The following is a 115,343-nucleotide window of genomic DNA, read 5'->3' as shown; positions in this document are numbered from 1 at the left end:
GTGGACTGGGCGGATGTATCCCCGGCTGGTTCGCAGAAGTTCCTGGCCCGCGCATGGCGTGTGGCTCAGGACGTCACCAGCGAACCCGGTGTTGACGCAACCACCGGTGACCTGGAGCTGCAGAAGCTGATTGCTCGCACCGTGCACGAGGTTCAGGGCCTGCTGGAGAACGGTAAGTTCAACGTGGTTGTTGCAAAGACCATGGAGCTTGTGAACGCAACCCGTAAGGCTATTGACTCCGGGGCCGGTGCGGCTGACCCGGCGGTCCGTAAGGCTGCTGAGACCATCGCTATTCTGCTGTCTCTGTACGCACCCTACACCTCTGAAGACATGTGGCACGTGCTCGGCTACGACACCCCGGTTCTGACCGCGGGCTTCCCCGAGGTTGACCCGGCTCTGCTGGTGGATGACACCGTCACCGCTATTGTGCAGATTAAGGGCAAGGTCAAGGCTCGCCTGGAGGTTGCGAAGGATATTTCTGAGCAGGAGCTTCAGGAGCGGGCTCTGGCGGATGCTACTGTTCAGCGTTCGATTGGTGACGCCGAGATCCGCAAGGTGATTGTGCGTGCGCCTAAGCTTGTGAACATCGTAATCTAAGCTTCTTAGATAAAGTACAAGCCCCGCTGTGGCTTCAGTTCGTTCTATGGAATGAACCCGGAGGCGTGGCGGGGCTTGCGCCGTTAACGCGGCCTTTAGTGCGTTGCACTTGGACGTTCTGCTCTACCGGGGCTATGGTGGTAGAAGTCCGCAATGAGACGCCAGACACAATAGTTGTGTCGTGAATATAACCAGCAGGGAAGAGAGACCAATGAGCCAGAAGGATACTCAGCAGGAACATGCTGAGCGGGCAAATCCTGTACACGAGCAGGATAACGCCCCCCGCATTGCCGTGGTAACCGATAGCGCCGCCTCCCTCGACCCGAAGCTCGTGCAGCGCCTGAGCGCTCGCGGTAATTTTGTGCTGGTTCCGATGCCGGTGACTATTCGCACGCCCGGTGAGCCGGATCGTCAACTGCAGGATTTGACTGCCGCCGAGGTGGACGAGGCGATTATGCTTGCGCACGTGATGGGTCAGACGGTGAGCACCTCCGGGCCCGCGCCGGGCATGTTTGCTGATGTGTATGATGATTTGGCGTCGCGAGGTTTTACGCATGTGGTGTCTGTGCATCTGTCCGGTGAACTCTCGGGTACGGTGGAGGCGGCACGCACCGGTGCCCGCCTGAGCCGCCTGGGTTCCGAGGGTGTTAGCGTGGTGGATACCCGCACGGTCGCAGGCGCCTACGGTCATGCGGTGGTGCGCGCTCTGGAGGTGCTGAACTCTGCATCTGCCGGCTCGAGTGTTGAGTGTCCGAGCCCTGGCTATTCGACCCCTAACTATCCGAACCCCGACTATCCGACTGCGGCGCAGCTGGTGGACTATATTCAGTCCATCTGCGAGCAGTCCACGCTCTACTTCTATATCCCGACCCTGGATGCTCTGCGCCGCGGCGGCCGTGTCTCCCCGGCATTGGCGATGGTGGGTCAGATGCTCCAAATCAAACCCATTGGCACGATTACCGAGGGCAAGCTGACGTATGTGGAGCGCCCTCGTACTGCGGCGCGCGCCCTGGAGCGTCTGGTGGAGGTTACCGTGCAGACCTGCCGTGATCAACGGCATGCGGCGGCGCTCACCTCTGCGGCTGCACCTGAGATGAATCCTTCTCCCGCCTGTTTTTCTCTCAAAGCAACCCCGCGCGGTGAGGTGGTTGCGGTGCATCATGTGGGTAATGCGGCGCAGGCGGTACAGCTGTACGAGCAGGTTCAGCAGATGCTGGGGGAGAGCTCCCTCGTTCATGATACTGCTGACTCTTCGGCGCCGGAGTTTTTGGTGAGCGCACTACCGCCGGTGCTGTCGGCTCATTCCGGTTTGGGTGCTGTGGCGCTGGTCGTTTATTAGGATTGTGTGCTAGCCGCCTTTCGGTGTGTCCATGCTGGCCCCGTGTTGTGTGTCTACGGGTGTGCTCGTGCGGTGTTCTTGTGCGGTGTTCTTGTGCGGTGTTCTTGTGCGGTGTTTTCGTATGATGCGCCGAGGGTGACACGAAATGCGACACGAAATATGCTCAATTTGTACATCGGGAGCGTATTTAGCCCTTTTTAAGGCTGTGGTGTGTCTTACTTTGGGGTCGTCTGTTTTTGGGTGATAATTCGCACCGTGTGCGAGCGTATCGGGTGTCATTGGAACCCATTCGCAGGTGAAAGGGTATTTTTTACCCTCAGATTTTGCCTTGATATGGTGCGGTTTTTAGCAAATGTGTGTTTCGCGTGTGTTTATGTTGCCGTGACCGTATCGCAACATTTTCTAAGGGTGAACACAACGCAAAACAACAGAAAACAACGGGTTTTTACCGGTTTTCATGGTGTAACTCACAAAAATTTATTGATAGAACACACCAAAACACACACAAACTAGGGTAGGATTGTTACCAACAACGGCGGAACGAACCGGGCAACATAGAGCACGGACGAATCCGACTAAACCAGAGTCTACAAGGCATCGGATTTGTACACCGCCACCAACGCACTGACAAGGAGATACTCCAGTGACCGTACGCGTAGCAATCAACGGCTTCGGCCGCATCGGCCGAACTTTCTTCCGCGCAGCTCAGACCGAGGGCGTCGGCTTCGAGATCGTCGCAATCAACGACCTCACCGATGTTAAGACCCTGGCACACCTGCTCAAGTACGACTCCATCATGGGTCGCTTCAACGCAGAGGTTGAGGTCAAGGAAGGCGCACTGGTTGTTGACGGCAAGGAAATCAAGATCCTCGCTGAGCGTGACCCCCAGAACCTCCCCTGGAAGGACCTGGGTGTTGACGTAGTCCTCGAGTCCACCGGTTTCTTCACCGACGGCACCAAGGCAAAGGCACACATCGAGGCTGGCGCTAAGAAGGTTATCCTCTCCGCTCCCGGTAAGAACATCGACGGCACCTTCGTCATGGGCGTGAACGACGACCAGTACGATGCAGCTAACCACCACATCGTCTCCAACGCATCCTGCACCACCAACTGCCTCGCTCCGATGGCTAAGGTTCTGAATGATGCATTCGGCATCAAGCAGGGTCTGATGACCACCATCCACGCATACACCGCTGACCAGCGTTTGCAGGACGCTCCCCACAGCGACCTGCGCCGTGCACGCGCAGCAGCCGTGAACATGGTCCCCACCTCCACCGGTGCAGCAGCAGCTGTTGGCCTGGTTCTGCCCGAGCTGAAGGGTAAGCTGGACGGCTTCGCAGTCCGCGTTCCCACCATCACCGGCTCCATCACCGACCTGACCTTCACCGCTTCCCGTGAGGTCACCGTTGAGGAAGTCAACGCAGCAATCAAGGCAGCAGCTGAGGGCCCCATGAAGGGCATCATCAAGTACAACGAGGACCCCATCGTCTCCAAGGACATCGAGGGTGAGTCCATCTCCACCGTCTTCGACGCACCGCTGACCAAGGTCATCGGCGACCAGGTGAAGGTTATCGCTTGGTACGACAACGAGTACGGCTACGTTTCGCGCCTCGTGATGTTCACCAACAAGGTTGTGGCATCCCTCTAAGCCCCAATAGGCTTACGACGCTCACCGAGTCTAAGCGTCACCCCGCGTGACTAACGCATAGTGAACCCCGGCACCACCGCATTAAGCGGGGGAGTCGGGGTTTGCTGTACCAAGGCTCTTTGGCAAAGGTCTTGAATAAAACCCTCAATAACGTATAAACATGCTATTTTCTGTCACCCTTTTTGGGTCAAAAATACCGTAAGAAAATAGGTTTTAGAGAGTGTCAATATCCGCGATATTCTGCGGAAAAATACCATATAAAAGCTATTTTTTAGGCTGTTAAACACCCTAGTATTCGGTATGATGGAAACGGTATATAAACCCACCTATCCAGGAGGAATTCCTATGGCTAAGGCACTGTCCGAACTGCTCGAAGAAGGCGTCGCAGGCCGCCACGTTCTGGTCCGTTCCGACCTGAACGTACCCCTGAAGGACGGCGTTGTCACCGATGATGGCCGCGTCCGCGCATCCCTGCCCGTCATTGAGAAGCTTGCCAAGGCTGGCGCACGCGTTATCGTGACCGCACACCTGGGCCGTCCCAAGGGCAAGGTCGACCCCCAGTACTCCATCGCACCGGCAGCTGCACGTCTGGCTGAGCTGGCATCCGTGCCTGTGAAGGTTGCAACCGACCTGGTAGGCGAGGACGCAAAAGCTAAGGCAGCAGCCCTGGCTGACGGCGAAGTTCTGGTCGTTGAGAACGTCCGCTACGACGCACGCGAAACCTCCAAGGATGACGCAGAGCGCGGCGAATTCGCTGACGAACTGGTCGCGCTGACCGGCGAGAACGGCGCATACGTGAACGACGCATTCGGCGCAGTTCACCGCAAGCACGCTTCCGTTTACGACGTTGCTAAGCGTCTGCCCGCATACCTGGGTGACCTGGTGAAGAAGGAAGTTGATGTTCTGGCTAAGACCCTGAACGACCCCGAGCGTCCCTTCGTTGTGGTCATGGGTGGCGCTAAGGTTTCTGATAAGCTCGCCGTGATTGACAACCTGATCGGAAAGGCTGACACCATCCTCATTGGTGGCGGCATGGGCTATACCTTCGCATACGCAAAGGGCTACGAGGTCGGCCAGTCGTTGCTGGAGAAGGACCAGGTCGAGAACGTTTTGCGTTACCTGAAGGAAGCTCCCGAGAAGGGCACCGAGATTATTACCGCAGTGGACGTTGTTTGGGCTGACGCATTCTCCGCTGACGCTAACACCGAGGTCCGCCCCGTTGAGGACCTGACCGGCGGCAAGCTCGGTGCAGAGGCTGAGGGTCTGGACATTGGTCCCAAGACCGCTGAGATTTTCGCTGAGAAGATTAAGGGGGCAAAGACCATCTTCTGGAACGGCCCCGTTGGCGTGTTCGAGATTGCTCCCTTTGCTGAGGGTACCCGCGCTGTAGCAAAGGCAATCGTCGAGTCTGACGCATTCTCCATCATTGGTGGTGGCGACTCCGCATCTGCAGTCCGTAACCTGGGCTTCAAGGATGAGCAGTTCGGCCACATCTCCACCGGTGGTGGTGCTTCCCTCGAGTACATTGAGGGTAAGACCCTGCCCGGCCTGGAGGCACTGGGCGCCTAATCTGGATGCACAGATTTAGTACACGGTTTTAGTGTAAGGAACCCCCGCCGGGCGGTACTTCGGTACCGTTCCCGCGGGGGTTTCTAGATGTCTGCCCCCGCAGAGCCCAAGCGTATGGGCCTCTACTCGCTCATCTGTCTCCCCACCGGTGGATTCACTGCTTACTTCATCACAAACGCTCCCTACCGCTGGATGTACTACGCCTATTGGGAATCTTCCTCGGTAGCAACGGCTACTCTCATCATTTCGTTTGTTGTTTTGCTGTGCGTCTGCTTCACCTATTGTGCTCTTGCGGCGCTCATCGTTGAGAAGATTGCTGCCCGAAAACTGCCCTGGAGCCGTTCCTTCGCCATAAGACTTCTTGTGATTGTTCTGACGATTGCCTTCTTCTGCATTGAGGCGTATCTCTTCCGCGGCGGCCTCCGAGGCGGCTACTAGCACACCGTAGACAAACACCACCGGCAGAATATCGGCAGGGTATATTCCCCTAAGCTCCACCCTGCCGGTACTTCGTACCCGGGTTCAACACAATCAGTGAACGTAGGGTGAGGATGCTCATCAGAGAGCATAAAAAGCGCCAAAAACCGTGAAAATATGCCCTCAAACCTCTAAAATAGAAAAGGAAAATTCCGAACAACAACCCCGTACGGTATACCGCGCGGGAGAGCTAAGGAGCGAACTATGTCGCGTAAGCCCCTCATCGCAGGCAACTGGAAGATGAACCTCAACCACGCAGAGGCAGTCACCCTCGTCCAGAAGCTCGCATGGACCCTCGACGACGCAAACTTCAACTTCTCCGCAACCGAAGTAGCCGTCTTCCCGCCCTTCACCGACATCCGCTCCGTGCAGACCCTCGTCGAAGGCGACAAGCTGGACATCCTCTACGGCGGTCAGGACCTCTCCGTCCACGACTCCGGCGCATACACCGGCGAAATCTCCGGCGCATTCCTCTCCAAGCTCGGCGCAACCTTCGTACTCGTCGGCCACTCCGAGCGCCGCACCTACCACCACGAAAGTGACGAGCTCTGCGCAGCAAAGGTCCAGGCAGCATACAAGCACGGCTTGACCCCCGTTCTCTGCGTCGGTGAGCCCCTCGAAATCCGCGAAGCAGGCACCCACGTCGAGTACACCCTCGAGCAGCTACGCGGCTCCATCGCAGGTCTGACCGCAGAGCAGGCAGAAACCCTCGTCATCGCATACGAGCCCGTCTGGGCAATCGGCACCGGCAAGGTCGCAACCGCAGACGACGCACAGGAAATGTCCGCAGCAATCCGCGCAGAAATCGCCAAGCTCTACTCCGCAGACGTTGCAGAGAAGGTACGCGTTCTCTACGGCGGCTCCGTCAAGTCCTCCTCCGCACCCTCCATCATGGGCAAGGAAGACGTGGACGGCGTACTTGTCGGCGGCGCATCCCTGCAGGCTGACGAATTCGCAGCAATCGCACGCTTCGACGCATAAAACCTCGACGTAGCATAGCGTCTCATAGCGTTACAGCGCCCGGCGGGTACCCACCCGACCGGGCGCTGAACCATTTACCCGCCACCGAGTTAGCGGCGGGGGGAGGGGCAAAGGGCGGGCGTAGGAGGCTGGTGTATGACTCAGGCGTAAGAGCCGGGCGCGTTCGCCCCTAACCACAAAACCCGCCCAGAATACACCAACCTCGCGGTTTGCCCCGTACACTTATTGGCATGTTCAGCTTTGGTTTTTCCCTGGTCGTCGCAGCCCTCGTCGGCATGATCCTCTACAGCTATCTGCGCAACCGCAAAGTGAGCGCCCCGCGCCTACCCGGCAATGTCGGCGGCAACATCGGCTACGCAGGCGGTGCAGAGTACCAGGACCCCTCGCCCGAATACCAGTACTTCGAGAGCCGCCGCGACCAATTTCTTGACCAGCTCTACAGTCGCACCTCCTCACCGGAAATCCCCGTGACCCTCACCCTGCGCGACTGGGTAGACCAGGGCTTCTACGCTGAAGGAGGCGCCTACTGGGCAGCCGCACAGCAGTTCACCTACTACCTCATCGACGGCGGATACGTGCGCGCCTACGACACTGAAGGCGACGAACTCACTGCCCAGCGTGTGCTCACCGACCGCCCCGCAGCCCTGCAGCTGACCCCCAGCGAATACCAGCGCCGTAGCAACCGCGACGCGTAAAAAGCCACTTAACGTGACCGAATGGCGGCCGTAGCGTATAGTTAAACCCGTCTGTCTGCGCCCGCGCAGTCCAGGCACCCCACCAGAAGACAACGAAGGAAGGTCCCCATGGACGTCATCATGAACGTACTCATGGTCATCATCGCCATCACCAGCGTGATCGCGGTGATGCTTGTGCTGCTCAACCGCGGTCAGGGCGGCGGCCTCTCCGACATGTTCGGCGGCGGTATGACCAACTCCCTGAACTCCTCCGGTATGGCGTCCAAGAACCTGATCCGCCTGACCGTCACCGTGATCGTCATCTGGGTTATCGCAGTGGTCCTGTACGGCCTGGCAATGCGCTTCAACGGCCAGATCGTCGTCTAGTCGCCCTCGTCAGAGCCCACGCCCACCCCATCGAGGGTGAGCCAATAGAGCTTTTCCCCGGCACTTCTCAACCGAGAATGCCGGGGATTTTTTATGCACCAAACGGCAATGACGAAAGCGGTAGCGGGGCGCGAGTCTTTACGGCATCATAGGACGTATACACCACATACGAAAGGCAAAGAAGCCATGAGTGCCTACACCCTCGATTACACGTACACCGCCCCGTCAGCCCTCATCGACGGCGCCGACTCCCGCGCGCTCAGCCTCGCCACCAGCGGCGGCAGTACCCCCGAAGGCGCCGCCTCTCACCCGTACTTCTTCTCCGGGTTCCTCGAACGAGCAGACGTCTACGCCACCGCACTACTGGTCGTCGCCAGGGTCGCCCGCACCCGCTTCTACGTGCCGCCCAGCTCCCTCGCCGGAGCCCTACGCGCCGCAGACCCGGTCGTCACCAGCACCGCCGAAGGCCTGCGCTTCGAATCCTTCAGCACCTGCTGTGGAGTGTACGTGCGCCTTGACGTTGACTCCAGCGCACTTGACGCCAGTCACAGCGCCGTAGGCGTCACCAACGTAGACGTCAACCCGCCCCTGCGCGCCGTGCTCGCGCTACTGGGGGAGTCCTAGCCCGAAAAACCGACCTGCCGGTGAGGCTACTTGCCCCTTAGCTAAAGCCTCACCGGCGGGTAGAAACCCCAGAGCATGCTTCGGTGACGAAAAGGCTTGACCACCGTCGCGGGGCGGGAGTACTCTATAGGTAATGGCGGATCATGAAGAGTCCTACTTTCTGAAATATCTTTTCTTATATTTATCGGATTCTTCGCTTCCCGCCATTTTTCTTTTAACCCCGTTCCCACGCGGCCAACAGGTGAGCAGCCAACAGATCAGCAAGCGACCGATACACAAACACCGGATAAGCGCCGCCCAAACTCCGCGATACGTAACGGTCCGTTGCACCCCGCGAAGATGTACACCGCAGGTCCCGATGACCAAACCCAGCGACAACTCGTGCCCACGCCGCTACGATAAGAACATAGATACACCACCGACGGTGACAGTCGGGTGAGACCAACGGAAAGGACGACCCGTGACCAATCCCTATGACGCATCCCCCTACCTGCAAGAATCACCCTACCTTAACGAATCTGCATACCTTCACGGCGAAGCACCCGAGGGCCTCAGCCCCCTCGTGCGCCTCATCCTGATGCGCCGCTACGGCGTGTACGTCTTCACCGACCTGTATGGCCCCTACTACCGCTCGAACTACTCGAGCATTAACGAGCTACACCACTCCGGCGCATTCGACACCGACCTGGGGCGAGTATCCCTCCTGAGCAATTGCGGTCTGACCCTCAGCAACGAGTCCCTCGCCCAGGCGCTAAACGCCAGCGCCAACGAATTTGCCCTGTTCGCGACCATCTGGTCCTACGAATACGGGTACCGCCCCGGCCGCGTATTCCGCCGCGACTTTGATCTGCGCACCCTGACGCTCACCGACGAGCAGCGCTACACCGAGCAGATCATGCACTACCTCTCCAACCCGTACTACAACCCGGACGGCACCGAGCGCATCCTTGGTGGTCTGCCCGAGAACTACGTGCCTTACGAGTGGCAGCAGCCGATGAGTCGCTCCAACTTCACCAGTATGGAACGCAACCGCCGACCCCTGCAGATGGTCAGCGGCGTGCAAAATGCCCTGATCATGGCGGATGCCCTTTACCAGCAGCTGCTCGGTCAGCAGCAGGCGTACAACCAGACCGACCAGCGCGACCTTGTGGCGTTGCGCCGTTTCCTCGCCCAGCATGACGCGCTGCCGGCTACCCGACCGGAGAACACCAGCCGCGAAAACCGCGTGTTCATCGCCGCCTGCCTGCATCCCGAAGATGCCGAGCATTTGCGCACCATGAAGGAGGCGCTCGCCCTCGCCGCCGCATACTCGCGTCTGCGTTTCAACGGCACGGTGGGGGATTTGAGCCTGAGCGCCGCGCCGCGCCTGAAGCTGCGCCGTAGCGAACGCACCCGCATCGCCCACTTGCTCAACCGCATTATTGATGCCGACCCGGTCGGCGCTCGCTACGACAGCGCACCCAACGCCGAAATGTACAAGCGCCTCGTCAAGGCGGTTCACCCCGGCGACTACCCGTCGCTGGCCGCGCTGAGCCACTGGGCTGACGACCTGTACCGCGGTGAGGTGCACAGCTTCGAGTCGCTGGTAGACCGCGCCTACGCAACTCGGGATGCGCAGAACGTGGCACGTCTGCTCTCCACCCGCCCCGGTGTGTTTGCACGCCAGCTGGTGCGCGCCCTGGACACTTTTGAAACACCCCGCTACGGCATTGATACCGCGCCGAGCCCCGGCCAGCAGGTCATCTTTGACGCGTTTGCCGCCGTGGCGCCGCGCGTATCTGCGCCTATCCTGGTGCAGATCCGCAACCTGGTGACCCTGCAACGTAACGCGCTCGCAAACCCGCCGAAGGAGCGCCCCGTCAACCCGGTGGCGGGGCAGGAGGACCGGGAGCTTGCTGACTACTCGCGCCGCAACTCAGAGGGCATCGCGATGGTTCAGAACCTCATGCAGAATGCGGGTATCCCGAACCCATTGGGCTCGTTCTTTGGCGCTCATTCCGGCCCGGAGAACCCGCTGCTTTCCATTCCGGTCGGCTCCGAACCTGCCGCAAGCCAGCGCGGAGAGCGCCGTGAGGCTTCTGACCAGAAGGCTAAGCCTGCCGCCCCGCAGCGCATGAACCTGTCCAAGACCGGTATCGCTACCATGATTCCGGCGCGCGAGTACAGTCCGGTGGTGCTGGACCTGCTGGAGCGCCTGGTCGAAATTGGCCTGTCCGGTCGCCTTGCCGAGACCAGCATCTACCTGCCTGACGAGGTGGGCGATACGATCATGCCGCTGAACACCCGCAGCGCTCGCCCCTCCCTGGACGGTATGGGCCGCTACAACACCTCGACGGTGCACCTGCCGTCCACCGGCGTGATTCGCCTCTTCTGCTTCTGGAATGAGGGTGTGGACATTGATCTATCGCTGATGATGTTTGATGCTGAAGGCAACTACATGGACAAGATCAGCTACTGGTCGCAGACCGTGAAGAACAGCCAGGACGCCATTTACGCGCACCACTCTGGTGACATTACAGACGGTACTGGTGGTGCATGGGAGTACATCGATATTGAGGCTCGTAAGGCGCTCAAGGCGGAGGTGCGCTACCTCGTGCCGGTGGTGCAGCTATACTCAGGCTTCGGGGAGGTACGCACCCTAGACGCGGTGAACGACCTGCAGGCAGGCTTCATGGTGGTTCCCGCCGTGGGTGTGGGTGAGGTGCACGAGGTGAGTCAGGTGCACACCAAGTTCACTCTGCGCGCTGAGAGCCGCGGCGTGCTGCCGTTCATTGTAGATCTGCAGAACTGCGACCCGTACGATATCCCGGGGGAGACCGACGCTATCGTGAAGGTGACGGATATCGGTCTGGCCCATGGCATTAACGTGCTGCAGTCAGGCGCAAATATCACCGCCGTGCGTGAGCACTTTGACTGGGCGCAGCCCATGACGGTGCGCGAGTATCTGCAACTTACCGGCGCGAAGCTCGCACCGACCGCTGAGGAGGCGCAGAAGGTGCTGGAGGCGACGGTTCCGTCACTGGCGGCACTGTACGTGAGCTTCGAAAACGAAGCGGAGCAGCCCCATGAACAGCAGCCGCAGAATCCTGCCGCTACTGAAAAGTAGGCGGGCGTAGCGAAAAGTGGAGCCCCGGATAGGTGTCTATCCGGGGCTCCACTTTTCTATGTTTGGTGCAGTTCAGAACCGAACCAGAACTAATTCAGAACCAGAACCTTACGGGCGGTTCTCAGGAGCCAACGACTCCTCGGTCGCAAAAATCAGGGTCTGCTTCTTACCGCGCGCACCCATCGCCGGGGTTTCCAGCAGTAGCTGCGCGTTCAGATCCTCAGCGTCCAGCTTCGCGCCAGCCAGAAGGCGGCTGGTCGCATCCTGCTTATCCTCACCGGTGATGAGGAAGAACACGTGACGCGAATTATTGATAATCGGCAGGGTCACCGACACACGCTCAGCCGGCGGCTTCGGCGAATCAGAAACCATCACGGTCACAGCCTTACCGCCCTCAACCGGATCCTCCGGCAGACCGGTACCCAGCAGAACCTGCTTACGGCCCGGGAACAGGGAAGCAATATGACCATCCGGGCCCATGCCCAGCAGGGTGATGTCAAAGACCGGTGCGGGCCACTGGCCACCACCGCAGCCTCCGCCGCCGCATCCGCAACCACCTGCGGGCTCAGAAGCCTCAGCGGCAGCGTCGAAGTCTTCCAAGGTGGTCTCTTCGATGGACTGCTCGGGTGCGGAAGAACCACAACCGCCGCCACCACAACCACAGCTGCCAGAGCCGCCGTGCTCGTGACCTGCACCGCCACCGTGACCGCCAGCCAGCGGCAGTTCGGTTGCGCCCTCAGGCATCTGCACGCTCATAGCCGGTGCGGAACCGGCGTAGTCGCGCATCTCAAAGGCGTAGTGCTCGGCGGCAGCCTCAAGGCCGGTGAAAATATCGGACGGACCCATGCGGTGCACATTGTCTACGACCAGGCCGTGCGAAAGCAGGGGAGCGAGCAGCACCTCAATAGCCTGACCGTCATTACGTTCGGGGCTGCGCTCGGGCACGTAACGCTCGTCGGAGAACCAGAAGTGCACGCGGGACCAGTCGATATTCTTCACACGCTCGTTCTCAGCCCACGCCTTCAAGGTAGCGATACCCATCGTGCCGCCGGTCAGCGAAATGTGGGCGATGGTGCGCTCAGAGAGCACGTGCTCAATGATGTCGAGGATCCGGGTCACCGCGTCTGCTGCGAGAGCCTCGCGGGTCGGGTGCGTCACCAGGGTAGGGGTGGATGCGCCCATGTTCTGAATCTTAGGCATCGAAAACCTCCGGGTATTCTTCGAGATCCAGCATGTCTTCAGGCTGGCAGGTATCGTCCACGAGGGTTACGGTGCGCAGCGCCTGCTTCAGCACGTCACTGTAGGTGTCGTCCGGGTCGAGGCGGCGCAGCTCCTCAGAGATGCACTCGGCGAGGGTACGCACCGGCAACGCAATCTGCTGATCGGGTGCGTACGGGGTGGAAATAGTCGCCACGGAAATACCGGGGCGGAACATTGTCACGGAACCGTCTTCACGCTCAATGCTGACGCGGTACAGGCCGCGGTTTGCCGCACCGATGGTCGCGAGGTGTACGGGCGCTTCAAGCTTCCAACCGAGCCAAGTACCGAGCAGAACCACGGAGGGGGACTTGTCCGAACCCCACACAACCACGCGGTGTACGGGGGAGGAAGGCATCTGCTCCAGGAGCGCAGCCAGCTGGGTACGCCACAGGGTGAGGCGGGTCCACGCCAGGTCGGTATCCCCGGCGCGGTACACCTCGGCGAGGTGCTTGAGAGCTTCCTTCGGATCCTCAGCGCGCGCAGAGTCGGTGATACGACGCTGAGCGATACGACCGATGGAGTGCTGTGCTGGGTTCTCCGGAACTGAGTGCGGCCACCAGACCACAATCGGGGAGTCAGGCAGTAGCAGACCGGAAATCAGTGCTTCAGTCGGGCGGGATGCGCTACCCCAACCGCGCAGAACAATCATCTCGGATGCGCCAGTGTCGCCGCCAAGGTGGATTTCTGCATCCAACTGGTCGGGGTCGAGCGGGTCGTGGGAGATGTGTACGATAATGCGGCTCGGGTGTTCGTGGGAGGCACGAATTGCGGCGCGCATTGCTTCGCGGGAATGGCCCTTTTCCGCGAGGACAACGAGGGTGAGTACTCGTCCGCTGCTGAGGCTACCGTTGTTGGCGCGCAACTGGCTCAGTTCCTTGTTGATGGCAGAAACGGTGGTGTTGTGCAGGTGCGAGATCACGGGCGCCTCCAAGCGCGGTTGTCGCGTTCGAGCATTTCGTGCGCTGAACGCGGACCCCACGAACCGGACTCGTAGGGTTCAGGCTTAATGCGGTTTTCTTCCCAATACTCTTCGAATGGGTCGAGAATCTTCCAGGAGAGTTCAACTTCTTCGTGGCGGGGGAACAGCGGTGGTTCGCCGAGTAGAACGTCCAGGATGAGGCGTTCGTAGGCTTCGGGGGACTCTTCGGTGAAGGAGTGGCCGTAGCCGAAGTCCATGTTGACGTCGCGGATTTCCATCTGGGTGCCAGGGACCTTCGCAGCGAAGCGGATGGTCATACCCTCATCGGGCTGCACACGAATAACGACGGCGTTCTGGCCTGCCTGCAGGTTTTCGCTTTCGCCGAAGAGACGGTCGGAGGACTTCTTGAAGACCACCGCGATTTCGGTGACGCGGCGGCCCAGGCGCTTACCGGCGCGCAGGTAGAAGGGGGTGCCTTCCCAACGGCGGTTTGCGATGGAGACCTTCAGCGCCGCAAAAGTTTCGGTGCGGGAGTCTGCAGGGATGTCATTTTCGTCGAAGAAGCCGTTGACGTGTTCTCCGCCCTGGTAGCCTGCAGCATACTGGCCGAGCGCGAAGGAGTTCGGCAGATCGTCAATGCGGAGTGCTTCGAGGACCTTAGCTTTTTCGGCGCGCAGGTGCTTGGCATCGAGGCTGAGGGGCTCTTCCATAGCGGTGAGGGCGAGCAGCTGCAACAGATGGTTCTGGATGACGTCGCGGGCTGCACCCACGCCGTCGTAGTAGCCTGCGCGGGAGCCGATGCCGATGTCTTCGGCCATGGTGATCTGGACGTGGTCAACGTAGTTAGAGTTCCAGAGCGGTTCAAACATCTGGTTGGAGAAACGCATTGCCAGGATGTTCTGCACGGTTTCCTTGCCGAGGTAGTGGTCGATGCGGAACACTGCGTCGGGCGGGAAGACTGCCTCCACGATGGAGTTCAGTTCGCGTGCGCTTTCAAGGTTGTGACCGAAGGGCTTTTCGATGACCACGCGGCGCCAACCGTCGACGGGGTTGATGGTGTCGTTATCGCCGGATGCGAGGTCGTGTTCAGCGAGCTTGGTGAGAACCTGCTCGAATGCCTTTGGGGGAATCGACAGGTAGAATGCGTGGTTGCCGTGGGCACCACGCTCATCGAGTTCTGCGAGGGTGCTCTTGAGCTGTTCATAGGCTGCGTCGTCGTCGAAGGCACCTTCAACGAATCGCATGCCCTGCTGGAACTGGTTCCACACATCCTCACGGAAGGGGGTGCGGGCGTTTGCCTCAACAGATTCACGCACGTAGGCGCGGAAGTCGTCATCGCTCCAGGGACGGCGGCCGAAGCCGACGAGGCCGAAGCTCGGGGGGAGCAAACCGCGGTTCATTAGATCGTATACTGCCGGAAGCAGCTTCTTGCGGGCCAGGTCACCGGTTACGCCAAAGAAAACGAGCGCGGACGGCCCCGCAATGCGGGTAATGCGGCGGTCGCGAGTATCCCTGAGGGGGTTCGCTTCATGACCGTTAGTCACAATATATTCCTTTGATTGCCTTGGTTGGTTCGTGCGGCGCGCGGTTCGTACCTTATTCGCACGGAGGGGATGCCGCATTCTGGAAGGTGTGTACCCTGTATTGTACCGGTTTTGACGGGACGATATGAGGAGCACCTAACCCGCCTAAATTCTCTGGGACGCTTCGGGCGGTGAAGCCCGGTGAGAATCTCTGCAAGAATCCGGGTGGGTTGGGTGCTTACCAACATATACGTGAGGTGGTGCGTATCCGTAGCGGTAGGTAGCGCGCTACAGTTGAGCAGCTGTTGAATGTCAGCAGCTAATGGGTATGGTTACTTGGCCTGCTCAAGCGCCTTACGGACGGTCTGCAGCAGTTCTTCCCAGGAAACGTCGAACTTGGACAGGCCCTCAACCTCGAGCTTCTCTACGACCTCGGTGTAGGAGACACCTGCGGCACCAATAGCGTCCAGAATCTTGTTGGATTCGGAGTAATTCGGCACGATGGTGTTGCCGGTGATTTCACCGTGGTCAGCAACAGCGTTCAGGGTTGCCTCGGGCATGGTGTTCACGGTATTGGGTGCGACCAGGCCAGTGACGTACAGGGTGTCCGGCAGCGAAGGGTCCTTCACACCGGTGGATGCCCACAGCGGGCGCTGTACGTTCGCGCCGTGGGCCTGCAGGCGTGCCCAACGCTGGGAGGAGAACATTTCCTCGAACACCTCGTAGGCGAGGCGTGCATTTGCCAGACCTGCCTTGCCCTTGAGCTGCGCAGCGTCACCGCCGGCAGCTTCGAGGCGCGCATCAATTTCGGTGTCTACTCGGGAGACAAAGAAGGATGCGACCGAGTGGATGGTGGACAGGTCCTTACCGTTTTCCAGCGCCTGCTCCAGGCCGAGCATGTAGGCGTTGATGACCTCTCGGTAGCGGGTCAGGGAGAAAATCAGGGTCACGTTCACGCTGATGCCAGCAGCCAGGGTCTCAGCGATGGGACGCAGGCCTTCCTGGGTTGCAGGAATCTTGATCATGACGTTTTCGCGGCCCACACGCTCGTAGAGTTCATGTGCCATTTTGACGGTGCCTTCGGCGTCGCGTGCCAGGCGGGGGTCAACCTCGATGGAGACGCGACCGTCAAAACCGTTGGATGCCTTATAGACGGGTGCGAATACGTCGCAGGCTACGCGTACGTCGTCGCAGGTTGCGGCGAAGACTGCCTCTTCAACGCTTGCGCCGACTGCGGCAAGTTCACGCATCTGTTCAGCGTATGCGGCACCCTTGGCGAGCGCACCAGCGAAGATGGTGGGGTTGGTGGTCACACCGACGACATTGTGGGTCTCGATGAGTTCGGCGAGGTTGCCGCTGGTCAGACGCTCACGGGAGAGGTCGTCAAGCCAGATAGAGACGCCAGCGTCGGAAAGCTTCTGAGTGGACTCAGACATGTGAAAACCTTCGATTCTTTGTCAGAAATAACAATTGGATAACGGTAAAAAACTGCCGGGGTTGGGTAGGCTCCGGCTCAGTAATATGAGCCGGAGCCTACCCGTCGTTCACCACAACCACCTCATATATGTGCCCTAAGAGGGTGCATACTCAGACGGATGTGGTGGACAAAGTTTTATTTTGCTGCCTCGATGGATTCCTTAGCGGCAGCCACGACAGCTTCCGAGGTGATACCGAATTCGCGGTACAGGGTCTTTGCATCGGCGGAGGCACCGAAGTGCTCTATAGATACGGCGCGGCCGGCGGTGCCGAGTAGGTCGTACCAGCTCATTGCCAGGCCAGCCTCAACGGAGACACGGGCGGCAACCGAGGAGGGCAGAACCGACTCGCGGTATTCTGCGTCCTGCTCAGCGAACCACTCACGCGAAGGCATGGAAACCACGCGAGCGGCGATGCCCTGCTCTGCGAGAGTTACGCGGGCCTGAATGGCCAGCTCAACCTCAGAACCGGTAGCGATCAGGATGACGTCCGGGGTGCCCTCGGTATCAGCCATGATGTAGCCGCCGCGTGCGGTGCCCTCAGCGGAAGCGAACTTTTCGCCCTCAGCGTCTGCATGCACGTCTTCACGAGCCCAGACGGGCAGGTTCTGGCGGGAGAGTACGATACCTGCGGGGCGATCGGACTTCTCCAGGATGGTGCGCCATGCGACGGCGGTTTCGTTAGCGTCCGCGGGGCGAACCACGTCGAAGCCGGGGATAGCGCGCAGGGCGGAGAGGTGCTCGATCGGCTGGTGGGTGGGGCCGTCCTCGCCCACACCAATGGAATCGTGGGTCCACACGTACACTGAGGGAACGCCCATCAGTGCGGAGAGGCGAACAGCCGGGCGCTGGTAGTCGGAGAACACGAAGAAGGTGCCCGAGAATGCGCGGGTGGGGGAGGAGAGCACAATACCGTTAACGATTGCTGCGGCAGCATGCTCACGAATACCGAAGTGCAGCACACGGCCGTAGGGGTTGCCGGTCCAGTCTTCGGTGCTGCGCGATGCCGGGTTGAAGGACTCTGCACCCTTGATAGTGGTCAGGTTTGAGCCAGCGAGGTCAGCGGAGCCGCCCCATAGTTCGGGGAAGGTGTCAGCAATAGCGTTGATGACAGTGCCGGATGCCGCACGGGTTGCCACGGAGGTGCCAGCCTCGAACACGGGGAAAGCACCCTTGTAATCTGCGGGCAGTTCGCCTGCAACGAGGCGCCTGTACAGTTCGGAGCGTTCAGGGTTTGCCTTGGCCCATGCCTCGAACTTCTCGTCCCATGCCTTGTGCGCCGCTGCGCCGCGCTCAACAAGCTGGCGGGTGTGTGCCAGCACGTTCTCCTCAATGAAGAAGCTCTTGGCGGGGTCAAAGCCGAGCAGTTCCTTAGTGGCAGCAACCTCATCGGCGCCGAGCTTGGAACCGTGTACTGCGCCGGTGTTCTGCTTAGTGGGGGCGGGGTAGCCGATGACGGTGCGCAGCTCAATGAAGGAGGGCTTGTCGGTGACAGCCTTCGCACGCTCAATAGCGGCGTACAGTTCTGCGACGTCCTCAACGTAGTCGCCGGTGCGGGTCCAGTCCACTCGCTGAACATCCCAGCCATAGGACTCGTAGCGCTTTGCTACATCCTCGGTGAATGCAACGTCGGTGTCCTCCTCAATGGAGATGTGGTTGCGGTCCCAGACGACAATCAGGTTGCCGAGCTCCTGGTGACCTGCGAGCGCGCACGCCTCGGCGGTGACGCCTTCCTGAACGTCACCCTCGGAGGCGATGACGTAGACGTGGTGATCGAAGGGGGAGGTGCCCGGTGCTGCTTCGGGGTCGAACATGCCGCGCATACGGCGCTGTGCGTAGGCGAAGCCAACGGCGGATGCCAGGCCCTGGCCGAGCGGGCCGGTGGTGATTTCTACACCCTTGGTGTGCTTGTATTCGGGGTGGCCGGGGGTGAGAGCACCCCAGGTGCGCAGGGCTTCCAGATCGCTCATTTCCAGGCCGTAGCCGCCGAGGAACAGCTGAGTGTACAGGGTGAGGGAGGTATGGCCGGGGGAGAGGATGAAGCGGTCACGGCCTTCCCAGCGGTCGTCGGCGGGATCCTGGTTCATGATCTTCTGGAAGAGTAGGTATGCGACCGGAGCCAGACTCATTGCGGTTCCGGGGTGACCGGATCCGACCTTTTCTACGGCGTCTGCAGCGAGGATACGTGCGGTATCTACGGCGCGCTGGTCGGTTTCTGTCCACTGGAAGTTCTCTGCCACGTGGGTGTCCTTTCACAATGTGAGTGGATGCGCCAGCAGGCTTGTGCTAGCGCGCTGTCCGTTGGGTGTAACGTGCCTTCGGGCGTGCTTATTCCCGCGCCGGGAGGTACCCCGGTAGGTGCGGTGAGCTGGGAGGTTTGTTTCGACCCTTTTGTTTTAACAGGATAGTTCAGGAGGCGGGATGATCCGATGTGTGAATGCAGACATTCACAGGATGATACGGGGATGGGGGGGTAATGCGAGGGTAAAGCGGGGGTGATGTGCCGTTATGGTGCAGGTTGTGGGGGGTCTGTGCGGAGTTCGCGGTGTATATCTGAGCTGCATTTCTGAGCTTGTGGCTGAATATTGTTCAGTTTCGTAACATTTTTGTGTAATTGGTGAAGCTCATGTCAAGGTTGAGTAGCAAAGTTGTAGACCGAAACAGTGGTTGGGTCGGTCTACATCTCGGTGATTGAAGCCCCTCTTCCGCGTGGAAACCGTCGATTATCTTACTGTGGTTGTGAGATAAAAGGTTCTGGAGAAGAGGGCTTTTATTTCGTCCCGTAGCGTGTGTATTGTACGCGATCTAAGGGACGAAAGGTCAGTGTATAGGGCGCCGGATATGATCGGAACATATCCGGCGCCCACCTTTTTAACCTGCTTTTAACCTGTGATGACAAGAAGCGCTGTCTGCTCTTGTATTGTCTGCATTTACGCTGCTGCTAGTCGGACCACTTGAACTTGCGTGAGGCAATAAATCCAATGACCACGGTCCACACGATGATGACCCAGTGAGGGTCGGCAAGCCACTGGTGCTGAATGAAGTTGCCGCGCAACGCATCACCCAGAGCCGCCGAGGGTGACCAGGCCACAATTCCGGCGTACCAGTCAGGGAAGGAGTTCAGCGGGAACACGACACCGCCGGCACCGGCAAGAATTACCCAGGCAATATTCACGATGGCGAGGGTCGCCTCCGCACGCACCGTACCGGCAATGAGCAGACCCAGCGCCGTAAATGCGCCAGCACCCATAATCATCGTGATGATGGAGCGCGAGAGGGCGATAGCGTCTGGGCGCCACCCAAGACCGTACCCGAGCGCCGCCACCAGGGTGAACTGAATCGCCACGACCACCAGCACCGCAATACACTTGCCCATAATCAGGCCGTCACGGCCCAGGGGAGTGGTCGCCAGGAACCGCAGCACGCCGTAGCGACGGTCAAAACCGGTAGCAATGCCCTGACCCGACAGCGCCGTAGAAATCACGCAGAGCGCCAGAACGCCGGGGACCGCCGCATCCATGCGGGAGACCCCCACCGAGTTCGCGTATTCATCAATCAGACCGGTGAACCGCAGGGCAATGAGCGCCATGACGGGAAAAATAATGTTGAGCATCAGCTGCTCGCCGTTGCGTAGCATCGCCATGGTTTCGTAGCGGCCCTGCTCAATCACGCGCACGAGCGGGTAGTTCGCACGCGGGGGAATGTACTCCTCATCTTCGTCAATAGAAGAGACCTTGGGGTGGAGGTTCGCGGCGTGTTCTTCCATTAGGTTCCCCTCTGCGCGGTTCTCTTCTATCGGGTTTTGAGCAGTCCGTTTGTTGTCGGTGCGTGCGGTGTTGCTCATCGGATATCACGTCCTGAAATGTCGAGGAAGACATCCTCAAGAGTCTTCGGTTCCATGGTGAGAGAAATTGGCATGAGATAGTGCTCGGCGAGTGCCGCGGTGAATGCCGCCAGGTGCTCGGGGCGTAGCGCACCGACCAGCTCATACTCGCCGGGCACGGATGGGGTGCCGTCACGAGCCGGGGTGTAGGGCACCTTCTCGATGAGCTCCACACCGGCACGCAGATGCGCGGGCAGTAGCTGCTCACAGGTGAGGGTGGGCGCGTTCAGACTGTACTGCAGACGGTTCGTGCCGTCGCTGGCGATGAGCTCGGAAACGGTACCCTCCTGAACCGTGGCGCCGTTTTCAATGATGTACACGTAGTCGGCGAGCTTCTGTGCGTCGTCAATCAGGTGCGTGGTGAGCACAATGGCGGTGCCGAGTTCACGCTGTTCACGAATGATGTCGAAGACGACGTTGCGTGATTGCGGATCCAGGCCCGCGGAGGGCTCGTCGAGGAAGAGCACGTCCGGGCGGCCGATGAGGGCTGCGGCAAGGGAGACGCGCTGCTTCTGACCACCCGAGAGGCGGCGAATAGTGGTGCCGTTGAATGTGTCAATACCAAGGCGTTCTGCGAGCTCTTCGACCGGGTACGGGTCGGTGTACATGGTCGAGATGTGTTCCAGTAACGGAATGGGGTGCATGGCGTTGGGCAGGCCGCCGTCCTGGAGCATAATGCCGACCTTAGCGCGCAGTTCTGGGTCCGCCTGCAGTGGGTTTTCTCCGAGGAGGCGTACGGTACCGCGGGTGGGTTTAAGTAGACCCTGCGCGCAAGCGAGAGTCGTGGTTTTACCGGCACCGTTGGCTCCGAGTAGGACAACCACCTCACCGGGGAAGACGCGCAGGTTGACCTTGTTGACGGCGCGGTAGAGCCCGCTGGCGGTGAGCCGTTCGGGGTATTTGGTGCGGAAGGCGCGTGAAGGTTTGAACTCTTTGATGAGGTCTTTAATGCTCAGCGCCGGTTCTTCAGCGACGGTGCGTCGTCGTGCGGTGGGTGAGGCGCTGGGCTCTGTGTGGTGCTCAGCGTGTGCTGTTGGTGCGGCGGATGCACGCCCCGGGTGATCCTGCTGGCCCGCGGTGGTGGTCTCCATAAACTGTCACTTTCGATTTTTTCGATGAATGAGAGTGTGTGTTCCTTCATCTTATGCCCTAACTCACGTTTAAAGCACGCTCGGTACGACTCAAAACTTCACCTTAAGGTAAAAAAGTTAGCAAGTAGGGGTACCTAACTAGCCAAAGAAAAACTAATTAGGACATACTTTATTTGTGTATTCCGTGAATAAGACCCCTCAGCGTGCCTCAATGAACGAGGCGCAGACCCGAAACGGCGCCCGAACCGCCGCCTCGGGATCTACTGGTGCTTCCAGTACAAAGTCCTCCGCGGCACGCACATCCAAACGCAAAGCCGAGGCAGAAGAACGCACCAGGGACCGTGTCCTACGCGAAGTCCTCAACAACGGCCCCGTATCCGCCGCAACCCTCGGTGAGCTCCTCAGTCTCACCCCCGCAGCAGTACGCCGCCACCTCGATGCCCTCGAATCCAACAATATGATTGAGGTCGCGCCCATCAAAAAGCACGGCGCCGGAGCTGGACGACCCGCCCGCCGCTACGTTATCGCCCCCCAGGGCCACGAACGCCTCGGCAACGATTACCTCCTCATCGCCCGCAATGCCTTGCAAATGCTCCGCGACACGGTCGGACAGGAAGCTCTCGAAGCTTTCGCATCCGCCCGCGCCGCAGACATGGAAGCCCGCTACCGCCCCATCGTAGAAGCCGCCGGTGACGATGTAGCAGCCCGAGCACAGGCACTCGCAGAGGCAATGAGCAAGGACGGCTTTGTGGCAACCGCTCAGGTTACCGCACCTCCTGCAGGACGCACCGTTCCCGAGCATTTCCTTGCAAGTATTCAGCTCTGTCAGGGGCACTGCCCGGTACGCGACCTCGCTGGAGACTTTCAAGTGTTCTGCGAGCAGGAAACCGGGATTATTTCTGACCTGCTCGGCGTTGATGTCCGTAGGCTGTCAACCATGGCTTCGGGTGCTCATGTGTGTACCACGCACGTGCCCCTGAACCGCGTCACCGCCGAGAGTGAGAAGAACACAGAAGAATCCGCAGAGGAACCTTCCGTGTAACGATCACGCAGTACCCAGCGGCGCACCCCGATGAACCCCTCAAGGGTGCGACCCGCACGCTGAACCCCGCCCGCAACCACACCGCATCACGCATTGTGGTTGAGTGCGGCGTCAGCCCCCTCAACTACCGCACCTGTAACCGGCAGGTGCCGGCGAGAAATGTAATAACCATCGAAGAAAGGCCGTAATGACTGAGAAAGTTGGGCAGAACGCCAACGACACCGTCATTTCAGAGATCCTGGAGATGAACCCCGAACTCGAGGGCATTGGCAACTACGAGTACGGTTGGGCAGACTCCGACGAAGCAGGCCAGGTAGCAAAGCGCGGCCTGGATGAGAACGTCGTGCGTGACATCTCTGCAAAGAAGAACGAACCCCAGTGGATGCTGGATATGCGTCTGAAGGCGCTGAAGTTCTTCGAGCGTAAGCCTATGCCCACCTGGGGTGCGGATCTTTCCGAAATCGACTTCGACAACATTAAGTACTTCGTGCGCTCGACCGAGGGTCAGGCGACCTCTTGGGAGGAGCTGCCCGAGGACATCCGCACCACCTATGAGCGCCTGGGCATTCCCGAGGCGGAGCGTAACTCCCTCGTCGCGGGTGTGGCTGCACAGTACGAGTCTGAGGTTGTGTACCACCAGATCCGTGAGGACCTGGAGCAGCAGGGCGTGATCTTCGTCGACACCGACACCGGTCTGCGCGAATACCCTGAACTGTTCAAGGAATACTTCGGCTCCATCATCCCGATTGGCGACAACAAGTTCTCCGCACTGAACACCGCCGTATGGTCCGGTGGCTCCTTCGTGTACGTTCCCCCGGGAGTTCACGTGGAGATCCCGCTGCAGGCGTACTTCCGCATTAACACTGAGAACATGGGCCAGTTCGAACGCACCCTGATCATTGCGGACGAAGGCTCCTATGTTCACTACATTGAGGGCTGCACCGCCCCCATCTACAAGTCCGACTCCCTGCACTCCGCAGTGGTTGAGATTGTGCTGAAGAAGAACGCACGCGTTCGCTACACCACCATCCAGAACTGGTCGAACAACGTCTACAACCTGGTGACCAAGCGTGCGGTTGCGCACGAGGGCGCCACCATGGAATGGGTGGACGGCAACATTGGCTCCAAGGTCACCCAGAAGTACCCGGCTGTTTACATGGTCGGCGAGCACGCTAAGGGTGAGACCCTATCCATCGCATTCGCGGGCGAGGGCCAGCACCAGGACACCGGCTCGAAGATGGTTCACATTGCACCGAATACCTCCTCGACCATTGTGTCCAAGTCCGTGGCACGTAACGGCGGCCGTAGCGCATACCGCGGCCTGGTTCAGGTTCGTGAGGGCGCTAAGCACTCCAAGTCTTCCGTGGTCTGTGACGCACTGCTGGTGGACACCATCTCCCGCTCTGACACCTACCCCTACGTGGATGTGCGCGAGGACGATGTGACCATGGGTCACGAGGCGACCGTTTCCCGAGTCTCCGAGGACCAGCTGTTCTACCTGATGCAGCGCGGCCTGAGCGAAGAAGAAGCAATGGCAATGATTGTCCGCGGCTTCGTTGAGCCCATCGCACGTGAGCTGCCGATGGAGTACGCACTCGAACTGAACCGCCTGATCGAACTTCAGATGGAAGGATCTGTGGGCTAATGCCGACCAACGAAGAAACCCTGGGTTACCACTCCCCAATCATCCCCGGCATGGACCAGGAGGGCGAGAAGCTCGCCACCGAGTTCGCCCACGATGACACCCTGCTGCGTGCCACCGAGGAACACCACCAGGGCTCAAACCCGAACAACATCCAGAAGGTACTCGAAGCATCCCGTGCAGAGCGTAAGACCTCCTACAAGGTGGAGGACTTCGCACCCCTGACCGGTCGTGAAGAGGACTGGCGCTTCACCCCGCTGAAGCGTCTGGGTGGCCTGCACCTGGAGAAGCTGACCGGCACCGCACCGGCACCGCAGATTACTGCACCCGAGCAGGTTCAGGTTGAGACCGTCTCCCGTGAGGATGCACGCATCGGCTCCGCAGGTATCCCTGAGGACCGTGTGGCAGCGAACGCGTGGTCCAGCTTCACCGAAGCAACCGTGGTGACCATCCCCGCCGAAACTGAACTGGCTGAGCACGTGGAAATCGACATCACCGGCACCGGCAACGAGCCTGCCGCGCAGCACATCGTGATTGAGGCTAAGCCCTTCTCGAAGGCTGTTGTGGTTCTGCGCCACACTGGCTCCACCGTCCTGGCACAGAATGTTGAGTTTGTGGTGAACGACGAGGCTGAGCTGAATGTTGTTTCCGTGCAGCAGTGGGCTGACGACGCAATCCACGCCTCCGCACACTACGCTAAGCTGGGCCGCAACGCACGCTTCAAGCACGTTGTGGTGTCCCTCGGCGGCGACCTGGTGCGCGTGACCCCCTCCACCAAGTTCACCGCTCCCGGTGCTGAGACTGAAATGTACGGTCTGTACTTCGTAGATGCAGGTCAGCACATTGAGTCCCGCCTGTTCGTGGACCACTCCGTACCCAACTGCAAGTCCCGCGTGACCTACAAGGGCGCGCTGCAGGGCAAGGGTGCACACTCCGTATGGGTTGGTGACGTTCTGATTGGTAAGGATGCAGAAGGCACCGACACCTACGAGCTGAACCGTAACCTGCTGCTGGAAGTTGGCCCCCGCGCCGATTCCGTGCCGAACCTGGAGATTGAGACCGGCCTAATTGAGGGCGCCGGCCATGCATCCACCACCGGCCAGCTCGATGAGCAGCACCTGTGGTACTTGCAGGCTCGCGGTATTCCGGAGGCAGAGGCACGCCGTCTGGTCGTGCGCGGCTTCCTGAACGAGATCATTCAGCAGATTCGTGTTCCCGAACTTGAAGAGCAGCTCACCGAGGCCCTTGAGGCAGAGCTCGCCCTCAGCAATAACTAAGCTTTACCAGGAGAAATCAATGTCTACTCTTGAAATCAAGGACCTTCACGTCTCGGTTATCCTCGACGACGAAACCACCAAGCCCATCCTGAAGGGCGTTAACCTGACCATCAACTCGGGCGAGATTCACGCAATCATGGGCCCGAACGGTTCCGGTAAGTCCACTCTGGCTTCCACCATTGCTGGCCACCCCAAGTACCAGGTTGACTCCGGTCAGATCCTGCTTGACGGTGAGGACATCACCGAGATGAGCGTGGACGAGCGTGCACGCGCAGGCCTGTTCCTAGCTATGCAGTACCCGGTTGAAATCCCCGGTGTGACCATGTCCAACTTCCTGCGTTCCGCTAAGACCGCTGTGGACGGCAAGGCTCCCTCCCTGCGTACTTGGACCAAGGACGTTAAGGAAGCCATGAAGAACCTGGAGATTGACCCCGCGTTCATCGCACGTAACGTGAACGAGGGCTTCTCCGGTGGTGAGAAGAAGCGCCACGAGATCCTTCAGCTGGAGCTGCTCAAGCCCAAGTTCGGCATCCTGGACGAGACCGACTCCGGTCTGGACGTTGACGCACTGAAGATCGTTTCTGAGGGCGTGAACCGTGCGCACGACGAGAACGACATGGGCGTCATGCTGATTACCCACTACACCCGCATCCTTCGCTACATCAAGCCGCAGTTCGTGCACGTGTTCGTGGACGGCAAGATGGTTGACCAGGGCGGCCCCGAGCTGGCTGACCGCCTGGAAGAAGAGGGCTACGTAGCTTACGTGGGTAAGAAGTAAGCTTCTTCTCCTTACCGGATTCTGACAGAAAGATAGAACTATGACTGAGACTGTGCAGGGTCGTGTTCCTCAGGAAGAAATTGAGGAAGCCCTCAAGGAGGTCATTGACCCGGAGCTCGGCGTCAATATTGTTGACCTCGGTCTGCTCTACGGTCTGCGCTGGGATGAGGATGGAACCCTCATTCTGGACCTGACTCTGACCACCGCAGCGTGCCCGCTGCAGGAGGTTATTGAGGAGCAGGTTCAGAGCAACCTGGATAACCTGGTTGATTCTTGGCGTGTGAACTGGGTTTGGATGCCGCCGTGGGGTCCGGAGCGTATTACTGAGGACGGCCGCGATATGATGCGCGCGCTGGGCTTCAACATTTAAGCTCCTGACCGCAGATGAAGTACCCGCCCGGTGCGGAAGGTGTATGCCTTCGGCACCGGGCGGGTATTTTGTGCGGTATCAGATATGTGCGCAGTAGATGTTTGTTCTGGGCAAAGCCAATTTTTGCTGCTTTGACAATGGGGGGCAAGTATATTTCCTTGTGAATCATCCACCCACTTTATATTGGTTTTCTTCATGCAACGGTTGCTTGAGGAAAGCTGAAAGGAAATTATGGCACAAAAAATTATTGCAGCTGACGGCTCTGTCTATGTCAAGAAGAAGCCCTTCTACCTTCGTTGGTGGTTTATCACTCTCGTCATTATTTTTCTTCTTGGTGGTTGTGCTTCGATGATGGGCGGCGGCTCTAAGAGCTCCACCACGGTAAGCGCTCCCTCATCTCCTGCCGCTGCTAACTCAGCTGCTACGAGCGATTCTGCTACCGTGGGCTCCTCTGCGGCAGAGTCTAATGCAAAGCAGAGCGATAGTGTACCGAGTGAGTACAAATCGGCATTGAAGAAGGCCGAATCGTACTCACGTACTATGCACATGTCCAAGCAGGGTATCTACAACCAGCTCACCAGCGAATTCGAACAGTTTACTCCTGAAGCTGCTCAGTATGCAGTGGACAATATGAAGGCTGGCTGGAATGCAAATGCTTTGGAAAAAGCAAAGAGCTACCAGAAGACGATGAACATGTCTCCTGAGGCAATCCGTTCTTAGCTGACTTCTTCTTTTGAAGGTTTCACTGAGGAAGAAGCTGATTACGCAGTCTATCACCTGAGCTAGTTCAACATATGATTCAGAGAAGCCGCCCGGTGTGGAACACATTCCATACCGGGCGGCTTCTCTATAGGGTTTGCTACATATCAGTCGTCTAGCTGTAGCAGTTTCAGGGAGTATTTGTACTTATCCGTGAGCTTTGCGCGGGTCGACTCATCCAAAAGCGCCATACGCTGCGGGTCAGTATTATCCGCAACATCAGCAAGCTTCACCAGACGAGCCAAATCATTCACACGTACCCTACCCAGGTACGCCTCGTAGGATTCGCCGGGGCGGCGAGTCAGGGCATCAATCGCATCCACAATACGCGTCGAGAAGTGACGCGCCAAGAAAGCGAGAGAAACGCCGGTATCCTCCACCGTGTCATGCAGCAGCGCCACAATCTGCGCTTCAGCCTTCAGCTCCTCCAAAGAGGTATCAGGGTGAGTTGCGGCAGCCAACTCACACACAAGCTTACGCGCCCCAAGAGCCACACGGCGGGGGTGGGAGATATAGGGCCAGCCATTATGGTCAGTCTGCCCCTCATGCGCCTTATCAGCGATGCTGTCTGCCAGGCGAACCATCTCTTTGTAGTAGTTATTCGACATGAGAACCTCCGTTGGTTTGAACTCCTGCGAGTTGATGGTCCCAGCGTCGTTTTCCGTACCAATGCGGCACGGGTGGTAGCTGGTACCAACACTTTACTCCAGCAGCTATGCGGCAGCGGCGGAACTCGCCCGAGACGCTCTTAATACGTCAAATATGACGCGCCGAAGAAGAAAATAGGGTGTTTTTCCTTCTGAAATTGTGGGTTTGGTGCCCTTTCTGCCGTGTATCTGCGGTTGATAACAGGCATTCAGGCGGCGCCCGCCACCTCCACAAAAGTGTCCGCCGAACCTTTTGATGCCGCCCGGTGTAACTCGCCCAAAATCTCATATGGTGGCGAAAAATTTCTAACTTTTTCTGGCGAAAACAGGTGCGCAAACCGCCCAACACAAAGGCAGTTTAAGCGTGTTTAGCACACACCGATACACACTCATCACACGAAAAAATCGCGTGCCCTCCGCGCCCTGCTGAAACATCCAAAAACCCATATTTTTGTGCGAAAATAGGCGATAAACTGGGGGCAACCAAACATCGGAGAAAACCATGGCAGAGCTCTATGAGCGCTTCATCGCCTTGTATCCCTACCCACACGAGCGAATCCGCCACGGCGCCCCACGAGCCGAACTTAACCGGCGATACCTCGAACACCTCCACGAGGGCAAGAACCGGGGAACAACCCCCATCGTGGTTGCCCTCAACCCGACCCTGCTCGGAACCATCGAGAATAACGTATCCCTGCGTACCTTAACCCCCGTGCAGGACCTCACCGCCGACACCATCAAACGGTACGCACATGACCTCCTCACCGACCAGCATCATTACGTGGACCAGTTCGGTGTAGAAGTTGCTGCGCACGAAGCTTTCCGGCGCCTGAACGAGAACGCCTACCGACAGACGTATTGCCGCCTCATGAAAAACGGCGAACTCGACGAAGAGGATATTGGCACGCCCCTGAAAGCAGAGTATCCTTTCGAACTGACCGCCGGCATCATCAATGAGAAGGTCAAATCCACCGACATTGACAGCGCCGCGGAACTGCTCATCATGGACCTGCCGCTGCGGGACGCCTCCGGGGTGTTTGCCTATCTACCCTTCGGCGGGTGGGACTCCAGCCCCAGCCCCGAAACGTTGCTGCTCATCGCCCTCTACTGGCTTGAACGCGATGACGCCTACCCGGCTGTTATCGCCTCGGACTTCATAGAGTTCTACACACCGGTACCGGTCGCCACCCGCCGCGATGCAGAAATCCTGGCGGTCGAGCACACGATGGTTTCCTCGGCGATGCCGGTGCGTGTCTATCGCGGCTTCGACAAGCTCGTGGAGGCGCTCTACGGTCAGCACGACTGGTACCTGTGGTGGGAGCAGCTCCCGCGGCGGCGCTCCTCATTGAAACGCCCTAAACCAGCCTAAGCTAGGCGAGTAAAGCGAAGGGGCGGGATGAACCTACATAGTTCACCCCGCCCCTCTCGTGTATCTGCGCTTTTTCGTGTATTTGTGCAGGCCCGCTCCGGGTTGCTGTGCTACGTGCGCTATTTCAGTTCGTCCACGTGCCGTGCCCGCAAAGCACGAGCGGTCGCCGTCGCGTAATCAACCGCCTGCACCACCCACGGAATCAGCAGCCGCCAATACATGCGCTTGGGCAGATTACGCGCCACCGCCGCCCTACGCAACGCACCCCAACGGTCCATAAGCGCCGGAATCGACCGAATCATCAACGCAATCAGCAGACCCAGACGCTCGGGAGAAAGACCCACGAAACGCAGCGGTGAACAGAGCCTCACAAAACCGTCAATCAGAACCGGCAGGGGAGTGCTCACCAGCAGGGCACGGGAAGCGTAGAAAGCGGTCAGCATGGTCGCGATAGCATCCGCGCCGGAGGCGTACTGACCCGTAAACACGTAATAGGCGACCATGATCAGTAGCAGCAGAGACAGCATGCGAACCACCAGCCACAGCTGGGAGGCAGGCACACCAGCCCACAACGCGCAGAGCGTGGACGCCACCAGCGCCACCAACGCCACCTGCCAGCTGGTCACCGCCAATAGCAGGAACAACCCAAAGAAGAGCGTGCCCTTGAGCCACAGCGGCACCCGATGCACCGGCGTATTCAACGGCTGGTAGAAACCCACCAGCATAGTACCGGGGTTGAAATCCGAGCCCTGGGAGGCGGGGCGAGGATTCACGCGCGGCGTGTTAGCGCCCATGCGCGCCTCCTGCCGAGTCCAGATCTTCGGTAGCGCCTTCGTTGGGGAACCCCTCGGCACACCAGGTGCGGTACTGTTGCACCAGCTGCGCCGCATCCCCCTGAGCGAGCAAACGGCCGTCATGAATAATCACGGCTTCATCGCAGGACGCCGCCAAATCCAGGTCGTGTGTGCTGAGCACCAGCATCTGATTCAGCGACTCCAAATGCTTCAGCAGCCGAGCGCGATTGCGCAAATCCAGCAGGGTAGTCGGCTCGTCAAGCAGAAGAATCTGCGGGCGTGCCGCCAGCACACTGGTGAGAGCAACCAGCTGCTTTTCGCCTCCTGAGAGGGTGAAAACGCTCTGGTCCTCCAGACGTTCGAGGCCGCGCTCACGGAGCAGTTCACGAATCCGTTCGCGGCGCTGCTCACTGCTGAGGGCACTACCTTCAACGGCTGCGGCACGGCGCAGGCTTAAGTCAATATCTTCGACAACGGTGGGCATAATCAGCTGCGCCTCCGGCTGGGCGAAGAGCATGCCCACCCCCTCAAAAGCGCCCTGCGAATTACCGCGAGCACCCATCGAGCCGCGGCTCGGTGTCTCCAGGGTGTCGATACTGTTCACGCGCACAATACCTTCATCCGGGTGGGTGAGCCCATTGAAAAGTCCCAGTAGGGTGGACTTGCCACTACCGTTCAGACCCAGAACCGCGGTACGCTTCGCCGTGAACCGCAGACTCACATCCTTGAGGATACGGCGATGCCCGCCTTCGGACAGCTCGGTGAAAACACTCACCGATTCAAGCTCAAGGGCGGGCATGCTGGAAGAGGTGCTCACTGTCTGCTCGCCCTGTACCTGCTGCGGTGCAGGCTGGCGCGTGGAGCGGCGAAAAAACATAGCTATCCTCTCGTGCGGCACATTGTGTGCCTTTAACGCCGGGTAGAAGCCAGGGACGGGAAGGCGCGGCGTACCGACAAACCAACCAGAACCGCAATCGTGGACTTCACCAGATCCCAGGGAACGAATACCATTGCCGCGCTGAATGCGGCGTCAAAAGTCATGTGGGCGTTCACCATCATACCGGCGATACCGCAGGCGGTCAGAACCACAAAACCGCAGAAGTTCGCGATCAGAGCCATGAGGAAGGTCGCACCAACCGAACGGGTGTTGCGGGTGAACAGGTAGGCGAGGGTACCGGCAATAGCGGCGAAGGGCAGGAAGCCCAGTAGGTATCCTGCGCTCGGAGACGCAAGCGAACCCAAACCGGCGCCGCCCTTAGCGAAGATGGGCAGGCCAGCAAAACCAACCAGCAGGTACAGCGCTACGGAGGCGGTGGCACGCTTACCACCGAGGACCTGCGCGGTGATGTAAATGCCGAGGGTCTGGAAGGTGAAGGGAACCGCAACGCCACCCAAGCTGACGGCGGGCATGATGGCGAGCGCGGCGATGAAGCCCGCGAATACTGCGATGAGGGAGAGGTCGGTGGCGAGGGAGGTCTTTGCTGCTACGTTACTGCGCGGTACCTGGGTTGCCTGGGCTGATTCGCGTATGGAATCGGTCATTGGGGTAGTACTCCTTTGGTACATATTGCTCTGCAGATTTTTCTGCAGAGTTGAGAGTTGAGGGTAGCGGTGGTTGATTTGCTTGTTACAACCCAGTTTTTGAACAATGCTCTATGAATAGTGTTCGGTATGTATAGTACACCTCACACCACAAAAACAAAAGGTGCCCCACATGCGCACTCGGCACACCTGCACTAAAATTGATGAGGTGCTCCGCACGCTCGCCGCTTTTAGCCCGGTGAATCCCGCCTACAGAGCACTATTAATCCGCACACCAGACCGCCATCCGGAAAGGCACCCATGATTGCTGTACAGAACCTCGAATTGCGTGCAGGCGCGCGCCTGCTCATGGAAGAGGTTACATTCCGCATCGATAGGGGCGACAAGATTGGCTTGGTGGGCCGTAACGGTGCCGGTAAGACCACTATGACTAAGGTGCTTGCCGGTCTGACCCTGCCCGCTGACGGTACGGTGACCCGCAGCGGCACTATCGGCTACCTTCCGCAGGACCCGAAGGTGGATGACATGAGCCAGCTGGCTCGTGATCGCATCCTCTCAGCGCGTGGCCTGGACGGTGTGGCACGCAAGATGCGTCAGGCGCAGGAAGACATGGCGAGCGAAGACCCGGCGCTGCGCGCTAAGGGTATGCGCCGCTACGACCGTCTTGAGGCTGAGTTCATTGCCGGTGGCGGCTATGCGGCGGAGTCGGAGGCGGCGGTCATCACCTCCAACCTGGACCTGCCGGAGCGTGTGCTCGCCCAGCCGCTGTCTACACTGTCGGGTGGTCAGCGTCGCCGCGTGGAGCTGGCGCGTATTCTCTTCTCCAACGCAGATACCATGCTGCTGGATGAGCCGACGAACCACCTGGATGCCGACTCTATTCTGTGGTTGCGTGACTTCTTGAAGAACTTCTCTGGTGGATTGCTGGTTATTAGCCACGATGTTGACCTGATGGAGCTGGTCGTCAATCGCGTCTTCTATCTGGACGCGAACCGCTGCGTAATTGACCAGTACAACATGGGCTGGAAGAACTACTTGCTTCAGCGTGAGCAGGATGAGCACCGCCGCAAGCGTGAGCGTGCGAATGCACAGAAGAAGGCGAATGCTCTGATGGACCAGGCGAATAAGATGCGCGCCAAGGCGACGAAGGCTGTTGCTGCTCAGCAGATGATTAAGCGCGCCGAGAAGCTTCTGCGTGGCCTGGAGGAGGAGCGTCAGAGCGATAAGGTTGCGGCGATTCGCTTCCCGGATCCGGCGCCGTGTGGTAAAACCCCGCTCTCTGCACAGGGCCTATCGAAGTCCTACGGCTCTCTGGAGATTTTCACGGACGTTGATTTGGCGATTGACCGTGGTTCGCGCGTGGTGGTGCTGGGCCTGAACGGTGCCGGTAAGACCACTCTGCTGCGCATGCTGGCTGGCTCAACCCAGCCAGATACGGGTGAGGTTGTGTACGGTCACGGCGCGAAGCTGGGTTATTTCGCGCAGGAACACGAAATTCTTGATGGTGACCGCACTGTCTTTGAGAACATGAAGTCTGCCGCGCCGGATCTGGATGACACCCGCGTGCGTACGATTCTGGGTTCGTTCCTGTTCTCCGGTGATGACGTGGATAAGCCTGCCGGTGTGCTTTCCGGCGGCGAGAAGACCCGTCTGTCCCTGGCGACCCTGGTGGCATCGAGTGCGAACGTGCTACTGCTCGATGAACCGACGAACAACCTGGACCCCGCCTCACGTGAGGAGATTCTAAACGCGTTGAAGGCGTACCAGGGCGCCATTGTGATGGTTTCTCACGATGAGGGTGCCGTGGAGGCGCTGGATCCTGAGCGTGTGCTGCTTCTGCCGGATGCGGTGGAGGATTTGTGGTCGAAGGATTACCAGGATTTGATTTCGCTGGCGTAAAAGCCTGGGGAGGCTCCGGTGCCGTGTAGCGCCGAGGCCTTTTTTGTGTGTATTAGGCGTTGTTTTATTGTTCGCGGCGTATTTTTTGTGTTCTGAAAATATGTTGCGGAGATATATTGTCGGTATTTTTCTCGTGAATAGTGCCGAAAAATATGACCTAACCCGTGGGTTTGTATTGTTTTCTGAGCGTATATGCTGTTATTGCGTTCCCATGCATGTGATTTGTGGGTTCTGGCATATGAAACTTGCAGCCTATTTGACGGGAAATAATGTTGCCTTGTGGGTTATTCTGAGGGAAAGAAAAGCTCCTGGGCGGTATTTCAGGGGGTCTGTGTGGGCTTTTTGAATTTTTCATGTGTCTCTACATACATTGTGGGAAAAATAGTAGAAACACAACATGTATGGGGCGTAGACTTGTAACTGTTCCCGCGGTTGCGAGGACGCAAATGCGAACATATAGGGCTCACTGTCGATGGTGAGCTAACGCGGGGGAGAAGAGATTCCCGCCCGCTCACGAAGGAGAATTGCCAATGCACAACACTGAGTTCGAGAAGTACCCCACCTCCGGTGAAGAGAACGTTGAGGTTGACGTCTTCTGGCCCATCCAGGACGCTTAATCTCTCACCCCGATAGGTCGGGATAAGGATTAGAAAAGCGCCCCGCCGCTTCCGTAGGGAAGTGAGGGGGCGCTTTGCTGTCCTCATTGAGAATTTAGTTATGCGGCGTGAATACCCAGCCCAAACATTTGCAGGGGGTATTCGGTAAAGCCCATCATGGCTGCCGCGTACCAGGCGACGTACCCGGTCAGCGCTAGAACGAGCGCCTTCTCGCGTACGCTGCCAGCATCACCCAGGAGTGGCAGTGCTATGTAGCCGCTCTTTTTCCATAGGGGAGACGCCACTAGGGGCTTGATAACGATCGGGTAGAGGGGCAGTAGGCCGCGGGTTGTCAGCAGGTCGCCCATCAGGTGAATGGTGGCGCCGACAGAAATAGCCCAGGGGAGCAGTGTCAGCGAATCGGTTGTATAGGCGGCGTACCCGAGGGCGACGGCACCGATCCATCCACCCGGTGCGCCGAGCGCGCGCAAGGCTAGACCGCCCGAGAACGCGGCAAGAAGTAGTGAAGCCCAGGGGATTCCGTTGTAGCTCAGATTGGCGCTGAAATAGGCAATTGCCCAGAAGACTGCCAGACCCAAAATAGAGTGTGTTCCCTTGCGGTGTCCGCCACTGACTGCCCCGACAATGCGTGCCACCCAGCGTGAAATGGGCGGGATGGAGTTGGCGATACTGCCGTTGTGGTGGTCAATATCCGGTAGCATGCCTGCACCGGCACAAGCCAGGGTGGTTACAATGAGAGTGGGGGTATCGGGAACCTGCACCACTCCCGTCTCGACGAGCACTAGCCAGCCAGCTGCGGCACTGACAGTGTGCGAATAGCCCATCATGGGGAGGTGCCTCCTTGGTGTGATTGCTCAGCGAGTGTGGTTGCCTAGGTGCCGGGATGCTCCCCCGAACTAATTAGAACAAATATAGCATATATCGAAATTACTTTCGATAGGTAGGGTCATCACTCAAGCAGTGCTACCTTTCGATGACGCTACCCTTCAAACGGAAGAGTCTGCTTCCAGAACTCACGCTCACGCAGGTAATTCTCCAGCCAGCCCACATGCTCGGAGCACGCCAACCAGACCTTGCGACGCTCGGGGGTGTGCACCTTCGGGTTGTTCCAGAGCAGCTGAAATTCTGCCGCCTGCTGGCAGCCCTTGCGGGAGCACTTGGCGTACTCGGGCTGTGCGTTCTGTGAAAGTGAACCGAGCAGATCCATGTTTTCTTATCCTTACTCTTGCGCTTCAACATGCGGTGGTATTCCGTGCCCACGCGATTCAGTGGAAAGGGAGGTGCGGGCTGTTCCGCTTCAGCCAGTGTACTCGTCCGATGAGGCACGTAAAAGAAGGGGAGTGGGTGTTCAACGTTCAAGAGTGGAGTGTAGCCTGCGGCACCTTTGCGCTAAAACGCGGTAAAATAAGGTTCGACTGTCCATCCGTCCACACCCCAACCGTGGAGCCGCTGCATCGGCGCTAATCGCGAGGGGTCGACTCATCAAGGAAGCTCATGAGCGAGAACACTCCCAAGACCGTGCTGGTCACCGGCGGCAACCGAGGCATCGGCTACGAAATTGCCAAGGAATTCCAGGCAGCAGGACACAACGTCTGCATCACCTACCGTAGCGGTGAAGCCCCCGAAAAATTTTTCGCCGTCAAGGCAGATGTACGCGATGCCGACAGCATTAACGAAGCATTCAAGGCAATTGAGGCAGAATTCGGCCCCGTGGAGGTGCTGGTCGCAAACGCAGGTATCACCCGCGACATGCTGCTGATGCGCATGAAGGAATCCGACTTCACCGACGTGGTCGACACCAACCTCACAGGTTCTTTCCGCGTGGTTCAGCGCGCCATCAAGGGCATGCTGAAACTCAAGCGCGGCCGCATCATCCTGGTTTCCTCCGTGGTGGGTCTGTACGGTTCCCCTGGCCAGGTCAACTACTCCGCATCTAAGGCTGCACTGGTTGGTATGGCACGCTCCATCACCCGTGAGCTGGGCGGCCGTAACATCACCGCTAACGTGGTGGCACCGGGCTTCATTAACACCGCTATGACTGATGTTCTGCCCGAGGAAACTAAGAAGAACTACCTGGCGTCCATCCCGGCTGGTCGTTTCGCTGAGGCTGAAGAGGTCGCTCGCGTGATTCGCTGGCTCGCATCCGATGAGGCTAGCTACATTTCTGGCGCTGTCATCCCCGTTGATGGCGGCCTGGGCATGGGTCACTAACCCCACCCCGTACGGACTGCACGAAGCGCCCGAACGTAGGCGCACCCTTTCTAAACTTTAAGGACATAAAACTATGGCACAGCTGACCGGCAAGACCATCATCATTACCGGCTCCTCCCGCGGCGTTGGCGCAGACACCGCACAGATTCTCGCCGCTGAGGGCGCGAACATTGTGGTGAACTACCGCTCCAAGGCACCGCGCGCGAACAAGATCGTCAAGGCTATTGAAGAGGCTGGCGGCAAGGCAATCGCAGTGCAGGCTGACGTGACCAACAGCGAGGACCTGCAGAACCTCGTCAACACCGCTGTGGAGACCTTCGGCTCCCTGGACTACCTGATCCTGAACGCTTCGGGCGGCATGGAAACCGGCATGGGCGAAGACTACGCAATGCGCCTGAACCGTGACGCACAGCTGAACCTGGCACGCCTGGCTGCAGAGAAGATGCCCGAAGGCGCACGCATCGTGTTCGTGACCAGCCACCAGGCGCACTTCATCCGCGAAGTTGAGACCATGGACGAGTACAAGCCCGTCGCAGAATCCAAGCGTGCCGGCGAAGACGCACTGGTCGCCGAGATCCCTGCACTTTCCGAGAAGGGTATCTCCCTGGTCGTCGTGTCCGCTGACATGATTGAAGGCACCGTCACCGCAACCCTGCTGAACCGCCTGCACCCCGGCGCTATTGAGCAGCGCCGCGAGACCGCCGGTAAGCTCTACACCGTCAACGAGTTCGCGCAGGAAATCGCGAAGATGGTCACCGCAGACGTTGAGACCGGCCACGTTGAGCTGGTCGGCGGCGCACGCGGCTTCATCGACTAATAAATTTAGCTGCTATAGATGCCGATGCGGATGCGCCCGCCCCTCTGACAAGGTACATTTGATAAGGCGGCCGCCCCTTACACAGCGGCACCTATAGCCCCTAAGACTTTGCGCGAAGAACCCAATGTGGGGTGCCCGCGCACTATGCACCAACCGCTCCGATAACCCGGTATAGGTTGCGGGGTGGGGGGCGCATCCCATCCATCTAACTCACTGGAAGAAGAACCATGAGCACCGTACTCAACCTTCAGAATGTCTCCGTGATTCGCGGCGGCCGCCCCATCCTTAACAACGTTTCGTGGACTGTGAACGAAGGTGAACGCTGGGTCGTTCTGGGACCCAACGGCGCCGGTAAGTCCACTCTGCTTTCGATTGCGGCAGCCCGCCTGCACCCGACCAGCGGCGAGGTTGAGATCCTTGACGAGACCCTCGGCGCTGTTGACGTGTTCGACCTGCGCCCGCGCATTGGTCTGTCCTCCGGTGCTTCAGCTACCCAAATTCCCGCCAACGAGAAGGTTTCCGACGTTGTCGTGACCGCAGCGTACGCTGTGTCGGGCCGTTGGAAGGAAGAATACGACGTCATGGACGACGAGCGTGCAACCGAGTTGCTGGCTGAGTGGGGCGTCGACACCCTCGCTGACCGCACCTTCGGTTCCCTCTCCGACGGCGAGCGCAAGCGTGCGCTGATTGCCCGCGCCCTCATGACCGACCCCGAGTTGCTTCTGCTGGACGAGCCCGGTGCTGGTATGGACATCTCCGGTCGTGAGGACCTGGTCGAGCGTCTGACCGTGCTGGCCGCTGACCCCTACGCACCGGCTACCGTGCTCATCACCCATCACCTCGAGGAAATCCCTGCGGGCTTTACCCACGCCTTGCTAATCCGTGACGGCGGAGTGGTCGCTGCCGGCCCGATCATGTCCACCATTACCGAGGCGAACCTCGCAGCAACCTACGACATGGACCTGGCTCTGACCGTCACCTCCGCGGGGCGTTACTCCGCATTCAAGCGCGCATGAGCCGTGCCCCGAAGCAGCTGAGCGCCGAACAGATCGCTGAGCGTGCCGAGCGTGTCTACGCCATCGAGTCGGTCACGGCTCTGGCGCAGGCACCCGAGCAAGCTCTGCGCTACTACACGCAACTGACCGACGTGAAGCTCCGTAGCGCCATGGAACCCCAGTGGGGTATTTACATTGCGGAGTCCTCGAAGGTGATTCGTCGTGCGCTCTCTGCAGGTCATCAGCCTGTTTCTTTCCTGATGAGTGAGAAGTGGGCTGATGATTTGGCGGATGTTTTGCGCGCCCATCCTGACACTCCCGCGTATGTGGGTAGTGAAGAGCTGCTGGAGCAGGTGACCGGTTTTCATCTGCATCGTGGTGCGTTGGCGGCGATGGCTCGTCCGGCGCCGCAGCCTCTGGAGCAGTTGTTGCGAGGTGCCTCTCGTGTGGCGATTTTGGAAGACATCGTGGACCACACGAATGTGGGAGCTATTTTCCGTTCGGCTGCCGCGCTGAATGTAGATGCTGTGCTAGTGACTCCGCGATGCGCTGATCCGCTGTATCGCCGCTCGATTCGCGTGTCGATGGGTACTGTTTTTCAGGTGCCCTGGGCTCGCTTGGAGTCGTGGCCTGATAACTTGCAGACTTTGCACGAGCTGGGCTTTAAGAGCGCGGCGTTGGCTCTGAAGGAGGACTCGCTGACCCTGGAGGAGCTGTCTGCTCGCCGGGATGAGAAGCTTGCGCTGATTCTGGGCACGGAGGGGCACGGTCTGTCGTTCCGCACCTTGGCGGCGTGTGACGATACAGTGATGATTCCGATGTCACACGGTGTGGATTCTTTGAATGTTGCGGCGGCGAGCGCCGTGGCGTTCTGGGAGACCCGCCCGCGTTCATAGCCTGGGTTCTGATCTGATTAGTAACCCCCGTGAGTGCCTTCTTCGGGTGCCCTTGCGGTGTGTGGGTTGGTGCCTGTGAGGGAACGTACTGGGATTTAATCCGTGAAGATGGTACCCTTAATGGGTTGTGCGCGCCCTGTGCGGGCACAATGGTGATGCGCTCTGAGATTTTCTCGATAGCTGCACATCGAAAAACCTACTCCATCTATATAAGGGCTACTGGCAAAATCCAGTAGCAGAAGAAGGTATATCAATGAAGGCAGAAATCCACCCGGACTACAACCTGGTTCTGTTCCGCGACCTCGCATCCGGCAAGGTTTTCCTGACCCGTTCCACCATGACCTCGGACAAGACCGAGAAGTGGGAAGACGGCAACGAGTACCCGATCGTCGAGGTTGAAATCTCGTCCGAGTCGCACCCGTTCTACACCGGTAAGCAGCGCATCATGGACTCCGCAGGTCGTGTCGAGCGCTTCAACGCACGCTTCGGCAACTTCGGCAAGAAGTAAATCTTCTTTCCCAGCTTTGCTTTTTAGCGAGATTAATGCCCCGTTCTCCTTGGTTTTCAAGGAGGCGGGGCATTGCGCATTTTACGGTGCAATCTAAAATATTCGCCCAAACGGGAGGAAAGTTGTAATGTAAAACCTTTCGCTTACGGGTGCGTAGACCAGCTGACAGCGTTACAATGAGTAAGTATTTTGCGAGCTGTGCATTTTCTGTGCCCTCCAGCACCGCCCCATATCGGCGGGTATTCTCCGGCTCTCTGTATTCTAGAGACTTCGCTGGATGCGCTGCGCGTCTCGCGTATCACCATCTCAAACAAAGGACAACTTAATGAGCGACGCGCATTCTGAACCGTCGCAGAGGAAGAAATGGGTCAAGCGTGCCCTGCTGATCCTGCTGATTCTTCTGCTGGTTATTACCCTCGGTATTGGTTTCTTTATCTGGCGTGCTGGCCACACTTGGGATAGCAAGACCGAGAAGTTCGACTCCATCACTAAAGTGGACGAAGACCTCAGAAAAATTAGGGAGCAGCTTGGAGAGGCTAAGAAGCTCAACGTAACGGAGCTGAAGGCTCCGGGGGATACCAACTCAGATAATGCCAGCGAGCACGATAAGGACGGCGACGGCATCCTCGATAACGGCTACAACTACGGAGTTGTCAAGGGCCCGGGTAAGAATATTCTGCTACTCGGTAGCGATACTCGTTCCGGCTCTGAAGCAGCTCAGGTGAGCGGCTCCCGTGCAGATAGCATCATGCTCATGCACATTCCGGCTGATGGCAAGGGCGTGTACCTGGTCTCAATCATGCGTGATACCTGGGTGAACATCCCCGGTTACGGTGCGGCGAAGATTAACGCTGCACTCAACTACGGCGGTATTTCTCTGCAGGTGGCGACCGTTGAGAGCCTGGTTGGTATCAAGATTGATCACGTGGCTGAAATTGAGTTTGAGGGCTTCAAGGCTCTTGTGAACTCGGTCGGTGGTGTGGATGTCCAGGTACCGTTCGACTTCGACATCAATGCCTGGTCTTTCAAGCAGGGTGTGCAGCATATGGATGGTGGTGCGGCTCTTGCGTTCGTGCGTGCTCGCTACCAGTTCGCTGACGGTGACTACCAGCGTGTCCGTAACCAGCGTGCATTCCTGCGCGGCCTATACAACACGATGAAGGTTAAGGGTGCGCTGAGCAGTGTGGGCACTTTCCAGTCTTCCGTTGAGTCTATTTCTGGTTATATGCGTGTGGATTCCGGCCTGAACGCTGCGCAGATTGCCCAGATTGCGGCTCCGGTGCTGACCAGTGGTGACACTACGATGCGTATGACCACCCTGCCAAACGCAGGCCCGGGTTGGTCCTACGACGGTCAGTCAATCATTCTGGTTAACCAGGCTGCAAATGCCCACCTGGCAAGCGCACTGCGGAATGATACGATGGATCAGTTCTTGGCTACTTACGGTCAGGATTAAGATTTGACTCCTGCGCGGGAAAGCTTGTATAAGCTTCCACCCCCGCTGTGTTTAACCGTTCCTGGAGAAACTGTGTACGTGAAAGGGCGGCTACCTCACCATAATGGTGGGTAGCCGCCCTTTGTGCGTATGTTCTGAAGGGAGGAGCTTATGCCTTCGATTCAGGCCTCTCGTCTTCCTCAGTAGCCTCTTCGTTATCGTAGGCTTCGTAGTAGGGCTGACGACCAAAGTAGAATGCCACAGCCGCAACAGCGCCACCCATGATAGCGATGAGGATGCCGAGCATCGGGGTCCACAGCATCGAAATCAGGCCGGCGACCAGAACGGCGAGGCCTGCACCCTTGATCAGGTTCAGCAGGCGGTCACGCTCGTTCGGTTCGTAGTACTCATCTTCCTCCAAGCTGTACTCGATTATCGGCTTCTCGGCGGCGGGCTCATGGTGGGTCGGCTCAGAGGCGGCGGAACCGCCGGTCAGGGAGCTCATGAAACCACGACGCTTCTTCGGTGCTTGCTGTGCGGAGGATTCCAGGTAGTGACGCTCACCTTCGGTGGGCACGAATGCGGCGGGTACCTCGTACTCTTCACCAGCGGGTAGCAGTGCCGGAACGTTATTGGGCAGAGTCTCGTACCACTCCTGTGGAATATCCGCGGGGCGTGCAGCCTGAACGGTCAGGGATAGTTCCAGGGTGTTACCGCGAATAGTACCCCAGGCGCTGGTAAGGCGGTCATTCTCAAATGCGTAACGGATGACGGGCGTCAGCTGCTCGGACATCTGGGTGCTCAGGCGGCCCACGAGCTTGCGGTCGTGGCGCACCTCAACGCTGTCGACGAAGCGCCCGTCGGAGGTTTTGAGCTGATTTGCTTCCAGGGTCAGGATTACGCGGCCTTCACCGCTGGGCGGCAGGATACTGTGCAGGTATTCGGAGTGCTCCTTCTCATCGAGCACCTTCATTGACGGGCCCTGGGGTAGCAGGGTTGCGCGGGTCGGCGCGTCGTTGAGGGGGAAGAGAGAGCCGGGTGCGGACAGGGAGAGCACGCCGGTGCTCTTCACGTGCATGCCGCCGCCTTCAGCGCGTACGGCAACAGCGGAGAGCTGCAGGTGCGCGATGGGTTCGTAGCCAGAGGCGACCACGCGGGTAATGGAATCCCAGTACGCGGCGGAGTCCTCCACACTCATACGGCCTACCTTGAATTCGTCAATGTAGATGGCGATGCTATTGGGCTCGTAGGGGTTATCCGATTCGGGAACAAGGCGCGCTTCACCGTACCAGATCCGTTCACGGTCGATGTGCAGTTCCTCAAAAATTTGGAGGGTTTCTGCTTCATAGTAATCATCGGTGACGACGTCAACGCTACCGCGGTCACCGAGTGCGTAATCGACCACTGAAAACTCCTTCTGATATGTCTAAGTGAGCGGATACCTAGTCTATTCTCTCATGCTTTCAGAGCGGACAGCTCACAAAAACGGGTGACATTTATCTGTCTTTTAGCACCGGGTGCATATAGTTTGGTGTTTGGGGGAATCAGTCCCGGTAACACTGGCTCACGTCAACGCACTAAAGAGCCGCGACCCCTCCGTGTGGACACTCCCAAAACAAAAATTTTGGCTGAGAAAGCCACGAAAAAGACCACCGCCCAAACACCACCCGGTTTACAACCGGGTAAGTGCCAAGCGGTGGTCTACATCAATTAGCCTGAGAGCCTCACAGGGCGGTCATAGCACCCCGCTCAGCTACTCAAACCATGCAACTTAGTCCTGTAGGGAAACGTTGAACTTCTGGGCCACAATTGAACGGTGGCCGTGATCCTGCGCCTCTAGAACCAGACGACGCAGAGCCGAAGGAGCCTCTGGGTTCGCCTCCAACCAGCGCTGAGCCAGCGCGACGGAGGGGTTACCCTCAACACCCAGACCCTCGGTGGAGCCGGTGTTGTACGGAGCCTTCGGGTACAGGCCACGCACAATGCGGGTCGCCATACCAATTGAACGGGACGCCCAAAGGGGCAGCAGAGCCTCAAAGTAGGAGTCGTAGTAGGACTCACGCAGTTCAACCGGACCGCGAGCAAAACCGTTAATGGTCGAAGCCAGAGCGTCGTTCGACAGTGACTCATCTTCCATGATGGTCTTGTACGCGGCAGCCTTACGCTCAGCAGAGGGCAGGGCCGCAATCGCGTACGCGTAACCATTCGAAGAAATCGAGGAGGGGCTGTACTTAGCCGCACGGTCCAGATCCTCAACGGTCACCAGGTCGCGGCTTGCGAGCGCACCCAGTGCACTCCAACCCAGGTTCTGGTCGTAAGGAATGCCGGTTGCGTCAGCAATATCGCCGGTGGTGTCTTCGAAAGCACCGCGGGCAATATCGCGGCAGAGCTCTTCACCCTTGGTCGCGTTGGTGGAGACCGAAATCAGGGCGCGCAGCAGAATCAGCTGCTCGTCGGAGCCGGGCTTAGCCTGTGCCAGTGCTGCTGCGAATGCGTCGTAGAGAGCGTCGTAGAGGCGCTCGCGGCCGGTGGGTGCGGAGAAGGTTGCGATAGCGACCTGTGCGTTGTTGACCATGGTGCCCAGCAGGGATGCGCTCGGTTCCTTGGAGACGTTGCGTACGACTGCGTCGACGTAGGTGGTGACGGGCAGGCGTGCATCGCGCACGTTCTCCCAGAGGGAGCCCCAAATGAGGCCGCGGGAAAGTGCGGATTCGAGGGTGGAGACACCTTCGATAGCTGCCTGCAGGCCGTCTTCGTCGGTCAGGGCGACCTTGGCGTAGGTGTGGTCTTCTGCGTTGAGCATGAGCAGGTCAGCTTCACCAACGAGCTTCTTCTGCTCCTCGGTGAGCTCTACGCGGTGCTCGGAGACGGGCTCTGCCGGGTACTCGAGGGAGAGTAGGCCGGTGGAGGTGAGCTTGCCGTCGGTCAGTGCGAAGGTTTCCAGCTTTGCCACGTGGGGGCGGCCCAGACCTGCGGGCTGCTGTGCGGGCAGTTCCTGGGTGAGGATCAGGTCGGTGAGCCGACCGTCTTCGCCGTAGACGCGCTTGGTACCCAGTGCGGACACGCCGGAGGTCTGCAGCCATGCGTTAGCCCATGCCTGCATGTCGCGGCCGGACACCTCGTTGAGTACCTGCAGGAAGTCGTTCAGGGAGGTGTTGCCCCACTCGAAACGCTTGAAGTACACGCGTGCTGCTTCGATGAAGGTGTCGAAGCCGACGTAGGCAACTAGCTGCTTGAGCACGGATGCGCCCTTTGCGTAGGTGATGCCGTCGAAGTTCTGCGATGCTGCTTCCAGGTGGGGGATGTCAGCGACGATGGGGTGGGTGGTGGGCAGCTGGTCCTGCATGTATGCCCATGCCTTGCGGTTGTTCGCGAAGGTGACCCATGCGTCGTTGAAGTTGTTGGCTTCCTTAGCGCCGAGGGTGCCCATGAAGTCTGCGAAGGACTCCTTGAGCCACAGATCGTCCCACCACTTCATGGTGACGAGGTCGCCGAACCACATGTGTGCCATTTCGTGGCAGATGGTGTTGGTTCGGCCTTCGAGGTCGTCCTCAGTTGCGCCGGAGACGAAGATGTAATCTTCGGTGAAGGTGACCAGGCCGGGGTTCTCCATTGCGCCGATGTTGTATTCAGGTACGAATGCCTGCTCGTACTTGGGGTACGGGTAGGGGTAGTCGAAGAGGTCCTGGAAGAAGTCCAGGCCGTTTTCGGTGACCTTGAAGATGTGGTCGTAGTCGAAGTGCGGCTTGAGGGACTGGCGGCAGTATGCGACCAGGGGGATGTCACCGCTGTTGACTTTGCTCTTGGGCTTGTAGGTGGTGGTTGCAGTGAAGTATTCGCCGGCAACGATTGCGGTGATGTAGGTGGAGATCTTTGCGGTGGGGGAGAAGACTCGCTTGGTGATGGAGTCGTCGGCGGGGTCTACGACCTGGCTTTCGAGTACGCCGTTGGAGCTGACGACCCAGTCCTTGGGCGCGGTGATGCGGAAGTTGAAGACTGCCTTCAGGTCGGGCTGCTCGAAGTTCGGGAAGACTCGGCGGCAGTCGGAGGGCTCGTACTGGGTGTACAGGTAGACGCGACCGTCGGAGGGGTCGAAGTAGCGGTGCATACCTTCGCCGGAGCGGGAGTAGTAGGAGCGACCGTGGATGGTGAGCACGTTTTCTGCCTGCAGGTTGGGCAGGGTGATGCGTGCGCCGTCGACGACATCAGCCAGGGGTAGTTCGGTGCCGTTGAGCTTAACGGAGTCGACGCTGTGGTGGATGTAGTCGATGAAAGTTTCTGCGCCGGGGGTGTTGCAGGAGAATCGGACGGTGGTGACGGTAGGGTAGGACTCGAATTCGGGGTCCTTGGCATTAGTCAGGTCGACATGCACGTCGTAGGTGTCGACACTGATGAGAGCCGAACGTTCTGCGGCTTCTTCGCGGGAGAGGTTCTCATTATTCATGCTTTTTATTCTAGTCGTTATGACCGCAAATATGGCAGTTGAGTGGGCGTGCCGGTCATATTACTCGCGGTGCGAGAAGATCACCCAGAATGCGGGGAATCAATCAACCCTGAATATGTGATATAGAACATGTTCATTCGATTTGCAGAGTATCCAGAAAGCCCGTATAGTATTACGTGTTGCTTCGAGCGGCACCGAAAGGAAAACGTTCGAAAGTCACCTGCGCGGGTGGCGGAATAGGCAGACGCGCTAGCTTGAGGTGCTAGTCCTCGTATTAGAGGGTGGGGGTTCAAGTCCCCCCTCGCGCACAGATAATCCCCGGTTCTTCGGAACCGGGGATTTTTGTATGTTTGGACAATTTCACCAGCAGTTTGCTGGCCTGCGCCTTTCGGGAAGACCTCGGCTGAAACCTTTCAGACTGAAAACTTTCGGGCTGCAAAAATAGGCGCAGAAACTTCTGGCGCAAAGAAGCACTCAAAATATATCAGCGCGCAAAAAAGTAGTGGGGTGAGGCTCCTTGAAAGGAATCTCACCCCACACTAGCTACGCTAGGGAAGCTAGAAGAACAGCTATATCAGCTGAAACTGTATTACTCAGCCAGACGCTCCGGGTCAGTGGTGACCAGAATCTTCACAGCGGTCTCGTTGTGGTGGATCAGGGTGTCGAAGCCCTTGTCAATTAGGTCCTCCACGGCAATCTTGCCGGTGATGAAGGGCTTGAGGTTAATCTTGCCGGACTCAACGAGCTTAATGGTTTCCGGGTGGGAGTTCACGTATGCGATGGTGCCGCGGATATCGATTTCCTTGAGCACAATCTTCTGCACATCCAGGGAAGCGGGCTTGCCCCAAATGGAGACGATGACAACCTTGCCGGTCGGCTTAAGGGCATCCAGAATCAGATCCAGTGCGGGCTGAACGGAGGTGCACTCGAAGGCGATGTCAGTGCCACGGCCGTCGGTCAGCTTGTGAATCTCAGCGAGAACGTCGGTCTCTGCGGGGGAGAAAGCGTAGTCAGCAACACCGGAGTCCAGAGCCTTCTGGCGGCGCAGCGGGGACAATTCGGAGATGATGACCTTAGCGCCCTTAGCCTTCAGAACTGCGGAGGTTAGCAGACCGATGGGGCCAGCACCGGTGACCAGCGCGAATGCGCCCTCTTCGAACTCGCCTGCACGCTCAACAGCGTGGTAGCCAACGCTCAGGGGCTCAATCAGTGCAGCCTCGTCCAGGGGAATGTTATTAGGAATCTTGTGAACCCAGCGACGCTTGACGGCAACCTTCTCGGACAGACCACCACCGCGACCTGCCAGGCCGATGAAGTTCATGTCCTTAGACAGGTGGTAGTCCTTGGAATCGGGGCCGGTGTAGACATCATCGCGAATGATGTAGGGCTCGACAACAACGTGGTCGCCAACCTGCAGGTCGTCCACGCCTTCGCCCAGTGCTTCAACAACACCGGAGAATTCGTGACCGAGGGTGACGGGGGAGTCCTCGCCAGAAATGGGGTGGGGGTGACCGTGCTGGGGGCAGAAGATGGGGCCGTCCAGGTATTCGTGCAGGTCGGTACCGCAAATGCCGCACCAGGCGACCTTAACCAGAACCTCGCCCGCAGCGGCTTCGGGTGCGGGGATATCTTCAATGCGGATGTCGTGGCGGTCGTAGAAGCGTGCTGCCTTCATGGGATGGAGCTCCTTAGCGTGGTTGTGGCGCTCACCGCGGTGTGTGCATGCTGGTACGGTTCGCATCCATGGGTCTGTCACGGTATTGACAGAGGCCCAAACGACATGGTTTGGACCGGTTGTGAACTGTCCTGCCGGCATTTGCATCGCTAGCGCCGGATGGTGATGGGTGCGGCTGGATTGTCGCTCCCATGTGTTTAACGCTACTCCAATGAATCAAAGATTCATAGGATATATACAAATTTTCTTTTATGTGACAGATATTTCTTTTTGGATGTTTTCGACTCCATCACGCCTGACCATCTAGCGCCCGGCGAGCGCAGACGGTAGCGTGGAAGCATGACTGACGCGAACGCACAGGGCACCGCCTCCCACACCCAGCCCACTTCTGACAGTTCCGGTCGAATGACACCGAACCGACCTGCCGCAATAACCCGCCACTATGATGCGCCCGATGCTGATTGCGTGCGCGGTAGCGAGTACTCCGAGATCCTTGCCCTTGAAACTGAGCAGTGTAAGCGTGCCGCTGAGCACCGCCACAAGTGTGGGCTTGCGCATCCTGAGCAGGAGCGTAGCCGCGGCGAGCGCCAGGGTCATGGAAAGGGGCGCGGTCACCGTCTTGATGAAGACAGTGGGCTGGCGCATATTCGCCGCGACCTGGCCGCATCTGTAGCCACTCGTGCGGATTCTTTGACCGCAATTCTCAAGGCGATTCACGCGCATCCTGAGACTGCCTACGAGGAGTATTTCGCATCCCGAACGCTCGTTGATGCGGTCCGCAAAGCGTACCCGAACCTCAGTATCGAGTACCCTGCCTTCGGCCTGGGTACCGCGTTCAAGGTGGAACTCACCAGTGCCGACTACGACCCCACCAAACATCGCACCATTGCGATTCTCTCCGAATATGATGCACTGCCTGGCATCGGCCACGGCTGCGGTCACAACGTTATTGCGGTATCCGGGCTGGGTGCTTTCCTCGCCCTGGTGGATGCGCTCGCCGCCGGCCCCGAGGCATTCAGCGGTAGGGTCCTCTACTACGGCACGCCTGCCGAAGAGTCTGATGCCGGTAAGGAGCTGATGGCGCGCGCCGGCGCGTTTGAGCAGGTGGATGCCGCGATTATGGTGCACCCCTACTTTATGGATGTGGCCGATCAGGCGTGGTTGGGTCGCCGCGAATGTCGCGTGACCTATACGGGCGTAAGCGCGCACGCTTCCTCGCACCCGTTTATGGGTCGTAACGCCCTGGACGCGGCGAATCTGGCGTATCAGGGTTTGGGTTTGTTGCGTCAGCAGATTCCCGGTTCGGACCGTATCCACGCGATTATTGACCACGGTGGGGACGCGCCGAACCTGATTCCTGCCACCGCGAGCCTGCATATTAATATCCGTTCTAAGCATGCGCCGACTCTGCGTGCACTGTCGCGACGGGTTGAGGAGGTGCTGCGCGGTGCGGCGCTCATGGCTGGTGTGAGTGCGGAGGTGACCTGGGATTCTTCACCGATGACCATGCCGGTGCGTACGAACCGTCCGCTGTTGAAGCGTTGGGTTTCGGCTCAGCGTTCGGTGGGTCGCCACCCGTATCCACCCGGCACGGTTAGCGACACCTTGGCGGCTTCTACCGATTTTGGTAATGTGAGCCTGCGTGTGCCCGGCATTCACCCGCTGATTCAGATTGCTCCAGAGGGTACCGGTATGCATACGGTGGAGTTCGCGCACTGTGCGGACACTCCGGCAGCGGTGGATGCTGCCCTGGATGCTGCGTTCGGTTTGGCTTCTGTGGCTTTGGATTTCCTGGTTGACGACGAGTTGGCGCAGGTGGTTCGTGCTGATTTTGAGGCTTCCGGCGGTGCCGTGGATGTAGAGGGCTACTTTAGCGGCATGTGAGCTTGCTCAAAAGGTCAGAACGTCATTATTTGGTTTTATGAGTGAAAAACACCCCTCATAGCCCATAAAGTCACCAGCACCTATCGAAAAAAGCAAAATAACCCAACACAAAACGCAGAATTTGCGGCATAATAGAACATAACGGAGCGAGCCCACCGGAGAAGAACGACCACCTAAGGAAATTCAACCCCGAGGCACACACCCGCTTCCCTATAAACCACGCGAGAATCCTCTCGCACCACACGGATAACTCTCACGAAAGAGGGCATACAGCAATGAACGGTGTCAACAACCCCACCAAGCTCGGCGTCATCGGTGCAGGCGGCGTCGGTAGCGCAACCGCATACGCAGCTATGGTCCGCGGCTCCGCAGACGAAATCGTCCTGTACGACATCGACGGCAAGCGCGCACACGCTGAAGCACTGGACATCGCACACGGCGCAATGTTCGCACACGAAGCAACCGTAACCGGTGGCGACGACATCGAACTGCTGCGCGACTGCGACATGGTCATCATCACCGCTGGTGCTCGCCAGAAGCCCGGCCAGCCCCGCCTCGAACTGGCAGGCGCAAACGTCGCAATCCTCGAGAAGCTACTGCCGAACATCCTGTCCGTAGCACCCAACGCAATCATCATGCTCGTCACTAACCCCTGTGACGTTCTCACCATCGTTGCCCAGAAGATTACCGGCCTGCCCGCAAACCGCGTGCTGTCCTCCGGTACCGTTCTGGACTCCTCCCGCCTGCGTTGGCTGATTGCTAACAAGGCTGGCGTCTCCATCAAGAGCGTTCACGCAAATGTGGTCGGTGAGCACGGTGACTCCGAGTTCCCCATCTGGTCCGCAGCAAACATCGGCATGGTTCCCCTGACCGAGTGGGAGCAGGACGGCAAGCTGCTGTTTACCGAAGAGGTTCGTGCAGAGCTGGCAACCGAAGCTATGCGCGCAGCATACAAGGTCATCGAGGGCAAGGGTTCCACCAACTACGCAATCGGTATCTCCGGTGCACGTATCGCTGAGGCATTCCTCGGCGGCCAGAATGCAGTGCTGCCCGTCTCCACCACCATTGCAGGCGAGCTGTACGGCTTCAAGGACGTTGCACTGTCCCTGCCCACCATCGTGAACCGTGAGGGCATCCAGCGCGTGCTTGAGGTCCCCATGAACGATGCTGAGCTGGCACAGCTGAAGGCATCCGCTGAGGCAATCCGCGCATCCGCAGCTTCCCTCGGTTTCTAATTCTCTCGGGTTCATGATTCGCAAGAAGTAAACATTCAGTAGGCGCAGCGTATAGCTGAGCTAACCGACAGAAGAACCCGCCGCACCCGGCATCTGCCCCCTTCAGGAGTGGGGGAACTGGGGGCGGCGGGTTCGCTGTGTCTGGAGATATTTCTATGCGGTGCTTGATGTGCTGCATGCACACTTGGTTTTACCAACCTGGCTATACCGCTCTGGCTTTGGCGTTTGCTACTATCGCCGCGATTCTAGCTACCGTTTTACCTGCCGTGCCCGTTCACGGTCCCGCATTTAAACCGCTGTATGACCGCCGGGAGCACACCATAGACGCGTAAGTAGTAGAATTAATGGCATGAGCATTGATCCTCGCACCGAACTCACCCGCCTCCTTGACGCACTGGAGGCGCACCTGACCGCCGTCGTAAACCGAACCGGCGAGCACGACCCCGCCGTCGATGAGGCATACGTAGAAATCGCCAACGCCTTCGAAGCCTACGAAGATGCCCTCTTCGAAGCCTACAACGAGGTCACCCCCCTGAGCGTCTACGGTGACGAAGACGAGGACGACCTGGAAGAAATCCTCGACGATGAAGACGACATTGACGACGATATCGACTACGAGGACTAAATAGCGCCTCACATATACGTTACGGACCGACCCCTGACCGGTACCCCTACACGGGGTAACGAGGCAGGGGTCGAACCGTACCCGCAACATCCGCGTAGCTTTTGCCCTCAACGCCTACCGAGCGTCTACTGAGCGGCCGCCGAACACCGACTGAGAATCCACCACACATCCACAGAGCATGTACCGAGAACGGAGAAACCCGTGAGCGAATCCCGCACCTGGCGCGACGCCGCCCTCATCCTCCGCACCCAAAAACTCGGCGAAACCGACCGCATCATCATCATGCTCACCCGCGACGGCGGAATCACCCACGCCGTCGCCAAAGCCGTACGCAAACCCACCTCCAAGTTCGGTGGACGACTCGAACCGTTCATGCACACCGACCTGTCCTTCAGCCGCGGCCGCACCAACCTGCACACCATCACCCAGGCGGTAACCCTGCACGCTTACACCGCACCGATCATGGCGAACTACGATGCGTACACGTGCGCCTCTACCATCGCCGAACTGGCGGAAGCACTCACCAAAAATACCGACAGCACCGCCGACATCTACACCCTGACCCACGGGGCGCTTGCCGCGCTCGCGCACGGCCAACATGTACCGCAGAGGATTCTGACACGCTACCTGGCGCGCAGCATGAACGCCGCCGGCTGGCCGCTCATCGGTGAAAACTGCACCCGATGCGGCAACCCGCTCGTGAACGCAGATTACCCGGGCGATAACCGAGCAGACAGTAGCACCCCCGGTACTACAAGCGGAAGCGGCAGGTACATTGCCTTCCACACCGCCCACACCTACGGGCACCACACGGTCCTCTGCCCCCAATGCGCACCCGCCACCGACACACCCCTAACCGGCCTGCGCGCCGAAGAGCTCGGCTATGCGCTCGCCACCGCATCGGCGGATCCGCGCGCCTGGGCGACGATTGACACCGCACCCGTGCCGGTTGCCTCCAAAGTTCTGGGACTCTACCTGAAAACCACCCAGAACCTGCTTGAACACCCCCTCAAAACGGCGAGTGCCCTCGAAGCGGAGAATCCTGCACCGTAAAACCGGGGCAGTAAAAATTGGCTCAGTAAAGACCGGTCGGCATAGCAAAGACCCGCCAGAACCCACCCGGAACAGTCGGTACAGCGCAGATGCACACGGGTGCGTCAAATATGGGTCAACCAGGACGCAAAATAACCCCCGAAGCACCCGCCCATGCGCGCTGTGTCACGGTAAAATAGCTAACAGCACACCAGGTTTATATCTGGCGCATATCTAGGCAAACGACCCCCGGGGGAGAACCCGCCAGGGAAGGAAGGCACATATGGCACGCACCCAGCCCGTACCCCCGCCCGCACACCCCACCGGGGCAACCCCGCCGCCGATTCCGAAGAAGTTCATTCCGCAGCATGTTGCTGTTGTCATGGATGGTAACGGACGCTGGGCCAACGAACGCGGCCTACCCCGCACCGAGGGCCACCGCGCCGGCGAGGCGGCACTGCTGGATGTCGTTGCGGGCGCTATCGAAATGGGCATCCCGTACGTGACCGCCTACGCGTTCTCCACCGAAAACTGGAAGCGCTCACCCAGCGAAGTTGCGTTCATTATGCGTTTCTCCACCGAGGTGCTGCAGCGTCAGCTGGCAACCCTCAAGACCTGGGGTGTGCGCATCCGCTGGGCTGGCCGCCGACCCAAGCTGTGGAAGAACGTCATTGAAGAGCTCGAACACTGCGAGCGTGAAACCATCGATAACACCGTCTGCACCCTCACCATGTGCGTGAACTACGGCGGCCGTGCAGAAATCGCTGACGCGGCGGCAGCTATCGCGGCGGACGCAGTGGCGGGCAAGCTCAAGCCCGGCAACATTACCGAAAAGACCATCCAGAAATACCTGGACGAGCCTGACCTGCCCGACGTTGACCTGTTCCTGCGTTCCTCCGGTGAGCAGCGCATCTCGAACTTTTTGCTCTGGCAGAGCGCCTACGCCGAGATGATTTTCATGAACGTGCTCTGGCCCGACGTTGACCGCCGCACCCTCTGGGAAGCTGTCGAAGAGTACGCGCGCCGCGACCGCCGCTACGGTGGCGCTGTTGACGCCGTCGCCAACAACAAGTAACTCCAGACATACAGGCCCGGCACGCCCGGCTCATAGCCCCATAAACCACCCACACCCTCCAACACTAGGGAGAATAAATGCGCATCTACCCGACCTTCTTCAACATCTTCTTCAAAGGCATGGACCCCGAGAAGGCACACCACGTCGGCTTCTGGGGCGTTCAGACCCTGCGCAACGTCGGCATCACCCGCGCGCTGCGCAAGTACTTCCAGCCCGCACCCGAACTGGCAACTACCGTCATGGGCATTACTTTCCCCTCGCCGTTCGGTCTGGCTGCAGGCTTCGACAAGGGCGGTAAGGGCATTGCCGCGCTGGCTGGTATCGGCTTCGGCCACGTCGAGATCGGTACCATCACCGGTCAGGCACAGCCGGGCAACCCGCAGCCGCGCCTCTTCCGCCTCGTGGAAGATAAGGCGGTCATCAACCGCATGGGATTCAACAACGACGGTGCCGCAGCGGCAGGCCCGCGCGTAGCCGCCGCCCGCGCAGACCTCGAAACCGAATACCGCGGCGCCGTACGCCCCGTCATTGGTGTGAACATCGGCAAGACCAAGGTCGTCGAGCTCGATAACGCTATCGAGGACTACCTGATTTCTACCCGCACCCTGGCACCGCAGGCAGACTACCTGGTCGTGAACGTCTCCTCCCCGAACACTCCGGGTCTGCGCACCCTGCAGGCTATCGAGTCGCTGCGCCCGCTGCTTGCCGCCGTGCGTGAAGAGGCAGACCGCGTATGCCCCAACCGCCACGTACCGCTGACCGTGAAGATTGCGCCGGACCTGGTTGATGAGGACGTTATCGAGGTGGCAGCCCTTGCGAAGGAACTGAAGCTGGACGGTATCATCGCCACCAACACCACCATCGCCCGCGAAGGCCTGGGCCTGACCAGCGACATGACCAAGGTCAAGGAAATCGGTTCTGGCGGCCTTTCCGGTGCGCCGCTGAAGCCCCGTTCCCTGGAGGTGTTGCGCCTGCTCAAGCGTGAAATCGGTGACGACCTCGCCATCATCTCCGTTGGTGGCGTGACCACCGCCGAGGATGTGCAGGAGCGCCTGGACGCTGGCGCTGACCTGGTGCAGGGCTACACCGCGTTCCTGTATGAGGGGCCGCTCTGGGCGGCACACATTAACCGTGGCCTGGTGAAGCTACGCCGCGCTCGCCGCTAGAAGGTTTGCAGGCGGGAGCGTTATGCTTCCCGTCGCGCTGACTCTGCGTGCTGAAAGGGGGCACCGTTCTCTACCCGTTGGGGTGGAGGCGGTGCCCCCTTTTTGTGTGCCCTCTATTCCGCCGATAGCACGCATAGTTATTTGACGTATAAAGCATTGAATTGTCGCGCCTGCTGGGTAGCGGCGCACTCGTGGGCCTTGGCGCCTTGCTCGCGGTGTGTGGCCAGAAGGCGAATAATGAGGCGGCAGCCACCGCCTCCGCCGTGCCTAGTGAGTCGGCTTCAGCATCTGAGCCGCCTTCGGCGAGTGCCACCCCGTCTACTGTCCGCTGCTACTCGGGCGGCTCAAAGGCACCGGATGGGGAGTACCGCCCTACTGATTCAAAGGGACCGCCCAGAATGACCCCAAGCCTGAGGCACCGGAATAGGGATATCGAGACAAGTCGATTTTCGGCTTGGAAGACGATTCGCGCTTGGGTCTTGAATGAAAATTACTCAATTCAAACTGGAGACTATACGGAAACCTTCAAAGAAGTAGCTTCTCGGAGCATATGTGGCTCCTCATGTAAGAACATAAAAATAAGAACACAAAAATAGGGGAGAGGCCTGAACCTTCAGGACCTCTCCCCAAGTACCTATAAGGCACTAAGACTTAGTGCGGGTACTCACCGTACTTCACCATCGGAACCGGGCGGCGCATACGACGAATCATCATCACACGGTTAAACGCGTACATACCAGAACCACGCTGAACCTCGCCGAACTTCGCAATCAGCTTCTTCTTCAAGCCACGCCACAAAATGAAGTAGTCAACAACCCACAGAATCATCAGCGCATACATTGCGTACACGGAACCGTAATAAATCGGAGCCGCAGCAGAAGACGTACCCGCCACACCCTGAGCAATCCAGCCACCAATGAGCAGGACCAGCAGCACAGCCAGCATAAGATCGCCAAGGTTACGGCGCGCATCCACATAATCACGGATATAACGGCGCTGCGAACCACGGTCCACAGCGGGCAGGTAACGCTGATCGCCACCCATCAACGCATCATTCTGACGCTCACGAGCCTTCGCCATCGCCTCACGTTCACGAGCCTTCGCCTCCTTACGGTCATTAACAACCAGAGGCTGACGACGAGCCGCCTGCTGCTCCTTACGCGAAGGAGTAGGACGGCCCTTCTTCGGGGTGAACTTCGGATTAACCGGAGCCTGAGGCTCCTCTACAACCTGCGGCTGAACAGCTTCCGCTTCAGCCTTCTCTTTCTTACGACCAAACACCCTCCCATCATACCCGAACGGCACACACCAAACCCGCCCCCACAAGCCCACACCAGCAACTGAAACGAACCCAACCACCCGGCGGTCGGGGCCAAGACAGGGCCAAGGTGGGGGTAAGGTAGAAATATGACTACTGAATTCACCCACCACAGCGCCCTGAGCGACGCCGTCACCAAAAACTTCGAAGCAAACCTGCAGACCCTCACCGAGCTCGTCGCCATTCCCTCCATCGCCTGGGAATCGCACGACCTCACCCAAGTAGACCGCAGCGCCGAAGCAGTCGCCGCGCTCGCAACCAAGGCAGGCTTCGACAACGTACGCATCGAACGCGCCACCTACACCACCGCAGACGGCACCGAAAAGCAGGGCATGCCCGCCGTCATCGCCTCCCGCCCCGCCGCAGAAGGCTACCCGACCATCCTGCTCTACGCCCACCACGACGTGCAGCCCGCCGGCGACCTCGAGCTGTGGGACACCGACCCCTTCGTCGCAACCCGCAAGGGTGACCGCCTCTACGGTCGCGGCGCAGCAGACGACAAAGCAGGCATCCTCGTACACCTCGCCGCGCTCGCAGCCCTCAACGAAACTCTCGGCGAAGACTTCAAGCTCGGCGTGAAGCTCTTCATTGAGGGTGAAGAAGAGGCAGGCTCACCCTCCTTCGTCGCCTTCCTCAACACTTACCGTGAGGAATTGTCCGCCGACTACATTGTCGTCGCAGACTCCGCCAACTGGCGCGCCGGCGTACCCGCACTGACCACCAGCCTACGCGGCGTCGCATCCGGCGACATCGAAGTACGCGTCGGCAGCCACGCCATCCACTCCGGCATGTTCGGCGGCCCCATGCTCGACGCCCACGCCCTCATGGCACAGCTCATCGCCACACTGCACGACGCCACCGGCGCCGTAGCCGTCGAAGGCCTACACCGCGCCCCCGAACCCGAACTCGAATACGCCGAAACAGACTTCCGCAACGACTCCGGAATCCTTGACACCGTACCCCTGGCAGGCACCGGTAGCGTTGCCTCCCGACTGTGGACCCAGCCGGCAATCTCCGTCATCGGCATGGACATCCCCTCCATCGCAACCTCCTCCAACACCCTCGCCGTCGTATCCCGCGCACGCATCAGCACCCGCCTAGCACCCGGCGACAACCCCGAAAACGCACACCGCGCACTCGCCGAACACATCAAGGCACACGCACCCCACGGCGCACAGACGAACTACACCGCCGTTGACTCTGGCATGCCCTTCGCCACCGAAGTCGACGCAGACGGCGCACAGACCGCCCTCGACGCAATGCGCGCCGCATGGGACATCGAACCCGTACAGACCGGCATGGGCGGCTCCATCCCGTTCATCTCCGATCTGAAGGACATCTTCCCGCAGGCACAAATCCTCGTCACCGGCGTAGAAGACCCCGACACCCGCGCACACAGCGCCAACGAGTCCCTCTACATCCCGGACTTCAAGAACGCAATCCTCGCGGAGGCGCTACTGCTCAGCGCACTCGGCGCCCGCTAAACGCGCCCGCTAACCAGTACCCACTCGGATAGAAAGTTTCAGGAAGCGCGGGGGAGAAACAGCCACAAAAAGTGGGGGAGAAGGGTCCCACACCCCAACCCCCACTTTTTCGGTATTCTAGAAGCAGAATTACATGTCAAACCCCCACACCAACACTCACGCCCCCGGCGAACTATGCACACCCTAGGTTGTACATCAAACACCCGGGCGCGTATCGTGAAGGCTAAAACGCCCACACGCACCCACACGCGGCGCACATGGGCAACCAACCAAACAAAAGGACAACACCAATGAGTGAAACCACCACCGAACTGCCGACCCACGGCGTCAACCTCACCGAAGTAGCACAGACTAAGGTCCGCACCCTGCTCGAACAGGAAGGCCGCACCGACCTGCGCCTGCGCATCGCCGTCCAGCCCGGCGGCTGCTCCGGCCTCATCTACCAGCTCTACTTCGACGAGCGCGTCCTCGACGGCGACGCAGTCCGCAACTTCGACGGTGTAGAAGTCATCGTCGACAAGATGAGCGCACCCTACCTCGACGGCTCCACCATCGACTTCGAAGACACCATCGAAAAGCAGGGCTTCTCCATCGACAACCCCAACGCAGCAGGCTCCTGCGCATGCGGTGACTCCTTCCACTAAACCGAAGGCACCCACCCGCGCCACTAAAGCGCAACACGCCTAACAAACCCCCGTCTCGCATACTGCGACCAACCATGCAGATACGCGGCGGGGGTTTTACACTTAACACATGACTACGCACGAAATCACCTGGAAATACATCCTCAACCAGCTCGTCAAACACCAAAACCTCACCGACACCGAAGTCGCCTGGGCAATGGACCAAATCATGACCGGCCAAACCGAACAGCCGATCCTCGCATCCTTCCTCACCGCCCTCCACTCCAAAGGCGAAACCCCCGAAGAACTCGGCGCACTCGCAGCCGGCATGATCGCCAAAGCCGAAACCGTCGACATCGACCCCCACGCCGTAGACATCGTCGGCACCGGCGGCGACCAGCAAAACACCGTCAACATCTCCACCATGGCAGCCCTCGTCATCGCAGGCACCGGCGCCACCGTCGTCAAGCACGGCAACCGTGCATCCACCTCCAAATCCGGCTCCGCAGACGTCCTCGAAGCCCTCGGAATCCGCCTCGACATGCCCATTCCCGCAGTCGCCGAATGCGCTCGCGAGACCGGCATCACGTTCCTGTTTGCGATGACCTTCCACCCGGCAATGCGCCACGTGGGCCCGACTCGCCGCCTGCTGGGCATTCCGACCGCTTTCAACTACCTGGGTCCCATGACGAACCCGGCTCGCGTGAAGTCCTCAGCTATCGGTGTTGCTAACCCGGTCATGGCTGAGAAGATGGCTCACGTCTTCGCGGAGCGCGGAGATCACGCCCTGATTTTCCGTGGTGATGACGGCCTGGATGAGCTGACCATCGCCACCACGAGCTGCCTGTGGGAGGCCGTAGACGGTGAACTGACCGAGTACCGTTTTGATCCGACCGAGTATGGTCTGCAGAACGCACCGCTGGAGCAGTTGCGTGGCGGCGACGCCGAGTACAACGCGGGCGTTTTCCGTGCAATTTTGGCGGGGGAGGGCGAGGCCCCGAAGAGCCCGCTGCGTGCCATTCACGATGCTGTGATGATGAACGCTGCCGCTGGCCTGGTCGCGTACCGCCCGACCAACGGCGAAAGCTTTGAGGCCCGCTTCACGCAGGCTTTGGCTGATGCACGCGAATCTATTGCATCCGGTGCAGCGGAGCGCGTGCTCAATGCCTGGGTAGAGTTCAGCTCCAAGCATGCAGAATAAAGAAGCCTAGTAGCTGATGATAGGCACCCGAGATGGGGCGCACTGAATGGTGTGAGCTTGTCTCGGGTGTTTGTCGTTTAACGGGACGTACTGAGGAGTCAGAGGTTCGGAGCATGTGAGTGTACGGCTGGCTGAGGTGCGCTGAGCGCAGAGAAAGATGCGAGGGGTGCGGATCCCGAGCTCCCGCATGGAACAGTGCAGTCGCAACAGTTTCATTATCAGGAGCCCCGGTTTGGTCCGTGCCAGCTAGAGCGTATAAACCATCGGTGGGCAGCCGGTGGGGTAGTGAAAAATAGGTTTACTTTACATAATGTATATTATCGGCTTTTTAGGGAGGTCTAGAATGAACCCAAGATTCCCCGTATCTAAATAAAGTCTTAACAGTTCATGTATTAACCTCACCCGGTCACCAGAACCGTCGACAGTACTCAATCCACCTGGAATAATGGATATACCCCGCATCACGAAGGTGTCATTGCCTCGTGTACAGATTTAGTGTCAACCACGCCGGTTGATGTACATCAAAGGAGAAAACTCGTGGATTGGCTTTTTGGGACACCCTGGACACTCTGGGTCGCACTCGCACTCGTTTTCGCCGTCATAGAAATGCTCAGCCTCGACCTGTTCTTTCTCATGCTGGCAATTAGTGCAGGCGTCACTGCAGCAATATCACCCTTCGTGGATAACATGTTGATTCGAACCGTTATTTTCGTGGTAACCTGCCTGATTTTGGTTCTTGGTCTGCGCCCGCCGCTGCTGAAAAAACTTAATAAAACAGCCACCGGAGCTGTCACTAATGCCGAAGCGCTCATTGGTTCTGAGGTGCGCGTCACTCAAGATGTGACTAGTGAAACCGGCTTGGTGGTACTATCGGGCGACACTTGGACGGCGCGCACCGCCTCCGGAACGCTTGTTGCAGGATCACACGCGAGGGTGCGAGCCATCGAGGGTGCTACTGCAATCGTAGAGCCTCTCCCCTACGCTTAAGACCCATCTGAATACCGGCTCTAGAAGCAGATTCAGATACAAAAACACACCATATAACTCACCCATAAGGAGAAGCAATGCCTATCAGCCTTATTTTGACAGTCCTACTCATTCTCTTTGTACTGACGATGCTCGCAAAGACCGTGCGCGTTATCCCGCAGGGACGAGCCGGCATCGTCGAACGACTGGGTAAGTTCCACGCCGTTCTCCACCCCGGCCTGCACATCGTCATCCCCGTGATTGACCGTGTGCTGCCCCTGATTGACCTGCGTGAACAGGTCGTTTCCTTCCCCTCGCAGTCTGTGATCACCGAAGATAACCTCGTGGTCGGCATCGACACCGTCGTGTACTTCCAGGTCACCGACCCCCGCTCGGCGACCTACGAAATTACCAACTACATTCGCGCCGTGGATGAACTGACCAGCGCAACTCTGCGTAATGTCGTCGGTGGCCTGAACCTGGAGCAGACCCTCACCTCCCGCGACCAGATCAACGCGGAGCTGCGAGGGGTACTCGACTCGACCACCGGACGCTGGGGCCTGCGCGTCTCCCGCGTGGATATCAAGGAAATCCAGCCCCCGGCATCCATTCAGGACTCCATGGAGAAGCAGATGCGTGCAGAGCGTGACCGCCGCGCCGCAATCCTCACCGCAGAAGGCCAGAAGCAGTCCGACATTCTGACCGCAGAGGGCGAATCCCGCGCAGCCATCCTGCGTGCAGAGGGTGAAAAACAGGCACAGATCCTTCGTGCAGAAGGTGACGCACAGTCCGCAATCCTGCGGGCAAACGGTGAAGCAGAAGCCGTGCAGAAGGTATTCGCGGCAATCCACGAATCCAACCCCAGCCAGCAGTTGCTCACCTACCAGTACCTGCAGACCCTGCCCAAGCTCGCCGAAGGTGACGCCAACAAGCTCTGGTTCATCCCGACCGAACTCGGCGATGCACTGCGCGGTCTGGGCAACGCATTTGGCACCCTGCCCGCATCCGACCTGGCAGGCGCACCGAAGAAGCCTGAAGCGGCGGCACCCAAGAGCGCACCGCAGGCATCCGGAAGCTACGGCATCAACAGCTAAACGCGAAATCTAACGCATAAAAAGGCGTGAATTACCAAAAATCACGCCGAATAAACACCACCACGCTGGGCGGGTGGAGACTATTACCGATATAATAGATGTTTTGTAAACGTTCGAGGGAATAGCTCTCCCCCGCCCAACGTTACGCCTAAAGCGCCAAAGAGCGCACCCGACGACACTGGAGGAAAAATGAGCGATCGTAGCCTGCGCGGTATGCGCCTGGGTTCCCAGTCGATGGAAACCGAATCGAACGTACAGCCCGCGCCCCGCCAGCGCGTCGAATACCGTACCGCAGACGGTGACCGCGTTTTCGTGACCTTCGCGGCAGAAGCAGAAATCCCCTCGGTATGGACCGCAAAGTCCGGTAAGGAAGCCTACCTCGTCAACGGCGACTCCACCGCAGACGCCGAAGAGGGGAAGCCCGCACGTACCCACTGGGATATGCTCATGGAACGTCGTAGCATCGAAGAGCTGGAAAAGACTCTGGAAGGCCGCTTGGAATACTACCGCAAGCACTACGCGCTCTAAAAGCACCGTAGACATGCTGTAGAAACGCTGTAGAAGCCCGCTAAGAGCAACTCGCACTTTAGTGGGCTTCCACCCCGTTTTGGTGCTGACTCCGTCGGTACATGAGCCAGGAAAGAGCGCTACACAAAGCGTAAAAAGATAGAGGCGGATACGTTACGTATCCGCCTCTATCTTTCGTTTAAAGCTTAGGCGCGAGAAGCATCTGCGCAAAAAGCTACCGGCTTACTTGCCCAGGGCCTTCTTCAGCTTCTGAACGCGGTTAGCCATGCCCCAGCGAGTCACCTTAGACATAGAGTCAAAGATAATGTTGCCGTCCATCTTCGAAGCGCCAATCTCACGCTCAACAAAAGTAATCGGAACCTCAACAATGTTCAGGCCAGCCTGCTCAGAACGCCACGCCAGATCAACCTGGAATACGTAGCCCTTCGAGTCGATACCCTCAAGGTTCAGACGCTGCAGGGCCTCACGACGGTACGCACGGAAACCAGCGGTGATGTCCTTAATGGAGGTACCCAGAATCAGGCGGGTGTACAGGTTAGCGCCGCGAGAGAGAATCTGGCGGTGAGCCGGCCAGTTCTTGGTCTTGCCGCCGGGAACGTAACGCGAACCAATAGCCAGGTCAGCGCCTGCCTCCACAGCACGAACCAGAGAAGGAAGCTGCTCAGGCTGGTGCGAGCAGTCAGCGTCCATCTCAATCAGAACGTCGTAGCCTGCTTCAAGGCCCCAATCGAAGCCAGCGAGGTATGCGCCACCCAGACCGTCCTTAACGGTGCGGTGCAGAACGTGAATCTGGGAATCCTTAGCTGATAGCTCATCAGCAATCTGACCGGTACCATCGGGGCTGTTATCATCCACCACGAGAATATCCACCTCGGGTGCTGCCTTGCGAAGACGCTCTACCACGATGGGCAGGTTCTCCTTCTCGTTATACGTTGGGATGACAGTTAGAACGCGCATATTACTCCCTCACAGGTGCATATAAAACAGGCAGTTTAGGTATCTATTATACCGGGTAAACATTTGAGCAACTGAACCATTGGGGGCCTCCACTGCTCTAAACCGCCTAAAAAAGTGTTGACAAGCTAAAAATTATTTACCTTCAGTGTAAATAGATTCCAGGACGGGCAGTTCCACATGCTCATCCAGCACCGGAAGCAGCGGAATGCGAGCGCGAGGGTCAGTACTCCACGATGCTACGCGGGAGTCGGGCGCCTGGACCATGAGGGCTTCGACGCGCCACTGTGCTACGTATGCGGGGGTGTCGGGGGTTAGCTGGCCGGTGAAGGGGTTTTCTTCGTGTGCTAGGCGGTATACGCCGCGGGTGAGGGCGGCGAAGGCGCTGCGGGCGGAGATGCCATGTTCGTCGTTGACGAGTTCGCGGATGAGGGACCAGGTGCCGGGTGCGTAGAGCTGAGTGTCAGAGCCGAGCGCAATGGAGGTGCCAACTGCGTTTGCGCGGCGTGCTACGGAGGCTACCGACTCACGCGCCTCTCCCCCAGCGTGTGCGAGGAGTGCCTGGACGGTGTCGCTGGCTGCTTCATCTTCTTCGGGTTCGCAGACGCTCAGACCGAGGTTGATGCGTGCTTCTGCCAGTTTGGTGAGGTATTCGTCGGTGACGGGGTCTTGCGGGGTGCTGATTGCTGCGTCGAGGCGTATGGACAGCCAGGGGTGGTTTTTGCGTACGGTGAGTGCGGCATCGGCTGCGGTGGTGAAGCCGGTGGATGCATCTATAGAGAGCAGGAGTGCGGCGTCTTCGGCTACCTGCGCTGCTGCGGGGGCCTCGGTGGGTGCGACAAAGATGCCGACCAGCTGCAGGCCCTTGACGGCGCGTTCGCCTTCGGTGAGGGGGCGTAGTGCCTTGATGGCACTGATTAGTTCGTCGGTCTCAATGCCGGTGGCGTTGAGGATGAAGCGGATGTCGGGTGTGCCGTGTTCGGCGCTGTAGTAGCTGAGAGCGGAGACGAGGTCGGGGACGTCCTCCATGCCGGCGAGTAGGGTGTGCGTGTGGTAGCCGGCTGCGCGGTATGCCTGCAGGTAGTCGAGGATTTCGGGTGCTTCCTTGCCTGTGACCGGTGCCAGTGCGCGCGCGAAGGCGGGGGTTAGTAAGGCGCCGTCAAGTTCGGTGATGGTAGCTGACTCGTCAGCAATTGAACGTGCGCCTGAATCGGAACCAACCCAGCGGACGAATCCGTCTTCGACTAGCATTGCGGTTGCGTACGGGTCGACCGGGCTGTACACGCTACCATCTACAAAAATACGGGTAGACATTAGAATCCTTTCACCGTTGAGGCGCGCCGAAAGCGCACACGAGGGCGGGTACTTCAGTTGTGCCCGCGTAGCTCAGCTGAGCATCTCATTTGAGTATAGAAGCACCCCCGCTACCTACGGTAGTTCGTTCGTCCTTAGATGAGGGGGAACTTAGATGATGCAGAACAATGCACAGTGGCGGGGGTGGTAGCCCGAACCGGTTGGGTACGGTGTAGCACTGAGGTGCGGGTTAGACGTCCAGGGCGACCACACCGCGGCGGACCGCCTCAATCGCCTCTTCACAGCGGGCGCGAATCACCGGGTCCAGTGAGCGGATGTGCGCGATCTGGTCCAGTGCGTCCAGTACCTGCTTTGCCCAGCGCACGAAGTCGCCGGCGGCAAGGCCGGTGTCCTCGATTGCCTTTGCGAGGTGCGCGCCGTTCGCCCAGGCGTACATGGGTTCGACCAGACCGAAGTCGCATGTCGGGGTCGGGGTGACCTTGAACTGTTCCTCAGCTGCGTTCAGGTCGGCGAGGCGCTGCGTAATCGTCGCAATGGGTGCGCGCAGGGACGGGTGCGGGTAGTGAGCCAGGTATTCCACCGCGTCGCGCTTACCCTGGTAGGTCAGTGCGGCAACGGTTGCCGCGATGGCGGCGGGTTCCAGTCCATCGAGGAAGTGCGCGTCTAGGCACAGAGCGGTCAGCAGGTCGCGCTCGCCGTAGATGCGGCGCAGAGCCTGGCCGCCGGTAGTTAGCGATAATTCGTTATCCGCGGTGCGCTCGACGTAGCCGTAGCTTTCCAGCAGGCGCGCAATGCGGTTGAAGACCTGCGCGATCGTGTTGGTGCGGCGGGCAATCTGACGGCGCAACCCTTCCGTTTCAGAGTTGAGCTTCTGCCAGCGCTCAGCCCAACGCATGTGGTTCGCGCGGTCGGAGCAGCCGTGGCACGGGTGGTTACGCAGCTGAGCCTGCAGAGCCTCCAGTTGTGCGTCAACGCTGTTCTGACGAGTCGGGATGTTCTGCTGCGCGAGCGCTCGAGGGGCGCGGCCGTCGTAGAGTGCCTGGCGCATGCGGCTTGCGGTATCACGGCGTTCCTTGGCGGTTTTGAGGCTCAGGCGCTTGGGGATTTTGATGCGTGAGACCGGTTCGATGGCGCCTTCGAAGTCGCGAGTTGAGGCGGTGCGCTGGTGCGCGTCCTCGGTAACGATACCGATGCGCGGGTCGGCGTGCGAATCGGAGCGGGTGACGACGACTGCGTAGCCGCGGGAGCGGCCATGTGGAATGTAGATGATGTCGCCCGGCAATAGCTGCTGGATGCTGTGGTGTGCCTGCGCGCGTGCGTGGCGTTCGTTGCTCTTGGATGCCTTCTTTTCCAGTTCGGCGATGTGGCGGCTGAGCTGGACGTACTCGGTGAAGTCGCCCAGGTGGCATGCCATTGCTTCGCGGTAGCCTTCGAGGGCGTTTTCGTTTTTGCGTACGCGGGAGGCGACGCCCACGACCGATTTGTCTGCCTGGAACTGTGCGAAGGAGGATTCCAGGATTTTGCGGGTGCGTTCGGCGCCGTAGGAGGCGATGAGGTTTGCCGCCATATTGTAGGTGGGGCGGAATGAAGAGTTCAGCGGGTAGGTGCGGGTTGAGGCAAGGGTTGCCACGTGTTCCGGGGACATGCCGGGGCGCCACATGACAACCGCGTGGCCTTCGATGTCGATGCCACGGCGGCCGGCGCGTCCGGTTAGTTGGGTGTATTCACCGGGGGTGATGTCCACGTGGGATTCGCCGTTGTATTTGGTGAGCTTCTCCAGGATGACGGTGCGTGCAGGCATGTTGATGCCCAGTGCGAGGGTTTCGGTGGCGAAGACCAGCTTGATGAGGCCTTGTGCGAAGAGGGTTTCTACAACCTCCTTGAACAGTGGCAGTAAGCCGGCGTGGTGTGCGGCGATACCGCGAATGAGGCCGTCACGCCACTCGTAGTAGCCGAGGGTGTTCAGGTCGCGGGTGTCTAGGTGGGATGTTGCTTCCGCGATGTAGGCGCGGATGGTCTGCTGCTGTTCAGGGGTGGTCAGTGTAATATCGGCGGATACGCAGTGGCTGACTGCGCCGTCGCAACCGGCACGGGAGAAGATAAAGCAAATGGCCGGTAGCAGTCCCTGCTTGTCGAGGGCGCGCACCATCTCGGGGCGGGTAATGCGCTGCGGGCGCAGGGGCTTCTGCTCACCGCGCGCATCAAAGTCCCGGTCGTTACTGAAATGATTATTATTGAAGCCATCGCGACGGTTTGCGCCGCTGCTGAATGTCTCATTCAGCCAGCCCTCACGACGGTGACGGAAACGTTCACGCTTGCCGCCGTAACGTCCACGGCCCGGTGCGGAACGGAAGCCGGGGCGTAGCGCTTTCAGCTGCGGGTTTAGGCGCAGACCGGCCAGCAGGGGGTTGGTGCCCGACTCTACGGTTGTTCCGCGCTGCTTAGCTTTCTGTGCCTTCTTCGCCTGCTTGCGGGAGAGCTTCTCCTCCGGCTCCTGGGTCTTGCCCTGTGCGGAGTTGTCTTCGGGTACGAACAGGTCCACCACACGGTGACCGACCATCATGTGCTGCCACAGGGGCACCGGACGGTGCTCAGAAACAATAATGTCCGTGCCGCCGCGTACCGTATCCAGCCACGCGCCGAACTCCTCAACGTTCGACACCGTCGCCGATAGAGAGATAACGTTTACATGCTCGGGAAGGTGAATAATTGCCTCTTCCCATACTGCGCCGCGGAAACGGTCCGCGAGGTAGTGCACCTCATCCATCACCACGTAGCCTAGGCCGGTTAGTGTGGTCGAGTTGGCGTAGAGCATGTTGCGCAGGACCTCGGTGGTCATCACGACCACGGGTGCTTCCGTGTTGATGCTCGTATCGCCGGTCAGCAGACCCACGTAATCTTCACCGTACGCGCGCACAAAGTCGTGGTACTTCTGGTTGCTCAGCGCCTTAATGGGGGTCGTATAGAACGCTTTCATGCCGCGGCGTAGCGCCAGGTATATGCCGAATTCACCCACAATGGTCTTACCGGCACCGGTGGGTGCGGCAACGAGGACGGAGCGGTCCGCCTCCACGGCGGCACACGCCTGACGCTGAAAATCATCCAGCGGAAAATCTAGGGACGCCTCAAAAGCGCCGAGGGTAGTCTTTGCGTAGGCGGCGCGCTCTCGGGATGTGGTGTAGGCGGCAGCGTAGTCGGTGTGCTGCGCCGGAGTCTGTGCGTTAGAAGTGTGTGCGTCGGATGTGTGCTGTGCGTGGTGCTTGCTCATAGTATGTCCAGTGTAACGGTTCGCCTGCCGCGAGTCTCCAGAAAGCATCCTGCACGGGTACTAATCCGGTATGGGCGAACAGCGAGCGCATCGGTGGCGTGCGAGAGGGATGCGGTTTTGTGGAACATGCGAAAAGGGGCGGGATACAGGTTCTCTGTATCCCGCCCGTTGCAGCGACGTTGCTCAAAGCAAACTCTATTTAGTTAGGAAGTCTTCTCTTCCTCAAAGTAACCCATCTTCGCCAGGTCTTGACTGCTGGTTGCGGTGTTCAAGCTTGCTTGATCTGAACCCTGCGCCAGCTTGGCAAGCTTGCGGTCGCGGCGCTTGTCGTTAATCATGCAGATGCCGATTGCTGCGAAGAAGAAAATCAGCAGCGGTGCCATGAGCACGAACATCATCATGATGTCGCTACCGGGTGCGGTCAGCGCTGCGATAACGGCAACGAGCACGACAACCCAACGCCAAGCCTTCAAAATGGTGGTGCCGCGAATCAGGCCCAGCATGTTAATGCCGACCAGGATCACCGGGATGATGAAGGCGCAGGAGAACGTCACAACGAACTTCAGGATGAAGGAGATGTACACGCCCGCGTCAATGTAGTTACTTTCGTTGACGGGGGTGAACTTCAGCAGTGCGTAGACCACGCCGGGGAGGGTGAAGTAGGAGATGGCGACACCGCAGGCAAACGCGAAAATAGATGCGGTGAGGAAGCCGAAGAGGTACTTCTTTTCCTTGGTGTGCAGTGCCGGCAGCAGGAATCGCAGTGCCTGGTAGAGCCAGACGGGAGAAGCGATGACCAGGCCAATGTACATACCGACCTTAAGCAGCTGGTCGAAAGGAGATGCGACGCTACCGTAGTTCAGGTTTGCGTTGCGGCCGGTTTCTGAATTGATCTGTTGCAGGGGCGCAGAGATCATTTCAATGAAAGGCTGGTAGAGGAAGACCGTACCGATGATGGCTGCGATGATGGTTGCGATAGCCGCTTTGATGAGGCGGTCGCGGAATTCGCGTAGGTGTTCCTTGAGTTCCATGCGCGCTTCAGGGTTGAGTTTGCGGTTGCGCACGTCCTGGTCGGGTGTTGCCACGTGGTGTCCTCTGGGTGTCGGTGCCGTGTGTGATTCGGCTGAGGGGTCTGGTGGGGTGTTTATGAGGTGGTGCCGCAAAACCCGTGCCGGCCGGTGGGCTGGCACGGGTTTGGTGCGTTGGGGCGGGACCGTTACTTGGTTTCGGTCTTGCCGTTGTCTACGACCTCAGCGGTGACGACCTCTTCGCCGTCCTTCGCGCGGGGGTCCTTCTTGGAGTCGTTCTTCAGGCCCTCAACTTCGGTCTTGAAGATGCGCATGGACTGGCCGAGGCTACGTGCCATGCCGGGCAGCTTGGGTGCGCCGAAGAGGAGGACGATGAGGAGGATAACGACGATGATGGTCGCGGGGTGGCTGAAAATCTGGCCCATGGTGTGCCTTTCTAGTTAAAGCAGGTCTCCGATGTTTTGAGGTTGGCCGAGTCGATCTCGTCGGGAGACCCGTCGCTTGATCCGCTCAGACCTGCGTGTCTGCTTACCTTGTTCGTAGTTATTGTATGCCTCGGTGATGGGTGTGAATACCCCGAGGGTGGTGTCTCGTGGGAGTTTTCGACTTGCGTTCGCTTGCGCTGCGTCGAATTGTCCCTCGATGGACTCGACCCAGGTTACGGTTTCGTCAAGGAGTGTGAAACCGCGAGTGAGTGCTTTGTAGGTGAACCATGCCAAATAGAGGAGCGAGCAGATGATGAGCGCGCCCCATAGCAAAATCCAGAACCACCAAGACATGAGCACCATTATACAAGTATTAGGTTAATGTTTTGGCTCCTTGAAAGGGTTTTTAGGGTGTTTTTGCTAGTGGGTGAAGTGCTATTTTTCTGCGGGCGCACCTGTGGGCGCACCCTTGCGGCTGCTCGCGTTGAGGGTTTGCAACTGGTCAAGCAGCGCCGCGCGCAGGTGGGCAGGACCGACCAATTCGAGGGCACCTCGGTGCGCGATGACGGTGTCGAGGATGTTCTTATCGCCAGCGCCGTGGGCATTGTTGTAGTAGTGGATGCGCACGTATTGGGTGCGTGAAGCCTTCTTCACGTGGTGGGTGCTTCGGCGCATGTACGTTGTGGTGAGAGTATCGAGCGGCTCACCGCTGGGAATATGTTCGGTCGGATGAATCCGCAACTCAGCAAAGGGGTTGCTCTGAGTGTTGTGCTGTTGTGCGTGCCAATGAGGGACAGTGTCACCGGTGACCGGGTGGGTACGACCCTCACCCGCCTCGTGAATATGGTTGATACGGGTGAGGCGGAAGTTACGCCAGAAAGTAGGGGGCTTCTCCCCCGCCTCGTTGCCTGCAACCTCCCCGGTGGCTGCGTTAGCAAAAGCCTCAGGTGCATACTCAGGGACCTCTTCACCGCGCGCGGTATAGTAGCGTTCCTCAGCGGTACGGCACCACGCATGCAGATACATGTGGTCGCGGTGCAACACCAACGCATACGGGTCCACCAGACGATCCGCGGCACGCTCAGAGGTACCGTATCCAATAGTCACGGCGTTGCCGCTGCTCAGGGCGGCAGTCGCCTCCTGCAGCAAAGGGTCCTCCGGGGCAAAACACAGGTGCTGCGCATAAACGGGCGCGTTCGGGTACGCGGCGGCGAGCGCCACACGGATAGTGCCCAGACGCGCATCCGCCTGGTGCAGAATATCTGCGGCCGAGAGGGTAAAGATAAGAATCGCGAGCTCAGTGTCAGTAAGGCGCGCGTAGTTCAGTAGCGTGTTCGGGGTGGCGCCGCCAAAGTCCGGTAGCAGGTTAATGTAGGTGGGCTTGAGGGCGTCCGGGTCCTTGGGGTCAGACTCGAAGGGAACAGTGTTGAAAGGAGATGTGTCTACCTGAGCGAAAATCTCGGCAATGGTTTTGCCGAGGGCACGGTTCTTGTCGGTGTCCACGCTGTAGAGGGCGTTGAGCTGGTTCAACGGCATGGGTGCCTCATCGTGGGCGCTCGCCCAGCGGTCGGCACGGTGCAGACCCAGGAGCAGGTCCACAAGGTCGTCGAGGGAGTTGTTACGGTTGCGCTGGTTGATATCTGCCCAGGTGCCGGGGTCTTCAACTGCGCCGCTGTGCAGGGCGGTGAGGGTGCGCAAGAGCTGCTGCTGGGCGGCGTAGCTGTCACGCTGGCGGGTAGAGGCAGCATCGGAGCTCGAATCAGCAGAGTCTGATTCAGCGGGCGGCTCAATCACACAGCTGTAGCTGGTTGCCGCCACAGCGCTATCAATCGTGCCGTACGAGGGCACAGTGAAAGGCTCCGAAAGTGTGGAATCGGCGCTGACCTCCACGACGGACAGGTACTCTTCGTATCCCCTGATGTCTTCTAGCCAGTTCTTAGCGTTGAACGTCGTGTTGATGGGGGTCGAATCGATACGCGAGAGCATCGTGAGCTTCTGAATACGGCTAGCACGGAATGTGTACTCCTTACGTTCCGCACTCTCGGTGTAGTACCCGACGAAGTACCAGGTGCCGTAACGGTAACCAATACCGGCAACACTGACCTTCTCCTGCATACGGGTTGCACCGGCAGCCGTCTGATAGGTGAACGTGACCGTCTTACGCTCCGCGTAGGCGGTAAACAGTTCATTTAGGTGGGGGTTATCGCTAAAGTAAATGCGCTGAAGGGGCTCACGGTAGGTGTGCAGGTTCTTCGCGCGCTGACGCTTGCCGGTCTTCGGGTCCTGGATCTTCGCTGCGGCGAGTGCCTCGTCAGTGAGGTTCTTGCTGGTGAGCGCAATCTTACGCAGGATGCGGTAGGCATCATCTTGTAGCTCGGTGCCTTCCCAGCCTCGCAGGATGGTGTTGATGAGGCGGAACTCCTCAGCAGTGGGGTTCCAGGCGGGCAGCTTTGCGGCGTTGCTGGGTTCGAGGCGGTAGCGCTCCCCCAGATCCGTGGTCACGTGGGTGATGTGCGCGCCGGCATCACGCAGGGTCTGCTTGGCTCGTTCAAAGGCGCGTTCCTGGGCCTCGTTGAGGGAGCCGTTAGCGCGTGTGCTAATACCGAGCAGGGTCAGTAGCTCGTTGCGGCTGATGCCCTGGGTTCGGGTTGCGGTGTCGGGTGTCTCGGCGGCGGTGGCGAGGCGGTGAAGAGTCATGTAAAGCTGAGCTGCGGTGGACATGATTCCATCATAACCTGTGTGTTCCGCAGCACTTACGTAGCGTATGGGGTGGCTGAGGGAGAAATACGCGGGTATAAAATCTCGCGGATGCGCTGATAGCCCGACGCCCAAAACCACGGTACACAAAACCCGGTACATAAAGTCGGGCAGGCAAAAGCCCGGTGCCCCTCCCACAATCGGGAGAAAGCACCGGGCTAGATGTCTCTTATGCGAGAACCTGGCTAGTCCTTAGCGGACGTCCAGCAGGTCCACCACGAAAATCAGGGACTCACCGGGTTTAATGACCGAACCTGCGCCGCGGTCACCGTACGCCATGTCGGCGGGAATCTCCAGGCGACGACGGCCGCCGACCTTCATGCCGAGCAGACCCTCATCCCAGCCGCGGATAACCTGGCCAACGCCCACCTGGAACGGCAGCGGCTCGCCGCGGTTCCAGGACGCGTCAAACTCTTCACCGGTGGAGAATGCCACACCAACGTAGTGGGTGAGCACGCGGGAGCCGGCAACAACCTCAGCGCCTGCACCCTCGATCAGGTCGGTGATGACCAGCTCGGTGGGCGCGTCGCCCTCGGGGAAATCGATTTCAGGCTTTTCGCGGTCGAGGTTACGCTGACCGAAAGACATGGGTGTCTCCTTTGATTGGTTCGAAATACATCGAAATAGTGGGTGCGCCCGCCGCCTAAGCCATATAAGCGGCGAGCGCGGTATAAAAATGTGACGTAAAACGTGGGTACCGGGCTACTGCGCGGTAGCCGAAGCGGTAGCTACCGGGGTTGCGGTCGCAGAAGCGGTTGCCGAGGCGCTCGCCTGCGCAGCAGCCGCGCTAGAAGCTGCCTGAGCACGCTGCAAGGTCTGCGGGTTCTCCTCCGCTCCCAGAATATCAACCACGAACACGAGGGTGCCCGAAGGCTTAGAGCCGCCGGCGTCGTTACCGTACGCCAGATCCGCCGGGATAATCAGCTCAACGCGGGAACCGACCTTCTTGCCCTTCAGGCCCTGGGTCCAGCCCTTGATAACACCCTGCAGGGAGATGCCCGTCGGGGTGGCAGCGTCGTAGTTGTTGTCAAAGACCTTACCGTCAGAGTACTTCACGCCAATGTAGCGCACGTAGACGGTATCGGTTTCCTTGACTTCAGCGCCCTCGCCCTCAATGAGGTTCTTCGAGACCAGCTCAGTGTATTCCTGCTTGGAGTCAGGCAGCTTGATGTCAGCCTTGCCGGTGGACTCGTCCAGCGTGAAGGACGGCAGCGACGGGTCAGCCTCAATAGCCTTACCGGTTGCGTACTTGGGCAGCTTCGTCTTCACGGTGTACACCTCAACGTTAGTTGCGGTACCGGGCGAAGCGGTCGTAGTGGTCACGCCCGCGGTGCTACGCTGCTGCAGAACGTTGGTGGTGTACGAGAAGGAACCGCCAACCTTAATCTTCTTGAGGGTTTCGTACACCTGCGGTGCAGCCTTCTTCAGCTGATCGTTAACCGGTAGCAGAATCGGCTCGCTGGAGTAAGTGGAACCGTTGAGCTTGCCGTCGGTGCCGTTGAATACGGCAGCCTCAACAAGCACGTAGTCACCATCGTTGATGGAGTCGCCGTTACCTTCCTCAATCACGTACGCGGAGGGGCTAGAAGCGGCGAAGGGAGTTGCGAAGGACGCTTCAGGCTCAGCGGTCGCATTCTTCAGGGTGTACTGCACCTTGGACAGGTCGCCATTATTAGACTGTGCGCCACATGCAGACAGTGCGAGCGCTAGAGCTGCCGTGCTGGCACCGAAAATAGTGAGCTTAGAGCGTTTGGTCATAGTGTTATCCTCTGGGGTTTTCTGTGAGAGTGGGGCGTATGAGTGCCCGTGTGCCACAGAACAGTTTACAGGTATAGGTTTAGCTGTTTTATGCTACGGCACGTAGCTGTGTTCAGGCTGTGTCGCGGCGCGGGGTGCGCTGGGAACTTTGGGCGGGAACACACCGTGCCGTGGTGTGGCGAGCCCGGGGCTTTAGCGGCGCTGTTTAGCAGGGCGGCGGGAATGCTGCCTCCTGATGCTGACGCTCCTTAGACGCCAGCAGGCTCAGCACCTCCTCCAGCTCCTCGCTGCCGGTAGCGAACGGGTCCTTACACACCAGCGTGTGCTGCGGGTAGGCGTTGAGCTTCAGATGCACCCAATCCACGGTGAACTGCTCCCCCGCCGCAACCGCCGCGTTAATGAAACGCGAACGCTGGGTAGCGCGAGTGTTCGGCGGCTGAGTCTTAGCCGTCTCCGCAACGCCCTCGGGCAGGATGCGCTTGACCGCACCGCGACGAACCAACGCATGGAAGACACTACGCTCCGGGTCAATGTCGTGGTACGCCAAGTCCAGCTGACGGATGCGGGCACTCGCATAATCGGCAGGCTGACCGGCCGCGCGGGCACGGGCAATGTACGCATCCAGAAGCTTCTTCTTAATCGCCCAGTCAATCTCAGTATCAATGCTGCTGTAGTCGCCGGACTCGATAGCATCCAGGGTGCGCTGCCACAGGTCCAGGGCGTATTCCGTATGGTGGTGGTGCACGCCGTACTGTTCCACATACTGACGGGCGGCGTCCAAGTAGTGACGCTGAACGCTCAACGCCGTGTAGTACTTACCGTCGGTGGTTTCGAAGGTCGCGGTGCCGGTCAGATCGTGGCTGATAGCTCGCAGAGCCGCCGGAACAGACACAATATCCAGGCTCGTGACCGGGAAGCGATCCTCCAGCATGCGCAGCACCAGGTCGGTGCTGGCAATCTTCAGCAGGGTCGTCGGCTCCGCCATATTCGAGTCACCATTAATGACGTGCATGCGGCGGAACTTCGAAGCGTCCGCGTGCGGCTCGTCACGCGTGTTAATGAGCGGGCGAGCGCGCGAGGTGGAGGTGGATGCCGCCTCCCAAATATGGTCGGCACGCTGCGAGAACGAGTACGAGGGCACACCCGTGCTGGACGCCGGGTCGGTCGAACCGGGCACCGGGCCGCCGTTCGGGTGGGTCTTACCGGCACCGACCAGAATCTGGCGGGTCACCAGGAAGGGCACGAGCTGCTTAATCAGGTCGTTGAACTGCAGTTTGCGGCTAATCAGGTAGTTCTCATGGCTGCCGTAGGAGTTGCCCGCCGAATCCACGTTGTTCTTGAACAGGTACAGTTCACCGTCAAGGGGACGGCCCTCCGAGCCTGCGAGCAGTCGCTTGCGGGCGGTACGCGCCAAATCAGCGAAAAGCAGCTCACCGGCGCGTTCCTGCGCGAGTAGCTCGTCAATGCTACCGCATTCGGCGGAGGCGTACTCGGGGTGCGAACCCACGTCAAGGTAGAGCCTACCGCCGTTGGGTAGGAAAACGTTCGTTGAGCGCCACTGATCCAGGACGGGCTTGAAAAGGGCAGCGGCGGATTCTTCGATGCTCAGCCGACCGAGCCCATGCGGGACGTAGCTGAGCCCGAATTCGCTTTCAATGCCGAAAATACGGTGTTCCATGATGCTGACCCGGCGTGCAGGTGCGCCGGTTACTCGCCACCCTTCTGGACGAAGCCGGTGACGAAGTCTTCAGCATTCTCAGCGAGCAGGCCGTCAATTTCGTCGAGCAGGTCGTCGACCTCGCTCACGTCAGAGACAACGTGGGAGGCGGCGAGGGTCAGTTCCTGCTCCTGCTCGGCTGCGGTGGTTTCGGTCTGCTGTGCGCTGATGCGTTCGCGGCTCATGGTTCTCTCCTCAAGGGGTTTTCGGTTGTGGACAAATAAGTTTTTAGTGGTGTCGGGTGCGGGGTGTAAGGGTTTTTTTAGTACCCGAACCTTCATGCACCCTACCTGTGGGTTATGTGGTTTTCACTCTTCCAAATGGGGGTATTCGCCCCGGGGAAGAATATGAGTTCATGTGGGTTTAGGGGATGCTACTAGCGCAGCCGGTTCAGCAGCTCATCCGAATGGTTTACCTCATCCAGCAGCGGTTCCACCGCGGCGGCACCGTACCGGGTCGGTTCCATCATCGTAAAACGAGTAAGATCCTTCGAATACCTGCCACGGCAAGACACCGTATCCCAGTTAATACCCAGAATCTCCTCCGGCCAACGCGCCATCAAAGTACCACGCAAAAACGCCCGCGTCTCACGCGGCGGCTCAGTGGTCGCACGCTCGATCTGCTCCGCAGAGAACAGCGTACGTATACGGCCACGGGCCACCAGACGGTGATACAGACTCTTTGACGGGTCAATATCAGCGTACTGCAAATCCAAAGCCTTTAACTTCGGATTCGCATAATCTACGCCCTGGGCGACATAACCGCGCACCAGCGCATACTTCGCCACCCAATCCAGACGATCCGCCAGCGAGAGCGGGTTGGTTTCCAGGGCGTCCAGCACTTCGCCCCACAGATTGAGAATCTGCGCGGTCGCAGCATCCACACCCGCCGGGTTCGACTCCTCGTGCGCACGGGAGGCCTCATAGTAGGCGCGCTGAATCTGCAGGGCACTCGCAGAACCGCTCGTGGACACCGGATTTGGCAGGGCCGCCGAAGACGGCGCCAACGGCAGCTGAACCGATAGTGACAGGTCGTGGCTGACCGCGTGCATCGCCGCCACCGGATCAGACAGGCGCACACCCGGCAGCACCGGAGTCTGCTCACCGTGCGACTCAATCAGGTTCATCACCAGCGCCGTCGTACCAAACTTCAACAGGTTCGAATAGTGTGACATGTTCGCATCCGCCGGAATCACGTGCAGGCGGCGGTACTTCGACTCATCCGCATGCGGTTCATCGCGCGTATTCACAATCGGGCGGCGAATCGTGGTTTCCAGACCAATCGTGCGCTCAAAGAAATCAGCACGCGAACTCATCTGAAAACCCGGAACCTCACCGTGCGTACCAATACCCACACGGCCCGCACCCGTAAAAATCGCGCGGGTCGCAAAGAAAGGCAGGAGCGCATCCGCAACCTGCTCGAACGGAACATCACGGCTAATCAGGTAGTTTTCATGGGCGCCGTACGACTGGCCCTTCGAGTCGGTGTTGTTCTTGTACAGCTTCACCTGCGGCAAATCCTGCGCGTGGTTACCCAGCTCCACCAACGACTCATACGCCAGCGCGTCACCGGCAGCGTCATAGAGCACCGCATCGGCGGGGGTTAGAACCTCCGGCGAGGAATACTCCGGATGCGCATGATCCACATACAGGCGCGCACCATTGGGTAGAATCGCGTTCATGGTCACGCGGTCCCAGTCCAGACGCTCCGGGAAACCACCGCGGCCGTGCACGCCGGCGAGCGCATCCAGGGCGCTACGCGGCTCGGCGGGCTCACCCGGTGCCTGAACGCCCGCCTCACGCATAATCTCCAGGGCAATATCTTCGCTGGTCAGCTCGGTGCGGGTGTGCGTCATCTGGCTTGAGTGGGCGGTGGAGGCGTCCTGAACCTGACCGAAAGCATCACGCAGCGGCGACTCCGATTCACCCAGCCACTGACCCTCGGGGGTGGCGGTCGAGTAGTTCTCTGCCTGGCGGGCCTGCTCGGCGGTCAGCTCATCCGCCAGGGCGCGGCGCTGCAGCTCCTCACGGAAAGCGGCGCCGCGGCGGAACGCCAACTTAGCGTAAGTGTTGACCACCAGTGCGGACAGCACGGTCGGGTTGGTGCCCGGGGCGGAGGGGGCGATGACGCCGTACTCGGTTTCGGCACCCATAATGCGGTGCACGCCGTAGCTGGGGGTGGAGTTCATGGGGTTCTCCTGAAAAGTTCTATACCATCTAAAGGCTCTGGACCTGCGGTCATTGAGGTTGATGCGGGATAAGCACGTTGAGCGCCGCCCGGCTCATGGTGCCGGAGGCGCGGTTTAGCGCGGCGGCTCCACCGACACCAGACGGCCACGCACACCGGCAACGGTGAGTGCATCCTCAATATCGGGCAGTGGCGGTAAGTCCACCTGATCCTCAAACTCGGCGCGTACCGCCTCCAGCAGGTGGCGGGTGCCAATCCCCACACCCGCTGCGTTAGCGCCGGCAGTCAGCGCCTGCAACTGCTCCTTAATCGCCGCCTTCTTCGCGCGGTCCACAATATTGCGAATCACCGCGCCCGAAGCGAAATCGCCGCGGTACAGCGTGTGAGTGGACAGGTTCGCGCTCGCACCAGAACCAACGACCATGGAAGAATCCACGGTCGCCACAGCGTACGCCGTGGAGGGGGTGCGTGCGTACAGCTGACCTGCCGCCGCCGCAATCATCGCGGTCAGGGCGGCGCAGGTCGAACCGGCGGCTGCCACCTCCGCAGCGTCCAGGGGCAGGTCTTCGGTCAGGTACAGGCCGAAAATCTCTGCCGCACCGGCGGCATCCGGGCGGTTAATGCGGATTTTCAGGTCGAGTCGACCCGGGCGCATCACCGCGGCATCAATCAAATCTTCACGGTTGGTTGCACCAATGACGATGACGTTCTGCAGCGACTCCACGCCGTCAATTTCGGCAAGCAGCTGCGGTACGATGGTCGTCTCAATATCGGAGGAACGACCCGAACCGCGCATACGGAACAGCGACTCCATCTCGTCAAAGAACACGACGACCGGGTGGCCTGCCTCCGCCTTCTCACGGGCGGCAACGAAAATATCGCGGATCTGACGCTCGGTCTCACCGACAAACTTATCGAGCAGCTCGGGGCCCTTAATGTTCAAGAAGTAGCCGCGAGTAGCCGAACCCGGGTTCAGCGCAGCCGCACGAGCCGCCAGGGAGTTCGCCACAGCCTTAGCAATCATGGTCTTACCGTTACCGGGAGGACCGTACAGCAGAATGCCCTTGGGCGGTGCCAGGTGGTAGCGCTCAAAAATCTCGGGGTGCAGGTACGGCAGCTCCACCGCGTCGCGAATCTGCTCAATCTGCGCGCCCAGGCCACCAATCTGCTCGTAGGTGACGTCAGGAATCTCTTCCAGCACCAGCTCCTGCGAGCGGGAGGCGGGAACCTGCGAGGTCAGCATACGGGTGCGCGTGTCGAGGGTGACCGCGTCACCGGTACGCAGCTGCTCAATGTCGAGGGAACCAGCCACACGCGCCACCTGCTGAGCACCCGAGGACGTATCAACCAGCACGCGCTGCTCATCCAGCACCTCACGCACGGTCACCACGTCACCGAAGGGTTCGGTGTCCAGGGCGAGCACCGCCTCGGTCTTGTCGTTGAGCAGCACGGTCATGCCGGGAGTCAGTGTGGACAAGTCAATGAGCGGGGATACGGGAATACGCATCATACGGCCGCTCACCTGAACATCCAGGTAGGTGTCAATCTCGGCGGGAGTCTTATCGTCAGCGACCTGCTCGTAGGTCATGGTCTGACCCTCATGCACCGCCAACACAATCGCCGAATTCAGCGGCGGCATAACGTTCTGCGACAGGGAGGCGCGCAGACGCTCCACCTGGTAGCGCATGCTGGTGATTGCCTCAACGAGCTTGCGGTTCTTCTCCCCCGCACCACGAATCTGTCGGCTCATATTGTCGCGGGTTGCCTCCGCCGCGGAGAGTCGACGCAGCACGGCGTCATACTCCTGCGCGCTGACGGGCTGACTGCCGGGCAGGGAGGTCGACCCGAAAGCAGCCGAGTAGTGCGGTGCCGCGCTGGCTGCACTGTGGGCGGTACCGTACTGGGGGGTTCCTGCCTGATCTGCAGATTCGTGGGTGGACACGGTAGCTCCTTTAGCTGTTCGTCCTAATCGGTGGCTACTCGGCGCGGGTGGTTGGGCGCAGCGAGTAGCACTGGTGAGTGCACTGCGGGGGCTCCAGGTAACGCCCGTGCCCCCGCAGGTCAATGATTCATCAATTATTCGGCAGACTCAGATGCTTCGTTCTGCTCAGTCTCCAAGCCGTTCTGTTCCAGCGCAATCTCGTTCGCGCGTGCGGCGTGAGCGGCAAGGTTCTTCGCATCGCGGGCTGCGCGGCGAATCTTCTTATCGGTCACCTCACGCTCACCCACGTTCATGGGAATCCACGCGTTCATATCCTCTTCAGAGAAGTCAGTCTTGGACGCGCGACGCTTCGGCGCCAGGCGCACCGCACCGTCAGCGAGGCGACGAGCCACAACCAGGAATGCGGTGTGTGCAACCATGCGGTGGTCGGGGCGGACTGCCAGGCCCTCCACGTGCCAGCCGCGAACAATGGTTTCGTCACATTCGGGTTCGGTGAAGCGGCCGTCCAGGCGCATGCCCTCAACCAGGCGGGACATCTGGGTTACGGTCGCAACGTAGCAGATGAGCACGCCGCCGGGTGCGAGCGCCTCCGCCACGGCATCCAGGCACTCCCAGGGTGCGAGCATGTCGAGTACGACGCGGTCGACGCTGCCGGGCTCTTCAACCTGCGGCAGGGTGTCCTGCAGGTCGCCGATGCTCAGCTTCCACGCCGGGTGCGGTCCACCGAACATGGTCTCAATGTTGCCGCGGGCGACGTCCGCGAACTCTTCACGACGTTCGAAGGAGTGCACGCAACCGTAGTCGCCGACTGCGCGCAGCAGGGCGATGGACAGTGCACCAGAGCCGACGCCTGCCTCGACGACGCGTGCGCCGGGGAAGATGTCTGCCTTGACGATGATCTGCGCGGCGTCCTTGGGGTAGACGACGGCTGCGCCGCGCGGCATGGAGAGTACGAAGTCCTTGTAGAGGGGGCGCAGCGCCTGGTAGAGGATGCCGTGAGTGTTGGCGATGACGGTGCCTTCGGGTGCGCCGATGAGGTCGTCGTGCTTGAGGAAGCCCTTGTGGGAGTGGTATTCGCCGCCTTCGGCGAGGGTGATGGTGGTGATGCGGCCGCGTTCGTCAGTGATTTGGACGCGCTCGCCGGGGCGGAAGGGGCCGCGGCGGTTGATTGCGCCGGTGGGGGTGGGGGTGCCGCTGCTCACGGGGTGGTTCTCCTCGGGTTTGGGTCAGTCTGTGCTGTTCGCGCTTTGCGGCGAACTAGGGTACGGAAAAAGTCCTTTTCTATTTTAGCGGAGTCTGCATATCGGCTCTGGAGTATTACCCGCGGGCGTGATAATGCGGGGCATGGATGGAGCAATGACCACTGAGCAATTGGGGCTACTCATTTTTGGTTAGACTTGAGGGGAGTCCGTGGAAATCCTCTGCGGGCAGAAACACCTTAGTGCCCAAGAATTATGGGGCAAAGGAAAGAGTATTGTGACTGATTTCAACTCACTGATTGCCGAGTTCGGCAGGCAGGTGCGGGAGAACCTGCGTTTTGGGGAAGGTGAACCGGAGGCTCAGCTGACGAACCCGGTAGCCACCCTTCTGAAGGGTTTTGGCGCTCTGCATTCAATGGAAGTTCAGACCGTCCGTGAGTCCTCGCTGAAAACAGCGGGGGGGGTCTAGTTTCTGAGGGTCTGGTTCGCCCTGATTACGCCATCATGGTCGATGGTGTTTTGACTGGTTATGTGGAGCTGAAGGCTCCGGGTAAGAACATTGACCCCGCTTCTTTTGGTAAGAAGAGCCACGAATATAGGCAGTGGCAGCGTCTGCGGAACCTTCCCAACCTTTTGTACACCAACGGCACCGAGTGGCGTCTTTATCGTTATGGTAAGCCTATACCGACAGGCTCTGAGAAAAACGATAACGCAGTAAACGTAAGTGCTGGTTCATTCATCATCAGGAATAAGCGTGTTCTATTTCCTGAAAAAATTACATGGAGTGCTCCGGCCGATCTGGCTACCCTTTTCCTGAATTTCTTGCGCTGGGTACCGGCTCCTATTACAAGCGCTGACCGATTGGTGGAAACCTTAGCGCCCCTGGCAGCACTGCTACGTGAGGAAATGCTGGTGAGTCTCACGGCGCAGGAGAAAACGGATGCGTCGAAACGCACCAAGGCGGAGAAAAAGGGCGAGGAAGATGAAGTTACTCTTCCCAAGCTGGTGGGTCTGCGTAAGGATTGGCGCGATACTCTCGCTCCCAATACGAGCAATGAAGAGTTCGCCGATAGCTTTGCACAGACTGTGGTGTTCTCGCTGGTGGTCGCTCTCTCAGAGAATCTCGACCTCAACCTCGATACCTTCTCATCGATGATTCGTCGTCTGCGCTCTCAGCATGGCCTGCTGGGCAATGCGTTGAGTCTTCTCACTGAGCATCTGGATGAGGATAGTTCCTTGTATAGCACTTTGGCTGTTATTGTGCGTGTGATGAACGCTGCGTCATGGCCAGATATTTCCAGCGGTAAGTCAGACGTATACCTGCACCTCTACGAGCACTTCCTGAAGGTCTATAACCCCGAGCAGCGTAAGAAGACCGGTAGCTACTACACCCCCGTTGAGGTGGTGGACCAGATGGTACGCCTGGTGGATGACGCCCTGCGTACCTACCTGGATAAGGAGCACGGTCTGGCGAGTGAGGGTGTGTCCGTGATTGATCCGGCGATGGGTACCGGCACCTATCCCCTGTCGGTCATGCATCAGGTGGCGAAGGCGGAGAGCCTGGCTCCCGCTGCACGTACTCGTGCTCTGAATCGTCTGGCAAAGAACCTGTACGGCTTTGAGCTGCAGTCAGGTCCTTTCTCCGTGGCTGAACTGCGCCTGAACCAGACCCTTAAGGAGCTGGGTGCTGAGGTTCCGGAGAACGGTCTGAATCTCTATGTGGCGGATACTCTGAGCGACCCCTACGCTAAGCAGAAGCCGGTGAATGGTAATACTCTGCGTCTGCTTTCTCAGTTGTCGAATAAGGCAACCAGGGTAAAGCGCGAAGTGCCTATTCAGGTGTGCATCGGTAATCCGCCGTATAAAGTTCAAGCAGAGAAAATGGGAGGTTGGGTTAACTCAGGGCCGCGTTCTAAAGACGATATCTCCTCTATCATGGATGACTTCCGATCATCTTCACTGGGTAAAAATAAGTATGTTTTGAACAACTTGTATGTCTACTTCTGGCGTTGGGCTTTTTGGAAGGTCTTTGAGGATTCTTTCCGTACTCTGGAGGGTCAGCCTGATAGCGCTCAGCGTGCGGGCGTGGTCTGCTATATCACCGCATCTGGGTATCTTCGGGGACCAGGATTTAAGACTATGCGTGAGTATATTCGCCGTTCATCCAGCCGCGGATGGATTATTAATGTGACTCCTGAGGGCAAGCGCCCGCCGGCGAAGAACGCTGTTTTTGCCATTGAAACTCCTGTATCTATTGCCCTGTTCCTGCGTGAAGAAAATACCGATGCGGAAACCCCCGCGGATATCCGCTACGTTGCCCTACACGGAACTTATGCGGAAAAAATGCAGGCCCTCGCTACTCTCGACTTGGATAGCGCAGAGTTTGAGCCGGTGCGTTCTGGTTGGGGCGATAAATTCGTTCCGGAGGCAGGCGGCGACTGGGATAGTTACCCTGAATTGCCTGATTTCTATGTCAGTTGCTTCCCTGGTATAAAGCCCAATAGAACATGGGTCTATGCACCTTCTGAAAGCGTGTTGCAGGAACGTTGGGCTGAGCTGATTGAGGGTAATGATCTGCAGGTACGTGCAGAACGTTTTGGAGAAACGGCTAGCATCGGAATCTCAAGAGGTAAAGTCCCTCTCTCAGGTGTAGATACTTTTCAGGGCAGCAGGGAAAGCCTGAACGACCAAATTACTCGTGAGGTAATTCCGGATGCACCGAATATTGTGCCGGTAGGATACCGTGCTTTTGATAGGCAATATATCCTAGCTGATTCGCGTTTGATTCACCGCGCTTCTCCGAATCTCTGGAAACACCGCATCCCCGAGCAGATATTTATTACAGAGCTTCATAATGAATACGTAGGCATGGGACCTGGTTTGTATTTCCACAACCTAATACCAGACATGCATGGATTCAAGGGCAGCGAAGGAGGCCGTGCTCACCCGGTACTGAACGTCAGCGGCGCCCCTAACCTCACCGAGTCTGCCGAGCAGATGCTGCGCGAGCGCTTCGGAGATAATGCCCCGGGCGACCTCGTCTACTATCTAGCGGCGCTCACCGGGCACCCCGGATACGTACGTACCTTTGACAAGCCGCTCCAGCAGGCAGGTATTCGCATACCCCTCACCGCTGACCCTGCGCTCTGGGAGCGCGCCGTTCAGCTCGGCAAGCAGGTCGTATGGTTGCACACCTACGGTGAACGCGGCGAGCCGCTACCGGGTATGAAGTACCTGCACCAGTTGCCTAAGGATGCAGATTACACCCTGCCGACCCCTACGGTAGACATGGGCAGGACAATACCACCCGAACAACCTAGTTTCTTGCCGGACTCAGTAACCGATGAGCTCACTGAGAAGCAGAATACTCCTGTGAGGGGTACCGTCTCCTTCGGTCAGGCACGCTGTGAGAATGTGGAGAAGCGCGTCTTCGACTACACCGTCGGTGGTAACCAGGTGCTGGGTCTGTGGGCTAAGTACCGCCTCAAGAAGCCGGAGACAAACTGGAGCTCCTCGCTCAACGACATTGTTCAGCGAGAATGGCCGGAAGCCTGGAGCGAAGAGTACGAGCGCCTGCTCTACACTCTTACGCACCTGGTGCATCTGGAACCCGCTCAGGAGAAACTCCTTGATGAGGTTCTCGCCGGTGAACAGATTTTCCGCGAGGAATTTGTAGATACCGAAGACTAGCCACTCAATAGCTGCCAGTCATCCGGTTCAATAACCGGTTAAACGCAAGGGGTGGGTGACCCTGGATTATTCCCGGATCACCCACCCCCTTTGTTGGGCTCATATCGCTCTCAGAAGCCCTACGCTTCCCTCTGAGCCTCGTACGCGCGCACCTCAGCTAACATCTCTGCGGCGAGCGCATCGACCGTCTCACGGTTGTACGGGCGAAGAGCGTACAGCTCCTCCATAACCGACGAAGCCATTTTAGAGGACCACGCCCAGGCGTGCCGCCAGGATGTCACGCACCAGCGCGCCACCGCCGACGGTGGTCTCCGCCAGAGCCTTCACAGCCCACGCATCCACAGCCGCCAACGCCGCCGGAGCGTTCAGGTCCTCGCCGAGCGCCTCACGCACAGCGGCCAGCAGCTCAACCGCCGCCTCATCGCTCGCGCCCTCGCGGCCCTCAGCCACCGACACCGCATGACGGTAGGTGTCCAGGCGAGCCTTCGCGTGCTCCAGCAGCTCATCAGTCCAGAACCAATCCGAACGGTAATGCTGACCCATAATCGCCAGGCGCACCGCGTTCGCATCCTCACCTGCTGCGCGCAGACGCGAAACCAGCACCAGGTTGCCGCGGGACTTGCTCATCTTATGGCCGTCCAAACCGACCATGCCGGTGTGCGCGTAATGCTTAGCGTGCGGGCGTGCAGACACAGCCCACGAATGGCCCGCACCCAAATCGTGGTGTGGGAACGTCAGGTCGTTACCGCCAGCCTGAACGGTCAGCGAACCATCCACAAAACGGCGGGCAATCATCGTGCACTCGATGTGCCAGCCGGGGCGGCCCGCGCGCAGCTCGCCGGCATCCCAGCTCGGCTCGCCCTCACGCTTAACACGCCACAGCAGCGGATCCAGTGCGTCACGCTTACCGGCACGGTTCGGGTCGCCGCCGCGCTCAGCAAAAATCTCCAGCATCTCATCACGGCTCAGGTGGCTAACCTCCCCCGGTGCCCACGAGTAGCCCTCAGCGTTCGCGGGCAGCTCACGCACAGCCTTCAAATCCAGGTACACGTCACCGTCAGGATGCACCACACCCTGCTCATCCGTGAAACCGGGCACGCGGTACGCCAGGCCGCGGCGTAGCAAATCCTCAATCAGCGGGAACAGCCACTCAATGGACTCCACAACACCCACATAGTGCGCCGGCGGAATCACGTTCAGCGCCTTCATATCGGTGCGGAACAGCTCCGTCTGATCCTCAGCCAGTTCACGCCAATCAACGTTCGTGGCGGTCGCACGCTCAAGCAGCGGGTCGTCCACATCGGTCACGTTCTGCACGTACGTCACCGGCACGCCCGCATCCAGCCAGGCGCGGTGCAGCAGGTCAAAAGCAACATAGGTGGAGGCGTGACCCATATGCGTCGCGTCGTACGGGGTGATACCGCAAACGTACAGGCTCGCCGCCTTGTCCTCCTGAACCTGAATAATCTCACCGGCAGAAGTATCAAAAATGCGCGGCAGCGCAGCCTGACCGGGCAGAGTCACAGAGGCGGGGGCATCCCAAGCTCGCATGGGTTTCCTTTCCGTAAAAACGCCCACAACCGGTGGACGCGCCACACCCGCCGCCCAGCCTCAGGGCATTCGGGTGCCAAAAAATCTACTCCAATAAGAATACCCGCCCGTGAGAAAATCACGGACGGGTATGTCATATCACGCTGAGGGCTAAAGCATTAGAACGCCGAAGAAGTAGCGTTCAGAACGCCAGTGCCCAGACCAACGAAAATCAGGATACCGAGCGCAATGCGGTACCAAATGAAAATGCCGTAGGACTTCGAAGACACGTACTTCAGGAACCAGCCAATCATTAGGTAACCCACCACGAACGCGACCAGAGTCGCAAGGATAGTCGACGGGATACCGTAGTAGCCGGTCGCCTCAGCACCAGTGAACACCTTGAACGTCTTGTACAGACCAGACATGAACACTGCCGGCAGAGCCAGAAGGAACGAGTAACGAGCCGCAGCCTCACGGGTATAACCCATGAACAGACCCGCGGTAATTGTACCGCCCGAACGTGAAACACCCGGGATCAGTGCCAGCGCCTGCGCGCAACCGTACAGAATACCGTGACGGAAAGTCAGGTCCTTTAGCTCACGCTGCTCACGACCAAAACGGTCCGCAAGACCCAGGAACACCGCGAAGACAATCAGCATGGTCGCCACAACCCACAGGCTGCGGAACTGGGTGTCAATGTAGTCTTCCAGGAGCAGACCCAGAACGCCGATGGGCAGGGAGCCGAGAATAATCAGCCAACCCATGCGGGCATCCGGGTCGTTACGCGGTACGCGGCCGGTCAAGGATCCGAACCAGGACTTCAGGATGCGAACAATATCGCGCCAGAAGAAAATCAGAACCGCAGTCTCAGTACCCAGCTGGGTGATTGCGGTAAACGCGGCACCCGGGTCAGCCCTCTCAGGCAGGATCTGGCCAACAATGTTCAGATGCGCCGATGACGAAATCGGCAGAAATTCGGTAAGGCCCTGAACGAAGCCCAAAATAATTGCTTGAATCCATTCCACGCATTCAAGGATACAGGAGGCGCGCCCGCCCGGAGCGGTTCACGGAAGGTGATGTGGGACTTCCGCAAACCGCCCCGTCCACACTGTGAAACGCTCAGGGTGCCGGTTCAAGCAGTACACCGCGGTGCATCCACGGCTCAAGAAAGCCGCGCAAACCGCCGATACACACAATGCCTGCGCACACTAAACGACTAAGGAGCGGGATACATACTCCCAGTATGCATCCCGCCCCTTACATCATGCACGGTTAACGGTCACACGTGAACCCCGTACAAAGCATAAACGGTCATCGCCTACGCCTGGCGCTCATCACGCAGCGCACGGTTCACAGCCGAAATCATCGCCTTCAACGCCGCACGAGTCGTTGAGTTATCCACGCCAATACCCCACAGCACGCGAGAACCAACAGCAGCCTCAACATAGCAAGCAGCGTTAGCAGTTGACGAAGCCGACATGGTGTGCTCCGAATAATCCATCACGCGAATATCCATGCCCTCACCTGAAAGGATGTTCTGCAGAGCATCCACCGGACCTGTACCCGAAGCAGTACGAGTGTACGTGTGACCATCAATGTTCAGGCCAACACGCAGAGTAGTCGCACCAGTATCAGCCGAATCAATATTAATCGACTCAATACGGTACTTACCCCAACGGTTCTGCGGATCCGGAGCCGGCAGGTACTCATCGGTGAAGATGTTCCACAGCTTCTGGCTGGTCATCTCGCCACCCTCAGCATCAGTGCGAGCCTGAACAATCTTCGAGAACTCAACCTGCGCACGACGCGGTAAATCCAGACCGTGATCCTGCTTCAGCAGGTACGCCATACCGCCCTTACCGGACTGCGAGTTCACACGAATAATCGCCTCATAGGTACGACCCAGATCGCGAGGATCAATCGGCAGGTACGGAACCTCCCAATAAACCTCATCCACAGTCTTACCCGCCTCAGCAGCAGTACGCTCCAGAGCCTCAAAGCCCTTCTTAATAGCGTCCTGATGTGAACCAGAGAACGCAGTGAACACCAGGTCGCCACCATACGGCGAACGCTCGTGCACCTTCAACTGGTTGCAGTACTCAACAGTCTTACGGATACCGTCAATATCAGAGAAATCAATCTGCGGATCCACACCCTGGGTGTACATGTTCAGACCCAAAGTCACCAGGTCAACGTTACCGGTGCGCTCGCCATTACCGAAGAGGCAACCCTCAATACGGTCAGCGCCCGCCAGGTAACCTAGCTCAGCAGCAGCCACGCCGGTACCGCGGTCATTATGCGGGTGCAATGACAGCACAATGTGCTCACGGTGGTTCAGGTTGCGGTGCATCCACTCGACCGAGTCGGCGTACACGTTCGGGGTAGCCATCTCAACGGTAGCGGGCAGGTTTACAATCAGCTCGCGGCCGTTCTGACCAATCTCCAGCTCTTCAGCCACAGCGTTCACCACGCGAGCCGCGTACTCAAGCTCGGTACCGGTGAAGGACTCGGGCGAGTACTCGTAGATGACCTTAGTATCGGAGACCATCTGCTCTTCGTACTTGCGGCACAGGCGCGCACCCTGCAGGGCGATATCCAGCACGCCCTCCTGATCCTGGTTGAACACCACGCGACGCTGCAGCACGGAGGTTGAGTTGTAGAAGTGCACAATCGCCTGCGGTGCGCCCTCAATTGCCTCAAAAGTGCGGGCAATCAGGTGCTCACGAGCCTGCACCAGAACCTGAATGGTTACATCTGCGGGGATGTGGCCGTCCTCAATGAGAGTGCGCACAAAATCAAAGTCAGTCTGCGACGCCGAGGGGAAACCAACCTCAATTTCCTTGTAACCCATCTTCACCAGCAGCTTGAACATCGCAAGCTTACGGTCGGTGTCCATGGGGTCAATCAGTGCCTGGTTGCCGTCACGCAGATCCACTGCGCACCAGCGCGGAGCCTTCTCAATGACCTTATCCGGCCAGGTGCGGTCCGGCAGGTCAACAACAATCTGCTCGTGGAAAGGGCGGTACTTATGTACCGGCATGGGGCTGGGCTTCTGGTGGTTTTTCATGATGAATTTCCTGTTGGTTGGTCCGTCTCGCTCTACCCCACTTGTGGGGCTCGTACCGTGCCGGGTATCGGTTCCCGGCAGCAGTGGTCAAGGCGGTGCATCAGAAAGGATGCGGAGGTGAGATGCCGCGTGAAAAAGCCGGAACGGTTGCGGCAGATTTCTAGCGTGCCCCGTTCCGGCGAATAAGCAGCAGGTTCACTGCCTGGCGGGTAACCCCGCGCGTGCTCTCACCGTCAATAATCATGCTTCCACGCTATCACAGGGATCGGAGGCGGTGGCAGGGCACCCGGGAAGCCGTCCATCATCTGGAAAGAATCAACGACAAAGGGGCGTAGCCACCATTTCTGGCCCTACGCCCCTTCACTCAATATTCACGCATCTGCGCTATGTTCTACCAGCTACAACCTAGTAGGCGAAAGCAGTCTGGCACTTGTGCTGATCAGCAGTTTGACCGGTCGCGTTACCCGCAATCGCAGCCTCCTGCTTCTCTATCGCCTCACCGGACGGGAAGTCAGCGCCAATCGTCACCGACACGCCCAGAACCTCTTCGGTTGCCACCACACGGGTCACGTTCAGCTTCGCGGCGATTTCCTTCGCCTCCGCTTCGTAACCGGTCGAGTAGAAGACCGTGGTGAAGTTCGTCGGGCTAGCAGAGGTACCCGGAGTAACGTTCGTGTAGCCCAGGCCCTTAACCACCGAAGCGATTGTAGCCGAGCGGCCCTCCAGACCGGTCGCGTTGTATACGCTCACCGGAACCGTATGATCGAGCTGAACCGGAGCGGCAGAAATAGCTGGAGCCTCCGGAGCCTGCTCTTCCTTCAGTGACTTATCATCACGCAGACGCTGGAACACATTCGCAGCATCCGCAGAAACCTGCAGGCGGTTCGCATCCTGGGTCCACGGCTCAGTCGGCACAGTCGCAAACACAACGTTTGACAGGTCCACGCCACCAAGAGACGCACCAACACCCACCAGAGTGCTGATATTGCTCAGGTTATTATCCACCGTCACATTCTGAGTAATCGCCTCAGCAATGTTAATCAGACGACCTGGATTCGACAGAGTACCCTCGCGCTTCACCTTACGCAGCAGTGAAGACAAGAAACCCTGCTGAGCCTGAATACGACCAATATCGGAACCATCCGAGAAGCCGTGGCGGCTACGCAAGAACGCAAGAGCCTGCTCACCCTCAACCGAAGAAGTACCGGCAGGAAGCTTCAGGCCACTGTACTCATCATCAATCGGAGCGTCCACGCACACCTGAACGCCGCCAACAACCTTCGACAGCTCCTTCACAGCGTTAAAGTCGACCAACATAAAGTGGTCAATATTCACACCGGTCAGCTTGCTAATGGTCGCCACAGTACAACCGGGACCACCGCGAGACAGAGACTCGTTAATCTGAACGCTCTTCTCAGCCGGATACACAGTGCCGCTCTCAGGATCAGTACACTGCGGCACGTCAACCATCAGGTCACGCGGGAACGACAGCACGCTCACGTTCTTACGGTCCTTGCTGATTTGTAGCAGCATCATCACGTCCGCACGAGCCTCAGAATTGCGGTCATCCTCATCACCGTACGCACCGTTATTACCCTTACGGGTATCGGAGCCAATCACGAGAATGTCCAAGGCACCGTTCTCCAGGCCGTTCTTGTAATTGCTGATGTTCAGCTCTTGAGTATGCAGATTATTACGCATACGTAGAGCCACCACGCCACCAAAGCCAACAACAATGACGAGCATGCAAGTAGTAAGCAGAGCAATCCACTTATTGCGGTTTGATGTCAGCACCGTCGTGCGCATATGACGACCGGTGCTTCGTAAACGAGGTGCCTGGGGCATACCTTTTCTCTTTCTGCCGGTGAGCAAGTGCTTTCTCAGAGTAACACTCTTCCCTATGAGCGCCGAATAAAAACGAAAAGTTTCACCCGGAGGTATGCACATATTTATGCAAGCCACCGGGTGAAAACTAAGGATGAGCGACCGCCCCCGAAGGCCACCTCTCGGGGTGACCGCGCAGAGCAAATTCTCTGGGCGATGCGCTCAGGAAAGCTACTAGAATCCCAGGCGGTTCAACGCACGCGCGTCAGACTGCCATTCCTTCACAACCTTCACATGAATATTCAAATAAATGCGGGTACCGAGCATTGCCTCAATCTGCTCACGAGCCTTCGTACCAATCTTGCGCAGATTCGAGCCGCCCTTACCGATAATGATGTACTTCTGCGACTCACGCTCCACAAACAGGTTTACGTGCACATCCAGCAGCGGGTTATCCTCCGGGCGGCCCTCACGGAACTCCATCTCCTCAACCGTTACAGCAATTGAGTGGGGCAGCTCCTCACGCGCACCCTCCAGGGCGGCCTCACGTACCAGCTCCGCGATGAGGGTTGCCTCCGGCTCATCGGTCAGCTCACCCTCCGGGTACAGCGGCGGCGACAGCGGAGTGTACTGCGCCAGCAGGTCAGCAACCGCATCCACCTGGAAATGCTTTACAGCAGACACCGGGATAATCGCAGCCCAGCCACCCTTACCGTCAACCGGCATCGGCTCAGCAACCTCACCGGCACGGCGCTTAGCCGCAGGACCCGAACCCTTCGCGAAAGGCACAGCATCATTCTTGCCGCCCTTACCCTTGGGGCCCTTAGCCTTCTGCTTCGCACGATGCGCGGCACGCTTAGCACGAGCCGCACGCTCAGCGCTCATGACTTCCTCGCCGAGCGCCTCAACAGCCAGCAACTGCTCACGCAGCTCCTCAGAGCTCACAGTGTCAGCCTTTGTCACAATGGCAACCACCGGCTTATTGCTCGACGCCACCAGCTGCGAGGCAATATAACGGTCACCCGGACCAATCTTCTCATTCGCCGGAATGCAGAAGCCCAGTACATCCACCTGTGAAAGGGTGCTTGCTACCAGGTCGTTCAGACGCTCACCCAGCAGAGTGCGGGGGCGGTGAATACCCGGGGTGTCCACCAGAATCAGCTGGTACTCGTCCTTGTGTACAATACCGCGGATCGTGTGGCGGGTCGTCTGCGGACGGTTCGAGGTGATAGCCACCTTCTGACCAACCATAGCGTTCGTCAGAGTAGATTTACCCGCATTTGGGCGACCCACCAGCGACGCAAAACCCGAACGGAAATTCTCCGGGTAGGTTGGCAGCGGGGTGCTTAAGTCCAGCATGCTCAAATCGAGCGGGGTGTACTCCTGGTCCATTGTGTTTCTCCTTATCAAACCTCGTGCGGGGTGTATGGGGTGCCAATCTCATCTGCCTGTGCCTTCAGGGGTGGGGCAGCCGACTCAAAGTGCGGTAGAAAATGCGGCGTCTATATTCGATATCTAGCGCTTACCGTGCTTGTCGGTGGCAGGTTCAGCCTCTGCAGTATCTCCCGGAAGATCCGGATGCGCGTGAGGCTCAGCCACAGCGGGCGGATCGGTATCCACGGTGAGGATGTCAGCAACCTCAGACTTCAGGGAATAAGACTCTGGTGAATTAGAGGTCAGGGAACCTTCAGCGTTCTGACGCTCATCACGAGGCGGCTCATACCACGCCTGCAGCATATCCACCTGGTGGCGGCGACCCGACGAACCAATCGCACGAATATGAATGCCATCAATCTCAACTTCAGAACCGATAATCGGCACCATGCCCAGATGCTTAGCGAGCAGACCGCCCACCGTATCAACATCTTCATCGTCGAGCTCACGACCAAAAATCTCACCCAGCTCATCAATACCCAGACGAGCAGAGAGACGGAACGTGCCGTCATCATTCAGCGTGTAATCGGGGCTCTCATGGTCATACTCATCAGAAATGTCACCGACCAGCTCCTCAATCAGATCCTCAAGGGTAATCAGACCGGCGGTGCCGCCGTACTCGTCAACAATGATCGCCACGTGCGTGGACTCGCGCTGCATCTCACGCAGCAGGTCCATGGCACGCTTCGACTCGGGCTCAAAACGAGCCGGGCGCATCAGCTCAACCACGGTCGGCAAAGCGGTACCCTCCGGAGACTCCGAATACAGGATGAAGGCGCGCATCGCGTCCTTCAGGTAGAGTACGCCCAGAATCTCATCGCTCGAATCACCAATCACCGGCATACGCGAATAACCCGAACGCAGGAACAGGCTCAGCGTCTCACGCAGAGGGGTGTCACGGCTGGCGGTGAGCATATCGGTACGCGGAACCATGAGCGAACGGATGCGGGTATCGTCCATTTCAAAGACGGACTGCACCATCTGTGCTTCGTTATCCTCAATGGTTTCAGCCTCGGAGGCACGGTCCAGAAACTCGCGTAGCTCCTCCTCATCGAACACGCCCACCGGGGCTTCCGCCGAACGTTCCGGTGCCAGGCGCGCACTGAGCTTATCGAGCAGACCGGTCGCCGGGCTCAGCAGAACCGACAGGTAGTGCACCGGGCGCGCCAGCATACGAATTGACGCGACCGGGCGGTTACGACCTAGAGCACGTGCCAGCACGTGCAGAATCGGGTAGCCCACCAGCGCAACGATCACGAGGGTTAGCACGGCGGCGAGTGCGTGCACCTCGACCAAGTATAGTAGGCAGGTCATGGTGGCAAGCACCGCGGCGGCAGCGGCAATGAGGCGGGTCAGGCGTAGCGGGTGTGTGTACGCCTCGGAGCCACCGTCGAGGGTGCGCTGTAGGACGCGGGCACCGAGGGTATCCGGGTGTGCCTCTACTGCTTCTGCAACTTCGTTATGCGGCAGGTAGGTGAACGCGGTTTCGGCAATTGCGGCGACCACGGTCAGACAGAGCGCGAGAACGGCAAGGAGGGCTGTGAGTAGAATATCCACGCCGCTCCCCTAGTGTCGGGTTTCGACCGGGGCGGGGCGCCCCAGGAACTCTTCGAGGATGGAGCGCTGAATGCCGAACATTTCAGCTTCCTCTTCGGCGGTGCCGTGGTCGTAGCCGAGGCAGTGCAGAATGCCGTGGGTGGTGAGTAGGCATAGCTCGTCGAGGGTGCTGTGGCCAGCATCTGTGCCCTGACGTGCGGCGACGGGTGGGCAGAGGATGATGTCGCCGAGCATGCCGCTGGAGGGATTCTCGGGGGTTCCCGGTTCCATCTCATCCATGGGGAAGCTCATCACGTCGGTTGCACCGGGCAGGTCCATCCATTCGATGTGCACGCGTTCCATTTCGTCTTCGTTCACGATGGCGATGGACAGGTAGGTGTCATCGGCAAGGTGCATACGCTTGAAGGCGTGCTCGACGAGGCGGGTGAGCACCTCAGTATCTACCGCTTCGAAAGATTCACGGATGAAGGCGTTGGTTGCCGGGTCGGCACCGGTTGCGGGGTCTTCACAGTCGAATTCGATCTCTGCCACCGTTTAGCGTCCTTCCGGGTGGGCGTTGTCAGTGTTATTCTCTGCGTTCTTTTCGGAGCCGCCGTTGATGCCGGCGCGGTCCAGCAGCTTCTCGGCCGCGGCCTCGATGGTGGCGCGCTTGACCTTACGGTTGCGCTTGCGTTCCATGGCCTTCTGATCTTCGCCCCACTGATCGTAGGCGGACACAATGTTCGACACCAGGGTGTGGCGGACCACGTCAGAGGATTCCAGGATGCTGAAGTGAATATCCTCCACGCCGTCAAGGATGTTTCGTACCTGCTTCAGGCCGGAGGCGGCGCCACCGGGCAGGTCAATCTGGGTGATGTCACCGGTAATGACCATCTTCGAGCCGAAGCCCAGGCGGGTCAGGAACATCTTCATCTGCTCGGCGGTGGTGTTCTGCGCCTCATCGAGGATGATGAATGCGTCGTTGAGGGTTCGACCGCGCATGTACGCCAGCGGCGCGACCTCAATGGTGCCCGCTTCCATGAGCTTGGGGATGGTTTCGGGTTCGAGCATGTCGTGCAGTGCGTCGTAGAGCGGGCGCAGGTACGGGTCAATCTTTTCGTTGAGGGTACCGGGCAGGAATCCCAGACGCTCGCCAGCCTCCACGGCGGGGCGGGTGAGAATAATGCGGTTCACTTCGTGGGTCTGCAGCGCCTGCACAGCCTTCGCCATGGCGAGGTAGGTCTTACCGGTACCCGCCGGGCCGATACCGAAGATGACTGTGTTCGCATCGATAGCGTCCACGTACTTCTTCTGGTTAATGGTCTTGGGACGAATCGTGGTGCCGCGGGTAGAGAGGATGCTGGTAGATAGTGAATGTGCCGGGTTGCTCAGTTCGTCACCGAGCATACCCATGAGGCGGTGAATGACCTGCACGGTAATCTGCGTGTCGTGGCTGGAGAGCACGCGCAGTTCGTTCAGCAGCTTAGCGGCGGTGTTCACGGACTCGGAGGGGCCGGTGATGAGTACGTCCAGGTCCTTGGGGTGCAGGCTAATCTGCTCGAAGTAGTCCTCAATAATTGCCAGGTGCGCGTCCTGCGGGCCGAGAACTGCAATCATTTCTGCAGCGCTTTTGAAAGATACGGTGCGCGCGGTCGATAGAGGTCGGGAGGTAGTCATATGGGCTCCTTGGCTAGTGATGTATTTACAAGTATAGATGTGCGTGATGTGCCACGCCCTGGTGGATTCCTACCGGCTGGGTTTTAGCAGAGGGGTGCTACCGGCTACTTTACCGGAGTCGCCATCGACGGCGCTCTACCAGCGACCCAGCACCACGTTCAGGGTGCACATAGCAGCAGAACCGGCGGTGGAGGAACGCAGCACCTCATCACCGAGCAGTGCCAGCTGCGCGCCGGCGTCGGTGAAGAGCTGCACTTCGCGGTCGCTAATACCGCCTTCAGGTCCGACGAGCAGGTAGATTTCTTCGGGTAACTTCTCTGCCTCGACAAGCTTGCGTGCCAGGGCGCTGAGGCGTTCGGTCGCCTGCTCATGCAGGATGAACACGGCGGCGGACTGCTCAGAGCCGGCTACTTCTTCAATGAGCTTCACCAGGTCGGTAGTGCTGTACAGCTCGTACACTACGGGAATGAGCGCGCGGCGCGACTGCTTCGCGGCGGCGGTGACGGTATTCTGCCACTTGGTGTGTGCCTTGGAGGTGCGCTCCCCCTTCCAACGTACGATGGAGCGGTCCGCACTCCACGGAAGCACACCGTACACGCTCAGTTCGGTCGCAGTTTCGATGGCGAGTAGGTCGCGGCCGTCCTTCGCGAGCGCCTGCACCAGGTAGATGGAGGGCACGCTGTGTTCCTCGCAAAGCTCCTGCACCTGCACGCTCACGCCGTCCGCGTTAATGGAGGCGACCGTACCGAGTGCGCGGCGGCCGGTGCCGTCACCCAGGTCAATGCGTTCGCCGAGCTCAAGGCGCTTGACGAGGGCGTGCTTGCCTTCGGAGCCACCAAGCGCGTAGGTGGCGCCGGGGGTGAGTGCGTCGTATTCTTCCGTGCTGATGTAGAAGATGGGGGCGCTCATGGTTCTCCTTGAGGTGCGGCTTGCCGGTGCCGGTAGCGTGAAATATTGGGCTGTGTAGCAATGCGGATGCGGCGGGTGCAGGCTCAACTGCACCCGCCGCATCCTCAACTACATGGTGTAGGAATCCTACTTGAACTGGTCCTTCAGTCGGGAGAAGAGACCACCGCGGTGCTTGACCTGCGAACCTTCGGTGAGGGATTCACCGCGCAGGGCGGCGAACTGGCGCAGCAGTTCACGCTGTTCTTCGGTTATGTCGGTGGGAGTGACCACCTGGATACGTACCAGCAGGTCACCGCGACGCTCGGTGCCGAGCACGGTCGCGCCCAGGCCGTTGAGGGTAATCACGTCACCGCTCTGAGTGCCTGCGGGGATAGCAACTTCCTGGTCGCCATCAAAGGTCTTCAGCGGGATGGTAGTGCCCAGTGCCGCCGCAACCATGGGGATGTTCACGGTGGTGACCAGGTTGTCGCCCTCGCGGCTAAAGTACTTGTCACGCTTGACGTTCAGGTCAACGTACAGGTCGCCGTTGGGGCCACCGTACAGGCCTGCTTCGCCCTTGCCTCGCAGGCGGATACGCGCCTGATCGTGCACGCCGGCGGGAACGTTGAAGGTCAGCGGTACGTCTTCACGCACGCGTCCCTGACCGTGACATTCGGCGCAGGGAGTCTTGATGACGGTGCCGTAGCCGTGGCAGTCAGGGCATTCGACCTGCTGCATGACGGTACCGAGGATGGACTGCACGCGGCGCTGCATGAAACCGTGACCGGAGCAGGTGGTGCAGGTTTCGGGCTGGGTACCTTCAGCGGTTCCTTCACCGTTACAGGATTTACAGGTCACGGCGGAGCGACGCTCAATGGTCTTCTCAACACCGAACACGGCGTCCTGCAGACTGATGGAGACGGTAATCAGGTCGTCCTGGCCCTGACGCATACGGGATGCAGGGCCGCGGGTACCTGCCGCGCCACCGGTGAACATGTTCAGCAGGTCCTCGAAACCGCCGAAGCCGCTGAATCCGCCGCCCGGGTAGCCGCCTCCGGGGTAGCCTGCGCGGCCCTGTTCATCGCCGGTGGTGTCATAGTTGCGGCGCTTTTCGGGGTCGGAGAGCACCTCGTAGGCGAGGGTGACGCGCTTGAACTCTTCGGCGGCGTCCTCGGAGGGATTCACGTCGGGGTGCAGCTGGCGTGCCTTCTTTCGGTACGCCTTCTTAATCTCTTCAGCGCTGGCGTCGTTCGATACGCCAAGAGTATCGTAGTGGCTCATGCGTTTCCTTCCTCGCGAGACGATGGCGGTGCTCGATGAGTGCACCGCCAACAATGGTCGTATCAATTCTAGGGGATACTACCCCCGACCCGATACAATGGCTAGGCTGAATGGGGGTCGCTCCCGCTATCCGCTTAATCTGCGGTGCGCCCAGAACCCCGTTTGAGTTCCCCTGCAGGTTCCGTCTCATAGTTCTATCACGTTGTTCCGACGCTGTCACCGACCTACTGGCTCTGCCGCCCCTGTTACCCCTACCGCCCCAAAGGAGAATACGTTGAGTACCCACCACTCCCCCTACGGCTGGGGTGCCCAGGATCTAAATACCGCCCGCATGAGCCGCCAGGCGCCGGCCCCGCGTAAAGTACCGCTGCAGCGCGGCCTACTCATTGAGGATATTAACGGCTGGGTGGGTGAGGTCGTGAAGGCTGAACGCATCGGCGGTGCTCTCTTCTTCGGACTCGAGGACGCGAAGGGCCGTGTGAAGAACTTCCCACTGGGTCCTGGCTACCTGATCGATGGTGAGCCCGTTGAGATTGTCGCCCCGGTAGCTGCGAAGGAGCCGAAGCGCACGATTTCTCGCTCCGGTTCTATTGCGGTGAAGAATGCCCCGGCTCGGGTGGCGCGTGCCTCCCGCATCTGGGTTGAGGGTCTGCACGACGCCGAGCTTGTGGAGAAGGTCTGGGGCCACGATCTGCGCGTTGAGGGCATTGTCGTGGAGCCGCTACACGGCGTGGATGATCTTGCCGGTGCTATACGCGAGTTTGGGCCGGGCCCAGGCCGCCGCCTGGGTATTCTGGTCGACCACCTGATTGAGGGCACGAAGGAGCAGCGTATTGTCGCGGAGGCATTGGCTGTACCGGGTGCCGCCAGGCACGTGAAAATCGTGGGCCACCCGTTCATCGATATTTGGCAGGCAGTCAAGCCCTCAGCGCTGGGTTTGAAGACGTGGCCGCAGGTGCCGCGCGGTGAGGACTTCAAGAAGGGCACGCTGCGTCGTCTGGGTCAGCCGCACGAAACGCAGGCGGATGTGGCGCAAGCGTGGAAGTACATCCTCTCCCGCGTTGACTCCTACGCTGACCTGGATTCGACGCTGCTTGGCCCGGTCGAATCGCTCATCGATTTTCTGACCGAACCGGATGCCTAACCGCACCGAAAACCCGTTATTGCGCCCTCGTCTGCGGGCGCAGATGTGAATTTGCTCAGAACCTTTCCCTCGAGGGCATTATCCTGTGGGTTTTGCCCGCTAAAGCGGTACAATGGTTGAGCGTGTGGCATTGCCCCTGCGGGGTTTGCCGCAACGTCACTACACTCTGGGTCACCATCGCTCAAACGACTTACCTCTTCGGAGGGTATTTCCACCAGCTTAGGTGATCACCACAAGAAACTTCTATCGAACCAGGATTTTCGTGACTAACGATGTTCGCCCGGCAACCGGGCCTCAGAAAACCCGTAAGATTAGCGTGATTCAGGATCGCAACCGTGCGACTCTCGCGCATTTCGGCGGTATTCTCGGCATCATCCCTTCCGCTGCGGTTTTCTACGTCAGCCGCAATAACGCACCCTTCGCTGAGCAGGAAGCTCGCGAAGCGATGAACTTCACCTTCGTACCCTCCATTGCTCTGATAGTGCTGTGGGTGCTGTCCTTCCTACCCGGCATAGGCAACATTGCCATGGTTTTGGGCACCCTGGTGTGGCTGTTCATGGCGGTTGCTTCTGTCCGCGCCGGTATTGAGGTGAACCGCGGTGAGCCATACAGCTATCGTGTGAACCCCCGCCTGCTGGACCGCTTCTACCCCACCGAGAACGCAGAATCTACTGAGTCCTAAACCGCGCTAATAGCTTTTACGACGAACGCCCCGCACGTTGTGTGCGGGGCGTTTCGTGTTTAAGTACAACTGTTCTAAAGGCTACTGACGGAGGCGCTACCCGGTGGGATCTACCTACTGCTTCAGTGTTCGTTGATTCTCTACCTGCAGGTTATACGGCTGTCGGGTGTTCTGTATCCGCTGGTTCTGCGCGTGGAGGGCTTGCAAGGTTCTTCTGCGGGGGTTTTCCTTCTGAACTCCTCTGATGCTCCTCCAAAGCACCGAAAAAATTTTAAAAGTCTTTCAACCCCCGCAGAAACACCCCGAAACTGCCGAAATATTACGGCGGCCCGGAGTGCTCAACCTGAGAAACCCACCCTAGGAAGGGCAACTGGAGCGGGGCAAGATGCCGGCATGTCAGCGCATCACGAACCCACCCGAAACTCAGGGAGGCGTTGAGGCCCTCTAGGATCCCTCGTGCTCCTCACTAACTTCCGGAAGCAGCTCACGGGTAACCGCATCCCCCAGCAGGCGGCCCTTGAGGGTCAGGCGCACGTGGGCTTCAGGGTCAGGTTCAGCCTGAGAAGTTAAAGCGTCAGGCTCAATCAGAGCTTGAGAGACCAGCCAGCGCAGGGAGGCGCCCAGCTGCGCCTCATCGTGCACGGCAATCAGCTCGCGCATCGCCAAGCCCTCACGCACACGAATCATGAGCATAATCGTTTCAAAAGCACGAGTAGCGGTGTCCAGCACCTCACGTGCCGCCGCCGGGGACTCCCCCGCACGCACCTTCTGCGCGTACGGTACCGGGTGCTTCACGTTCCACCAGCGGGTACCGTTCACGTGCGAGTGGGCGCCCGGGCCGATACCCCACCAGTCCTGGTTACGCCAGTAGGCGAGGTTGTGGTCGCTGCGGGTGTCCTCGCTGCGTGAGTAGTTGGAGACCTCGTACCAGTTGTAGCCGGCTTCTGTGAGTAGCTCCTCGGCGAGCAGGTACATGTCCGCCATAAGGTCCTCATCGGGCATGGTGTATTCACCGCGGCGAATCTGCGCGGCAAGCTTCGTGCCGTCCTCCACGATCAGTGAGTAGGCGGAAATATGGTCCGGTTCGTAAGAGATGGCGGCACGAACGCTGCGCTCCCACTGCTGCAGGCTCTCCCCCGGCGAACCATAAATCAGATCCAGGGACACCTGCAGGCCTACCTCCTTAGCCCAGGCAACGACCTTCGGCACGTTCGACGGCGTGTGGGTGCGGTCGAGCACCTGCAGCACCTCGGGTACGACGGACTGCATGCCGAAGGAGACGCGGGTGAAGCCGCCGTCCTTGAGGGTCTGCAGGTCTTCGCGGGTGACGGAGTCGGGGTTCGCTTCGGTGGTGACTTCTGCGCCTTCAACCAGACCGAATACGTCGATGGCTGCCTGCAGGATGCGCACGAGGTCGCGGGCGGGCAGTTTGGTGGGGGTGCCGCCTCCGAAGAAGACGGTGTGCATGGGGCGTTTTGCGATGCCGGAGGTTTCGAGGGTGCGGGCGGCGAAGAGAATTTCTGCGATGGCGTCGTCAGCGTAGGTGCCCAAGCCGATGCCGTCGCCGAAGTCTTCGGTGGCGTAGGTGTTGAAGTCGCAGTAGCCGCAGCGTACGGAGCAGAAGGGGATGTGTACGTAGAGGCTGAAGTCGCGGGTTTCGCATCCTGCCGCACTGGTGGCGGGGATGCGCCCGTCGCGGGGTGCGGGGGCGCCGGTGGGCTGGGCGGGCATTCTGCCTCCTGGGACTAGATGTGGCGGTTGGGGGAATCAAATATGGGCACCGCGCATGTGGCTACGCGGGTGACATCAACAGACGGTATATCAACGACAGCGTGCAGAGAACCCGGCGGTACACGAGGCACCAGCCGGGTTCTCCACTCAAACAGGTCAGCACACAGCCGGAAAAGCTACAGCAGCGGAAGGCTACTTCTTCTTTTCCTTCTCCTCGCCCGAAGACAGTGCCGCAATGAAGGCTTCCTGAGGAACCTCCACACGACCGACCATCTTCATGCGCTTCTTGCCTTCCTTCTGCTTCTCCAGCAGCTTACGCTTACGCGAAATATCGCCACCATAACACTTAGAAAGAACGTCCTTACGCATCGCGCGGATATTCTCGCGGGCAATAATACGCGAACCGATAGCCGCCTGAATCGGCACCTCAAACTGCTGGCGAGGAATCAGCTCACGCAGCTTAGAAGTCATCATCAGGCCGTACGAGTACGCCTTATCGCGGTGAGTAATGGCGCTGAACGCATCCACCTTCTCGCCCTGCAGCAGGATGTCGACCTTCACCAGGTCGGCCTCTTCCTCACCGTCGAATTTCCAGTCCAGCGACGCATAACCGCGGGTACGGGACTTCAACTGATCGAAGAAGTCGAACACGATCTCTGCCAGGGGCAGGCGGTAACGCATCTCCACACGATCCTCGGAGAGGTAATCCATGCCGCCGATCTGGCCGCGGCGAGCCTGGCACAGCTCCATAATCGCGCCAATGTACTCGCTCGGGGCAATAATCGTACACGCCACCATGGGCTCGCGGATGGTGGCAACCTTACCCTCAGGGAATTCGCTCGGGTTGGTCACTCGCTTAGCGTTGCCAGCCTCGTCCACCACGTCGTAAATAACGTTCGGTGCGGTCGAAATCAGGTCCAGGTTGAACTCGCGTTCCAGGCGCTCACGCACAATCTCCAGGTGCAGCAGACCCAGGAAGCCACAGCGGAAACCGAAGCCCAGGGCAGCAGAGGTCTCTGGCTCGTAAATCAACGCGGCGTCGTTGAGCTTCAGCTTATCCAGCGCATCACGCAGCGCCGGGTAATCCGAACCATCAATCGGGAACAGGCCCGAGAACACCATCGGCTTGGGGTCCTCGTAGCCCCCCAGGGACTCCTGCGCAGGCTTCGCGGCGGAGGTGACAGTATCACCCACACGGGACTGACGGACGTCTTTCACACCGGTAATAAGGTAACCCACCTCGCCCACGCCCAGGCCCTTCGACGGGACAGGCTCAGGGGAAATCACGCCGATTTCAAGCAGGTCATGCTCAGCGCCGGTGGACATCATCTTAATCTTCTGACGCGGCTGCAGGCTACCGTCCACAACACGCACATAGGTGACCACACCGCGGTACGAGTCGTACACCGAGTCAAAAATCATGGCGCGAGCCGGGGCGGATGCGTCACCCTGCGGGGCGGGAATCGCCTCCACAATACGGTCCAGCAGAGCCTCAACACCCTCACCGGTCTTACCCGATACGCGCAGAACCTCCTCCGGCTCGCAACCAATCAGGTTCGCCAGCTCCTCAGCGTACTTATCGGGCTGAGCTGCGGGAAGGTCAATCTTGTTCAGCACCGGGATGATGGTCAGGTCGTTCTCCATCGCCAGGTACAGGTTTGCCAGGGTCTGAGCCTCAATACCCTGGGCGGCGTCCACGAGCAGAAGCGCACCCTCACACGCGGCCAGGGAGCGGGACACCTCATAGGTGAAGTCCACGTGGCCGGGGGTGTCAATCATGTTCAGCGCGTAGGAGGTGCCGTCAACATCCCAGGGCATGCGCACAGCCTGAGACTTAATGGTGATACCGCGTTCACGTTCAATGTCCATGCGGTCCAGGTACTGCGCCTTCATATCGCGCGGGGCAACCACGCCGGTGGCCTGCAGCATACGGTCTGCGAGGGTGGACTTACCGTGGTCAATGTGGGCGATAATGCAGAAGTTGCGAATAATCGCGGGGTCGGTCGCCGCCGGAACGGGCGGGTTCTTCGACATGGGTGCCAATCACATCATCCTTTCGAGATGCTGGCTGCGGGTATGGGCATAGTTACCTATCATTTTCCCATACCCGCGCCATATGTGCGAACGAACCTAGCGTTCCGAAGAATCCTCCGCGGATTCCACACCACCATCGGCAGGATTTACGCTCTCGGAGGCGCCGCTGAGGGAATCCAGGTAGCCCTCAATATCCTCGGCAATCACCTCACCGGAGACAGTGCGCAGAGTCGAATCCATCTTCTGCTCAATCTCACGCACCAGCTCAACCTTCTCGTAGTCCTTCGACATTTCTTCGGCGAGCTCAGCCTCCCACTCATCAGCGTGGGCGCGCAGGCGGTCGTACTCCTCCGACTCGACCTTAATGCCGAGGATGACCTCCAGCGCCTCAATCAGGCTCACGACCGCGCGCGGGTTCTGCTGGTCAAAGCTCAGGTACCCCGGGATGCTCATACGCAGCATGACCGAGGAGGACAGGCCGTGCTCGGCGGCGAGCGCAGACATTGCCATCGTCACTGAGGTAGAACCGGTGTAGTCCTCGTGCAGAATACCGGGGATTGCCGCCAGCTTCTCGTCGTGAGTTGTCAGCGTGTACGGGTACGGGCGGGTGTGCGCCACCTGATCCTCGAAGGTTTCAACGAAGATTGCGTGGTCCACGTGGAGTTTCTTTACGTACTTGAAGAAGCGGGTCATGAACCGCTGCAGGCACAGGCTGGGGGCGGGGCCGGTCACCATGAGCAGGCGCAGGCGACGCTCCGGGATGGTGACCATGTTGTAGAAAACCTTGGGCCACACCAGAACCGTGGATTCGGAGTCGTCGCTGTTCTGCAGCTGCGGGGCGACGGAACCGTAGTCGTAGAAGTCGTCCATGTCGAAGCCGGGGCTCTCATCGCACGGGTCGAACGCGCGGTGAATAATGTCGAGGGCATCCTCACTATTGCCCGGGGGTTCCTTTACGGAGTTGAAACCGACCAGCATAACGGTCGTGTAGTTGTCCTCTTCGGAGGATTCGCCCAGGCGCAGATTGCCGAGCAGTCCCTTCTTTGCGGGCTGTTCTGTGGAGGCGGGCTTGGCGAAAGCATCAAAGAGTCGGGCGGGAGGGAAGTTCGGCTGGCTCATCATTGTCCTTAGCTCGTGGTCGGTGGTTGTGTGGTGTGTATCGGCGGTGCTCACTCCCCCGGTACCGTCTATACGGCACTATTGCTAGGGCGCGGGGGGTGTACGGTACCGCCGATAGTTCCCACTATACGGACTCCCGCGCAACCCGCAAGCGGTTTCGTCACCGGGCATTTCACCACCGCCCGTACAGTGGAAAACTTAAAAAAGGGGTACAGAAAAGCCCCGTGCACGCACACCGTGCACAGGGCTTCTGCCGATACAAAATTACAGGGTACCTTCCGCCTTACGACGACGATACTCCAACGCTAGATAGCTACTGCTCTTCTCCTCGCTTGAGTATTTGGGATTACCAAGCCGGCGCTTAAACTCTTCCTTTACCCATTCCCGTTCCGCGCCGGGCATTGGAATCACAAATCCAGGGTTATCCGCCTGCGCCCTTTCCCAATCCTCCATGGTTAGGTTTCTCTTTAAAGGACGCAACCCACCCCAGAACAACGGGCGTTCTTTAATGGATACAGACTTCATTTTATCTTCTTCTTGAGGTATTTCAGATAAATAACAGGGTTATCTTCTTCCCCTAATCCTATCACCTCTAAATTACCCCCAGCAAGCAAAACCTCTTTTTCCTCGGGGTAATCAGAATGAAGCCATAGTGGAGCATATTGGACTCCAGCAGGAAGCAATATCCTAACCTGAACTCTTTTCTCGGTACCAGTCTCTACCGGCCCTTCTTCGCGGGCTGTTCTGTGGAGGCGGGCTTGGCGAAAGCATCAAAGAGTCGGGCGGGAGGGAAGTTCGGCTGGCTCATCATTGTCCTTAGCTCTTGGTCGGTGGTTGTGTGGTGTGTGGTGTTGTAAAAAATATGTTCTATATTCGGTTATGCCGCCCAAAACCCCGGACGGAAAGGGAAACTACGTTAGAAAGGCAGAAGCGCCAAATCGTATGGAGTGCCAGCATAAACATCCGGCAACTCACCATTAGCCACCTTCTCACGATACAAAAGGGTTACTTCGCTATCGTCGAATGGGAATTCCTGAGCTTCATACCTACGCTCAATCTCTGCCAGACACCACTCATACTCGGCACCGGGGCGCGCCACCGGAGCATTAAAAAAACGCCCATTCAACTCAGCACGCATCCACCCCTCCGGAGTATTTGCATCAGATATGGGCTTCGTAAAATCGAACGGGGCACGCCAATACTCAGGGTCTTCACGATAATCGTAAGCTTCTTCTGCGTTCGCGCTACTCATTGGGAACCTCCTGATAATGTGCAAAAATGTGTGTCTACATTGGTGTTATGTGCAACGCCGCGTGGGGCGCTAAAGATAGGCGCGGGCGGTGTACGGTACCGCCGATAGTTCCCACTATACGGGCTCTTCCGTAACCCGCAAGCGGTTTCGTCACCGGGCGGGCGCCTCCAAGAATCTGGGTACAAAGAAACCCCGCACACGAGAACCGTGCACAGGGCTTCTAAATTATATAAATCTAACGCTCTAGGAGGTCTAGATGAGCTTCATAGTCGAACTCTTCAGTAGCGTAAGTCCACATACTCTCTACCAAATCATCAGGCATAAATTCATGATCCGCCAGCACCCCAACATCATACGGAAAAGTAATCTTTTGCTTCACAAAATCACCAATAACGCTAGCAAGAGCCAACTCCCACTCACCCACATTGTCAAATTCTTCGACAAAAGGTCGCGTCCGCTCCTCCAGGGCACGGGTTCTCATAACAGCGGATAGAATCTTAGCTTTTTCCCAATCCAACATAGTCTTCAGCTTCTTTATTCTCAATCGGATAAAAGCTCCGCACAGACATTAGCTTCTGAACTGATTACGCTGGTGCCTAACGTAGCCTGCAAAGAGGTTTACCCAAGTAATTTCACATCTTCCTGATACGAACACATGATGCTGGCAGTTTCATAATACATCAGAATATGTGGTTATCCTGATCCAGCTCCGTTTATTGAGGAAGCAGTGGAATTCTCTCTGGGATAAGAGCCTCACCAGCTGCGGTGCGCTCATCATACTCGCGTGCGATAGTACGCATTTGGATATGAGACCCCCGCTTAAAGCGCTCCTCAAGAACCCATTGGCGTTTCATGGCTTCAGCCTTATTAGCTGGTACCGGTGGCGTAATCTTAGTTACGCAGAAGGTGATAGGATCGCTCAGCGTCGGAGGGATTTTTTCAGGTTCCATGCGAGTATTCTAGCCTAGTTTCTTACTGAGTTCTGTTGGCATGGTACACATGCACCGCATCTTTAGGATTCCTTCTGGGTATAGCAAAAGGCACCCCGCCACTTAGCAGGATGCCTTTCACAAAAAGTTATAGGGAGTTAGCCGGTGACGCCCCCGAACGGTCCTCTAGACCGAAGCATAAATCCGCGGCCGCCCAAGCATTATTGCCGCACCAGCAGGTGAGGCTCAGGGTTGCAGGGGAATCGTCTAACTCCTTGAGCCCAAGTATACACGAAAAAGAGACCCTCTGCATTCCCCTTAGAGGAGGGGGAACACAGGGGGTCTCAGCCCTAAACCAGAGAGGTACTTAGGTACCCCGCAAGTTTTAGAAAGCCTTATTTACCAGCGCAGCAAGACCGGACTTCTTGTTTGCAGCGGTCTTCTTGTGCAGAACACCCTTGGAAACAGCCTTGTCCAGCTTACGGTTCACAAAACGCAGAGCCTCAACAGCTGCTTCCTTGTTCTGTGCCTCAACAGCAGCCTTGACCTTGCGGGTCGCGGTCTTCAGCTCGGACTTTACAATGTTGTTGCGCAGGCGAGCCTTCTCGTTGGTGAGGATACGCTTCTTCTGAGACTTAATGTTAGCCACAATTAAACTTTCTTTTTTGTCTTATTGGTCGGTGAGGGCGACGCTGGCCGATCATCGACTGAGCGGCGTGGGGATGCCTATGGCAACCGGCCAGCAGTGCCCGATGACCATCGGACACTCAACCACACATAATACCAGACGAACAGCCTCCATGACAGAGCATCGCGGAGAGAAAAATACTGTGAAGACCGCTACACGCAGCCTCCACATCTAACACCGGTCACCCTCAGGCTCCAGGTATAAAGTATCCCGGCATAAAGCACAGGGTGTTAGCCGTTATGGCGAATCCACGCACGCTCGACCAGGCGGAACGTATCCTCCGGCATAATCGCACCCTCACGGCGCATCGCATCCGGGCGAACACGAATCACGCGGTTCAGCTTCACCTCAGAGGCGCGGCCCTGCGAATCCCACGGACCTGAACCAATATCAAGGTAGTTCGAATCAGCGTGCTCACGGTTATTGTGATCCTTGCTGGTCATCATCAGCGCCAGCAGGTACTCACCGTCACGACCCACCAGAAGCACCGGGCGGTCCTTACCCTGCGAGTGGTCCTCCTCGAAGGGAACCCACGTCCACACGATTTCACCCGGGTCAGCGTCGCCGTCCAGGGAGGGCGAGTACTCAAAGTTGATCATGTCGCGGTAATCGCCCGGGTAATCCGAACCGTCGGATGCGCCGGTCGAAGCCGGTGTGGAAGGCTTAGGTGCCGAGGACTTTGCCGAGGAAGACTTCAAGGCGCTTGGCTTGGGTGCCGAAGAGCCGGAGGTACGAACCTCACCCTGACGAGATTTGCCCTTGTGGGACTCACTCTTTTGGGAGGATCCGGAGCCGCCCTTAGGCGCAGTAGCGTCGTTGAGGGCATCCTCTGCCGCCTTCTGCAGGAAGGGCAGCAGGGCAAAGAAAATTTTCTTCAGAATTTTGAGCATGGGCTCTATTATGCACTACAGACGCGGAGGTCGAGCAATCGCCAAAACAGCCCGCTCCACCGCATACACCGCATCCTGGGACTCGCCCTTCAGTTGAGCGTCCGCATCAGCCAGAAGCTGCACAATATGCGCCAACTGGGCGCCGGTAAAACGGCGGCCGTCACGCTGAGCCTGCTCAACCTGCCACGGTGCCATACCCACCTCACGCGCCAGCTCATTAGCGCTCAAACGCACGTGGTGTACGCGCGCAATATTGCGGATACGCATGGCGAGCGCACCCAGCATCGGAATCGGCTCCGTGCCGGTGGCAAGGGAGTGGCGGAGCAGACGCAGAGCCTCCGGGGCGTTACCGGAAATCGCGGCATCACTGACGCGGAACGCGGTGACTTCGGTGCGGCCGCCGTAGTAGCGGTTCACCGCCTCTTCGGTGATTTCGCCGGGCACATCTGAGAGTAGCTGCTGGCAGGCGGCGGCGAGCTCCGCAGTGTCGGAGGCGGCAGCCGTCAGTAGCGCCAGAGCGCCGCCAGTAATCGGGCGCTGGGCGGTGGCGAACTCCCCCGCCAAGAACTCGCTCTTCTCACGATCAGTCTTGAGCGCCTTGCAGTTAATGAGCACGAACTGGGAGCGCACCAGGTCGATAAGCTTCTTGCCACGATTACCGCCCGAGTGGTTCAGAATCAGCATGATGTCCGGCTCGGGGGCGTTCAGGTAGGCGAGCGTATCGGTCAAAAAATCGTCACTCATGGAGGCGACGTTCTCAACCTCAATGATCTTCGCCGAACCGAATAGGGAAGGCGAAGCGTGCAGAATCAGCTCCCCCGCCGTGTAGGTGGCAGCATTAATCTGAACGCGATCCACCTCCGGGTGGATACTGCGGAACAGTTCACGCAGGCGTGCCGCGGCACGGGATGCGAAGTACTCCTCCGGGCCGTAGAGCATGACGGCGGGTGCCGGGGTGACGGTACGCCACGCGGTGTCGAGGGCGGGGGTGCCTCGGCGGGCGTAGCCTCGGGAACCACCACGCTGGGTTGAACGCTTACGCTCGGACACGCTTATCACTCGCCTTTATCTGCAGGGTACGGGCTGAACTCGACCCCGCTGCACACGGGGGCGCTGCGCGGGTAGAGTCTCGAGTATCCATCATAGCGTTTTCTTCTCAGTTGCCTCCTAGCGTTGGTTAGGGTTAGCCGGTCAGGGCGAATTAGGCAGGGTTAGTTGATTAGGAACGGGCGGGCTAATGGGTGTGCTGATAGGAGGGCGCGGTGTGCGGTACCACCCGCAAATACTGCCGGTGCGTGACCGCGCGGTAGCGGCGTGCATCCACCCACCAGAGGGCAATGCTCAACACCAGCACGCAAAGGGCGCTACACACCACCGCGGGAACGCTCGAACCGGGCTCCCACGGGTTACCCGGCGCGTGCGCGGCAGTGTGTGCCGCCCATTCGATGCCCCGCGCCGCAAGGCCACCGGCACGAAGACACAGATCCGACAGGGCGGGCAGACCCAGAAGCATGAATCCGAGCGCCACCAACCCGGCGAGCATACTCAGCGGCGCCAAAGGAGCGGCAATCAGGTTCGCCGGAACCGAGTAGAGCGGCACCTTACCGCTCATCGCCAAAATCAGCGGAGTACACCACAGGGACGCCACAATCGGCGCGGCGAGCATTTCCGCGCAGAACACCGGCATGAGGCGCATGAGCAGGCGAATCAGCGAGGGGCCCAGCAGAATCAGCGCGGAGGTTGCCGTCACCGACAGGGCGAACCCCATATCCACGGCGAGGTGCGGGGCAGCAAGCAGACATATCAGCACCGTTGTTTGAAGCGCCGCCAAGGACTGGCGACCCGAACCGCGCAGCATCGCGTAAGCACCGAGCAGACCCATGGCGAGGGAACGAATCACGGACCCCTCAGAATCCAGCAGCATGGCGTAGGCGAGTACCGCCGCAACTCCGCACAGCACCATGACGCGGTGCGGAATGGTGAGAGTACTCAGCCGATGTACGAGCGGCGGCAGGGCGTGGGCGTTTGGCGGGGTAGCTTGTTGAAGCTGGGCGGGTCGTTGAGGGTGCGCCGGTTGTTGAGGGTATCCAGGGTGCCGGGGGTACGCGGAGCGGCGAGAATGACCCGTGCCTCTCCCCCGTAACCGCTGTACCCAGGACCGAAGCAGCAGGTATGCGCTGGCGAAGCGGTACGGGTGAATCGCCAACACCAGCCGGTACGCGCCCAGAAATACGATGGCAATATTCGCCCCGGACACCGCCGTAATATGGCTGAGCCCGCTGAGCTTATACTCCTCCCGCGTGGTGGAACTCATCAGAGAATCGTCCCCGTAGGCGGTGCCCAAAACCAGCGCCGCCGATTCCGTGCCAAGGGTATCTAAAGCGCGGATGCGCAGCTGCTCCTTGAGCGTGGACAGGTACGGCTCCTCCATAGTCCGGGCGACAGTGTTCGACCCGGCACCGTAGGCGGGCGCGGGAAAAATAGTCGCGCCGCTCAGCTTCGCCGTGGGGCCGTTAAACTCCACCGTGCCGAGGGCGGTCACCCTCATACCCGGATAAATCGCCTGCGAGCGCGCGGTACCGCTCCCCCGGTACCTAGCCGACGAGCTCACCTCTGCGCTCGTCGCCGAACTTGCCTCCAGACGCTGCGCGGTGTTCTTTGCCGAACCATCACGCCGATACACACGCACCCGCTCATTCACCAGCGCACGCACGCTCCGCCCCTGAATGTCCTCCAGCTTAATAACCACCAGAGTAGTGCGTGGATCCACGCGGCGAACCTGCTCCACCGTGCCATTCAGACGAAGCGATGCCCCCTGCGCCTGCTGCAACGTGGCGCGGGATGCATCTACCCCCGTAGCGCACAAAAGCACTGCTTGAACAGTCACAATACACGCCAGAAAAACCAGCTGACCGGTCGTGCGAAAGAGCAAGCTGTAGGGCATCACCGCACGAGGCGGAAAGAAAAGCAGAATCGCCAGGCAACCCAGCAGGGCAATGAGCACACACGCTAGCGGATGCACCACCCGCCACGTGCCTACGGTCAGCGCCAGCGCGGTAAAAGCCCACAGTGCCAGCACCGTAAAACTCAGGCGAAAGTCCAGGTGAATGAGGCTTCCCTGGGCGCGTAGCTCCTGTTCGTCGCGGCGGGTACGCCACCGTTCAGCGCCGATGCTCCAGCGGTAGCGGGCACGGTCATACGTAGTAGCTGCGGACCGGGTGAGGCGCAAGGATTCGGGAAATAGTACCCGCTCCCCTGCCTGCTGGCGGTTCTGGCGACGCTTCTGCTGGCGGTACATTAGACCGTCACCAGCGGGCGCAGATTCTCCAGCATCGACGGACCAATGCCGGGCACCGCGTCCAGCTCATCCACGCTACGGAAACCACCGTGTGCCTCACGCCAGGCAATAATGCGCTGAGCCATCGCCGGACCAATACGCGGCAGGGTCTGCAGCTCCTCAGCGGTGGCGGTGTTAATGTTCACCGGGGTCGAGCCTTTCTGTGCGCTCCCCGAAGCGGTCAGCGTGCGTGCAGACTGGGGCTGAGTACCACCCTGAGATGCACCATTCGCCGCGTTACCCTGACCTGCATTCGCTGTGCCGCCATTGGGCTGAATCTGCGCTGGAGCAGCCGTCTCACCACGATGCGGCACATAAATCTGCACCCCATCACTCAACGCACCGGCAAGGTTCACGCGATCCAGATCAGCATCCGCGGCGGCACCGGAGGCGGCGGCAATCGCATCCACGGAACGACCCTGAGCGGGCAGTGTGTATACGCCGGGGTTGTTCACGGCACCCGCGACGTGCACCCGCACGGTAGCCTCACCGGAGGCGCCGCCCTGAGCGGATTCACTCGGGTTAGCGCCCGGCTGGGCGGTGGACTGGGCACCGGGTTGAGTTCCGGGGCTCTGCTGGGCACCCACCGCATGCGCCGACTCGGCGGTAGCACTCGGGGAGGCAAGCTGCTCGGCACGCGGCGCCGCTGAAAACTGGGTCACAGCCCACACCACGGCAACCAACGCCAACACTGCCACTAGAAGCAGCACGCGCGGCGACAAGCCCCAACGGGTACTGCGGGTGGTGCCGGGCTGATCAGCCTGCTCCCACTCCGCCCAGTCGTCCACCTCGTTCCAATCGGGCTGCTGATTCCAGTCAGCCCAGCCATTCGACTCTGGGCCGGATGCCGCGGGCTCGGCAGGTGTTTCTTCGGCAGGTACCTCCGCCGGTGTTACCTCAGCGGCAATAGCCAGCGGCACGGTGTCCTCGGCATCCGGCGCACCGTTCTTACGGGCGCGCGGGCTGCGGTAGAGGCTGTTCATCAGGGATCGGGCGCTACGCTGTGTGCCGCCCTGCTGGGCTGCACTATCCTGCACAGTGTTCTGTGCCGCATTCTGGTCGGGGTTGGGGGTCATGCTCGTCATACCCCTACCCTAGGCTCACGCGCGCGAACGCACGAGGGCATGCAAAGAACCTGTGGATAACTCCCCTCGCACAACGCGAAAAGAGCCATCCACAGGCTCATTTTTGAAAAATATGCGGTTTTTGTTCAAAAGCAGCGGGTTATGGTTTGTCACAAAAACCGTCACACACCTCAGCCACACTAGCTTCCCGCACCGTTTAAGACCGGGATCTAGCCCTTGCTTAGTCCTCGCGCGGAAGCTCAGTACCCGGAACACCCAGCTCCGAAGCACGCTTATCAGCCATCACCAGCAGGCGACGAATACGGCCCGCAATCGCGTCCTTCGTCATCGGCGGATCAGCCAGACGACCCAGCTCATCCAATGAGGCGTGCTTATGCAGCACACGCAGCTCACCGGCATAGCGCAGATGATCAGGCACCTCATGACCCAGAATCAGCAGGGCACGCTCCACGCGGGCGCTCGCTGCAACAGCCGCCTGAGCGCTACGGCGCAGGTTCGCATCATCAAAATTCGCCAAACGGTTAGCGGTCGCACGAACCTCCTTGCGGGTGCGCGCCTCACGCCACGTGGTCAGAGTACCGGTCGCGCCCATACGCTCCAGCAGCTGCGAAATGGTCTCGCCGTCACGCACCACCACACGGTCGGTGCCGCGCACCTCGCGTGCCTTCGCAATAATATCCAGGCGACGAGCCGCACCCACCAGCGCAAGCGCCGCCTCCGGGCCGGGGCAGGTAATCTCAAGGGAGGAAGAACGACCTGGCTCAGTCAGCGAACCATGCGCCAAGAACGCACCGCGCATAACCGCCTCAGCATCCTGCAACGAGCCGTTCACTACAGCCGGCGGCAGGCCACGTACCGGGCGGCCACGCAAATCCAGCAGACCGGTCTGGCGAGCCAGCGCCTCTCCGCCGTGATCCACACGCACAATGTAGCGGCCGCCTCGACGCAGACCACCACCACTGACGCCGGTCAGCTCAGAGTCATGGCCGTAAATCTCCGCAATGGTGCGGCGCATGCGGTGGGCTGTTGCCTCGTGGTCGACCTCAGACTCCACCACGATTCGCCCTGAGACAATGTGCAGGCCTCCGGTAAAACGCAGAATCGTAGAGATTTCTGCCTTACGAGCAGAGACTTTCGTTGCCTCGTAGTGGGCGAGTTCGTCCTTGACGAGCGTGGTTAATGCCATGAACAGATCCTTCTGGGCGTAGTGTCTAAGTCTAAAAAATCAGGAGAAGGGCGCACCAAAATAGCCAGCTCAAGCAGTACACCTGAGCTGCACATCCAAGCCAGTCAATCTAAGAGCTCAGCTCAAACGCTTCGTTATACGCAGCCGCAAGCTTGAGCGGGTCGTGCACGTTCGGCTGGGAGCTCGAACGCAGATGCGCCCACACAACCTTCGCACCCATCGCAGAAGCCTCACGCTCCAGCTCGGACTGGTGATTAGCCTGCATGTCAGCGTCAGCAATCACCGCGTCCAGGTGAAGCTTCGGGGCGTACTGGCGCAACAATTCCAGATGCGTTGCCGGGGTAAAGCCGACCGTCTCCCTATCGTCGGAGAGGTTCATAACCACGCAACGGCGTGCCTCCGTGCGGATAATCGCCTCACGCTGAGCGTCCAGCAGCAGATGCGGCAGAACCGACGTACGCCACGAACCCGGACCCAAAACAATCCAGTCGGATTCTTCAATAGCGGAGAGTGCCTCTGGGCAGGGGCGAGCATTCTCCGGGGTCAGACCAATATCGTGAACGCGTTCCTCCTTCGAGAGGTTCACCTGGCCGACCACCTTCACACGCTCGATACCGCCACCGTTATACTCACGCAACACGGTCCCGTAAATGATCATCGGATCCAGCGCCATCGGCAGCACGCGGCCGCGCGCATTCAGTAGAGCACCCGCCCAGTCCAGACCGGCGACCGGGTCATCCAACAGTTGCCAGAGAGTAGCAATCAGCAGGTTACCGAGAGCATGGTAATCCAGCGGGAACTCATCCTCATAACCCTCGGGCGCGCTAAAACGATGCTGCATCACATCACGCCACGTGCGACCCCAATCGGTGTCATCACACAGCGCAGAAAGCGCCATACGCAAGTCCCCGGGAGGAAGAATACCCATCTCCTCACGCAAACGACCCGACGAGCCGCCATCGTCAGCAACCGTCACAACGGCCGTTAAATCAGGCGTGACGTGGCGAAGCGCAGAAAGGGAACCGTACAGCCCGTGGCCTCCACCCATCGCCGTGACCTTAGGCGAACGGTGCGTGGTCTTCAACAGGCGCAGAGCCTGAGTCGGCAGAGTCGGCAGGCGCGGAATACCCTGAGTGTCATAACTGGTCGAATGGGTGGACATAGTAATACCTCATATACCCGGAAGGAATGGTATGCCGGCCCCACGGATGCGGGGCAGGACGGCGGCTAATGAATCACGACGCGGTGGTTGAGACGCGCCGGGCGGAACTTACTCGCGGCCCTTGTCACGGTGCTGAACATTCACGTTCAGCTCACCGAAAGCAGAGAGACGACGAGCCAGTTCTTCCGTCACAGCCACGGAACGATGCTTACCACCGGTGCAACCAATTGCGATGGTGGCGTAGTACTTACCCTCACGGCGGTAGCCCTCAAGTACGGGGCGAAGAGCCGCAAGATAGTTGCTGATGAACTCCTCGGTACCAGCGTGCTCCAGCACGTAGTCGCGCACCGGGGCGTCCTGACCGGTCAGGGGGCGCAGCTCCGGAACCCAGTGCGGGTTCGGGATGAAACGCATATCAGCCATGTAGTTAGCATCCGAAGGCGCACCGTACTTGAAGCCGAAGCTCATCACGGTCAGGTTCAGCTTCTTATCTGCACCCTCAGCAAACATTTCACGCACAGTACGAGCCAGCTCGTGAACGTTCATGCCGGTGGTGTCAATGGTGCGGTCAGATGCAAGACGCAGACCCTCAAAGAGCGTGCGCTCAGCACGGATGCCGTCGAGGACGCGGCCCTCACCCTGCAACGGGTGCGGGCGGCGCTGAGCCTCATAACGGGCAATAATGGTCTCGTCCTTGGCATCAAGGAAGAGCATGGAGAAATCAATATCTGACTTGCGCAAAGTCTCAATTGCAGCGGGCAAATCAGAGAACAAGGCGCGGGCGCGAACGTCAATACCGAGCGCCACCTTTGGCACTCGTGCACCGTCGCGGGTCACCAGTTCAGCCAGGGAACCGAGCATCTGCGGGGGGATGTTATCAATGACGTACCAGCCCTCATCCTCCAGTACATTTGCGACAGTGCTACGGCCTGCACCAGAAATACCAGTAATGACCAGAATCTGAGGACGTTCCTCGCTCTGGACGGGCTGTACCGTAGTGGGCTTGCTCTGATTTTCGGACATGGTTCTTCGTCCCCTTCAACGCGAAATTGTCTCTATGCTATGATACTAGACCTTTATCTGACGGTTCGGGGGTACGGTCAGAAATTTCACCAGTATGACAG

General features: G+C 59.1%; 95 protein-coding genes, 1 tRNA gene and 1 pseudogene (1 of these 97 only partly in view). 41 read left to right on the top strand and 56 right to left on the bottom strand.

Annotated elements, in window-relative coordinates:
• The 10 genes from leuS to O3648_RS00665 all read left to right on the top strand — a co-directional run.
• On the top strand, window positions 1-597 hold the 3' end of the coding sequence (gene leuS / locus O3648_RS00710) for a leucine--tRNA ligase (RefSeq protein WP_371567842.1). Its footprint begins 1,905 nt before the window's first position; only the last 597 of its 2,502 coding nucleotides appear in the window; its start codon lies beyond the left edge, outside the window; its stop codon occupies window positions 595-597.
• A 211-nt stretch (window positions 598-808) separates the two neighbouring features.
• Complete coding sequence (locus O3648_RS00705) at window positions 809-1,936, top strand: DegV family protein (RefSeq protein WP_371567804.1); 1,128 nt, start codon at window positions 809-811, stop codon at window positions 1,934-1,936.
• Window positions 1,937-2,579: 643 nt separating this feature from the next.
• The gene (gene gap / locus O3648_RS00700; RefSeq protein ID WP_279740731.1) at window positions 2,580-3,584 is read left to right on the top strand and encodes a type I glyceraldehyde-3-phosphate dehydrogenase; all 1,005 of its coding nucleotides are present in this window, start codon (window positions 2,580-2,582) and stop codon (window positions 3,582-3,584) included.
• 345 nt (window positions 3,585-3,929) lie between these two features.
• Window positions 3,930-5,153, top strand: a complete 1,224-nt coding sequence (gene pgk, locus O3648_RS00695; RefSeq protein WP_279755025.1) for a phosphoglycerate kinase — start codon at window positions 3,930-3,932, stop codon at window positions 5,151-5,153.
• 87 nt (window positions 5,154-5,240) lie between these two features.
• Window positions 5,241-5,591 carry a hypothetical protein gene (locus tag O3648_RS00690; protein WP_371567800.1) on the top strand — a complete coding sequence of 117 codons (351 nt, stop codon included), beginning with the start codon at window positions 5,241-5,243 and terminating at the stop codon, window positions 5,589-5,591.
• Window positions 5,592-5,834: 243 nt separating this feature from the next.
• Window positions 5,835-6,611: a triose-phosphate isomerase gene (gene tpiA, locus O3648_RS00685; protein ID WP_005509126.1), complete on the top strand. Its 777-nt coding sequence runs from the start codon at window positions 5,835-5,837 to the stop codon at window positions 6,609-6,611.
• Window positions 6,612-6,820: 209 nt separating this feature from the next.
• Entirely contained in the window at window positions 6,821-7,306 is a 486-nt protein-coding gene (locus tag O3648_RS00680) for a hypothetical protein (protein WP_279790392.1), read from the top strand.
• A 108-nt stretch (window positions 7,307-7,414) separates the two neighbouring features.
• Window positions 7,415-7,672 carry a preprotein translocase subunit SecG gene (gene secG, locus O3648_RS00675; RefSeq protein WP_005506130.1) on the top strand — a complete coding sequence of 86 codons (258 nt, stop codon included), beginning with the start codon at window positions 7,415-7,417 and terminating at the stop codon, window positions 7,670-7,672.
• Between the two features lie 186 nt (window positions 7,673-7,858).
• Complete coding sequence (locus O3648_RS00670) at window positions 7,859-8,296, top strand: hypothetical protein (RefSeq protein WP_279790388.1); 438 nt, start codon at window positions 7,859-7,861, stop codon at window positions 8,294-8,296.
• Between the two features lie 460 nt (window positions 8,297-8,756).
• A complete protein-coding gene (locus tag O3648_RS00665) occupies window positions 8,757-11,402 on the top strand; it encodes a hypothetical protein (RefSeq protein WP_371567798.1) in 2,646 nt (881 codons plus the stop codon).
• Between the two features lie 108 nt (window positions 11,403-11,510).
• Here O3648_RS00665 and O3648_RS00660 read toward each other — a convergent pair whose 3' ends face one another.
• The 7 genes from O3648_RS00660 to O3648_RS00630 form a co-directional block, all read right to left on the bottom strand.
• A complete protein-coding gene (locus O3648_RS00660; protein WP_279754897.1) occupies window positions 11,511-12,602 on the bottom strand; it encodes a 6-phosphogluconolactonase in 1,092 nt (363 codons plus the stop codon).
• A complete protein-coding gene (locus tag O3648_RS00655) occupies window positions 12,595-13,581 on the bottom strand; it encodes a glucose-6-phosphate dehydrogenase assembly protein OpcA (RefSeq protein ID WP_279739799.1) in 987 nt (328 codons plus the stop codon). Before O3648_RS00655 ends, O3648_RS00660 begins: the two co-directional genes overlap by 8 nt.
• A complete protein-coding gene (gene zwf / locus O3648_RS00650; protein ID WP_279754898.1) occupies window positions 13,578-15,125 on the bottom strand; it encodes a glucose-6-phosphate dehydrogenase in 1,548 nt (515 codons plus the stop codon). The genes O3648_RS00655 and zwf overlap by 4 nt, the downstream gene beginning before the upstream one ends.
• A 311-nt stretch (window positions 15,126-15,436) precedes the next feature.
• Complete coding sequence (tal, locus tag O3648_RS00645) at window positions 15,437-16,540, bottom strand: transaldolase (protein ID WP_314078966.1); 1,104 nt, start codon at window positions 16,538-16,540, stop codon at window positions 15,437-15,439.
• 176 nt (window positions 16,541-16,716) lie between these two features.
• Entirely contained in the window at window positions 16,717-18,819 is a 2,103-nt protein-coding gene (gene tkt / locus O3648_RS00640; protein ID WP_371567794.1) for a transketolase, read from the bottom strand.
• A gap of 701 nt (window positions 18,820-19,520) precedes the next feature.
• A complete protein-coding gene (locus O3648_RS00635) occupies window positions 19,521-20,423 on the bottom strand; it encodes an ABC transporter permease (RefSeq protein WP_279739806.1) in 903 nt (300 codons plus the stop codon).
• The gene (locus O3648_RS00630; RefSeq protein WP_279754901.1) at window positions 20,420-21,553 is read right to left on the bottom strand and encodes an ABC transporter ATP-binding protein; all 1,134 of its coding nucleotides are present in this window, start codon (window positions 21,551-21,553) and stop codon (window positions 20,420-20,422) included. The genes O3648_RS00635 and O3648_RS00630 overlap by 4 nt, the downstream gene beginning before the upstream one ends.
• Before the next feature lie 175 nt (window positions 21,554-21,728).
• On the opposite strand from O3648_RS00630, the gene O3648_RS00625 reads away from it, so the two are divergent.
• From O3648_RS00625 to O3648_RS00600, 6 genes and pseudogenes are all read left to right on the top strand, one after another.
• Entirely contained in the window at window positions 21,729-22,595 is an 867-nt protein-coding gene (locus O3648_RS00625) for a winged helix-turn-helix transcriptional regulator (RefSeq protein WP_279739812.1), read from the top strand.
• Window positions 22,596-22,782: 187 nt separating this feature from the next.
• Window positions 22,783-24,240, top strand: a complete 1,458-nt coding sequence (sufB, locus tag O3648_RS00620) for a Fe-S cluster assembly protein SufB (RefSeq protein ID WP_049337647.1) — start codon at window positions 22,783-22,785, stop codon at window positions 24,238-24,240.
• Entirely contained in the window at window positions 24,240-25,514 is a 1,275-nt protein-coding gene (gene sufD, locus O3648_RS00615) for a Fe-S cluster assembly protein SufD (RefSeq protein ID WP_279739816.1), read from the top strand. The genes sufB and sufD overlap by 1 nt, the downstream gene beginning before the upstream one ends.
• A gap of 19 nt (window positions 25,515-25,533) precedes the next feature.
• Complete coding sequence (sufC, locus tag O3648_RS00610; RefSeq protein WP_005506105.1) at window positions 25,534-26,292, top strand: Fe-S cluster assembly ATPase SufC; 759 nt, start codon at window positions 25,534-25,536, stop codon at window positions 26,290-26,292.
• Window positions 26,293-26,332: 40 nt separating this feature from the next.
• Window positions 26,333-26,662 (top strand): metal-sulfur cluster assembly factor, encoded by a 330-nt coding sequence (locus O3648_RS00605; RefSeq protein ID WP_005506103.1) that lies wholly within the window; start codon window positions 26,333-26,335, stop codon window positions 26,660-26,662.
• 231 nt (window positions 26,663-26,893) lie between these two features.
• Window positions 26,894-27,448: pseudogene (locus tag O3648_RS00600) on the top strand (Ltp family lipoprotein).
• An 80-nt stretch (window positions 27,449-27,528) separates the two neighbouring features.
• On the opposite strand, the gene O3648_RS00595 reads toward O3648_RS00600, so the two are convergent.
• Window positions 27,529-28,029 carry an HD domain-containing protein gene (locus O3648_RS00595; protein WP_279790366.1) on the bottom strand — a complete coding sequence of 167 codons (501 nt, stop codon included), beginning with the start codon at window positions 28,027-28,029 and terminating at the stop codon, window positions 27,529-27,531.
• A gap of 541 nt (window positions 28,030-28,570) precedes the next feature.
• On the opposite strand from O3648_RS00595, the gene O3648_RS00590 reads away from it, so the two are divergent.
• On the top strand, window positions 28,571-29,437 hold the full coding sequence (locus O3648_RS00590) for a DUF4253 domain-containing protein (RefSeq protein ID WP_371567789.1): 867 nt from the start codon (window positions 28,571-28,573) through the stop codon (window positions 29,435-29,437).
• 119 nt (window positions 29,438-29,556) lie between these two features.
• On the opposite strand, the gene O3648_RS00585 is transcribed toward O3648_RS00590, so the two are convergent.
• The 3 genes from O3648_RS00585 to O3648_RS00575 are packed head-to-tail and all read right to left on the bottom strand — an operon-like array spanning window position 29,557 to window position 31,773.
• Window positions 29,557-30,231 carry an energy-coupling factor transporter transmembrane protein EcfT gene (locus O3648_RS00585; protein WP_371567786.1) on the bottom strand — a complete coding sequence of 225 codons (675 nt, stop codon included), beginning with the start codon at window positions 30,229-30,231 and terminating at the stop codon, window positions 29,557-29,559.
• Window positions 30,221-31,108: an energy-coupling factor ABC transporter ATP-binding protein gene (locus O3648_RS00580; protein ID WP_371567784.1), complete on the bottom strand. Its 888-nt coding sequence runs from the start codon at window positions 31,106-31,108 to the stop codon at window positions 30,221-30,223. The genes O3648_RS00585 and O3648_RS00580 overlap by 11 nt, the downstream gene beginning before the upstream one ends.
• Window positions 31,109-31,140: 32 nt before the next feature.
• Window positions 31,141-31,773, bottom strand: coding sequence for a biotin transporter BioY (locus O3648_RS00575; protein WP_279739835.1), 633 nt, complete (start codon window positions 31,771-31,773; stop codon window positions 31,141-31,143).
• Window positions 31,774-32,073: 300 nt separating this feature from the next.
• On the opposite strand from O3648_RS00575, the gene O3648_RS00570 reads away from it, so the two are divergent.
• Complete coding sequence (locus O3648_RS00570) at window positions 32,074-33,672, top strand: ABC-F family ATP-binding cassette domain-containing protein (protein ID WP_371567781.1); 1,599 nt, start codon at window positions 32,074-32,076, stop codon at window positions 33,670-33,672.
• 715 nt (window positions 33,673-34,387) lie between these two features.
• On the opposite strand, the gene O3648_RS00565 is transcribed toward O3648_RS00570, so the two are convergent.
• The gene (locus O3648_RS00565; RefSeq protein WP_371567778.1) at window positions 34,388-35,116 is read right to left on the bottom strand and encodes a metal-dependent hydrolase; all 729 of its coding nucleotides are present in this window, start codon (window positions 35,114-35,116) and stop codon (window positions 34,388-34,390) included.
• Between the two features lie 152 nt (window positions 35,117-35,268).
• A complete protein-coding gene (locus O3648_RS00560) occupies window positions 35,269-35,496 on the bottom strand; it encodes an acetone carboxylase (RefSeq protein WP_279739841.1) in 228 nt (75 codons plus the stop codon).
• 287 nt (window positions 35,497-35,783) lie between these two features.
• Between O3648_RS00560 and O3648_RS00555 the strand changes: the two genes are divergently transcribed.
• From O3648_RS00555 to O3648_RS00530, 6 genes are all read left to right on the top strand, one after another.
• Complete coding sequence (locus O3648_RS00555; protein WP_371567776.1) at window positions 35,784-36,500, top strand: beta-ketoacyl-ACP reductase; 717 nt, start codon at window positions 35,784-35,786, stop codon at window positions 36,498-36,500.
• 73 nt (window positions 36,501-36,573) lie between these two features.
• On the top strand, window positions 36,574-37,317 hold the full coding sequence (locus O3648_RS00550; protein ID WP_371567774.1) for an SDR family oxidoreductase: 744 nt from the start codon (window positions 36,574-36,576) through the stop codon (window positions 37,315-37,317).
• A 227-nt stretch (window positions 37,318-37,544) separates the two neighbouring features.
• Complete coding sequence (locus tag O3648_RS00545; RefSeq protein WP_371567771.1) at window positions 37,545-38,333, top strand: ABC transporter ATP-binding protein; 789 nt, start codon at window positions 37,545-37,547, stop codon at window positions 38,331-38,333.
• The gene (locus O3648_RS00540; RefSeq protein ID WP_371567769.1) at window positions 38,330-39,208 is read left to right on the top strand and encodes a TrmH family RNA methyltransferase; all 879 of its coding nucleotides are present in this window, start codon (window positions 38,330-38,332) and stop codon (window positions 39,206-39,208) included. Before O3648_RS00545 ends, O3648_RS00540 begins: the two co-directional genes overlap by 4 nt.
• A gap of 253 nt (window positions 39,209-39,461) precedes the next feature.
• Complete coding sequence (locus tag O3648_RS00535; protein ID WP_005506069.1) at window positions 39,462-39,716, top strand: type B 50S ribosomal protein L31; 255 nt, start codon at window positions 39,462-39,464, stop codon at window positions 39,714-39,716.
• 325 nt (window positions 39,717-40,041) lie between these two features.
• Window positions 40,042-41,172 (top strand): LCP family protein, encoded by a 1,131-nt coding sequence (locus O3648_RS00530; RefSeq protein ID WP_279739862.1) that lies wholly within the window; start codon window positions 40,042-40,044, stop codon window positions 41,170-41,172.
• A 148-nt stretch (window positions 41,173-41,320) separates the two neighbouring features.
• Here O3648_RS00530 and O3648_RS00525 read toward each other — a convergent pair whose 3' ends face one another.
• Window positions 41,321-42,556, bottom strand: a complete 1,236-nt coding sequence (locus O3648_RS00525; RefSeq protein WP_371567765.1) for a hypothetical protein — start codon at window positions 42,554-42,556, stop codon at window positions 41,321-41,323.
• A 366-nt stretch (window positions 42,557-42,922) separates the two neighbouring features.
• A complete protein-coding gene (gene pepN, locus O3648_RS00520) occupies window positions 42,923-45,595 on the bottom strand; it encodes an aminopeptidase N (protein ID WP_371567763.1) in 2,673 nt (890 codons plus the stop codon).
• A gap of 222 nt (window positions 45,596-45,817) precedes the next feature.
• On the opposite strand from pepN, the gene O3648_RS00515 reads away from it, so the two are divergent.
• A tRNA-Leu gene (locus tag O3648_RS00515) sits at window positions 45,818-45,903 on the top strand.
• Between the two features lie 281 nt (window positions 45,904-46,184).
• Here O3648_RS00515 and O3648_RS00510 read toward each other — a convergent pair.
• Window positions 46,185-47,270 (bottom strand): 2,3-butanediol dehydrogenase, encoded by a 1,086-nt coding sequence (locus tag O3648_RS00510; protein WP_279739869.1) that lies wholly within the window; start codon window positions 47,268-47,270, stop codon window positions 46,185-46,187.
• 339 nt (window positions 47,271-47,609) lie between these two features.
• Here O3648_RS00510 and O3648_RS00505 point away from each other — a divergent pair, with 339 nt between their 5' ends.
• The 6 genes from O3648_RS00505 to O3648_RS00480 all read left to right on the top strand — a co-directional run bounded on the left by O3648_RS00505 (window position 47,610) and on the right by O3648_RS00480 (window position 54,287).
• A complete protein-coding gene (locus O3648_RS00505) occupies window positions 47,610-49,154 on the top strand; it encodes an amidohydrolase (protein WP_314077779.1) in 1,545 nt (514 codons plus the stop codon).
• Between the two features lie 275 nt (window positions 49,155-49,429).
• A complete protein-coding gene (locus O3648_RS00500) occupies window positions 49,430-50,389 on the top strand; it encodes an L-lactate dehydrogenase (RefSeq protein ID WP_371567761.1) in 960 nt (319 codons plus the stop codon).
• Window positions 50,390-50,738: 349 nt separating this feature from the next.
• Window positions 50,739-51,014 (top strand): hypothetical protein, encoded by a 276-nt coding sequence (locus O3648_RS00495; protein ID WP_279790341.1) that lies wholly within the window; start codon window positions 50,739-50,741, stop codon window positions 51,012-51,014.
• A 201-nt stretch (window positions 51,015-51,215) separates the two neighbouring features.
• Window positions 51,216-52,067, top strand: a complete 852-nt coding sequence (gene recO, locus O3648_RS00490; protein ID WP_371567757.1) for a DNA repair protein RecO — start codon at window positions 51,216-51,218, stop codon at window positions 52,065-52,067.
• Between the two features lie 262 nt (window positions 52,068-52,329).
• Window positions 52,330-53,121 (top strand): isoprenyl transferase, encoded by a 792-nt coding sequence (locus tag O3648_RS00485; RefSeq protein WP_279754914.1) that lies wholly within the window; start codon window positions 52,330-52,332, stop codon window positions 53,119-53,121.
• Window positions 53,122-53,198: 77 nt separating this feature from the next.
• The gene (locus tag O3648_RS00480) at window positions 53,199-54,287 is read left to right on the top strand and encodes a quinone-dependent dihydroorotate dehydrogenase (protein ID WP_279754915.1); all 1,089 of its coding nucleotides are present in this window, start codon (window positions 53,199-53,201) and stop codon (window positions 54,285-54,287) included.
• 651 nt (window positions 54,288-54,938) lie between these two features.
• On the opposite strand, the gene O3648_RS00475 is transcribed toward O3648_RS00480, so the two are convergent.
• Entirely contained in the window at window positions 54,939-55,568 is a 630-nt protein-coding gene (locus O3648_RS00475) for a DUF3043 domain-containing protein (RefSeq protein ID WP_279754916.1), read from the bottom strand.
• Window positions 55,569-55,694: 126 nt separating this feature from the next.
• Here O3648_RS00475 and O3648_RS00470 point away from each other — a divergent pair, with 126 nt between their 5' ends.
• The 6 genes from O3648_RS00470 (at window position 55,695) to O3648_RS00445 (ending at window position 61,501) form a co-directional block, all read left to right on the top strand.
• Window positions 55,695-57,089, top strand: coding sequence for a M20/M25/M40 family metallo-hydrolase (locus O3648_RS00470; RefSeq protein ID WP_371567754.1), 1,395 nt, complete (start codon window positions 55,695-55,697; stop codon window positions 57,087-57,089).
• Window positions 57,090-57,379: 290 nt separating this feature from the next.
• Window positions 57,380-57,733 (top strand): iron-sulfur cluster assembly accessory protein, encoded by a 354-nt coding sequence (locus O3648_RS00465; protein ID WP_005506039.1) that lies wholly within the window; start codon window positions 57,380-57,382, stop codon window positions 57,731-57,733.
• 109 nt (window positions 57,734-57,842) lie between these two features.
• Window positions 57,843-58,913: an anthranilate phosphoribosyltransferase gene (trpD, locus tag O3648_RS00460; RefSeq protein WP_279739888.1), complete on the top strand. Its 1,071-nt coding sequence runs from the start codon at window positions 57,843-57,845 to the stop codon at window positions 58,911-58,913.
• A gap of 537 nt (window positions 58,914-59,450) precedes the next feature.
• A complete protein-coding gene (locus O3648_RS00455) occupies window positions 59,451-59,900 on the top strand; it encodes an NfeD family protein (protein WP_279739890.1) in 450 nt (149 codons plus the stop codon).
• Window positions 59,901-59,977: 77 nt separating this feature from the next.
• Complete coding sequence (locus O3648_RS00450) at window positions 59,978-60,973, top strand: SPFH domain-containing protein (protein ID WP_371567749.1); 996 nt, start codon at window positions 59,978-59,980, stop codon at window positions 60,971-60,973.
• Window positions 60,974-61,162: 189 nt separating this feature from the next.
• Window positions 61,163-61,501, top strand: coding sequence for an RNA polymerase-binding protein RbpA (locus O3648_RS00445; RefSeq protein WP_279739894.1), 339 nt, complete (start codon window positions 61,163-61,165; stop codon window positions 61,499-61,501).
• Window positions 61,502-61,723: 222 nt separating this feature from the next.
• Here the strand turns inward: O3648_RS00445 and O3648_RS00440 are convergent, their stop codons facing one another.
• The 13 genes from O3648_RS00440 to O3648_RS00380 form a co-directional block, all read right to left on the bottom strand.
• On the bottom strand, window positions 61,724-62,458 hold the full coding sequence (locus tag O3648_RS00440; protein ID WP_279739897.1) for a polyprenol monophosphomannose synthase: 735 nt from the start codon (window positions 62,456-62,458) through the stop codon (window positions 61,724-61,726).
• 132 nt (window positions 62,459-62,590) lie between these two features.
• A complete protein-coding gene (locus O3648_RS00435) occupies window positions 62,591-63,769 on the bottom strand; it encodes an amidohydrolase (protein WP_371567748.1) in 1,179 nt (392 codons plus the stop codon).
• Window positions 63,770-63,998: 229 nt separating this feature from the next.
• Window positions 63,999-67,037: an RNA helicase gene (locus tag O3648_RS00430; RefSeq protein ID WP_279789098.1), complete on the bottom strand. Its 3,039-nt coding sequence runs from the start codon at window positions 67,035-67,037 to the stop codon at window positions 63,999-64,001.
• Between the two features lie 203 nt (window positions 67,038-67,240).
• Window positions 67,241-68,122 (bottom strand): twin-arginine translocase subunit TatC, encoded by an 882-nt coding sequence (gene tatC / locus O3648_RS00425; RefSeq protein WP_279789096.1) that lies wholly within the window; start codon window positions 68,120-68,122, stop codon window positions 67,241-67,243.
• Between the two features lie 131 nt (window positions 68,123-68,253).
• Window positions 68,254-68,490 (bottom strand): Sec-independent protein translocase subunit TatA, encoded by a 237-nt coding sequence (gene tatA / locus O3648_RS00420; RefSeq protein WP_254756005.1) that lies wholly within the window; start codon window positions 68,488-68,490, stop codon window positions 68,254-68,256.
• A gap of 435 nt (window positions 68,491-68,925) precedes the next feature.
• Window positions 68,926-71,211 (bottom strand): helix-turn-helix transcriptional regulator, encoded by a 2,286-nt coding sequence (locus O3648_RS00415; RefSeq protein WP_371567744.1) that lies wholly within the window; start codon window positions 71,209-71,211, stop codon window positions 68,926-68,928.
• Window positions 71,212-71,439: 228 nt separating this feature from the next.
• A complete protein-coding gene (locus tag O3648_RS00410; protein ID WP_279739918.1) occupies window positions 71,440-71,835 on the bottom strand; it encodes an FKBP-type peptidyl-prolyl cis-trans isomerase in 396 nt (131 codons plus the stop codon).
• A gap of 114 nt (window positions 71,836-71,949) precedes the next feature.
• Window positions 71,950-73,005: an FKBP-type peptidyl-prolyl cis-trans isomerase gene (locus O3648_RS00405; protein WP_371567742.1), complete on the bottom strand. Its 1,056-nt coding sequence runs from the start codon at window positions 73,003-73,005 to the stop codon at window positions 71,950-71,952.
• Between the two features lie 205 nt (window positions 73,006-73,210).
• Window positions 73,211-74,683: a Pup--protein ligase gene (gene pafA, locus O3648_RS00400; protein ID WP_279789092.1), complete on the bottom strand. Its 1,473-nt coding sequence runs from the start codon at window positions 74,681-74,683 to the stop codon at window positions 73,211-73,213.
• A 29-nt stretch (window positions 74,684-74,712) separates the two neighbouring features.
• Complete coding sequence (locus O3648_RS00395; RefSeq protein ID WP_005506016.1) at window positions 74,713-74,907, bottom strand: ubiquitin-like protein Pup; 195 nt, start codon at window positions 74,905-74,907, stop codon at window positions 74,713-74,715.
• A 191-nt stretch (window positions 74,908-75,098) separates the two neighbouring features.
• A complete protein-coding gene (gene dop, locus O3648_RS00390; protein ID WP_371567740.1) occupies window positions 75,099-76,910 on the bottom strand; it encodes a depupylase/deamidase Dop in 1,812 nt (603 codons plus the stop codon).
• Window positions 76,911-77,024: 114 nt separating this feature from the next.
• The gene (arc, locus tag O3648_RS00385) at window positions 77,025-78,851 is read right to left on the bottom strand and encodes a proteasome ATPase (RefSeq protein WP_371567737.1); all 1,827 of its coding nucleotides are present in this window, start codon (window positions 78,849-78,851) and stop codon (window positions 77,025-77,027) included.
• Between the two features lie 134 nt (window positions 78,852-78,985).
• Window positions 78,986-80,053, bottom strand: coding sequence for a tRNA (adenine-N1)-methyltransferase (locus O3648_RS00380; RefSeq protein ID WP_279739928.1), 1,068 nt, complete (start codon window positions 80,051-80,053; stop codon window positions 78,986-78,988).
• 274 nt (window positions 80,054-80,327) lie between these two features.
• Between O3648_RS00380 and O3648_RS00375 the strand changes: the two genes are divergently transcribed.
• Window positions 80,328-80,519, top strand: a complete 192-nt coding sequence (locus O3648_RS00375) for a hypothetical protein (protein ID WP_371567733.1) — start codon at window positions 80,328-80,330, stop codon at window positions 80,517-80,519.
• 395 nt (window positions 80,520-80,914) lie between these two features.
• Window positions 80,915-83,740 carry a type ISP restriction/modification enzyme gene (locus O3648_RS00370; protein ID WP_371567840.1) on the top strand — a complete coding sequence of 942 codons (2,826 nt, stop codon included), beginning with the start codon at window positions 80,915-80,917 and terminating at the stop codon, window positions 83,738-83,740.
• Between the two features lie 119 nt (window positions 83,741-83,859).
• Here O3648_RS00370 and O3648_RS00365 read toward each other — a convergent pair whose 3' ends face one another.
• From O3648_RS00365 to dnaJ, 11 genes are all read right to left on the bottom strand, one after another.
• Window positions 83,860-83,982 (bottom strand): hypothetical protein, encoded by a 123-nt coding sequence (locus O3648_RS00365; protein ID WP_371567732.1) that lies wholly within the window; start codon window positions 83,980-83,982, stop codon window positions 83,860-83,862.
• Window position 83,983: 1 nt separating this feature from the next.
• On the bottom strand, window positions 83,984-85,291 hold the full coding sequence (gene mshC, locus O3648_RS00360) for a cysteine--1-D-myo-inosityl 2-amino-2-deoxy-alpha-D-glucopyranoside ligase (RefSeq protein WP_371567729.1): 1,308 nt from the start codon (window positions 85,289-85,291) through the stop codon (window positions 83,984-83,986).
• A 158-nt stretch (window positions 85,292-85,449) separates the two neighbouring features.
• On the bottom strand, window positions 85,450-86,298 hold the full coding sequence (locus O3648_RS00355) for an undecaprenyl-diphosphate phosphatase (protein WP_279739936.1): 849 nt from the start codon (window positions 86,296-86,298) through the stop codon (window positions 85,450-85,452).
• 293 nt (window positions 86,299-86,591) lie between these two features.
• Complete coding sequence (gene leuA, locus O3648_RS00350; RefSeq protein WP_371567726.1) at window positions 86,592-88,340, bottom strand: 2-isopropylmalate synthase; 1,749 nt, start codon at window positions 88,338-88,340, stop codon at window positions 86,592-86,594.
• 405 nt (window positions 88,341-88,745) lie between these two features.
• A complete protein-coding gene (locus O3648_RS00345; protein WP_371567723.1) occupies window positions 88,746-90,086 on the bottom strand; it encodes an LCP family protein in 1,341 nt (446 codons plus the stop codon).
• A 312-nt stretch (window positions 90,087-90,398) separates the two neighbouring features.
• Window positions 90,399-91,556, bottom strand: coding sequence for a GTPase Era (locus tag O3648_RS00340; RefSeq protein WP_371567722.1), 1,158 nt, complete (start codon window positions 91,554-91,556; stop codon window positions 90,399-90,401).
• Window positions 91,557-91,679: 123 nt separating this feature from the next.
• A complete protein-coding gene (locus O3648_RS00335) occupies window positions 91,680-93,155 on the bottom strand; it encodes a hemolysin family protein (RefSeq protein ID WP_371567719.1) in 1,476 nt (491 codons plus the stop codon).
• Between the two features lie 9 nt (window positions 93,156-93,164).
• Window positions 93,165-93,620, bottom strand: a complete 456-nt coding sequence (gene ybeY / locus O3648_RS00330) for an rRNA maturation RNase YbeY (protein ID WP_371567837.1) — start codon at window positions 93,618-93,620, stop codon at window positions 93,165-93,167.
• Between the two features lie 69 nt (window positions 93,621-93,689).
• On the bottom strand, window positions 93,690-94,811 hold the full coding sequence (locus O3648_RS00325; RefSeq protein ID WP_279754935.1) for a PhoH family protein: 1,122 nt from the start codon (window positions 94,809-94,811) through the stop codon (window positions 93,690-93,692).
• Window positions 94,812-94,946: 135 nt separating this feature from the next.
• The gene (locus tag O3648_RS00320) at window positions 94,947-95,720 is read right to left on the bottom strand and encodes a 16S rRNA (uracil(1498)-N(3))-methyltransferase (protein ID WP_279754936.1); all 774 of its coding nucleotides are present in this window, start codon (window positions 95,718-95,720) and stop codon (window positions 94,947-94,949) included.
• A gap of 126 nt (window positions 95,721-95,846) precedes the next feature.
• Window positions 95,847-96,980 (bottom strand): molecular chaperone DnaJ, encoded by a 1,134-nt coding sequence (dnaJ, locus tag O3648_RS00315; RefSeq protein ID WP_279754937.1) that lies wholly within the window; start codon window positions 96,978-96,980, stop codon window positions 95,847-95,849.
• A 274-nt stretch (window positions 96,981-97,254) separates the two neighbouring features.
• Here dnaJ and O3648_RS00310 point away from each other — a divergent pair, with 274 nt between their 5' ends.
• Both O3648_RS00310 and O3648_RS00305 read left to right on the top strand, forming a co-directional pair.
• Window positions 97,255-98,124 carry a DUF3097 domain-containing protein gene (locus O3648_RS00310; RefSeq protein ID WP_371567717.1) on the top strand — a complete coding sequence of 290 codons (870 nt, stop codon included), beginning with the start codon at window positions 97,255-97,257 and terminating at the stop codon, window positions 98,122-98,124.
• A 262-nt stretch (window positions 98,125-98,386) separates the two neighbouring features.
• Window positions 98,387-98,806 (top strand): DUF4870 domain-containing protein, encoded by a 420-nt coding sequence (locus O3648_RS00305; protein WP_279739954.1) that lies wholly within the window; start codon window positions 98,387-98,389, stop codon window positions 98,804-98,806.
• A 444-nt stretch (window positions 98,807-99,250) separates the two neighbouring features.
• On the opposite strand, the gene hemW is transcribed toward O3648_RS00305, so the two are convergent.
• The 15 genes from hemW to rapZ form a co-directional block, all read right to left on the bottom strand.
• Window positions 99,251-100,537: a radical SAM family heme chaperone HemW gene (gene hemW, locus O3648_RS00300; RefSeq protein ID WP_371567713.1), complete on the bottom strand. Its 1,287-nt coding sequence runs from the start codon at window positions 100,535-100,537 to the stop codon at window positions 99,251-99,253.
• Between the two features lie 192 nt (window positions 100,538-100,729).
• Window positions 100,730-102,571 (bottom strand): translation elongation factor 4, encoded by a 1,842-nt coding sequence (lepA, locus tag O3648_RS00295; RefSeq protein WP_371567710.1) that lies wholly within the window; start codon window positions 102,569-102,571, stop codon window positions 100,730-100,732.
• A 96-nt stretch (window positions 102,572-102,667) separates the two neighbouring features.
• Complete coding sequence (locus tag O3648_RS00290) at window positions 102,668-103,690, bottom strand: PAC2 family protein (RefSeq protein WP_371567707.1); 1,023 nt, start codon at window positions 103,688-103,690, stop codon at window positions 102,668-102,670.
• A 264-nt stretch (window positions 103,691-103,954) separates the two neighbouring features.
• Window positions 103,955-104,215 (bottom strand): hypothetical protein, encoded by a 261-nt coding sequence (locus tag O3648_RS00285; protein WP_371567704.1) that lies wholly within the window; start codon window positions 104,213-104,215, stop codon window positions 103,955-103,957.
• 391 nt (window positions 104,216-104,606) lie between these two features.
• Complete coding sequence (locus tag O3648_RS00280) at window positions 104,607-104,942, bottom strand: hypothetical protein (protein ID WP_371567701.1); 336 nt, start codon at window positions 104,940-104,942, stop codon at window positions 104,607-104,609.
• Window positions 104,943-105,177: 235 nt separating this feature from the next.
• A complete protein-coding gene (locus tag O3648_RS00275; RefSeq protein ID WP_371567698.1) occupies window positions 105,178-105,462 on the bottom strand; it encodes a hypothetical protein in 285 nt (94 codons plus the stop codon).
• Window positions 105,463-105,655: 193 nt separating this feature from the next.
• Entirely contained in the window at window positions 105,656-105,892 is a 237-nt protein-coding gene (locus tag O3648_RS00270; protein ID WP_371567695.1) for a hypothetical protein, read from the bottom strand.
• Between the two features lie 364 nt (window positions 105,893-106,256).
• Complete coding sequence (gene rpsT, locus O3648_RS00265; protein ID WP_049349792.1) at window positions 106,257-106,520, bottom strand: 30S ribosomal protein S20; 264 nt, start codon at window positions 106,518-106,520, stop codon at window positions 106,257-106,259.
• Between the two features lie 269 nt (window positions 106,521-106,789).
• Window positions 106,790-107,449 carry a type II toxin-antitoxin system PemK/MazF family toxin gene (locus O3648_RS00260; RefSeq protein ID WP_371567692.1) on the bottom strand — a complete coding sequence of 220 codons (660 nt, stop codon included), beginning with the start codon at window positions 107,447-107,449 and terminating at the stop codon, window positions 106,790-106,792.
• Window positions 107,450-107,464: 15 nt separating this feature from the next.
• Window positions 107,465-108,499, bottom strand: a complete 1,035-nt coding sequence (gene holA, locus O3648_RS00255; RefSeq protein WP_371567691.1) for a DNA polymerase III subunit delta — start codon at window positions 108,497-108,499, stop codon at window positions 107,465-107,467.
• A 184-nt stretch (window positions 108,500-108,683) separates the two neighbouring features.
• Window positions 108,684-110,747: a ComEC/Rec2 family competence protein gene (locus O3648_RS00250; protein ID WP_371567689.1), complete on the bottom strand. Its 2,064-nt coding sequence runs from the start codon at window positions 110,745-110,747 to the stop codon at window positions 108,684-108,686.
• Window positions 110,747-111,871, bottom strand: a complete 1,125-nt coding sequence (locus O3648_RS00245) for a ComEA family DNA-binding protein (RefSeq protein ID WP_371567687.1) — start codon at window positions 111,869-111,871, stop codon at window positions 110,747-110,749. The genes O3648_RS00250 and O3648_RS00245 overlap by 1 nt, the downstream gene beginning before the upstream one ends.
• Window positions 111,872-112,091: 220 nt before the next feature.
• Window positions 112,092-113,057, bottom strand: a complete 966-nt coding sequence (whiA, locus tag O3648_RS00240; protein ID WP_371567685.1) for a DNA-binding protein WhiA — start codon at window positions 113,055-113,057, stop codon at window positions 112,092-112,094.
• Window positions 113,058-113,166: 109 nt separating this feature from the next.
• Entirely contained in the window at window positions 113,167-114,219 is a 1,053-nt protein-coding gene (gene yvcK, locus O3648_RS00235) for a uridine diphosphate-N-acetylglucosamine-binding protein YvcK (protein ID WP_279739973.1), read from the bottom strand.
• A 108-nt stretch (window positions 114,220-114,327) separates the two neighbouring features.
• Complete coding sequence (gene rapZ, locus O3648_RS00230) at window positions 114,328-115,242, bottom strand: RNase adapter RapZ (RefSeq protein ID WP_279739975.1); 915 nt, start codon at window positions 115,240-115,242, stop codon at window positions 114,328-114,330.
• Window positions 115,243-115,343: the final 101 nt, after the last annotated feature.

Source organism: Rothia sp. 27098_8_161 (assembly GCF_041432905.1).
Classification (GTDB): domain Bacteria; phylum Actinomycetota; class Actinomycetes; order Actinomycetales; family Micrococcaceae; genus Rothia.
This window is presented reverse-complemented; position numbering and strand designations above follow the sequence as displayed.

Coding starts and splice junctions, on each gene's coding strand:
- O3648_RS00705 (WP_371567804.1), top strand. CDS start 809: ATGAGCCAGAAGGATACTCAGCAGGAACATGCTGAGCGGGCAAATCCT.
- pgk (WP_279755025.1), top strand. CDS start 3,930: ATGGCTAAGGCACTGTCCGAACTGCTCGAAGAAGGCGTCGCAGGCCGC.
- O3648_RS00690 (WP_371567800.1), top strand. CDS start 5,241: ATGTCTGCCCCCGCAGAGCCCAAGCGTATGGGCCTCTACTCGCTCATC.
- tpiA (WP_005509126.1), top strand. CDS start 5,835: ATGTCGCGTAAGCCCCTCATCGCAGGCAACTGGAAGATGAACCTCAAC.
- secG (WP_005506130.1), top strand. CDS start 7,415: ATGGACGTCATCATGAACGTACTCATGGTCATCATCGCCATCACCAGC.
- O3648_RS00670 (WP_279790388.1), top strand. CDS start 7,859: ATGAGTGCCTACACCCTCGATTACACGTACACCGCCCCGTCAGCCCTC.
- O3648_RS00660 (WP_279754897.1), bottom strand. CDS start 12,602: ATGCCTAAGATTCAGAACATGGGCGCATCCACCCCTACCCTGGTGACG.
- tal (WP_314078966.1), bottom strand. CDS start 16,540: ATGTCTGAGTCCACTCAGAAGCTTTCCGACGCTGGCGTCTCTATCTGG.
- O3648_RS00635 (WP_279739806.1), bottom strand. CDS start 20,423: ATGAGCAACACCGCACGCACCGACAACAAACGGACTGCTCAAAACCCG.
- O3648_RS00630 (WP_279754901.1), bottom strand. CDS start 21,553: ATGGAGACCACCACCGCGGGCCAGCAGGATCACCCGGGGCGTGCATCC.
- sufB (WP_049337647.1), top strand. CDS start 22,783: ATGACTGAGAAAGTTGGGCAGAACGCCAACGACACCGTCATTTCAGAG.
- sufD (WP_279739816.1), top strand. CDS start 24,240: ATGCCGACCAACGAAGAAACCCTGGGTTACCACTCCCCAATCATCCCC.
- sufC (WP_005506105.1), top strand. CDS start 25,534: ATGTCTACTCTTGAAATCAAGGACCTTCACGTCTCGGTTATCCTCGAC.
- O3648_RS00605 (WP_005506103.1), top strand. CDS start 26,333: ATGACTGAGACTGTGCAGGGTCGTGTTCCTCAGGAAGAAATTGAGGAA.
- O3648_RS00595 (WP_279790366.1), bottom strand. CDS start 28,029: ATGTCGAATAACTACTACAAAGAGATGGTTCGCCTGGCAGACAGCATC.
- O3648_RS00590 (WP_371567789.1), top strand. CDS start 28,571: ATGGCAGAGCTCTATGAGCGCTTCATCGCCTTGTATCCCTACCCACAC.
- O3648_RS00585 (WP_371567786.1), bottom strand. CDS start 30,231: ATGGGCGCTAACACGCCGCGCGTGAATCCTCGCCCCGCCTCCCAGGGC.
- O3648_RS00580 (WP_371567784.1), bottom strand. CDS start 31,108: ATGTTTTTTCGCCGCTCCACGCGCCAGCCTGCACCGCAGCAGGTACAG.
- O3648_RS00575 (WP_279739835.1), bottom strand. CDS start 31,773: ATGACCGATTCCATACGCGAATCAGCCCAGGCAACCCAGGTACCGCGC.
- O3648_RS00570 (WP_371567781.1), top strand. CDS start 32,074: ATGATTGCTGTACAGAACCTCGAATTGCGTGCAGGCGCGCGCCTGCTC.
- O3648_RS00565 (WP_371567778.1), bottom strand. CDS start 35,116: ATGATGGGCTATTCGCACACTGTCAGTGCCGCAGCTGGCTGGCTAGTG.
- O3648_RS00560 (WP_279739841.1), bottom strand. CDS start 35,496: ATGGATCTGCTCGGTTCACTTTCACAGAACGCACAGCCCGAGTACGCC.
- O3648_RS00555 (WP_371567776.1), top strand. CDS start 35,784: ATGAGCGAGAACACTCCCAAGACCGTGCTGGTCACCGGCGGCAACCGA.
- O3648_RS00550 (WP_371567774.1), top strand. CDS start 36,574: ATGGCACAGCTGACCGGCAAGACCATCATCATTACCGGCTCCTCCCGC.
- O3648_RS00545 (WP_371567771.1), top strand. CDS start 37,545: ATGAGCACCGTACTCAACCTTCAGAATGTCTCCGTGATTCGCGGCGGC.
- O3648_RS00540 (WP_371567769.1), top strand. CDS start 38,330: ATGAGCCGTGCCCCGAAGCAGCTGAGCGCCGAACAGATCGCTGAGCGT.
- O3648_RS00535 (WP_005506069.1), top strand. CDS start 39,462: ATGAAGGCAGAAATCCACCCGGACTACAACCTGGTTCTGTTCCGCGAC.
- O3648_RS00530 (WP_279739862.1), top strand. CDS start 40,042: ATGAGCGACGCGCATTCTGAACCGTCGCAGAGGAAGAAATGGGTCAAG.
- pepN (WP_371567763.1), bottom strand. CDS start 45,595: ATGAATAATGAGAACCTCTCCCGCGAAGAAGCCGCAGAACGTTCGGCT.
- O3648_RS00510 (WP_279739869.1), bottom strand. CDS start 47,270: ATGAAGGCAGCACGCTTCTACGACCGCCACGACATCCGCATTGAAGAT.
- O3648_RS00505 (WP_314077779.1), top strand. CDS start 47,610: ATGACTGACGCGAACGCACAGGGCACCGCCTCCCACACCCAGCCCACT.
- O3648_RS00500 (WP_371567761.1), top strand. CDS start 49,430: ATGAACGGTGTCAACAACCCCACCAAGCTCGGCGTCATCGGTGCAGGC.
- O3648_RS00495 (WP_279790341.1), top strand. CDS start 50,739: ATGAGCATTGATCCTCGCACCGAACTCACCCGCCTCCTTGACGCACTG.
- O3648_RS00485 (WP_279754914.1), top strand. CDS start 52,330: ATGGCACGCACCCAGCCCGTACCCCCGCCCGCACACCCCACCGGGGCA.
- O3648_RS00480 (WP_279754915.1), top strand. CDS start 53,199: ATGCGCATCTACCCGACCTTCTTCAACATCTTCTTCAAAGGCATGGAC.
- O3648_RS00470 (WP_371567754.1), top strand. CDS start 55,695: ATGACTACTGAATTCACCCACCACAGCGCCCTGAGCGACGCCGTCACC.
- O3648_RS00465 (WP_005506039.1), top strand. CDS start 57,380: ATGAGTGAAACCACCACCGAACTGCCGACCCACGGCGTCAACCTCACC.
- trpD (WP_279739888.1), top strand. CDS start 57,843: ATGACTACGCACGAAATCACCTGGAAATACATCCTCAACCAGCTCGTC.
- O3648_RS00450 (WP_371567749.1), top strand. CDS start 59,978: ATGCCTATCAGCCTTATTTTGACAGTCCTACTCATTCTCTTTGTACTG.
- O3648_RS00445 (WP_279739894.1), top strand. CDS start 61,163: ATGAGCGATCGTAGCCTGCGCGGTATGCGCCTGGGTTCCCAGTCGATG.
- O3648_RS00440 (WP_279739897.1), bottom strand. CDS start 62,458: ATGCGCGTTCTAACTGTCATCCCAACGTATAACGAGAAGGAGAACCTG.
- O3648_RS00435 (WP_371567748.1), bottom strand. CDS start 63,769: ATGTCTACCCGTATTTTTGTAGATGGTAGCGTGTACAGCCCGGTCGAC.
- O3648_RS00430 (WP_279789098.1), bottom strand. CDS start 67,037: ATGAGCAAGCACCACGCACAGCACACATCCGACGCACACACTTCTAAC.
- tatA (WP_254756005.1), bottom strand. CDS start 68,490: ATGGGCCAGATTTTCAGCCACCCCGCGACCATCATCGTCGTTATCCTC.
- O3648_RS00415 (WP_371567744.1), bottom strand. CDS start 71,211: ATGTCCACCGCAGCTCAGCTTTACATGACTCTTCACCGCCTCGCCACC.
- O3648_RS00410 (WP_279739918.1), bottom strand. CDS start 71,835: ATGTCTTTCGGTCAGCGTAACCTCGACCGCGAAAAGCCTGAAATCGAT.
- O3648_RS00405 (WP_371567742.1), bottom strand. CDS start 73,005: ATGACCAAACGCTCTAAGCTCACTATTTTCGGTGCCAGCACGGCAGCT.
- pafA (WP_279789092.1), bottom strand. CDS start 74,683: ATGGAACACCGTATTTTCGGCATTGAAAGCGAATTCGGGCTCAGCTAC.
- O3648_RS00395 (WP_005506016.1), bottom strand. CDS start 74,907: ATGAGCCGCGAACGCATCAGCGCACAGCAGACCGAAACCACCGCAGCC.
- dop (WP_371567740.1), bottom strand. CDS start 76,910: ATGAACTCCACCCCCAGCTACGGCGTGCACCGCATTATGGGTGCCGAA.
- O3648_RS00365 (WP_371567732.1), bottom strand. CDS start 83,982: ATGGCTTCGTCGGTTATGGAGGAGCTGTACGCTCTTCGCCCGTACAAC.
- mshC (WP_371567729.1), bottom strand. CDS start 85,291: ATGCGAGCTTGGGATGCCCCCGCCTCTGTGACTCTGCCCGGTCAGGCT.
- leuA (WP_371567726.1), bottom strand. CDS start 88,340: ATGAAAAACCACCAGAAGCCCAGCCCCATGCCGGTACATAAGTACCGC.
- O3648_RS00345 (WP_371567723.1), bottom strand. CDS start 90,086: ATGCTCGTCATTGTTGTTGGCTTTGGTGGCGTGGTGGCTCTACGTATG.
- O3648_RS00340 (WP_371567722.1), bottom strand. CDS start 91,556: ATGGACCAGGAGTACACCCCGCTCGATTTGAGCATGCTGGACTTAAGC.
- O3648_RS00325 (WP_279754935.1), bottom strand. CDS start 94,811: ATGACTACCTCCCGACCTCTATCGACCGCGCGCACCGTATCTTTCAAA.
- O3648_RS00320 (WP_279754936.1), bottom strand. CDS start 95,720: ATGAGCGCCCCCATCTTCTACATCAGCACGGAAGAATACGACGCACTC.
- dnaJ (WP_279754937.1), bottom strand. CDS start 96,980: ATGAGCCACTACGATACTCTTGGCGTATCGAACGACGCCAGCGCTGAA.
- hemW (WP_371567713.1), bottom strand. CDS start 100,537: ATGCCCGCCCAGCCCACCGGCGCCCCCGCACCCCGCGACGGGCGCATC.
- lepA (WP_371567710.1), bottom strand. CDS start 102,571: ATGTCGAAGAACCCGCCCGTTCCGGCGGCGACCGACCCCGCGATTATT.
- O3648_RS00290 (WP_371567707.1), bottom strand. CDS start 103,690: ATGAGCCAGCCGAACTTCCCTCCCGCCCGACTCTTTGATGCTTTCGCC.
- O3648_RS00285 (WP_371567704.1), bottom strand. CDS start 104,215: ATGAAGTCTGTATCCATTAAAGAACGCCCGTTGTTCTGGGGTGGGTTG.
- O3648_RS00280 (WP_371567701.1), bottom strand. CDS start 104,942: ATGAGTAGCGCGAACGCAGAAGAAGCTTACGATTATCGTGAAGACCCT.
- O3648_RS00275 (WP_371567698.1), bottom strand. CDS start 105,462: ATGTTGGATTGGGAAAAAGCTAAGATTCTATCCGCTGTTATGAGAACC.
- O3648_RS00270 (WP_371567695.1), bottom strand. CDS start 105,892: ATGGAACCTGAAAAAATCCCTCCGACGCTGAGCGATCCTATCACCTTC.
- O3648_RS00260 (WP_371567692.1), bottom strand. CDS start 107,449: ATGCTCAAAATTCTGAAGAAAATTTTCTTTGCCCTGCTGCCCTTCCTG.
- O3648_RS00250 (WP_371567689.1), bottom strand. CDS start 110,747: ATGTACCGCCAGCAGAAGCGTCGCCAGAACCGCCAGCAGGCAGGGGAG.
- O3648_RS00245 (WP_371567687.1), bottom strand. CDS start 111,871: ATGACGAGCATGACCCCCAACCCCGACCAGAATGCGGCACAGAACACT.
- whiA (WP_371567685.1), bottom strand. CDS start 113,057: ATGGCATTAACCACGCTCGTCAAGGACGAACTCGCCCACTACGAGGCA.
- yvcK (WP_279739973.1), bottom strand. CDS start 114,219: ATGTCCACCCATTCGACCAGTTATGACACTCAGGGTATTCCGCGCCTG.
- rapZ (WP_279739975.1), bottom strand. CDS start 115,242: ATGTCCGAAAATCAGAGCAAGCCCACTACGGTACAGCCCGTCCAGAGC.